The 115,343-nt window shown below is 37.3% G+C and carries 124 protein-coding genes, 3 pseudogenes and 2 other annotated features (1 of these 129 running past the window's edge); of the genes and pseudogenes, 96 read left to right on the top strand and 31 right to left on the bottom strand.

The genetic code is table 11. The features are described 5' to 3' along the window. From J7E67_RS10285 to J7E67_RS10265, 5 genes are all read right to left on the bottom strand, one after another. Positions 1-196, bottom strand: partial view of a hypothetical protein gene (locus J7E67_RS10285; RefSeq protein WP_214731675.1) — the beginning only. Its footprint begins 302 nt before the window's first position; 196 of the gene's 498 nt are visible here — the first part of the coding sequence; the start codon lies at positions 194-196; its stop codon lies beyond the left edge, outside the window. Positions 197-534: 338 nt separating this feature from the next. Next, positions 535-1,209 (bottom strand): hypothetical protein, encoded by a 675-nt coding sequence (locus tag J7E67_RS10280; protein WP_214731673.1) that lies wholly within the window; start codon positions 1,207-1,209, stop codon positions 535-537. Between the two features lie 402 nt (positions 1,210-1,611). After that, on the bottom strand, positions 1,612-1,896 hold the full coding sequence (locus J7E67_RS10275) for a hypothetical protein (protein WP_214731671.1): 285 nt from the start codon (positions 1,894-1,896) through the stop codon (positions 1,612-1,614). Positions 1,897-1,986: 90 nt separating this feature from the next. Further along, positions 1,987-2,634 (bottom strand): DNA-3-methyladenine glycosylase family protein, encoded by a 648-nt coding sequence (locus J7E67_RS10270; protein ID WP_214731669.1) that lies wholly within the window; start codon positions 2,632-2,634, stop codon positions 1,987-1,989. A 66-nt stretch (positions 2,635-2,700) separates the two neighbouring features. Next, positions 2,701-2,991 carry a hypothetical protein gene (locus J7E67_RS10265; protein ID WP_214731667.1) on the bottom strand — a complete coding sequence of 97 codons (291 nt, stop codon included), beginning with the start codon at positions 2,989-2,991 and terminating at the stop codon, positions 2,701-2,703. 123 nt (positions 2,992-3,114) lie between these two features. Here J7E67_RS10265 and J7E67_RS10260 point away from each other — a divergent pair, with 123 nt between their 5' ends. The 3 genes from J7E67_RS10260 (at position 3,115) to J7E67_RS10250 (ending at position 6,464) form a co-directional block, all read left to right on the top strand. Continuing rightward, positions 3,115-4,842, top strand: coding sequence for an ATP-binding protein (locus J7E67_RS10260; RefSeq protein ID WP_214731664.1), 1,728 nt, complete (start codon positions 3,115-3,117; stop codon positions 4,840-4,842). A gap of 221 nt (positions 4,843-5,063) precedes the next feature. Next, a complete protein-coding gene (locus J7E67_RS10255) occupies positions 5,064-6,080 on the top strand; it encodes a DNA/RNA non-specific endonuclease (RefSeq protein ID WP_214731661.1) in 1,017 nt (338 codons plus the stop codon). Between the two features lie 150 nt (positions 6,081-6,230). Then, positions 6,231-6,464, top strand: a complete 234-nt coding sequence (locus J7E67_RS10250) for a hypothetical protein (RefSeq protein ID WP_214731659.1) — start codon at positions 6,231-6,233, stop codon at positions 6,462-6,464. A gap of 424 nt (positions 6,465-6,888) precedes the next feature. On the opposite strand, the pseudogene J7E67_RS10240 reads toward J7E67_RS10250, so the two are convergent. The 11 genes and pseudogenes from J7E67_RS10240 to J7E67_RS10190 all read right to left on the bottom strand — a co-directional run bounded on the left by J7E67_RS10240 (position 6,889) and on the right by J7E67_RS10190 (position 13,644). Next, a pseudogene (locus tag J7E67_RS10240) lies at positions 6,889-8,314 on the bottom strand (spore germination protein). A 166-nt stretch (positions 8,315-8,480) separates the two neighbouring features. After that, positions 8,481-9,065: a CBO0543 family protein gene (locus J7E67_RS10235; RefSeq protein WP_308161377.1), complete on the bottom strand. Its 585-nt coding sequence runs from the start codon at positions 9,063-9,065 to the stop codon at positions 8,481-8,483. Positions 9,066-9,416: 351 nt separating this feature from the next. Next, complete coding sequence (locus tag J7E67_RS10230; protein ID WP_214731653.1) at positions 9,417-9,743, bottom strand: hypothetical protein; 327 nt, start codon at positions 9,741-9,743, stop codon at positions 9,417-9,419. Between the two features lie 54 nt (positions 9,744-9,797). Next, positions 9,798-10,127, bottom strand: a complete 330-nt coding sequence (locus J7E67_RS10225) for a hypothetical protein (RefSeq protein WP_214731652.1) — start codon at positions 10,125-10,127, stop codon at positions 9,798-9,800. Between the two features lie 167 nt (positions 10,128-10,294). Beyond that, positions 10,295-10,765, bottom strand: coding sequence for a hypothetical protein (locus tag J7E67_RS10220; RefSeq protein ID WP_214731975.1), 471 nt, complete (start codon positions 10,763-10,765; stop codon positions 10,295-10,297). A 213-nt stretch (positions 10,766-10,978) separates the two neighbouring features. Beyond that, positions 10,979-11,146 carry a hypothetical protein gene (locus J7E67_RS10215; RefSeq protein WP_214731651.1) on the bottom strand — a complete coding sequence of 56 codons (168 nt, stop codon included), beginning with the start codon at positions 11,144-11,146 and terminating at the stop codon, positions 10,979-10,981. Then, positions 11,133-11,429, bottom strand: a complete 297-nt coding sequence (locus J7E67_RS10210) for a hypothetical protein (protein ID WP_214731650.1) — start codon at positions 11,427-11,429, stop codon at positions 11,133-11,135. Before J7E67_RS10210 ends, J7E67_RS10215 begins: the two co-directional genes overlap by 14 nt. Before the next feature lie 67 nt (positions 11,430-11,496). Continuing rightward, positions 11,497-11,652, bottom strand: a complete 156-nt coding sequence (locus J7E67_RS10205) for a hypothetical protein (protein WP_214731648.1) — start codon at positions 11,650-11,652, stop codon at positions 11,497-11,499. Further along, the gene (locus J7E67_RS10200; RefSeq protein WP_214731645.1) at positions 11,645-11,875 is read right to left on the bottom strand and encodes a hypothetical protein; all 231 of its coding nucleotides are present in this window, start codon (positions 11,873-11,875) and stop codon (positions 11,645-11,647) included. Before J7E67_RS10200 ends, J7E67_RS10205 begins: the two co-directional genes overlap by 8 nt. Positions 11,876-11,943: 68 nt before the next feature. Next, complete coding sequence (locus J7E67_RS10195) at positions 11,944-12,594, bottom strand: YolD-like family protein (RefSeq protein ID WP_214731644.1); 651 nt, start codon at positions 12,592-12,594, stop codon at positions 11,944-11,946. A gap of 201 nt (positions 12,595-12,795) precedes the next feature. After that, a complete protein-coding gene (locus J7E67_RS10190; RefSeq protein ID WP_308161375.1) occupies positions 12,796-13,644 on the bottom strand; it encodes an ATP-dependent DNA ligase in 849 nt (282 codons plus the stop codon). Between the two features lie 138 nt (positions 13,645-13,782). On the opposite strand from J7E67_RS10190, the gene J7E67_RS10185 reads away from it, so the two are divergent. The 9 genes from J7E67_RS10185 to J7E67_RS10145 all read left to right on the top strand — a co-directional run bounded on the left by J7E67_RS10185 (position 13,783) and on the right by J7E67_RS10145 (position 23,820). Further along, on the top strand, positions 13,783-14,886 hold the full coding sequence (locus J7E67_RS10185) for a hypothetical protein (RefSeq protein ID WP_214731641.1): 1,104 nt from the start codon (positions 13,783-13,785) through the stop codon (positions 14,884-14,886). Positions 14,887-15,175: 289 nt separating this feature from the next. Continuing rightward, positions 15,176-15,427, top strand: coding sequence for a hypothetical protein (locus tag J7E67_RS10180; protein ID WP_214731639.1), 252 nt, complete (start codon positions 15,176-15,178; stop codon positions 15,425-15,427). A 31-nt stretch (positions 15,428-15,458) separates the two neighbouring features. Continuing rightward, entirely contained in the window at positions 15,459-15,668 is a 210-nt protein-coding gene (locus J7E67_RS10175; RefSeq protein WP_214731637.1) for a hypothetical protein, read from the top strand. 4 nt (positions 15,669-15,672) lie between these two features. Beyond that, a complete protein-coding gene (locus tag J7E67_RS10170; RefSeq protein ID WP_251026684.1) occupies positions 15,673-16,242 on the top strand; it encodes a helix-turn-helix domain-containing protein in 570 nt (189 codons plus the stop codon). 278 nt (positions 16,243-16,520) lie between these two features. Then, on the top strand, positions 16,521-17,630 hold the full coding sequence (locus J7E67_RS10165; RefSeq protein WP_214731635.1) for a hypothetical protein: 1,110 nt from the start codon (positions 16,521-16,523) through the stop codon (positions 17,628-17,630). Between the two features lies 1 nt (position 17,631). Beyond that, a complete protein-coding gene (locus J7E67_RS10160) occupies positions 17,632-20,592 on the top strand; it encodes a hypothetical protein (protein WP_214731632.1) in 2,961 nt (986 codons plus the stop codon). 1 nt (position 20,593) lies between these two features. Next, positions 20,594-22,369, top strand: coding sequence for a site-specific integrase (locus tag J7E67_RS10155; protein ID WP_214731629.1), 1,776 nt, complete (start codon positions 20,594-20,596; stop codon positions 22,367-22,369). Continuing rightward, positions 22,362-23,147, top strand: a complete 786-nt coding sequence (locus tag J7E67_RS10150) for a hypothetical protein (RefSeq protein WP_214731627.1) — start codon at positions 22,362-22,364, stop codon at positions 23,145-23,147. Before J7E67_RS10155 ends, J7E67_RS10150 begins: the two co-directional genes overlap by 8 nt. Positions 23,148-23,205: 58 nt before the next feature. Next, on the top strand, positions 23,206-23,820 hold the full coding sequence (locus J7E67_RS10145) for a hypothetical protein (protein ID WP_214731625.1): 615 nt from the start codon (positions 23,206-23,208) through the stop codon (positions 23,818-23,820). Positions 23,821-24,147: 327 nt separating this feature from the next. Here J7E67_RS10145 and J7E67_RS10140 read toward each other — a convergent pair. Further along, a pseudogene (locus J7E67_RS10140) lies at positions 24,148-24,930 on the bottom strand (AAA family ATPase); the annotation flags it as partial. Between the two features lie 171 nt (positions 24,931-25,101). Here J7E67_RS10140 and cymR point away from each other — a divergent pair. The 28 genes from cymR to J7E67_RS10005 all read left to right on the top strand — a co-directional run bounded on the left by cymR (position 25,102) and on the right by J7E67_RS10005 (position 51,797). Beyond that, positions 25,102-25,521, top strand: coding sequence for a cysteine metabolism transcriptional regulator CymR (gene cymR, locus J7E67_RS10135; protein WP_214731623.1), 420 nt, complete (start codon positions 25,102-25,104; stop codon positions 25,519-25,521). Between the two features lie 45 nt (positions 25,522-25,566). Then, entirely contained in the window at positions 25,567-26,709 is a 1,143-nt protein-coding gene (locus J7E67_RS10130; protein ID WP_214731949.1) for a cysteine desulfurase family protein, read from the top strand. A gap of 39 nt (positions 26,710-26,748) precedes the next feature. After that, positions 26,749-27,867, top strand: coding sequence for a tRNA 2-thiouridine(34) synthase MnmA (mnmA, locus tag J7E67_RS10125; RefSeq protein ID WP_214731621.1), 1,119 nt, complete (start codon positions 26,749-26,751; stop codon positions 27,865-27,867). A gap of 85 nt (positions 27,868-27,952) precedes the next feature. Then, on the top strand, positions 27,953-28,606 hold the full coding sequence (locus J7E67_RS10120; RefSeq protein ID WP_214731619.1) for a tetratricopeptide repeat protein: 654 nt from the start codon (positions 27,953-27,955) through the stop codon (positions 28,604-28,606). Between the two features lie 33 nt (positions 28,607-28,639). Then, positions 28,640-31,084, top strand: coding sequence for an SF1B family DNA helicase RecD2 (gene recD2, locus J7E67_RS10115; protein ID WP_214731616.1), 2,445 nt, complete (start codon positions 28,640-28,642; stop codon positions 31,082-31,084). Positions 31,085-31,117: 33 nt separating this feature from the next. Further along, positions 31,118-31,594: a PRC-barrel domain-containing protein gene (locus J7E67_RS10110; protein WP_214731614.1), complete on the top strand. Its 477-nt coding sequence runs from the start codon at positions 31,118-31,120 to the stop codon at positions 31,592-31,594. An 11-nt stretch (positions 31,595-31,605) separates the two neighbouring features. Then, the gene (locus J7E67_RS10105) at positions 31,606-31,797 is read left to right on the top strand and encodes a hypothetical protein (protein WP_168245164.1); all 192 of its coding nucleotides are present in this window, start codon (positions 31,606-31,608) and stop codon (positions 31,795-31,797) included. 84 nt (positions 31,798-31,881) lie between these two features. Then, on the top strand, positions 31,882-32,016 hold the full coding sequence (locus J7E67_RS10100; RefSeq protein ID WP_214731611.1) for a YrzQ family protein: 135 nt from the start codon (positions 31,882-31,884) through the stop codon (positions 32,014-32,016). A 130-nt stretch (positions 32,017-32,146) separates the two neighbouring features. After that, positions 32,147-33,226 carry an AI-2E family transporter gene (locus tag J7E67_RS10095; RefSeq protein ID WP_214731608.1) on the top strand — a complete coding sequence of 360 codons (1,080 nt, stop codon included), beginning with the start codon at positions 32,147-32,149 and terminating at the stop codon, positions 33,224-33,226. 65 nt (positions 33,227-33,291) lie between these two features. Beyond that, positions 33,292-33,519: a binding site (T-box leader), on the top strand. Between the two features lie 53 nt (positions 33,520-33,572). Continuing rightward, positions 33,573-36,209, top strand: coding sequence for an alanine--tRNA ligase (alaS, locus tag J7E67_RS10090; protein WP_214731606.1), 2,637 nt, complete (start codon positions 33,573-33,575; stop codon positions 36,207-36,209). A 113-nt stretch (positions 36,210-36,322) separates the two neighbouring features. Further along, entirely contained in the window at positions 36,323-36,589 is a 267-nt protein-coding gene (locus J7E67_RS10085) for an IreB family regulatory phosphoprotein (protein ID WP_066257787.1), read from the top strand. 3 nt (positions 36,590-36,592) lie between these two features. After that, entirely contained in the window at positions 36,593-37,009 is a 417-nt protein-coding gene (ruvX, locus tag J7E67_RS10080) for a Holliday junction resolvase RuvX (RefSeq protein WP_088089075.1), read from the top strand. 12 nt (positions 37,010-37,021) lie between these two features. Beyond that, the gene (locus tag J7E67_RS10075) at positions 37,022-37,336 is read left to right on the top strand and encodes a DUF1292 domain-containing protein (protein ID WP_088089074.1); all 315 of its coding nucleotides are present in this window, start codon (positions 37,022-37,024) and stop codon (positions 37,334-37,336) included. Between the two features lie 198 nt (positions 37,337-37,534). After that, complete coding sequence (gene mltG, locus J7E67_RS10070; protein WP_214731604.1) at positions 37,535-38,659, top strand: endolytic transglycosylase MltG; 1,125 nt, start codon at positions 37,535-37,537, stop codon at positions 38,657-38,659. Between the two features lie 300 nt (positions 38,660-38,959). Then, complete coding sequence (locus tag J7E67_RS10065) at positions 38,960-39,610, top strand: O-methyltransferase (protein ID WP_214731602.1); 651 nt, start codon at positions 38,960-38,962, stop codon at positions 39,608-39,610. Further along, entirely contained in the window at positions 39,607-40,536 is a 930-nt protein-coding gene (locus J7E67_RS10060) for a peptidase U32 family protein (protein WP_214731600.1), read from the top strand. Before J7E67_RS10065 ends, J7E67_RS10060 begins: the two co-directional genes overlap by 4 nt. Positions 40,537-40,549: 13 nt before the next feature. Continuing rightward, on the top strand, positions 40,550-41,821 hold the full coding sequence (locus J7E67_RS10055) for a peptidase U32 family protein (protein ID WP_214731598.1): 1,272 nt from the start codon (positions 40,550-40,552) through the stop codon (positions 41,819-41,821). Position 41,822: 1 nt separating this feature from the next. Next, positions 41,823-42,458 carry a uridine kinase gene (gene udk / locus J7E67_RS10050; protein ID WP_168245157.1) on the top strand — a complete coding sequence of 212 codons (636 nt, stop codon included), beginning with the start codon at positions 41,823-41,825 and terminating at the stop codon, positions 42,456-42,458. 163 nt (positions 42,459-42,621) lie between these two features. Next, complete coding sequence (gene greA, locus J7E67_RS10045) at positions 42,622-43,098, top strand: transcription elongation factor GreA (protein ID WP_098934406.1); 477 nt, start codon at positions 42,622-42,624, stop codon at positions 43,096-43,098. 76 nt (positions 43,099-43,174) lie between these two features. Beyond that, positions 43,175-44,935, top strand: a complete 1,761-nt coding sequence (locus J7E67_RS10040) for a peptidoglycan D,D-transpeptidase FtsI family protein (RefSeq protein ID WP_214731596.1) — start codon at positions 43,175-43,177, stop codon at positions 44,933-44,935. A 115-nt stretch (positions 44,936-45,050) separates the two neighbouring features. Beyond that, positions 45,051-45,746 (top strand): YrrS family protein, encoded by a 696-nt coding sequence (locus J7E67_RS10035; protein WP_214731594.1) that lies wholly within the window; start codon positions 45,051-45,053, stop codon positions 45,744-45,746. A gap of 314 nt (positions 45,747-46,060) precedes the next feature. Further along, positions 46,061-46,756, top strand: coding sequence for a 5'-methylthioadenosine/S-adenosylhomocysteine nucleosidase (mtnN, locus tag J7E67_RS10030; RefSeq protein WP_214731591.1), 696 nt, complete (start codon positions 46,061-46,063; stop codon positions 46,754-46,756). 17 nt (positions 46,757-46,773) lie between these two features. Further along, complete coding sequence (locus tag J7E67_RS10025; RefSeq protein ID WP_214731589.1) at positions 46,774-47,697, top strand: PLP-dependent cysteine synthase family protein; 924 nt, start codon at positions 46,774-46,776, stop codon at positions 47,695-47,697. 1 nt (position 47,698) lies between these two features. Then, positions 47,699-48,832, top strand: a complete 1,134-nt coding sequence (locus J7E67_RS10020; protein WP_214731587.1) for a bifunctional cystathionine gamma-lyase/homocysteine desulfhydrase — start codon at positions 47,699-47,701, stop codon at positions 48,830-48,832. A 162-nt stretch (positions 48,833-48,994) separates the two neighbouring features. After that, complete coding sequence (locus J7E67_RS31830; RefSeq protein ID WP_285291921.1) at positions 48,995-49,123, top strand: hypothetical protein; 129 nt, start codon at positions 48,995-48,997, stop codon at positions 49,121-49,123. A 191-nt stretch (positions 49,124-49,314) separates the two neighbouring features. Continuing rightward, positions 49,315-49,455: a YrzI family small protein gene (locus J7E67_RS10015; RefSeq protein ID WP_214731585.1), complete on the top strand. Its 141-nt coding sequence runs from the start codon at positions 49,315-49,317 to the stop codon at positions 49,453-49,455. Between the two features lie 657 nt (positions 49,456-50,112). Next, entirely contained in the window at positions 50,113-50,793 is a 681-nt protein-coding gene (locus J7E67_RS10010) for a response regulator transcription factor (protein WP_214731583.1), read from the top strand. Between the two features lie 35 nt (positions 50,794-50,828). Beyond that, positions 50,829-51,797, top strand: coding sequence for a F510_1955 family glycosylhydrolase (locus J7E67_RS10005; RefSeq protein ID WP_214731580.1), 969 nt, complete (start codon positions 50,829-50,831; stop codon positions 51,795-51,797). Positions 51,798-51,819: 22 nt separating this feature from the next. Here the strand turns inward: J7E67_RS10005 and sigK are convergent, their stop codons facing one another. Beyond that, positions 51,820-52,533, bottom strand: coding sequence for an RNA polymerase sporulation sigma factor SigK (gene sigK / locus J7E67_RS10000; protein ID WP_066257756.1), 714 nt, complete (start codon positions 52,531-52,533; stop codon positions 51,820-51,822). A 240-nt stretch (positions 52,534-52,773) separates the two neighbouring features. Then, complete coding sequence (gene pssA, locus J7E67_RS09995) at positions 52,774-53,313, bottom strand: CDP-diacylglycerol--serine O-phosphatidyltransferase (protein WP_088089057.1); 540 nt, start codon at positions 53,311-53,313, stop codon at positions 52,774-52,776. Positions 53,314-53,442: 129 nt separating this feature from the next. On the opposite strand from pssA, the gene J7E67_RS09990 reads away from it, so the two are divergent. Then, the gene (locus J7E67_RS09990; RefSeq protein WP_214731577.1) at positions 53,443-54,228 is read left to right on the top strand and encodes a phosphatidylserine decarboxylase; all 786 of its coding nucleotides are present in this window, start codon (positions 53,443-53,445) and stop codon (positions 54,226-54,228) included. A gap of 71 nt (positions 54,229-54,299) precedes the next feature. Here the strand turns inward: J7E67_RS09990 and J7E67_RS09985 are convergent, their stop codons facing one another. Continuing rightward, complete coding sequence (locus J7E67_RS09985; protein WP_098259603.1) at positions 54,300-54,440, bottom strand: sporulation histidine kinase inhibitor Sda; 141 nt, start codon at positions 54,438-54,440, stop codon at positions 54,300-54,302. Between the two features lie 472 nt (positions 54,441-54,912). Between J7E67_RS09985 and J7E67_RS09980 the strand changes: the two genes are divergently transcribed. Genes J7E67_RS09980 through J7E67_RS09945 form a run of 8 tightly spaced genes read left to right on the top strand, consistent with a single transcriptional unit; the run spans position 54,913 to position 59,982 of the window. Next, complete coding sequence (locus J7E67_RS09980) at positions 54,913-55,428, top strand: YqeG family HAD IIIA-type phosphatase (protein WP_168245142.1); 516 nt, start codon at positions 54,913-54,915, stop codon at positions 55,426-55,428. A 3-nt stretch (positions 55,429-55,431) separates the two neighbouring features. Continuing rightward, complete coding sequence (gene yqeH, locus J7E67_RS09975; RefSeq protein ID WP_214731574.1) at positions 55,432-56,538, top strand: ribosome biogenesis GTPase YqeH; 1,107 nt, start codon at positions 55,432-55,434, stop codon at positions 56,536-56,538. 55 nt (positions 56,539-56,593) lie between these two features. Next, a complete protein-coding gene (gene aroE / locus J7E67_RS09970) occupies positions 56,594-57,433 on the top strand; it encodes a shikimate dehydrogenase (RefSeq protein ID WP_214731571.1) in 840 nt (279 codons plus the stop codon). Further along, complete coding sequence (gene yhbY, locus J7E67_RS09965) at positions 57,427-57,717, top strand: ribosome assembly RNA-binding protein YhbY (RefSeq protein ID WP_214731569.1); 291 nt, start codon at positions 57,427-57,429, stop codon at positions 57,715-57,717. Before aroE ends, yhbY begins: the two co-directional genes overlap by 7 nt. A 24-nt stretch (positions 57,718-57,741) precedes the next feature. Then, complete coding sequence (locus J7E67_RS09960; RefSeq protein WP_214731568.1) at positions 57,742-58,311, top strand: nicotinate-nucleotide adenylyltransferase; 570 nt, start codon at positions 57,742-57,744, stop codon at positions 58,309-58,311. Beyond that, positions 58,301-58,867, top strand: coding sequence for a bis(5'-nucleosyl)-tetraphosphatase (symmetrical) YqeK (gene yqeK / locus J7E67_RS09955; RefSeq protein WP_214731567.1), 567 nt, complete (start codon positions 58,301-58,303; stop codon positions 58,865-58,867). Before J7E67_RS09960 ends, yqeK begins: the two co-directional genes overlap by 11 nt. A gap of 3 nt (positions 58,868-58,870) precedes the next feature. Further along, positions 58,871-59,227 carry a ribosome silencing factor gene (gene rsfS, locus J7E67_RS09950; protein ID WP_168245136.1) on the top strand — a complete coding sequence of 119 codons (357 nt, stop codon included), beginning with the start codon at positions 58,871-58,873 and terminating at the stop codon, positions 59,225-59,227. Beyond that, positions 59,224-59,982: a class I SAM-dependent DNA methyltransferase gene (locus J7E67_RS09945; protein ID WP_214731945.1), complete on the top strand. Its 759-nt coding sequence runs from the start codon at positions 59,224-59,226 to the stop codon at positions 59,980-59,982. Before rsfS ends, J7E67_RS09945 begins: the two co-directional genes overlap by 4 nt. A gap of 57 nt (positions 59,983-60,039) precedes the next feature. Here the strand turns inward: J7E67_RS09945 and comER are convergent, their stop codons facing one another. After that, positions 60,040-60,864 (bottom strand): late competence protein ComER, encoded by an 825-nt coding sequence (comER, locus tag J7E67_RS09940; protein ID WP_214731566.1) that lies wholly within the window; start codon positions 60,862-60,864, stop codon positions 60,040-60,042. 87 nt (positions 60,865-60,951) lie between these two features. On the opposite strand from comER, the gene J7E67_RS32095 reads away from it, so the two are divergent. From J7E67_RS32095 to J7E67_RS09920, 4 genes and pseudogenes are all read left to right on the top strand, one after another. Then, on the top strand, positions 60,952-61,332 hold the full coding sequence (locus J7E67_RS32095; RefSeq protein WP_214731565.1) for an SLBB domain-containing protein: 381 nt from the start codon (positions 60,952-60,954) through the stop codon (positions 61,330-61,332). A 39-nt stretch (positions 61,333-61,371) separates the two neighbouring features. Further along, positions 61,372-61,590: a ComEA family DNA-binding protein gene (locus tag J7E67_RS09930; protein WP_214731943.1), complete on the top strand. Its 219-nt coding sequence runs from the start codon at positions 61,372-61,374 to the stop codon at positions 61,588-61,590. 73 nt (positions 61,591-61,663) lie between these two features. Continuing rightward, positions 61,664-62,110 (top strand): annotated as a pseudogene (locus J7E67_RS09925) (ComE operon protein 2); the annotation flags it as partial. Positions 62,111-62,198: 88 nt separating this feature from the next. Further along, the gene (locus tag J7E67_RS09920) at positions 62,199-64,526 is read left to right on the top strand and encodes a DNA internalization-related competence protein ComEC/Rec2 (protein ID WP_214731563.1); all 2,328 of its coding nucleotides are present in this window, start codon (positions 62,199-62,201) and stop codon (positions 64,524-64,526) included. Positions 64,527-64,601: 75 nt separating this feature from the next. Here J7E67_RS09920 and J7E67_RS09915 read toward each other — a convergent pair whose 3' ends face one another. Next, entirely contained in the window at positions 64,602-64,736 is a 135-nt protein-coding gene (locus J7E67_RS09915; protein ID WP_026563518.1) for a YqzM family protein, read from the bottom strand. A gap of 300 nt (positions 64,737-65,036) precedes the next feature. Between J7E67_RS09915 and holA the strand changes: the two genes are divergently transcribed. After that, entirely contained in the window at positions 65,037-66,053 is a 1,017-nt protein-coding gene (gene holA, locus J7E67_RS09910; protein WP_214731562.1) for a DNA polymerase III subunit delta, read from the top strand. 42 nt (positions 66,054-66,095) lie between these two features. On the opposite strand, the gene rpsT is transcribed toward holA, so the two are convergent. Then, positions 66,096-66,356 carry a 30S ribosomal protein S20 gene (gene rpsT / locus J7E67_RS09905; protein WP_088089041.1) on the bottom strand — a complete coding sequence of 87 codons (261 nt, stop codon included), beginning with the start codon at positions 66,354-66,356 and terminating at the stop codon, positions 66,096-66,098. A 217-nt stretch (positions 66,357-66,573) separates the two neighbouring features. Between rpsT and gpr the strand changes: the two genes are divergently transcribed. The 13 genes from gpr (at position 66,574) to deoC (ending at position 81,538) form a co-directional block, all read left to right on the top strand. Next, positions 66,574-67,698, top strand: a complete 1,125-nt coding sequence (gpr, locus tag J7E67_RS09900; RefSeq protein WP_214731558.1) for a GPR endopeptidase — start codon at positions 66,574-66,576, stop codon at positions 67,696-67,698. Positions 67,699-67,824: 126 nt separating this feature from the next. Continuing rightward, on the top strand, positions 67,825-69,027 hold the full coding sequence (gene spoIIP / locus J7E67_RS09895) for a stage II sporulation protein P (protein ID WP_214731555.1): 1,203 nt from the start codon (positions 67,825-67,827) through the stop codon (positions 69,025-69,027). A gap of 19 nt (positions 69,028-69,046) precedes the next feature. Then, positions 69,047-69,373 carry a DUF3679 domain-containing protein gene (locus J7E67_RS09890; RefSeq protein WP_214731553.1) on the top strand — a complete coding sequence of 109 codons (327 nt, stop codon included), beginning with the start codon at positions 69,047-69,049 and terminating at the stop codon, positions 69,371-69,373. Between the two features lie 139 nt (positions 69,374-69,512). Continuing rightward, positions 69,513-71,348 carry a translation elongation factor 4 gene (lepA, locus tag J7E67_RS09885; RefSeq protein WP_214731552.1) on the top strand — a complete coding sequence of 612 codons (1,836 nt, stop codon included), beginning with the start codon at positions 69,513-69,515 and terminating at the stop codon, positions 71,346-71,348. 81 nt (positions 71,349-71,429) lie between these two features. Then, entirely contained in the window at positions 71,430-72,563 is a 1,134-nt protein-coding gene (gene hemW, locus J7E67_RS09880; protein ID WP_214731550.1) for a radical SAM family heme chaperone HemW, read from the top strand. A 134-nt stretch (positions 72,564-72,697) separates the two neighbouring features. Further along, the gene (gene hrcA, locus J7E67_RS09875) at positions 72,698-73,729 is read left to right on the top strand and encodes a heat-inducible transcriptional repressor HrcA (protein WP_214731941.1); all 1,032 of its coding nucleotides are present in this window, start codon (positions 72,698-72,700) and stop codon (positions 73,727-73,729) included. A 107-nt stretch (positions 73,730-73,836) separates the two neighbouring features. After that, positions 73,837-74,436: a nucleotide exchange factor GrpE gene (gene grpE / locus J7E67_RS09870; RefSeq protein ID WP_251026682.1), complete on the top strand. Its 600-nt coding sequence runs from the start codon at positions 73,837-73,839 to the stop codon at positions 74,434-74,436. 30 nt (positions 74,437-74,466) lie between these two features. Next, positions 74,467-76,299: a molecular chaperone DnaK gene (gene dnaK, locus J7E67_RS09865; RefSeq protein ID WP_214731546.1), complete on the top strand. Its 1,833-nt coding sequence runs from the start codon at positions 74,467-74,469 to the stop codon at positions 76,297-76,299. Positions 76,300-76,421: 122 nt separating this feature from the next. Beyond that, positions 76,422-77,552, top strand: coding sequence for a molecular chaperone DnaJ (gene dnaJ, locus J7E67_RS09860; protein ID WP_214731544.1), 1,131 nt, complete (start codon positions 76,422-76,424; stop codon positions 77,550-77,552). A gap of 18 nt (positions 77,553-77,570) precedes the next feature. After that, on the top strand, positions 77,571-78,512 hold the full coding sequence (gene prmA / locus J7E67_RS09855) for a 50S ribosomal protein L11 methyltransferase (protein ID WP_168245124.1): 942 nt from the start codon (positions 77,571-77,573) through the stop codon (positions 78,510-78,512). A 108-nt stretch (positions 78,513-78,620) separates the two neighbouring features. Then, complete coding sequence (locus J7E67_RS09850) at positions 78,621-79,370, top strand: 16S rRNA (uracil(1498)-N(3))-methyltransferase (RefSeq protein ID WP_214731542.1); 750 nt, start codon at positions 78,621-78,623, stop codon at positions 79,368-79,370. A 5-nt stretch (positions 79,371-79,375) separates the two neighbouring features. Beyond that, complete coding sequence (gene mtaB, locus J7E67_RS09845) at positions 79,376-80,743, top strand: tRNA (N(6)-L-threonylcarbamoyladenosine(37)-C(2))-methylthiotransferase MtaB (RefSeq protein WP_214731540.1); 1,368 nt, start codon at positions 79,376-79,378, stop codon at positions 80,741-80,743. Positions 80,744-80,863: 120 nt separating this feature from the next. Beyond that, a complete protein-coding gene (gene deoC, locus J7E67_RS09840; protein ID WP_214731538.1) occupies positions 80,864-81,538 on the top strand; it encodes a deoxyribose-phosphate aldolase in 675 nt (224 codons plus the stop codon). A 219-nt stretch (positions 81,539-81,757) separates the two neighbouring features. On the opposite strand, the gene J7E67_RS09835 is transcribed toward deoC, so the two are convergent. Further along, positions 81,758-82,699, bottom strand: coding sequence for a Na/Pi symporter (locus tag J7E67_RS09835; protein WP_214731535.1), 942 nt, complete (start codon positions 82,697-82,699; stop codon positions 81,758-81,760). Between the two features lie 215 nt (positions 82,700-82,914). Here J7E67_RS09835 and rpsU point away from each other — a divergent pair, with 215 nt between their 5' ends. The 22 genes from rpsU to J7E67_RS09725 all read left to right on the top strand — a co-directional run bounded on the left by rpsU (position 82,915) and on the right by J7E67_RS09725 (position 104,073). Beyond that, positions 82,915-83,088 carry a 30S ribosomal protein S21 gene (gene rpsU / locus J7E67_RS09830; RefSeq protein WP_007087607.1) on the top strand — a complete coding sequence of 58 codons (174 nt, stop codon included), beginning with the start codon at positions 82,915-82,917 and terminating at the stop codon, positions 83,086-83,088. Positions 83,089-83,103: 15 nt separating this feature from the next. Beyond that, positions 83,104-83,550: a GatB/YqeY domain-containing protein gene (locus J7E67_RS09825; RefSeq protein ID WP_214731533.1), complete on the top strand. Its 447-nt coding sequence runs from the start codon at positions 83,104-83,106 to the stop codon at positions 83,548-83,550. Positions 83,551-83,671: 121 nt separating this feature from the next. After that, on the top strand, positions 83,672-84,307 hold the full coding sequence (locus J7E67_RS09820) for an NfeD family protein (RefSeq protein ID WP_214731531.1): 636 nt from the start codon (positions 83,672-83,674) through the stop codon (positions 84,305-84,307). Positions 84,308-84,324: 17 nt separating this feature from the next. Then, positions 84,325-85,317, top strand: coding sequence for a flotillin-like protein FloA (gene floA, locus J7E67_RS09815; protein WP_168245118.1), 993 nt, complete (start codon positions 84,325-84,327; stop codon positions 85,315-85,317). Positions 85,318-85,351: 34 nt separating this feature from the next. Further along, a complete protein-coding gene (locus J7E67_RS09810; RefSeq protein WP_214731529.1) occupies positions 85,352-85,801 on the top strand; it encodes a hypothetical protein in 450 nt (149 codons plus the stop codon). 87 nt (positions 85,802-85,888) lie between these two features. Then, complete coding sequence (gene yqfC, locus J7E67_RS09805; protein ID WP_168245116.1) at positions 85,889-86,191, top strand: sporulation protein YqfC; 303 nt, start codon at positions 85,889-85,891, stop codon at positions 86,189-86,191. Continuing rightward, complete coding sequence (gene yqfD / locus J7E67_RS09800; RefSeq protein WP_214731527.1) at positions 86,188-87,381, top strand: sporulation protein YqfD; 1,194 nt, start codon at positions 86,188-86,190, stop codon at positions 87,379-87,381. Before yqfC ends, yqfD begins: the two co-directional genes overlap by 4 nt. Then, positions 87,378-88,349, top strand: a complete 972-nt coding sequence (locus tag J7E67_RS09795; protein ID WP_214731525.1) for a PhoH family protein — start codon at positions 87,378-87,380, stop codon at positions 88,347-88,349. The genes yqfD and J7E67_RS09795 overlap by 4 nt, the downstream gene beginning before the upstream one ends. A 193-nt stretch (positions 88,350-88,542) precedes the next feature. Further along, positions 88,543-90,714 (top strand): HD family phosphohydrolase, encoded by a 2,172-nt coding sequence (locus J7E67_RS09790; protein WP_214731523.1) that lies wholly within the window; start codon positions 88,543-88,545, stop codon positions 90,712-90,714. After that, positions 90,711-91,181: an rRNA maturation RNase YbeY gene (gene ybeY, locus J7E67_RS09785; protein ID WP_088089019.1), complete on the top strand. Its 471-nt coding sequence runs from the start codon at positions 90,711-90,713 to the stop codon at positions 91,179-91,181. The genes J7E67_RS09790 and ybeY overlap by 4 nt, the downstream gene beginning before the upstream one ends. After that, complete coding sequence (locus tag J7E67_RS09780) at positions 91,165-91,542, top strand: diacylglycerol kinase family protein (protein WP_214731521.1); 378 nt, start codon at positions 91,165-91,167, stop codon at positions 91,540-91,542. Before ybeY ends, J7E67_RS09780 begins: the two co-directional genes overlap by 17 nt. Positions 91,543-91,804: 262 nt before the next feature. After that, positions 91,805-92,728, top strand: coding sequence for a GTPase Era (gene era, locus J7E67_RS09775; RefSeq protein WP_214731518.1), 924 nt, complete (start codon positions 91,805-91,807; stop codon positions 92,726-92,728). Between the two features lie 191 nt (positions 92,729-92,919). After that, positions 92,920-93,063, top strand: a complete 144-nt coding sequence (locus J7E67_RS09770) for a YqzL family protein (RefSeq protein WP_066257674.1) — start codon at positions 92,920-92,922, stop codon at positions 93,061-93,063. A 34-nt stretch (positions 93,064-93,097) separates the two neighbouring features. Beyond that, positions 93,098-93,850 (top strand): DNA repair protein RecO, encoded by a 753-nt coding sequence (gene recO / locus J7E67_RS09765; RefSeq protein ID WP_214731515.1) that lies wholly within the window; start codon positions 93,098-93,100, stop codon positions 93,848-93,850. Between the two features lie 50 nt (positions 93,851-93,900). After that, positions 93,901-94,084: a binding site (T-box leader), on the top strand. Between the two features lie 65 nt (positions 94,085-94,149). Next, positions 94,150-95,532: a glycine--tRNA ligase gene (locus tag J7E67_RS09760; RefSeq protein ID WP_214731513.1), complete on the top strand. Its 1,383-nt coding sequence runs from the start codon at positions 94,150-94,152 to the stop codon at positions 95,530-95,532. Between the two features lie 116 nt (positions 95,533-95,648). Beyond that, entirely contained in the window at positions 95,649-96,278 is a 630-nt protein-coding gene (gene ccpN, locus J7E67_RS09755; protein ID WP_214731939.1) for a transcriptional regulator CcpN, read from the top strand. 37 nt (positions 96,279-96,315) lie between these two features. Then, entirely contained in the window at positions 96,316-97,125 is an 810-nt protein-coding gene (locus J7E67_RS09750) for a pyruvate, water dikinase regulatory protein (RefSeq protein ID WP_214731511.1), read from the top strand. A gap of 568 nt (positions 97,126-97,693) precedes the next feature. Beyond that, positions 97,694-99,502, top strand: coding sequence for a DNA primase (dnaG, locus tag J7E67_RS09745; RefSeq protein ID WP_214731509.1), 1,809 nt, complete (start codon positions 97,694-97,696; stop codon positions 99,500-99,502). Between the two features lie 41 nt (positions 99,503-99,543). Further along, on the top strand, positions 99,544-100,674 hold the full coding sequence (rpoD, locus tag J7E67_RS09740; protein ID WP_214731506.1) for an RNA polymerase sigma factor RpoD: 1,131 nt from the start codon (positions 99,544-99,546) through the stop codon (positions 100,672-100,674). Positions 100,675-101,250: 576 nt separating this feature from the next. Next, entirely contained in the window at positions 101,251-101,616 is a 366-nt protein-coding gene (gene cccA / locus J7E67_RS09735; protein WP_214731504.1) for a cytochrome c550, read from the top strand. Positions 101,617-102,251: 635 nt separating this feature from the next. Further along, entirely contained in the window at positions 102,252-102,971 is a 720-nt protein-coding gene (locus J7E67_RS09730) for a tRNA (adenine(22)-N(1))-methyltransferase (RefSeq protein WP_214731502.1), read from the top strand. Then, positions 102,958-104,073: a Nif3-like dinuclear metal center hexameric protein gene (locus tag J7E67_RS09725; protein WP_214731500.1), complete on the top strand. Its 1,116-nt coding sequence runs from the start codon at positions 102,958-102,960 to the stop codon at positions 104,071-104,073. Before J7E67_RS09730 ends, J7E67_RS09725 begins: the two co-directional genes overlap by 14 nt. A gap of 45 nt (positions 104,074-104,118) precedes the next feature. Here J7E67_RS09725 and J7E67_RS09720 read toward each other — a convergent pair whose 3' ends face one another. Both J7E67_RS09720 and vrrA read right to left on the bottom strand, forming a co-directional pair. Continuing rightward, a complete protein-coding gene (locus J7E67_RS09720; RefSeq protein WP_214731498.1) occupies positions 104,119-105,066 on the bottom strand; it encodes a 4-hydroxy-3-methylbut-2-enyl diphosphate reductase in 948 nt (315 codons plus the stop codon). A 141-nt stretch (positions 105,067-105,207) separates the two neighbouring features. After that, the gene (gene vrrA, locus J7E67_RS09715) at positions 105,208-105,870 is read right to left on the bottom strand and encodes a VrrA/YqfQ family protein (protein ID WP_214731497.1); all 663 of its coding nucleotides are present in this window, start codon (positions 105,868-105,870) and stop codon (positions 105,208-105,210) included. Positions 105,871-106,129: 259 nt separating this feature from the next. On the opposite strand from vrrA, the gene J7E67_RS09710 reads away from it, so the two are divergent. Further along, positions 106,130-107,446 carry a DEAD/DEAH box helicase gene (locus J7E67_RS09710; protein ID WP_214731495.1) on the top strand — a complete coding sequence of 439 codons (1,317 nt, stop codon included), beginning with the start codon at positions 106,130-106,132 and terminating at the stop codon, positions 107,444-107,446. Positions 107,447-107,467: 21 nt separating this feature from the next. Further along, a complete protein-coding gene (locus J7E67_RS09705; protein WP_214731493.1) occupies positions 107,468-108,361 on the top strand; it encodes a deoxyribonuclease IV in 894 nt (297 codons plus the stop codon). 29 nt (positions 108,362-108,390) lie between these two features. On the opposite strand, the gene J7E67_RS09700 is transcribed toward J7E67_RS09705, so the two are convergent. Continuing rightward, positions 108,391-108,648, bottom strand: coding sequence for a DUF2624 domain-containing protein (locus J7E67_RS09700; protein ID WP_214731492.1), 258 nt, complete (start codon positions 108,646-108,648; stop codon positions 108,391-108,393). 172 nt (positions 108,649-108,820) lie between these two features. Here J7E67_RS09700 and J7E67_RS09695 point away from each other — a divergent pair, with 172 nt between their 5' ends. The 3 genes from J7E67_RS09695 to zur are packed head-to-tail and all read left to right on the top strand — an operon-like array spanning position 108,821 to position 110,848. After that, positions 108,821-109,594, top strand: a complete 774-nt coding sequence (locus J7E67_RS09695) for a metal ABC transporter ATP-binding protein (protein WP_214731491.1) — start codon at positions 108,821-108,823, stop codon at positions 109,592-109,594. Next, positions 109,591-110,448, top strand: a complete 858-nt coding sequence (locus J7E67_RS09690) for a metal ABC transporter permease (RefSeq protein WP_088089002.1) — start codon at positions 109,591-109,593, stop codon at positions 110,446-110,448. Before J7E67_RS09695 ends, J7E67_RS09690 begins: the two co-directional genes overlap by 4 nt. Then, complete coding sequence (gene zur, locus J7E67_RS09685) at positions 110,438-110,848, top strand: zinc uptake transcriptional repressor Zur (RefSeq protein WP_088089001.1); 411 nt, start codon at positions 110,438-110,440, stop codon at positions 110,846-110,848. Before J7E67_RS09690 ends, zur begins: the two co-directional genes overlap by 11 nt. A 43-nt stretch (positions 110,849-110,891) precedes the next feature. Here zur and J7E67_RS09680 read toward each other — a convergent pair whose 3' ends face one another. Then, on the bottom strand, positions 110,892-111,494 hold the full coding sequence (locus J7E67_RS09680; protein WP_214731490.1) for a 5' nucleotidase, NT5C type: 603 nt from the start codon (positions 111,492-111,494) through the stop codon (positions 110,892-110,894). A gap of 172 nt (positions 111,495-111,666) precedes the next feature. Between J7E67_RS09680 and J7E67_RS09675 the strand changes: the two genes are divergently transcribed. After that, positions 111,667-112,149, top strand: a complete 483-nt coding sequence (locus J7E67_RS09675; protein ID WP_251026681.1) for a DUF4190 domain-containing protein — start codon at positions 111,667-111,669, stop codon at positions 112,147-112,149. Between the two features lie 55 nt (positions 112,150-112,204). Here the strand turns inward: J7E67_RS09675 and ispG are convergent, their stop codons facing one another. The 3 genes from ispG to J7E67_RS09660 all read right to left on the bottom strand — a co-directional run bounded on the left by ispG (position 112,205) and on the right by J7E67_RS09660 (position 114,630). Continuing rightward, positions 112,205-113,305 (bottom strand): flavodoxin-dependent (E)-4-hydroxy-3-methylbut-2-enyl-diphosphate synthase, encoded by a 1,101-nt coding sequence (ispG, locus tag J7E67_RS09670; protein ID WP_214731935.1) that lies wholly within the window; start codon positions 113,303-113,305, stop codon positions 112,205-112,207. A 116-nt stretch (positions 113,306-113,421) separates the two neighbouring features. Continuing rightward, on the bottom strand, positions 113,422-113,760 hold the full coding sequence (locus J7E67_RS09665) for a hypothetical protein (protein ID WP_214731489.1): 339 nt from the start codon (positions 113,758-113,760) through the stop codon (positions 113,422-113,424). Positions 113,761-113,856: 96 nt separating this feature from the next. Continuing rightward, a complete protein-coding gene (locus J7E67_RS09660) occupies positions 113,857-114,630 on the bottom strand; it encodes a DUF1189 domain-containing protein (protein WP_214731488.1) in 774 nt (257 codons plus the stop codon). Between the two features lie 189 nt (positions 114,631-114,819). Between J7E67_RS09660 and J7E67_RS09655 the strand changes: the two genes are divergently transcribed. Next, entirely contained in the window at positions 114,820-115,302 is a 483-nt protein-coding gene (locus tag J7E67_RS09655; protein ID WP_214731486.1) for a DUF456 domain-containing protein, read from the top strand. The last annotated feature ends 41 nt before the right edge of the window (positions 115,303-115,343 follow it).

Raw genomic sequence — 115,343 nt, 5'->3', positions numbered from 1 at the left:
AAAGCATCCGCCCGACAATTTGCCGGTTGGTCTTATTGTTCATCGGGAACGACGTGTTGGCGCATCGAATCTCTAAATCTTTGGCGAAACCCGTAACCACCGGCAAACCATGCAAAGCAAAGACAATCGCTTTTACCATCACGGGTGCGGTTTTCAAATAATAAAACGTATCTTCAGCAGCTTGGTTGGTGAGCAAATCTCTATTAACCGGGTTTGTTAACACAAAATTCAAGGTTCAATAACTATATGCCTATTTGGGTTCATTGGGTATAAATGACTAGCTGTTGTTTGAGGAGCAGGAGAACTTTCAAATGTGGAAGGAATCACTACCATTGAAGCAACTGTTGTGAAATAATCAGGTTCAGGATCTGACCGTCCTCATTCATAAAGAAGATGATGGATGGAAGCTGACACAGCCAAGAAAATACGGGTTATCGGAAGATGAACAAGCCTAGCTAGTTAAAAGTATTATAGGTGACAATAAAAACAGGCTGCGTGGGGTAACAAGTTAAACAAAAAAGAAGATGAGGTATTTTACTCATCTTCTTTTTTCTTACTTTGCATTTTGATAATAGTTAGACTTGGCAAGCCTAAATCACTTACTTTTTGAAGGTCCAATCCCATATGCATGAGCGCTAAATAAATAACCGGCAAAATGATACCTAGCACTATTCCCATGCCAACTTCTTTAGCAAGAGGATGAGTTAATGTGGTTTGAATCATTTCAATGAAGCGATTAACGTTTTCTTCATTTGGCTCATCTAATGTAGCTAGTCCACTTTCATTTAAGGCAGCTTCAATTTCAGCTGTTGTTTCCGGAGGCAATTCGTCACCAACGAATTCAACTGGCTCAGTTTCCGGTAAATCAATTAAAGGATTAAGGTTTATCCTGGTAAAATCAAGCGTTTTCATTTGTGCCGAAACACGCTGTAGCGTCTCAGTAATACCTGAATTTTGGATGATTTTACTTATGCCTTTCATTTGCTCTTCATAAGCGGCACCGATTTGAGCTAACTGTTTAAACGTGGGTTCCAATTGGATTAACATGTCACTTTGCATTTTTCCAATTGATTGGCTTAGTTCTTTTTGTTGCTGGATTGCTCGGTTTAATTCGGGGCTGTTGGCTAATTGAAGCTGAAATTTCTGCATGGTTTCACCAACAGATTGTAATGCTTTCCTGGTTTTATCGTCTAAAGTATATTGCGTCAACTATTATCACCTCTTGCTTATTATACGGATAAGCCTGCAAAAGGTTTCAAGGGAAAAGATTCAATAAATTCTTACAACAACAATCTTTTTATATGTTAGAGCGCACAGGGGCACGCTCTTTCAACTGGCTTTTTCCTTACAGATACTTTTTTATTATTGATAGAAGGTCGTTATAAGCGTATGCTGCTCCCTTATGGAAGCCATTGTCTCCCTTACAGTGATGAGCAGCTCTGTTTGTAACATAATCTTCTAAAAGTTCTAATGCCAATCTATTTTTTGTAATTTATTTCCAAACTCCTAAATACTTCCATATGCTTGTTTTCTAGTATTTATGCTTCATAAACATATACAAAACAAAAAAACTGCGCATTTTTCTGCGGCAGATTTTTATTTTTGTTGTTGTTACTTACTATTTTTCAGTTCTTTTAGCATATTTTCAACGTCTTTGGGATGGTTTTTAAAGGCAGGTTTGTTATAAATTTCAACATTTAATTCTTCTAAGTCTTCCTCATGTAAATGGTCTGTTAAATGATTAAATAATCCTTTTAATGTGTAATCTTCTGCGTAGATAAAAGCGCTAGGGTGACCAGTAAAAAAATGTGGCATTCTTTCAATTTTATCAATAAATTGATTTATTTTATAATTTGATAGATTATCACTAAAAGCTATGTTCACAAAATACAACATTCCCAATGGTCCTCCTTAATTTTGTCCAGTAGTATAATTCTCCTTTTTATTTCCAAATACCTTTTTATTTAACTAAACCCTATAAATTAGTTATTCATTTTGAGTTCCTAAATTTTGTACGTATTCATTAAATGAATTATATGTAATAACAAGATCACGATTAACAGCTTCCCATAAATATAAAGAAGCAATTGAATGATATGGATCCCAATTTGCGCCTTTCATTTCTAATATCTTTTCTTCATCTTTTGTGTCATATAACCATTTAGCACCACGCTGCAGCCCAACATCAAGAAGTGATAAAACGTTTTCTCTACCCAGGGAAAAAATCAAAAACATTTCGGCGGTCCATTTGCCGATGCCTTTTACGCTTGTTAAAGCGGCAATTACTTCTTCATTAGTTAGTTCATCAAGAATTTCTAAATCAACCTCTTTATTCAGGACCTTTTGAGAAAGATCTTTTATGTATTTGATTTTTGAAAATGAGATACCAATCCCCCTTAGCTCCTCATCTGAAAGAGAAAGAACTTTAACCGGTGTTATATCTCCTTTTGTTAATTGGGCAAATCGACCAAAAATGGTGGCGGCAGCTTTTGCAGAGAGTTGTTGTCCAACAATGGAGCTTACGAGTGATCTGAAATAGTTTTCTCTCTTCCCTAGTTCCAATTCTCCGATGATTTCAATAAATTTACCAAGAATCGGGTCCTTTTCAGATAAAGCCTTTAATTTATCCTGCATATTACTCTCCTTTTAAAAAAGATTATGAAATATAGTATATCTTTTTTGAATCCTCCTAAGCCGATGTCATTTATGAAAATGATGGTCTTTTCCTTTTGAAAGTTTCCGTTCAAACCATTCAACAATTTTATAAAGGATAAATAATATAAGGACTGGAGTGCCAAATGTATAAAGAATTAGTCCAAATGATTTATCTTCAAAGCCAAAAACATTTTGTCCCCATTCTACGTAATTAAGAAACAATTGAAGCATAAAATTTAAAAAGGCTAAAATAAGAGGAAGAGTACAAATAACAACAATCATAATGAGCCATAGATAACATCCTGTATTCCCTGCATAATATCGATATCGCCGCACCTATTATCACGCTCCAAACGTACTATGTATTTTCCACTATTATACAACAAATCTGATGACTACAGAATTTCCATGGGTTATTGTGGTAATAGGATAATAGAATGATATAAAGGGGGATTTTTAATGGACCAATTGAATGAAACGGTTGAATCAATTGAATTTACAATAACACCAAAGGTTGATGAAACACAGGAATTTATTGAAATTGCAAATGACTTCTCCAACCCACTTGAATTAGTCAGAGAGGCAATTAGTAACTCCTTCGATGCGAGAGCAACTAAGATGTGGATTTCCTTCGATGTTGTTAAAGAATACGGGGAGAGTATTTTAGAAATCAGAATAAAAGATAACGGAAAAGGAATGGATATGGTAGGCTTACAGTCTTTTTTTGATTTGGGTAATTCCTTAAGAAGAGGGGATAGTGAAACCATTGGAGAAAAAGGACACGGAACCAAAGTTTATTTAAACAGCAGAAGCATTGAAGTCATTACACAAAAAGGAAGAGAAAAACATACAGCTAAAGTGAATGAGCCGTTCAGAACACTGCATGATAGGAAAATTCCAAGTGTTCAAGTGACAAAAGAAATGCTTGATGTAAGTGATTATGGAACGGAGATTATTATTAAAGGATACAATAACAATCGACGTGATAAATTTACACACGAAATACTGAGAGATTATATCTATTGGTTTACAAAATTCGGTTCAATTGAGCTGCATTTTGATAAGGAAGAATTAAAAGATAGGAAACTATTTTTAAAGGGTCTTAACAAACCTACTTTTGAAGAATTAACTTTTGGTCATGTATTTCCTGCAGAAAATCACAATGTAAATAAATTGTTCGATAAATATCTAGTCAAAGCACCAGAATATTTCTGCAAGAAAATCGTTAAAACAGGGCAGTTAAAAAATTTCCCGGAGATTATGTTTGAAGCTGTTTTTTATATTGAAGGAAATAAGGTAAAACAAAGTTATAACAATATGCTAAGAAGGAAAGGTTATCAGGCGCCTCCTGGTGCATATACCGTTCAAGAAAGATATGGTATTTGGCTGTGTAAAGATTACATCCCTATTCAAAAGAAAAACGAATGGATTACATACAAAGGGTCTGAATACACAAAATTTCATGCATTCGTAAATTGCCAGGATCTTAGGCTTACTGCAAACAGGGGTTCAGTCGATAATACACCTCAGGAAGTTTTAGATGAAATTAAAGATGTTGTTTACAAAATTTATTCAGATATCGTAGAAGGTGATGACTGGAGACAGCTTGAATGGCTAGAAGAAGAAGCGGATGGTTACCGGACAACGGAAAAAGAGAAAAAGGATTTCGAATGGCGAAAAAATAAGATTAATAAAGCTAATATTGCGAAATACGAAGGGCTAACACTTGTTGAGCCTACAAGGGAAAGTGGTGTTTTTGCATTAACAATCCAGCTGACCACCATTAAGCCGGACATATTCCCTTTTCAAATATTGGATTATGATACCCATTCAGGGATAGATGTCATCGTAAAAGGGGACCATACTACACCAATTCAGCAATCAAAACTTTATTATGTGGAATTCAAACAATACTTACAAAATAATTTCAATCATTCATTTGTTAACCTGCACAGTATTATTTGTTGGGATACAGATATAAAGCACGGTGATATTATTGAGGATATCAATAAGGATAAAAGGAAAATGGTCATTACGGCTCCAACGAATCCCGAAGGACATACAAAGTATTACCTGGATGATCCGACATATCCACATAAAATTGAAGTGTTTGTTTTAAAACACTACTTGAAAGAAAAATTAAATCTTGAATTTAGACCGAGAACCTCAGTAGAAGTTCACAGTTAATGTAATCCTTATCACTAGTCGCTCCGATTGGTGATTTTTTTATTAAAAAAAAAGACCTTTAAATAATATAAATTTTTACGTTTTTTTGAAGTATTTTAGCAGTATAATAGTATTGGTATTTCTGCAATGACAGATTTTTTTCAATGCTATTACTCAAAAATTTGTAAACCTGGATAAAGATTGTAAAATAATTCTAATTCAATAATAAAAAGAGGTGCAATATGCAACAGAAATGGTATCAAAAATCATCAGGAATTATTTTATTACTCGTTTCACTACTTGTTTTATTTACTGGTTGTTCACAACAAGATAATACAGAAACCAAAACAAATAAAACTCAAGAAGTAAGCAAAACAAACGCAACCACTGTTGAAAGCAAAAAAAGTACACCTGATGTTGAAGCTGAAAAAACGACTAGCGAAAGTGAAGATAGTCCAAGTGTTCCTGCCACTAGTACACCGACCACAACAAGTGTTAATGGTGACTTTGACTACAGTAAATATACACTAATTGTAGTAGATGGCGGAGATATGTCAGGTTATAGAAAGCCGAATGTCAGAGTTGATGTCGGGTTTGGCGACAGGGAATATTGGGCTTTTACAAATGAATACGGACAGCTAATTCGTGTTGAAGCAAAAAGTGTAACACTCCAAAATCCGAATACTGAACATGTTTCATCGTCCGGTAGATACTATTCTGATGAAGCAAAGGTTCCCGGCACAGAGAGTCCAACACTAGACGAAGGTCATGTGATTGCTGATTCACTTGGGGGAGTATCCAATGCATATAACATTACACCTCAAGACAGCACTCTCAATAGGCACGGGGATCAAGCATATATGGAAAAAGTGATTCGAGATGCAGGAGGCTGTACAGATTTCGTCGCAGTGATTTCATATCCAAATACTGAGACGCAAGTTCCTAACCATTATAAATACACATACAAAATCCAGGGTAGATCCATTACAGATGAATTTGACAATGTAAACCCAGATGAAGTGAACAAAAATTTAGGTATAACGACAGGTGCGAGCAGTACGCCTCCTAAAACAAACACTGTACCGGCAAACGAAACGGTAAGTAGCAATGAAGATGTTAGTAAGGTTGATACTAATCATAATGGACAAGTTACGATTGCTGAAGCTAAAGCTGCTGGCTTTAAAATGCCAATCACGCGCGATTCATGGCTCTATAAATATATGGACGATCGCGATGGTGATGGCTTAGTAGGTGAATAAATGGGGTTACGCGGTGATTCGTTACTTCTTATTGATGTAACGGAGCAGGTTTGTTCAATAAGAAATCACATAAGAAACGAGCATTTTAGTTAGTAATTGTTTATTATACTGATAAATAGGATGTATTTATTTGAAAGACAGGTGAATATTATGGAAAAAAAACTTACTCCTAAATTAAAATTATACAAAGATGAATTTGATTTTCTTCATAAAAAGATTGGTGAATTAGAATGGGAACTTGCTACAATATATTATGGGCGAAAAGCTGTCCTTAGTTCGGAATATGAGACATTAGAAGATCGGATTCAAAATTATAGAGATAATATTGAAATGTTAGTAGAAAAGATCAGGGATGAAGTAGCCGCAGCTAATAAATCCAAATAGCTTGAAAAATTCCAATTAGTAGTGTAACTATTGCGTATAATTCTTATATTATGATTTAGTGTCTAATTCACTTCAAAAGCAAGTGTGACCGTCTAGTTAAATGACACAGTTTTTGCTCATTTAAGTGACACACTTAAATGGAAATTAGATTAAAATAAATGTCCTTTGACACGGAGCCTCTACGAACATGATTCTCTTATAAAACGAAGTCAAACTGTTTTTGGCAAATAAAAAGGCATTATGTTTTATGAATATAAAAAGAGCCTAAATATACAAGTAGTGAATAAAAACTTGCATAATTTAGGCTCTTTTTAGTTTATTCCTTGTTTCAGTAAAGCACCCGTTAGTTGAACAAGGTCGCAAAATAAGTGGTGCTTGTAAAGAAAATAAATACTTCCTTTTAACAGTCCATAAGAAAGATATATCACTCTTCAGGATAACTATGTTGGCTATTGATTAAGGTCTTAATGTCGCCTCTGTACAAGGAATCCTTAAGTTCCTTAATTCTGAGTGGAACATATGGAGAAAGGTAAGGCACTCCAATTGCTTTTAAATTAGTCATATATACGAATAATAATGTTGCTTCCACGATTATCCCCATAATACCGAAAAGTTGCCCTAATTGTGATGATTGCCCCATTGAGTCCTTTATTACCCAATACCATACTTATAATAACTGTAATACCCACAACAAGAATACTTACTGGATGAACCAATTTTGCCTCTACAGCAGTTTGCCCGATTAAAATAGATGCAAGGAAAGATATTGTTAAAGCAATACCTTTGGGCATTCTAACAGAAGCGTCTAGAATAATTCTCAATAATATAAGTAGGATAAATACTTCTAAAAAGGTTGGTAAAAATTCATCTTTTGTTATGAAAATTTCATATACTTTCTTAGATATGCGTTTTTTGTCAATATGGTCGAGAGAAACATATACCCCAGGAAGAAATAAAGAAATGATAAATGACATTAGCCGAATAAATCTTATTGAAAAACGACCATAAGATGTATAATATTCATCAGGTGACTGTAAGAAATCCTCAAACAATGCTGGTGTTATGATAACCTTTGGGCTTCCATCTACAATGATGGTGACTCGTCCTTCTAAAAGTGCAGATGATACTACATCTGGTCGTTCTGAAGGTAGAGTTAACGGAAAGAACGTTTTGGGTTTTCCCTTTAATGCCTCTTCTATTACAAAAGTATCTAATAAATACTTAATTGTTAATGCATCCACTCTCTTTTGAACTTCTTTTAAGATGTCTTTGTCTACAATCCCTTCTATATACAATAAATAAACATCTGTTTTCGATTTGGTACCCAAAGTTTTTTTCGTCACGCAAAAATCTTCTGTTTTAATAATACTCCTTACAATACTAATATTTGTTGAAGCTCTTTCTGTAAAGCCTATCATTACTCCTTTCAAGGCGCGCTCACCTAATGATTCTTCAAGTGACCGTTCTTTCCATTTTGTAACATTTACAGAAATTGCTTCTTGAAATCCATCGATTACAATAACGGCATTTCCCTGAATTATCGCATCCGCAAGCTTATCTAAAGATTTTAATGTTGTGACACTCGGAGTAGTCAATACCTTCTCCGTCAAAGATTCGATTAGGTTTTTTCCTTTTGCTGCCTTTTCATTGTTGAATGTATCTGTAATTCGAAGAATGACCGAATCTTCCAACATGTCTGAGTCAATTATTCCATCTATAAAAACAATGATTAGAGTGGTATTAACGTACCCCAATTTAATTTCCCTAAATTTTAAATCAGATGTATTATGGAATCGTTTTTTAATTTTTTCAATATTGATGCTTATATCTTTATCTATATCCTTTTCCATTTCCATGTAATACCTGCCTAAATTTCGAATAACTATATTGTTCCATTTATTTTATTTACATATTCTTCTTTTACTAAACTGCCCCGTTACTTTAATAAGAAAAAGCCATCAAGTATGGCAGCTCGACCTTAAGCATAAGTCCCTTGTTGAAAAATACAGCACTGAATTAATTATTTTTACAACAGATTTTTACCCTTTTTTTATACTCTAACCAGCGGATAAATTTTAAATTACCGAATAACAGCCCATATAAAAAAGGATAGGAAATAGCAGATAACCATATATTCCAATTCTTATGATAAAAGAAACCCATTTTTAGACATAACCATTCGTAAAGGGTAGAAAGAACAGACCAAAATAATATATACATAACCTTATTAATTAATGGACGATTAAAGGGATACCAATTAATAATAAGCATAGTTGCAGCTGGATATATCCCTAAAATAACAAGTAAGGTTTTTGCCTCCACAAAATAAGGTTCGAAAAATCCGTACATATTATATTTATCCGTAAATCTATCAGCTAGCTCGGCAGTAAATAAGCCCCAAAAAATGCTGGCGTAATATTCAATAAGTGGTAAATTTTTTTTCATTAGGAAAGCAGCCAGGTTAAACACAACAATGGATACATAAAGAAACCACATAGAATACATCCCAATCTTAAACACAAAATTAAGTTCTTTTCTAGGATATACATCTAGGAATTTTTTTATAAAAAGTTGCAATGGAACATTGGGTGCTTGTTTCACTAACCTGCCCGTTAGTGCAGCAAGCATAACTTCACAAATATGTATAAATATTAGCTTATATACATTTTTTCTTGAGTATCGATTCATAAATTTACTGCCAAAACATACATTAATTAATTTCCAGAAACAGCCAAACAAGGGTCTGCCTGATTGACCAAGGCAATCATGTATGCCTCTCCATGTAAAAATGTACGTTTCAAACTGGAAAAAAGTGTCCCAATTTATCAAGCAAAAACTGTGTCATCTCTTTCAAGCGGTCACAGCAAGTTTGTGAAACATTATTCTTAAACTATAGGGTGCGTTTCTTCAATAACAGCAATACAAAGGACCTTCACAAAAGGTCCTTTGTTCTTAATTCGTTGAGCCTTTTTTAAAGTTTAAATACCGTTTATTCATGAGGTTGTTAATCTTTTGAATTTCTTCATACAATTCCTGTGGAGGAGTGATAAATTTCCCATCGTTGTAAGGTTTTCTATTAAAATAACCTATTTCTACCCGTAAGCATTCTGGTGAAATGTCCTCATAACCCAAATCAAATTCAACATTCCATAGCAAGTAATGATCCTCCAAATGCATCGGAAGGGAGTACCCTTTTAAAAAACACTTTTCAGTTCCTTGAACACTTTTTCTTTCAGTTGAAAGTAATTGGTGAGAATACTTTTGGGATTCGGTCTGCATATAGTTCCTCCATAATATAATATTAAACTATTAAAGATAAGTGAGATTGTTTATTTATCGGTTATCTTCTGCATTTTTTATGTTTAAAATAATCAATATTATTCCGGAAAGAACTGCAGCAGTGAAAGCAAGTGAATTGAATGGTTTATGAATTCCTTCTTTAATAATTCCGACTGTTGAAACCATAAATGAGCAATAAAACATGATTGTAATAAAGTCTTTAATAATATTTTCATCTTCATTTTCTTCTTCTGGAGCTTCTTCAAATATAAACTCCTTCAATTTCTGCTGAAATTCTTGCGTTCTTTGCTTTGACTGGCTCCTCCTTCTCCTTCTCATTTCCCTATTTTTTTTGATTATTTCTTTGATATCTTTATCATTCATTCGTTTCCACCACCCAGTAGGTAAAGGATAAGGGCATTCACACCAAAATTTTTTTAGCAGTTCTTCAATTAGATTATTGTCTGAGTCTAATGCCCGTCCGGTCGTGCAAATCTTCATCTCCAAAAAGAAATTACTTTAAAGGTCGTAATTGTTTAATAAGCTCTTGTTCATTCATTTTCATCCCGATTTGCCAACTTCAATGCTTTTTTTAGAAATTCTTCTTCCGAAATCTTCCCAGAAAGTCTATCGAGTACCATTTGTTCCTGTTCTTTTCGTACTATAAAACCATCTATTTCAAGTGAAGCTTTTGCATTATTTATGGCTTTTTCAATATCATTTTTGTCTCTTTTTCTTCTTGGAGGCGTAAGGTCGCTATCGTCTTCAATATACCTTTCGTCCAAAAGTGGTTCACTCATAAAGTGTTTTTCCAAAAATTCATGTTCTTCGTCTTCTGTCATACCTAAAGGAATGTCATTTGGTTCATCAATAATAGTCTTCACCTGCTCCATTAGCTCATTTATAAATTTCTGCAATTGTTCCATTCCAACTTTAAAATCGACTTCCAGTGTTTTTTGAATTATTTTTAATCTAGTGGCAGTATACAGTTTATCAACTTTTTTTGGGGATTTATCATTCATTTTCATCACCTTTTGCTAATTCCAGTACCTTCTTCAAAAATTCTTCTGCTGAGATTTTGCCGAACAATCTGTCATAAACCAGTTGCTCTTGTCCTTTATACATCACAAAAACATCTACTTCTAGGCTTGCTCTTGCATTTTTTATGGCTTCATTAATTCGGTTAATTTCCTCATAATAATAATTTCAAAAGTTCCTCAGCAGTAGCGTCGTTATTACTTTTTTTTTACCTTTTTATAGATTTCAATGATAGATATTTCTGGAGGGAGTTCAAGCCATGCTTCATCCGGCAATTCTGCACGTTGAACTAAATCGTGTTCCCCAAGGATAAGGTAAACTGCTAAAACAATAATTTGGATTTGGTGTGGACTAAGCCCATCCATTACCGTCTTTTTCAAATCGGTCAAGGGCATATCTATCTATATCCCTTATTGCTTGGAGTGTTTCCGGATTACTATTTTTTATATAATCAATAATTAGCTTTTCACGTTGTGAGAGATAGAGTTGAACTGTATCAGTTATTGGTTTATCGCCTTTCAATTCTTCAACTACATCAGAAAGCATGTTGTAGGCGTGTTCGACCCAATCGGTATCTTTTGTTTCCTTGAAAACAATTAAATGAACTAAAACCTTTTCCAATTCATTTATCAGTTTGATTTTCTCCATTTCCAAACTCCTTCTTAACTTCTTCGATTAATTCAGATGGATCTGAGAAATTTTTTGATTCAAATAATCATACATTTTTACGAGCTTGCTTCAACATTTCTTTCAAAAATTCATCGAGTTTTTTCATGCCATCTTCGAAATCAAGCTCGAAAGCTCGCTTAATTATCTTTAATCGAATAGCAATCTGAAGATTTTTTGCTCTTTTATTGAAATCATTAGGCATTGAAATCACCGCCATTTTTTTTCAGGGTTTTTATATATCCAGTCATAAAGCCACCGAGCAAGGTGTAATAAAATAGCCCTTTTTCATGACCATAAGTTCTTGATTTGGCGTAATCTTTACCTTTGTCTAGATATTTGTAAAATAATCTTTCAACCTCTTCTGAAGGTATATTTTTAAGTCCTTCTTTAACCTTGGATAGAACATCATTAATATCTCGAAACATTATTTCAACACTTCCTTTTGAACAGATTGCTCAAGGAATTACTTGCTATCGGATTGTGCTCAACCCAATTAAATAACCTCACAGCCTACAATTTGGACGAATTTAATCTGTTTAATAGAGCCATTTGAATCCCGAAGTTTAAGAGTTTTTGTAAAAGGATCAACCTTTTTAACCACTCCATCAACCTCTTTTAAATAACCGGAATCGTATAATCGCAGCAGCAGAGGGGCTTGGCTTTCCAGGGAATGCAAAATGCGATCATTTATAGTATCTAACTCATATTCATCGAGGTCAGGTTTTGAAATTTTTCTATCATTTTCATAAATTTCATTAAGCATTGTATATTGCTGTGGCATACTTTTAAATGCCTGCCACTTCTTTTTTAGACCACGGTCTCTTATTCCTGACATATTTAAAACCTTCTTCTCTTTAAGTGAATCAAATAGTGTTATTTCATAGGTTTTAATATCAAATAGCCCTGAATTAATCAAATCTTCATTTTGCTTTAATTCAGCTATCAATTCCTTTGGGTAATGACTGGTGTTGTAATCCAGATCTACTTTGTCATTCTCACAAAATAACATTACAGAAAACAAACAACAGCTGTTATAGTCCACACCAACTAAACAAATATAGTTGGCTGTTGGTCGAATAACAAACATAATTCTGAACCTTTCGCTACTTCTTGCAATCAAAACATATTCACCACCTTCTTCCATTTTGTATCTCTATTTATAATTGGAACATATGTTCTTTTTCAAGACAAAAAAAACGACAAAGTGTTGGTATTACTGGGTTTGACGAAGTTGCAGTTCTGGCTAACGTTGGTAATGATGACTTTTTCTTTTAAAATTTAATGGATTTTTTTCTCTAATTTCTAGTTTTAAAATAATAAAAAATGCTTACCCTTTGGTAAGCATTTAAGAAACATATTCAATAAAAGTTGGGATACGTAAAAATCCAGCTTTGGTATAATTTCTGAACTTTACTCGGCATTTAAGAGAAGGTTTCATGTAAATAAATTTTTTATCTTCATTTACGATTAATTCACTGTATTGATCATAGAATTGTTTTTTTGCTTTAGGGTTCATATATTCCATGATACCTATTTGTTTTATCGTGTTACCTTCCTGTTTCCCCAAAAGCAAACCGAATTCATCTTTTCTCATACCGGTAATAACAACATCAGTGTATTTGTAATTAATAATTTTGAACCAGTCGTCATGGCTGCGTTTACCAATTTTATATTTGCTGTCCTTACGTTTAAGCACGATTCCTTCAAGTTCCTGTTGACATACAACTTCGAAATATGCCTGTGCGTTACCTAGAATATATTGAACTTTTGAAAGAAGAGCTGTGTCAACCGGTATTATTTCGTTTAGCAGTTCTTTTCTTTTAATTAAAGGTAAATTTGTCACTCGCTGCCCTTGATACTCTATAACATCAAAAACAACATAACTTACCGGTACTCTATTTTTGCTAGATTGAAAACGGCTCATCATTGCCTCAAAATCTGGCTTTCCATTATTGTCACTTACAATCAGTTCTCCGTCCAATATTGTACCAGGAGGTATATTAATGGTGTGCAATTCGGGGAATTTAGATGTTATTTCATTGTTATGCCGGGAGTAAATTCTTACTTTGCCATTTTTGTCAACGGAATATATTAAACGTATGCCGTCTAGCTTTAATTCTGTAATAAAATCATCGGAATCAAACGGTTGGTCAATCTTTTGTAATAGCATTGGTGAAACGAACAAAATAATCACCTCACCATTATTTTAACATGGTACTGGTAAATAAGTCCCAACTTAAAGGCTGGTAATTAAAAACAACAAATGACTAATAATCACTTGAATAATACAAAAAATATAAAGACTAATTATCTAGTACCGGAGGGATTAAATATGATTGAAGATCTAGCTGTTATTCCAACTTATAAAAAGATATTTATTTTTAATGAAATTTATCGTCGATTACACCCTAAAGAGGCTATAGAAGATTTTAAAGAGATTGGTGAAAATTTAGTATTTGTCTATAACATAATAAGAAAGTTGCAAAAGGAATATAAGTTCTTTAAGCCAGAATTTTATATGACAATGAACAACTGTGAATCTGTAAACGACTTAACGGGGAAATATTTGGAGTATTTTATTAATAAATTTAGTAACTATGAGGATTCCAAGGAAGAACAGAGTAACAATAATGATTTAGATAAAGAATTGCAAACTTATATGTTCAGTTTTTCTAATAATATTCAATTGCAAAATCAGGGATATAATGCAATACTTCAGCATTTATTGTCTATTTTTGAGAGTAACTTTTATGAATTAAGCCCTAAGGAACAAGAACGGGGGGTGTTTGTGAGCTCCGAAATTTTTAGAAAGATTTTTTCAATAACCAATATTAAAGAAAGTGTCAAAATTGCATACCAAAACCACGCTAATAAACAGGATGACACCCTTTATTCTTTGCTTGAATATGTTTCGGATGTTATTTATATAACTAATTTTTATCAACCTGCAGATATTAAAGGTGGACCGATTCACCTTGCACCGGATAAAGATAGAAGAAATATGATTATTGATAATATTAAACATACCAGACTTTATTCTATTGGTAAGGATTATATTGATAATGAATTAAGCAGGGCATTTAGTATTACTAAACAACAAATAAGGAAATACTTCATTAGGGATATGGGTGCAAGCTTTAAATTGCAAGATATTTTTTTACTTGAATATTTAGGAATAAATAGAGATGTAATCTTTGGGAAGGTACCCAAAGTAGCATCATTTGATGTTTTATTAAGGATTCAACGCAAAATTGAACGCATTGATAGAGGAAAAATAGGTACCAACAAGGCTAATGATGCTCGGAAAATCCTGCTTGCGTTTGATAAATTTTTAAAGGAATTTGAAAAGGAACAAAATTATGAAGACTACACCGATGAATTTATCAAACAAGTAGTGAATTTAATAAAAGTAAAGCCAGAGATAACTAAAAATTAATAGTCAGAAAATTTAAATTTTGGGAGTTTTTCTCCCATTTTTTTGTTCCTTTTATAAAGAAATAATTCCATAAAACCATTTATACCAGTCGTTTGTTGGATATAAATTTACCAATTTTATCCATTCCACTAAAATATTGCTTCAACAATACTATGGCAATATATAGGCATATTAAAGCAATCCAAAAATTACATTGTTTGGAAAATTCCCTATTGAAATTAGAACGAATGTTCTGTAAAATAAATATAAAACAAAGAACACTTGTTCTTTGTTGATAAGGAGGATATTGATGTACTCAGAATCCCCTAAATTTTACAGGTATGTTGCCCCCTCAGTGACTTGTAAAGATCTTACATTAACACTTGTCAATGGATTGGGTAGAGCCTTAACTGAACAAGAAACTAGAACAATTGATTGGCTTTGTGATACTGATTATGAAACAAGGGGTGTGCTTTCAGATTTAATTAAAGAGCTGGCTCAACAACAGGAGAAACCTTTAATAAATTCAACACCTTCCAGAATCCACAAAAGCCATAAATAACATTATTTAATATATATAGGAGTGTGAAATAATGGCTACTAAAAATACAGATAGATTAGGAGTTTATCTCCCCCCACATTTGAAAAGAGATTTAAAGGCTATGAGTGATGAAACCGGTTATACTGTTAATCAACTTGCTTTAATGTCATTAACAAGTTTATTAGCTAACTACAATCAAAGAGGTTGTTTAATATTTGTAGATCTTCTTTCTTCAAGAAAATATAGAAAGACGAAAGGATGATTTTATGATGGAAGTTAATGAATTTTATACAGTCAAAGATGTTGCAAAAATCCTTGGGAAGAGCGAAGAAACAGTAAAAAGATGGTTAAGGGACGAAAAAAAGAAAAGTGCATTGTTCCCTCATGCTAATAAAAATAGTGATAAAGAAGGTTGGAAAATACCTCTCTCTGATGTAGAAGTATTAGCTGCAGCATCGGAGGGATACAGCGGGTTGAAACGTTATCAAGAAAATTCAAATGAAATTGATGATTGGGACCAAGAGGACATAAAAGAACTTGTTAAATTAGCGTATCAAGCAGTTACTTTAACAATCCCCACTGAAGATATTATTGATATTTTATCCTTTGTTGGAATTAAACGTTGTTTAGAGATACTTTTGATAATGCAGCAAAATCATAAAACTATAAAGAGTCCAAAATCTTATATTAGAAAAGCAATTGCATATGGGTGGTCTCCGAGTGAGCCTCCGGCATTAATGAAACGGGCTGAAAATATTCGAAGCACTTCTGAAAAACCTAAGGAGGAGTCAAAACCAATCCCCTTTTACAATTGGCTTGAAGAATACGACCAATAAAAGAGGTTAATTTTATGACTAAATCTCAGCTTTTATATGAAACTGATATTAACTATAAGATCTTTGAAAGACAAAGAATAATTATGACAATTACTAATCAAATAACCCGTGTGGATACGGTAATTGCCGGAAAATTTGAACGGAGATCGGATGGCAAGTTCATAAATCATCCATTAATAACAAGTTTTTTGAAAGAACAATTTTGGGATTCAACGGAACTAAATACCCAAAAAACATACGCGAAGGTCATTTGCTTGTTTCTTAATTTCAGTAGATTCATGGCTTTAAATGATGATCCCGAATTTGAAGATTTAAAAGATGGAGACGGTTTATTAAATATGAAATTTCGCCACGGTTGTCTTTTTTTAATAGAACAAGTAAATCGGTTTAATAGCAACGAAATTAAAGCGTCAACTCTTTTAGATATGGAATACCCGATGCTACGATTTTTCGATTATTTATTAAAGAAGAATGTTATTAATGAACCTGTTAAAGAAATTTTCAGATTAAAAGCAAATAAAAAATTGGAGCTTCTTTATAATCCCTTTCGCCAATTAGATGAATACAGGGTTCCTTTCCCAAAAAATGACTACGAGTTTCAAACTGTACGTGACTTTGTAGAAAAAGAAGAGAATAGTTTAGATAAAAGGATTCAATGCATTCATTTAATGGTTGACCTTGCTATGGAATACCATAAAGACATTGCCTTTCTTTTAATCATTATGTTTTATGCAGGAGTTAGAATTGGTTCAGTTGTAAATCTGACCGTTAATAGCTTAATACGCCCTAAATTTTACAACGATGAGGACTTTGGTGAAGACGGTTTCATCTTTGAAGTCAAAGACAATCCTCAGTTATTTATTCATTTAAAAACAAAGGCAAATAATCAAGTGAAGCGTACTGCCAAAGCCACTGCTGTTGAAATGGTGGAGATAGAAAAAGTAGCAGAGGTGTATAGATTTCACAAGGCACATCTAAATGAACTCAAATCTAGAGGGAAAATTAAAAACAAAGAAGCTTTATTTATTAGTTCATATAAAGGAACGCCTCTTACCACCGACGCTGCACGCTATCAATTCAATGAGTTAGTAAAAAAATTCATTGATGAGTTGGTTAGACAAGGTGATATCGAAACTCTTGATGCTTTAACAGATAACGAAACGGATAATATCATTATAACTCCTCATTTGTGTAGAGCTGTATTTACTAACTTGGGAATTGATTTAGGATATACAAAAGAACAAATGAAGAACCGGAGACACGATAATTCGCTTACGTCAGTTGAGCCATATTTTAATATGAAATTAGTTAAACAGAAACGGGAAGAAACAACTACTTATGCTCAAAGGAAGGCAATGAAAGCACATCTTTCCAGTAAGGAGGATTAGTTTGCTATACGAAGATAGCACTTTAGATGAAGCTATTAAAATAGCTGGATTTGAACACAATGTTTATGCTGAAATCTTCCCATTTGAAAAGGTTTTTTTAAACAAGAATGCCTTGACACCTGAAGGGAATTTTAAATTCCCTTTGGCTGCTTTTAAGATCGATAAATTAATAGAAATGGGATATGTTCGTACAATAAAAGAAAATGGAACCAGAAAAATTTCAGCGTATGACGTAGCAAAGATCTCTTTGGAACACGAACTTATTACAAAAAATTATTATAATATGTTGGATTTTGTCTTCTTATTAACTAACGAGCGTACAAAGTCAAGGAAGCATTACTATGAATTAATTAAAAATCTGGGTGATTTAAATTTAATTGATGTTGTTTATTTGTTGCCCGGTAATGAGGTCCAGAAGTGGAATAAATACATCCTTAAATCGAGTGTTACTACCTTTTTAGATAACTACTATAACTTCACAGGAATAATTGATAAATTCGGTGTATTAGAAAAAGAAATACAATCCAGAATGTCGGATTTAGAAGAAAAGGTAGGAGTTATCAATGCAACAAAACACGGTGGGTCCTATCATTTTAGGTTCGTAAAAAAAGAAGACTTTGACCACTTTTGGAAATATCATTGGTCATATAAAAATGAATTTATTTCTGAGCTTCAGATTTCAAAGGAATTAAACTTGGCTCAGACAACTGCAGAAAAAGCAATTAAACATTACCATATTTTCCCTGTTTTAATAAAGGATACTGAAAGAAAAGAAACATCTACTATCCGGGAATGGAATGGGAGAAATTTTTACCACCCTTTCGATTTGCAGTTTTTAAAAAGACAGCAAAACAATTTATGGCAATATTACTGTGCAAATTATTACACTTCCAGAGAGTTTGAAGATTTATTAAAAGAAGAATTAAACCTGGCTGATTCATCTCGTGAAGTTTATGAACGCACTTATTTTAATGATTTTCGAAATAATGAAGATACACGGGTATTTAACCCTTATCTTATTCGACTGAATGTTGATGGTCGGGATTTCCAAGGGGTGACTTATTTATACAAAAAAGAATTGATTGACAATTATATTGAAGATATGAAACTACGATCAGACTTTTTAGAAATTAGCGAAATGCATATAGACGAACCATATGTTGGCTATATCAGACTCAACCGGCTCCTTGAAATTAATTTTCCAAATGGAAGCAATGAAACTGTAGAATTGTGGGATTCATTTGTTAGAAAAGGACTCGAAGACAGAGATAACAATGAAATTTCTCGAATAATCAGAGAGTATGTAAAGGTGGCTAAGTTTCTTGCTGAACTTTTACGAACATACAGAAAAGATATAGGTTATATGACAACATCGGAGCTAAAATTAGCCATATTTAATAAGCTTGTACTTGGATATATTCAGCGTTATCTATATTCCTTTTTGTTAGCTGTAACTTCTTTTTATATTGGAAAAGGAGAAAGAGTTCAATATGATTTGGAATTAGTTGATAATCCTAATGTTATAACTGGAAGTCCAATTAAAGAAGTTTACGCCGAAGAAGAATACGGTGCTTATTGTAATTATGTCAATGAAATAACATTGCATAAACAAAATGCCATTCAGGATATTGAGTGTCTGTTGGCTGGTGATAATCAAAACTACAAAAATTATGCTTCGACTTGGCTATACATCATTATTCATTTGAATAACAAGTGGAGAAGATTTGAAACAACTCTTTTTCCGGCTTTTAAGGATGGTCTTGCTAAAACTAATTTACTGAAGAATTGTAATTTTGACTATAGAAGGGCTCTATTATTATTAAAGAACAATGACTTGGAAGACGAAGATATAGAATATATTGCGAATCAACTAAGGGCATTTCAGGCAATTCATCATAAAAATAAAGCTCCGAGGGATTTTAATTGGACGGAGCCCACTGCAAAGGCATTATCGACAGCTATAGTTTTGTGCCAAATTAGAAGTAAATTGGAAACAGTTAAAAGTAAATCCTTGATCGATTTTGACACAAAGATTAGAAGGCTCCCGGAAAGGAGCGAAAAAGCTTTTTTTAAATCATTAGAAAATTACAACTCCAATAAATTTGGTTCCTTAAAAATGAACAGAACGGTAAGTTCATTATCTTTTGCAGCTGGAAGAGAATTAGGTCATGAGGGTGCCTTGGAAACTGTTCAATCTTTTCGTCACAAACAGAAAGAATCCACAAATATATATATAACAATTACTAGGGAACGTCTTGATGAAATTTCTAAACAGCTTTTTAATGCTGGTCCCTTTGGTTCCGTTTATACATCTTTAATGTCTATCCTTATTGGTCGTAAACAATTAAAGGAAAACACCATTTTATCCCCTAGTGAAAAGCAGATGTATATTACTCAACTAAAAAATGTTTTTGGGGATTGGATAAAAATAGAGGAAATCACAAGAACATTCCATGAGTTGGAAAAAAATCAAGAAGTCGCAAATAAAGTGTTAAATAATATGTCACAGGAAGAATTGTCCTTGCTTTATAAAAAATTAAATATGGGCATCAATCATGCAAAAGATGAAGGATTTATGTGTATATACAATGACTGTATATACGATAAAGAGACACGGGATAAAAAAAGATGTGTAATGTGCCCTTTTATGGTTATGAATTTCCACTCTTTAACAAATTTATCATCAGATTTGAAAGAACTCCTTGAACTCTGTCATAAGAAATTTAAAAATGGTTCAAATGTCAGTGAAGGAGATAAGTTGTACTTTACAAGATTGATTACTGTTTATAGATTTCGGATTATTGAAGCTATAAAACGTTTTGGAGAAGATATTGTTTCAATGTTCTTTTCGGAATACTTTGAAAAAGGTTTGGAAGGCGCTAGAGATAGTATGCGTAATCTACCACCTCTTTCAAAATATAAAAATATATTAGAAAAAATTGATTCTGAAAAGGAAGGTTAAAATGAACAACTTATTAGAATTAGACTATCTTTATGACGAACAGGAAATAAGTATTTGGAATGATTTTGAGTACAACGATGATTTTGATGAAGAGTATTATAAAGAAATTATTCTCAGTTCTCCTATCGTTATTAATAGGAATATAAAAGATGATATCTGGGTATTACATAATGATTTAACTGCAACTACGAACTCTTTGGAGTTTTATGAACTAAGAAAGATTGAAACTAAATTTAAGTTCGATATAGTTTTAATCATAAAATGCTGGATGATATCTTTGGTTGAACAAGGATATTCTAACTCTTGTATTCAAGGTAATTTAAGAAGTTTAACTAAATTTTTAACAGTAACTGATGGTATGAAGCCAGAAAAAATCGACCATTTAGTAAGTTTATTTGAAAACGACTTATATGAAAATTACCGGGCACAGACCAATTACTGTTCGGGTGTGTTGAATTTTTTCAACTTCTACCCGCAAGCAACGGTAGATATTTACCACGAATTTCTTTTAAGGACTCAAAGAAACATAAAAGGCAAAAGGGAACCAAACAATCGTCCTCTCCCCCTTTACACAGACATAAAAAACTTCCACATCATTTTAGAAGATTACATTGACAAATTAATTATTGGAAGTTCAAAATATTTTATTTACTTTCCGTTATATATATGGTGGGTAGTATCTACCGTTAATCCTTTACGTCCTTCTGAACTTTGCGACATCAAGCGTGATGGATTAATCCAGAAAAACAATAAGTATTATTTATGTCTGCCAAGAAAAAAACAAAAGAAAAATCCAAGAAGAATTCAAGTTGTTGATGAAATCCTTATCCCAAAATATTTAGGTGAAAAAATTGATGAGTATATTCATTTGTCTGAAAAATTCGGGAAAACAAAAACATTACTATCTTATCGCGCATACAGTGACACCAACTATGTATCAAGTAATAAAATAAATCCGAATCGATTTACGTACCTTACATTAAAAGTTATATTGGAATCTTTCTATTATAAAGTGGTACAAAAAGAATATAAGTTTAAAATTAATGAACCTTTTAAAACTAAATATTACCGGAATCATCCTCATTTTTGTGAAAATTGGTCCGGGGAAATAAATAGAATGTTAAGACTTGGCGATACGCGGCACTTTGCAATGATGAATATGTTAAGACAGGAATATCATGTTGTCGAAATGGCACGCTTAGCTGGACATACAACTTTAAAAGCACAAAACCCGTATCAAGAACACGAAGATTTAGAGTTTGATTTTGAGTTGATTAGGGTTTCTGATTATCTTGCCGGTAAACAAAGGGCAAAAGAATCAAATGAGAAGAAAGAAACAAGAAAGAAAAAAAATTCAAGCTATATACCTAATGATTTTATATCTGAAAAAGTAGTTTCAGGTACAGATGGTTACAAAGATAAATTAGACTTAGGTTTTTGTGAAGATGAACAAAAAAGATGTCCTGTTAAGGTTAGTGAGTATCATATCCACTGCCCATATTGGAGAATAGATGAAGATGAGTTTTTACAAAAAAAGGAATTGATAAAATCTGCTTTGTACAAATCGAAGACAAATATCTTAAATGCATTGAAATCACTTTACAATTTACATTCAATTGCTATAGGGGAATATTATAATTCAAATGATTACGATGAAGATAATATTATCCATAGAAGCGAGATAAAAAAATTAAATCGACATATCACAAGCCACTTGGCTGATTATAAGAGAGCAATTTCTAATCTTCAAGATTCAGGGGTGATTGAAATTGATTGAAAAGTCAAGTAGAACAGAAAATGAAAATGAGGATCCAAAGAAAGTAAGAAAGAAACCGGGAAGACCATTTAAAGAATATGAAGATGAGGAAATTGAAAAAATAATCAAGCTCTATTTAAAAATTAACGAAAGCATCACAATAATAAAACCCTACTCTGTATATCAATTTAGTAAGGAACTGTATGAGAGTGGTAAGATTAAACAAGAATTTAAACAGAGTTTCTGGAGAAATGATACCCAATTAGGAAGAAAATTAATAAATAAATGGAATGAAATTTTAAAGAAAAGCAAAGAGAAACCAATAGACGATAATAAAGGATTTTATAATACAGAATCCCTTCTGGCTCGTTATTCGGAGACGTTACCAAAAGGGGTAATAAAGAAGTTGAAATTAAATGAAGAAAAAGGGAAAAGATTTGCTTTAAAATCTGAAAAAAAAGAAATGGAATGTGAAGCATTAAAAAAACAAATTGCCACATTGGAAAATGAGTTACAAAAAAAAGTTGATGAGCAAGAAATACTTGAACAAACATTATTTAATGTTACCCTTGCAAGCAGCCAAAAAAGATCTAAAATGGAAAACCTAATGGATGTTTCAGGCGAAAGAAGTGCAATGGTTGAAGAAATCCTTAAATATGGATTTTCAGAAGTTGATTCAGGCATGTTTAAAGCGTGGATGACCGGAATGGATAAAGCAAGAGCACAGAAGGAAAAAGCAAAGTTGATAAAATTTGAAGAAAAAAAGAGAACTTCGGCTTTTGATGATTTTACTTTTTAGAATCGATAAAAACATAAAAAACATCAATCATTTAATTATAGGGTTTGGAGGAATATTAATGCGAGTTAAGAATGAAGGTTTTCTTCTTCCTGATAAAATTGTTCTTGAAAATTTAGTTGGTCCGCCGGTTTTATTTGATATTCCAATATATGGAGGAATAGATACGGCAACTGTTAGATTACTGGGCTTTACTTTAAAAAATACTCCATGGGTGATGGTAGATATACATTTTGACTATAAAACAAAAGAATTTTTAAGCGTTGAATTTGGTTTAAATGGGCTTGATATATTGCCTTATAACACCTACGAATTATTTCAAAGACGAAACGAAGAAGAACTTCAGATTTTAAAACAGGCAAATAAAATTTTAAATGAGCATAAAAATTTATCTATTTATCATAAGGCTATTAAATCAAGGATCAAACACTTATTTAAGAGAGAAAGTAACATAAAGCTTGGAAATACAGTCAAAGTGCATATAAATGAGAAATTTTTAGGAGAAGGAATTATATCATCCATTTGCGATACCAAAGAAAAAGTTGAACAGCATTTTAATGAAGACCATCCTTCATTACCGAAGTTCTATAGAGAGATTGACTACAATAGGAAAGTTTTTATTGTAGATTTTATAAATGGAGGTCAGGGTGGATATACATTTATAGAAATCATATAGAGTTGTTTTACGAAGGCTGTTAATTGTATTGTTAGAGTCTTTAAAAATGGCAATTTAAAAGCTGATTCCTACCATTAATTAGGGAATCGGCTTTTTTACATGAAAACTTTGTAACGATCCTTTGAAAAATTTAATTTAGTACAACAACAGTAAAAATAAATAGTGCTACAACATGGACATTATTTACCACAACAAATTATATGTTTAACAACTGGTCACAAGGATTGTAGACCTCATATTTATATTTTTTATCAATATAAATTGTTATAAATTAAGATATCCTTGGTAAATAGGTAATTTGAACATTTTTATCAGTTGAACTTTTAAGATAACGGAATTGACGTCGCTGCCCCGAATCGACTTTTGAAAGGCTGACAAGACATCATAGTGGCCATCCCCGTCTTTATCGGCAACAAGGCTTTTCTTTTGTAAACATTCTTCAGCGGTTTCGACATTGATATGGATGATATCAGATTCATCCTTATCTGTTGAAAGGATTGCTAATTCTAGTGCGTTCAAAGAACTCCTGACATCACCATTCGAACCTTGTGCAAAATGCATTAACGCGGCATCGTCAATTTCAACCTTTAATTTACCAAAACCGCGTTCGTCATCCTCAAGGGCGCGAATCAAGGCCTGCTTGACTTCATCCGGAGTTAGCGGCTTTAACTCAAAAATCTGACAGCGGCTCCGGATCGCAGGATTAATGGCATGGTAGGGATTACTAGTCGTAGCACCGATTAATACAATCATTCCATTTTCTAAATAAGGTAATAAAAAGTCTTGCTTTGCTTTATCTAAACGATGGACTTCGTCGAGGAGCAGAATAACTTTTCCTGACATTTTTGCTTCAGCAGCAACAATTTCCATATCTTTTTTATTATTCGTCACCGCGTTCAGTGTTCGAAAGGCGTACTTTGTGCTGCCGGCAATCGCACTGGCAATCGAAGTCTTGCCAATACCAGGAGGTCCATATAAAATCATCGAGGTCAGCTGTTTGGCCTTCACCATTCTTGAAATTATTTTTCCTGCACCTACCAGATGCTGCTGTCCGACAACTTCATCAATCGTTCGAGGCCGCATCCGAAAGGCTAAAGGCTTTTGCTGCATGTTACATCTCTCCAAAAAAAGGTTTTTCTAATTGTCATTTAGATTATGTATAGCTTTACATTATCATTTTTCCTTGAAAAAGCATATTAAAGAAGAATATGATATAATTTTAATGCCTATCAAATTACTAAGGATTTTTATTTTTAATATAGATATGAATAGAGGTGCGGTATGAAAATCTCAACAAAGGGTCGCTATGGTCTGACGATCATGATTGAACTTGCTAAAAAACATGGTGAGGGTCCGACTTCATTAAAAACGATTGCGCAAGCAAATGATTTATCGGAACATTATTTGGAACAATTAATTGCCCCATTGCGTAATGCAGGTTTAGTAAAAAGCATTAGGGGTGCATACGGTGGCTATATCTTAACAGACATTCCATCGAAAATTACGGCAGGGGATGTCATTCGTGTCCTAGAAGGACCAATCACTCCTGTTGAAGGTATTGAAGATGAAGAACCGGCCAAACGGGGGCTGTGGATTCGGATTCGGGATGCTATTAAAGATGTTTTGGAAAACACTACGTTAGAAGATTTAGCAAATCATAGTAATGATGAAGAGCCGGATGGTTATATGTTTTATATTTAGGGTAAAAAGTAACATTGGAGAATTATTTTGATAGAAGGTGTAAATGTGGAACGAATCTATCTCGACCATGCTGCCACATCTCCCATGCATCCAAGGGTTATTGAAAAAATGCTCGAGGTGATGAAATCAACTTTCGGAAATCCCTCAAGCATCCATTCTTTTGGCAGGGAAGCACGGCACCAGATTGATTTAGCGCGCGCGGTGCTAGCGGACAGCATTGGTGCAAAGGAAAACGAGATTATTTTTACAAGTGGAGGAACCGAAGCAGATAATATGGCGTTATTTGGGGTTGCGGAAACCTATCAACAAAATGGCAGGCATATTATTACCTCCGTAGCGGAACATCATGCGGTTCTTCATGCTTGCAAAAAGTTAGAAAAAATGGACTTTGAAATCACGTATTTACCTGTGGATGAAACAGGGCGAATATCAATGACTGAACTTCGTGCTGCCTTAAGGGAAGATACCATTTTGGTGTCGATAATGTATGGTAATAATGAAGTTGGCACACTCCAACCAATTACCGAGATTGGACAGTTATTAAAAGATCATCAAGCGAAATTTCATACCGATGCCGTTCAGGCTTACGGGGTCGAAAACATTGATGTCAATGAAAGCCAGATTGATTTGTTATCTGTCTCTGCCCATAAAATAAACGGGCCAAAAGGAACAGGATTTCTTTATGCCAGGTCCAATGTGAAACTGTCTCCTCGTTCCTTCGGCGGTGAGCAAGAAAGAAAAAGACGTGCTGGGACGGAAAATATTGCGGCGATTGTTGGATTTCATGAAGCTGTGTTGATTGCAAATGAAGAACGTACAGCCAAGCGTGATAAATTCATTGATTTGAAAAAGACCTTGATGGAAAGGCTCCGTCAGTTAGATGTAGAATTTGACAGAAACGGATCGCTTGAATATTCATTGCCACATGTATTAAACTTAAGCTTTCCTGGGACAAGTGTGGAAGCGATGCTAGTTAATCTCGATTTAGCGGGAATTGCTGTTTCGAGCGGTTCGGCATGCACTGCGGGTTCAATTGAACCTTCCCACGTGCTTGTTGCCATGTTTGGGAAACAATCAGAACGATTAACTAATTCGATTCGTTTCAGCTTTGGCTTTAATACGACAACCGAGGAAGTAATCAAGGCGGCTGAGGAAACGGCTAAAGTTGTTACTCGTCTGAAAAAATAAATCTTCGACGACTTTGCAGCATAAGAGAGGTGAAAATCAATGGAAAGAAAAGATCCAAAAAACACAAGGGTTGTTGTTGGAATGTCAGGGGGAGTAGATTCTTCTGTGGCAGCACTTTTGTTGAAGCAGCAAGGGTTCGATGTCATCGGAATTTTTATGAAAAACTGGGATGACACGGATGATACCGGTTTTTGTACGGCAACCGAAGACTATGAGGATGTCATTCGCGTTTGCAATCAAATTGGGATCCCCTATTATGCGGTAAATTTTGAAAAACAATATTGGGACAAGGTATTTACCTATTTCCTTGAAGAATATAAAGCAGGCAGGACACCTAATCCGGATGTAATGTGTAACAAGGAAATTAAATTTAAAGCCTTTTTAGAGCATGCATTGAAATTAGGTGCGGACTATCTGGCTACTGGTCATTATGCACAAGTTGAATATCGGGATGGAGAATATAAGATGCTCCGCGGTCTTGACGACAATAAGGACCAAACCTATTTCTTGAACCAGTTGACGCAGGAACAGCTTAGTAAAGTTATGTTCCCGATAGGTAATCTTGAAAAACCAAAAGTTCGTGAAATTGCCAAAGAAGCGAATCTTGCCACTGCTACAAAGAAAGATAGCACAGGGATTTGTTTCATCGGGGAACGAAATTTTAAAGATTTCCTAGGTCAATATCTGCCGGCTCAGCCAGGAAACATGGAGACTTTTGATGGTGAGGTCAAGGGCAAGCACGAGGGGTTAATGTATCATACGATCGGTCAAAGACATGGCTTAGGAATTGGTGGAGCGGGTGAACCGTGGTTTGCCATCGGTAAGGACTTAGAAAGAAATGTTCTTTATGTGGGCCAAGGTTTTCATCATGAAAAACTATATTCAGATTCCATTACTGCTGTCGGCGTAAGCTGGGTATCGGACCGAGAAAAGCCAGCTGAATTTACATGCACGGCAAAATTCCGCTATCGTCAGGAAGACCATAAAGTAACCGTGCGTCTTTTAGAGGATGCTAAAGTTGAGGTCGTTTTTGATGAGCCGATTCGTGCCATCACTCCAGGACAAGCCGTTGTTTTTTACAATGGAGATGAATGTCTGGGCGGAGGGACAATTGACCACGTCTTTAAAAATCGTGAACGATTAACATATGTTGGCTAATAAAGACCCTGATTCCTTTTCTAGGAGTCAGGCTTTTTTTTAATAAAATATGATATACTTTCACTTAGGATTGGAGCTGATTTAAATGGATAAAAACCAATTAGGTGTGCAATACATGCAGGATGGCAACCTGGAAGAGGCGGCAAAGGCCTTTAATGAAGCCATTCAAGAAAACCCAAACGACCCTGTTGCCTATATTAATTTCGGAAATGTACTTTCCGCTGTTGGGGACGACGAAAAGGCACTTAATTTTTATCAAAAAGCAATTGAAATAGATGAAAACGCTGCGGCGGCTTATTATAGTATTGGAACCTTGTTATTTAGTAACGACCTCTTCAACGAAGCCAAGAATATGTTTGAGACAGCTATGAAAAAAGGTCTGCAATCAAGTGACAATTACTTCATGTTGGGGTTGACACTCGTTCAGTTGGACCAAGGGAAATTTGCGCTTCCGTATTTACAAAGAAGCGTCGAGTTAAATGAAAATGATGCGGAAGCACGTTTTCAATATGGGTTATGTCTTGCACAGCTTGAGTTAATTTCTGAAGCGCTGATTCAATTTGAAAAATGTATCGAACTAGATCCGGAACATTCCGATGCCTATTATAATTTAGGTGTCACCTGCGCTTTTCAAGAAAATCCTGCGAAAGCAGTTGAAATGTTTAATAAAGCACTTGAAATTCAACCAGACCATTTACTTGCTGGTCACGCGAAAAAGTTAATCGAAGGTAACCAGTAATTTTTCTTATTTTTTCAGAAAGGAGGGAGCCAAATGGAAAAGCAAGATACACTTGATTTATTTACCGAACAAGGAAAATTCGTAAAAGGAAGACCGATTGTGACTATTTTTCACAATGAACAAAACCTTTACACCGTGCTAAGGATTCGCGTCGATGAAACAAATCATCCTTATGAGGACAAAGAAGCAGTGGTCACCGGTTATTTTCCGAAAATTCATGAACAAGAAACCTATATCTTTTTCGGAGAATTTAAGGATCATCCAAAGTTTGGGATGCAATTTCACACCAATCATTTTCGCAAGGACATGCCCCAAACGAAACAAGGGGTTATCAACTATTTATCTGGAGAAATGTTCAAAGGGATCGGAAAAAAGACCGCTGAAAACATTGTAGAAACCTTAGGAGAAGACGCCATTTCCAAAATTCTCAATCAGCCGTCATTGCTTGACTCCATACCAAAACTCCCTCCTGAAAAAGCAAAATTACTTTACGATACGTTGATGGAGCATCAAGGACTCGAGCAAGTGATGGTTGCTTTAAATCAATATGGATTTGGACCGCAGATTTCGATGCGGATTTATCAAGCCTATAAAGATGAAACACTTGACATTATGCAGAAAAATCCATATCAACTGGTTGAGGATATTGAAGGAATCGGGTTTGGCCGGGCCGATGAGCTTGGCTACCAGCTGGGTATTTCTGGAAACCATCCTGACCGGATCAAAGCAGCCTGTCTCTACATCCTTGAAAACGAAAGCATGCAAACTGGGCATGTATACATAAATGCTGAAGATTTATTGGAGCAAGTAAAAGCATTATTAGAAGATAACAAGCGTGATCAAATCGACTACATAGATATATCCAATGAGGTCATTAAGCTGCAAGAAGAGGGTAAATTAATTGGGGAAGAGAAACGGGTTTACTTGCCTTCTTTATATTTTGCAGAAAAAGGGCTTGTGACGAATATCCACCGGATCCTTGAACAAACCGAATATAAAGATCAATTTCCCGAATCTGAGTTTCTGCTATCGTTAGGAAGTTTAGAGGAACGGCTTGGGGTCCAATATGCACCGACGCAGCGAGAAGCCATCCAAACGGCGTTAATGTCGCCGATGTTGATTTTAACAGGTGGACCTGGAACAGGGAAAACGACTGTTATTAAAGGGATTGTTGAGCTTTATGCCGAATTGCATGGCTGTACCTTAGAGCCAAAGGATTATCATAAAAAGGGGGAGCCATTCCCATTTTTGCTTGCAGCACCGACTGGTAGAGCGGCAAAAAGAATGAGTGAATCGACTGGACTTCCAGCGGTAACCATTCATCGTCTCCTCGGATTTAATGGGCAGGAAGGATTTGACCGTGATGACGCGAGCCCGCTTGAAGGGAAAATTATCATTGTCGATGAAACGTCGATGCTTGATATTTGGCTTGCTAATCAACTGTTTAAGGCACTCCCTGAAAATATTCAAGTCATTCTAGTCGGGGATGAGGATCAATTGCCCTCCGTAGGACCAGGCCAGGTTTTAAAGGATATGCTGGAATCTGAACGGATTCCCACGGTCCGCCTAACTGATATTTATCGCCAGGCAGAAGGTTCGTCAATAATTGAACTTGCCCATGAAATCAAAAAAGGTTATTTACCTGCCGATATTACGGTGAAGCAAGCAGACCGTTCATTTATCAAATGTTCAACAGCGCAGGTATCTCAGGTTGTAGAAAAAGTAGCTCTAAATGCCAAGAATAAAGGATATTCGGCAAAGGATATTCAAGTATTAGCCCCCATGTATAGAGGGCCTGCTGGAATTGACCGTTTAAATGTATTGCTGCAAGAAATATTTAATCCAAACCCTGACGGCAAGCGGAAGGAAATTGCTTTTGGTGAGGTGAAGTATCGGATCGGTGATAAGGTTCTACAGCTTGTAAACCAACCAGAAAGTAATGTTTTTAACGGGGATATTGGGGAAATCATCTCGATTATTTATGCGAAGGAAAATACCGAAAAGCAGGATATGATTTATATTTCCTATGAAGGCAATGAAGTCGAGTATACAAAGCAGGACTTAAATCAAATCACGCATGCATATTGCTGTTCTGTTCATAAATCACAGGGCAGTGAATTTCCGATTGTCATCTTACCAGTGACGAGAAGTTATTATCGGATGTTACGTAGAAATTTAATCTACACAGCGATTACCAGAAGTAAACAATCCTTGATCCTTTGCGGAGAAGTAGATGCACTCAAACTGGGCGTTGAAAGAGCGGATGAACTCTCTAGACAAACAACCCTATGCCAAAAGCTCCAGGAATCGATTACAGCTAGACCAAATGCTGGAGAAAATCATGAATCAATCGTTCCTAAAACAGCAGAAGGTGAAAATTCTACCGATGGCTTGTCCTACGAGGATCTTTTCATACAGGAAGATCCAATGATTGGTATGGAAAACGTTTCACCTTATGATTTTATGTTAAATGACTAACACTATAAATGTTCACAGGAGGTGGGACACTCTTTGCGGACATTTTCGTTACTGAAAGGACAGCCTGTTTTTAATACAAAAAGCGGCCAGAAAATTGGTGAGGTTTGTGATTTATGTATCTCAAGTAACGGTAAGGTAAATGGCTTACTGATTAAAAAAGGCGTTTTTTTCAAACAATCCTTTTTTCTGGATATCGAGAAAGTGGCTTCCTTCGGCTTAGATGGAATAATGATTGATGACGACGGCCATTTGGTAAAACTGAAAGATGACCTAGAATATACACTTACTCATCAACATTCACTAGATGGAATGATGATGCTATCTAAGAGCGGGGAATCGCTTGGATTGTTAAAAGATGTATATTTTCAGGAAGAATTGGGCACAATCATAGGGTACGAAATCACGGATGGCTTCTTTTCGGATCTTACGGAAGGCAAACAAGTCATTCAATCCGGGAAGCCCTTAGCTATCGGAAAGGATGCCATTATCGTAGACGTAACTAATACGTGAGGTGTCTTTCCATGTTTAAGTGTCCCAATTGTCAAAGCAAGGATATCGGTAAAATTGGTATCAACCAATATTATTGCTGGAATTGCTTTATTGAACTTACAGTAAACAAAGGCCTAATCAGTACCCATCAAGTCGAAGAAGACGGGTCACTTAGTTCCTTAGATGATTTGTTTGAAGAAGAAGAGCGTCGTTACACCCTTTAAGATCAAAAAGCGGAAGCGCTGTGTTAGACCGTTATCAAAGTTACCATGTAAACTTATTTAACGTCTATTAAAGAGGTGAAACGTATGAATAAAATGATGACGACGATGATTGCTTTTGGTGCTGGGATGGCTGCCTATAATGTGGCCTCAAGAAACAATATGATGTCAGCCCGAAATATGAAAAGAATGACAAGGAAAGTAAAGCGCGCTATATTTTAGAACTGTATCCCCCTCAAATTCGAGGGGGATTTTTGTGTCACGGTTCATACCTGTTAACATGCGCTCCGCTTTTCTGATGCATAATTCCACCAAGTGTCTCTAAAACTAACATGAATAGGAGGCTTAAAACGTGGAGATTCAAATGAAATGGTATTACCGCATCGGGTTTTTACTCCTTTTATTAATTGCCATCTATGTGTTTCTAAAAATCCGCTTTGTTTGGATGCCTATCTTTAGGGTAGCTACAATTATTATCCTCCCCTTTGCGATTGGAGGATTTATCACCTATTTGCTGCATCCAATTGTCGAAAAATTACACCAAAAAGGCTTACATCGAGGACTCGCTATTTTTCTTATCTATATTTTATTTTTTGGTGGTCTGGGCATTTGCGTTTATAAAGGAGTTCCTGCGATGATCGACCAAATAAAAGACCTCTCTGAGAGCGCGCCAATTTTAGCAGAGCAATACAGAGGATGGGTTGATAAGCTTCAATCGCACACAAGAGAATGGCCCGACGGCGTGCAAACTAGAATTAATGATGGAATTGATGCGTTTGAAAAAAAGCTCGATTCTCTTTTGTCGGTCATTGTAAATATTTTAATTAATTTTCTAAATTCTGCTTTAATTATGATGATCATTCCATTCATTGCCTTTTATATGCTAAAGGATTTTCAATTGATTAAACGATCCCTATGGTATATTACCCCTAAACAGTGGCGGAAGAAAGGGACACTTTTCCTAAAAGACGTTGATGAATCGCTGGGCAGCTACATAAGAGGGCAACTTCTGGTATGTGTGATCATTGGCAGTGTCTCTGCTCTTTTGTTTTGGATATTTCATCTGAAATACTCTTTAATTTTAGGCTTGATTGTTGGAGTAACCAATGTCATTCCCTATTTTGGACCCATCATCGGAGCTGTACCAGCAGTCATCATCGCTGCCACATCGTCCGTAAAATTAGTTGTGATTACAATGGTGATTGTTTTTGGGCTTCAATTTCTAGAAGGAAACATCCTATCTCCATTGATTGTAGGTAAAAGTCTTCATATGCACCCCTTAATAATCATGATGGCGTTAACCGCTGGGGGAGAAGTCGGTGGAATACTTGGACTTATCTTGGCTGTTCCTGTTTTAGTGGTAATAAAAGTGGCTATTATTCACGCGAAAAATCATTTTATTCGCAGGAAAGCAAAAGAACCTTCCACATAAGCGGGTGATAGATTGACAAACTTTTTTCGGGTAGCTATAATTCGTGATATAGAATGATTATTTGTATGAAAATGTTGAAGGATTGAGTATGTTGTAGACCATCTGTAACGCATTTGCGTAGAAGAGAGGAGCTTCCCTGGCTGAAAGAAGCTCTAGATGAAGGACGACAGAAAGCTAATCTGGAGTGCAGCTAACCACTGCCGTATTCCTGCGTTACAGGATTATTGAGAGATGGATACGTGTTTTGTATCCGTAATCAGGGTGGTACCGCGAGACAAGCTCTCGTCCCTGTTTTTGGGATGAGGGCTTTTTTGTATGCTTTTTTATAAAAAAGGGAGGTCTAATAATGAAAAATTTAACAGGTTCACAAATTCGTTCGATGTTTTTAGAGTTTTTTAGTAAAGAAAAAGGTCATACTATTGAACCGAGTGCATCACTTGTGCCGCATGATGATCCATCACTATTATGGATTAACAGTGGGGTCGCAACTTTAAAGAAGTATTTTGATGGACGTGTCGTTCCTGAAAATCCTAGAATTACAAATGCGCAGAAATCTATCAGAACCAATGACATTGAAAATGTCGGAAAAACAGCTCGCCACCATACTTTCTTTGAAATGCTTGGTAACTTTTCAATCGGTGAATATTTTAAAGTAGAAGCTATTGAATGGGCATGGGAGTTCTTAACGTCTGAGAAATGGATTGGCTGGGATCCAGAACTTCTCTCGGTTACGATCCATCCTGAAGATCACGAAGCCTATGAAATTTGGCATAACACCATTGGTCTGCCAGAGGAGCGCATTATTCGTCTTGAAGGGAACTTCTGGGATATTGGTGAAGGTCCAAGCGGTCCGAATACAGAAATTTTCTATGACCGCGGTCCAGAGTATGGAAATGATCCTACGGATCCTGAACTCTACCCAGGTGGAGAAAATGACCGTTATCTTGAAGTTTGGAACCTAGTATTTTCTCAATTTAACCATAACCCAGATGGTACCTATACACCGCTGCCAAAGAAAAATATTGATACAGGGATGGGCTTAGAACGAATGGCTTCCGTTGTTCAAAACGTGCCTACTAATTTTGATACAGATTTATTTATCCCTATTATTCGTGCAACAGAAGAGATTTCCGGCGAAAAATACGGACAGAACAAAGAGACTGATGTTGCGTTCAAAGTAATTGCAGACCATATTCGTACGGTTGCCTTTGCAGTCGGCGATGGGGCATTGCCTTCAAATGAAGGTCGTGGCTATGTACTGCGCCGCTTGCTTCGCAGGGCTGTTCGGTATGCTAAACAAATTAATATTAATCGTCCATTTATGTTTGAACTCGTTCCTGTCGTAGGCGAAATCATGGATGATTTCTATCCGGAAGTGAAAGACAAGACAGACTTTATTCAAAAAGTCATCAAAAGTGAGGAAGAACGCTTCCATGAAACACTTCATGAAGGCTTAGCGATTTTAGCAACTGTGATTAAGAAGGAAAAAGAGAAAGGCAGTGAAACCATCACTGGTGCTGATATTTTCCGACTTTATGACACATACGGGTTCCCGGTTGAATTAACAGAGGAATATGCTGAAGAAGAGGGCATGAAGGTTGATCATGAAGGCTTTGAAGTAGAAATGGAGCAACAGCGTGAGCGTGCCCGGGCAGCAAGACAAGATGTCGACTCGATGCAGGTCCAAGGCGGTGTCCTTAGAGATGTTAAGGTCGAAAGTAAGTTTGTCGGCTATGACGAACTTAAAACGAATTCTACTGTGGCAGCAATCATTAAAAATGGTGAACTTGTCGACAAAGCATCGAGCGGTGAGGAAGTACAGTTAATTCTAGATGTGACACCGTTTTATGCAGAGAGTGGCGGACAAATTGCTGACCGTGGGTTGATAACAGGTGTAGATTCTAGCATAACTGTTAAGGATGTTCAAAAAGCACCAAATGGTCAAAACCTTCACCAAGTAGTAGTTAAATCAGGAACCTTAACAACGAACGACAAGGTGACAGCTGAGGTTGATGCTGAAAACCGTGTGAAGATTATTAAAAACCATACAGCAACCCATTTGTTACACCAAGCCTTAAAAGACGTTCTAGGCGAACATGTGAACCAAGCTGGTTCCCTTGTAGAACCAGATCGTCTCCGCTTTGACTTTTCGCATTTTGGTCAAATTAAACCAGAAGAACTTGAACAAGTCGAGAAAATCGTCAATGAAAAAATCTGGAGAAACATCGAGCTTGACATCAGCTTAAAGCCAATTGCTGAAGCAAAAGAAATGGGGGCAATGGCTCTTTTTGGAGAAAAATATGGTGATATTGTCCGTGTAGTAAGGGTTGGCGATTATAGCCTAGAGCTTTGCGGCGGCTGCCATGTTCCAAATACATCTGTGATAGGGTTGTTTAAAATTATTTCTGAAGGCGGAATTGGTGCTGGAACGAGAAGGATTGAAGCGGTAACCGGGGAGTCAGCTTACAAATCATTAAATGAGCAAGTGAGCTTGTTAAAGGATGCAGCTGAGAAGCTAAAAACCAATCCGAAAGAAATCGTTAACCGAATTGATAGTTTATTGCTAGAAATTAAACAACTTCACAGAGAAAACGAATCACTTGCAACAAAACTTGGAAATATCGAAGCTGGAAATCTCGTATCAAAGGCGAAAGAAATTGATGGCGTAACAGTGTTAGCAGCAAATGTTCAAGGTGCTGATATGAATAACTTAAGAAATATGGCTGATGATTTGAAGCAAAAACTGGGCTCGGTCGTAATTGTTCTGGGTAGTGCCCATGAAGGAAAGGTTAACTTAATTGCAGCAGTTACCAAGGATTTAATTGAAAAAGGTTATCATGCTGGAAAGTTAATCAAAGAAGTTGCTTCTCGCTGCGGCGGCGGCGGCGGCGGTCGTCCTGACATGGCTCAAGCAGGTGGTAAGGATCCGGAAAAATTGGATGCTGCACTTCAATTCGTTGATGAATGGGTAAAATCCATTTGATAATAGGACAAAGTAGTGTAAAATGTAGGTAACTAAGCTAAAAAGCGGAAGTGCCCAGGCGCTTCCGCTAGACAATACAATTCTCTCCTCAAATAAAAAGCGAGGTGTATGCAATGAGCTCATTTGACAAAACGATGCGATTTAATTTTCCTGAAGAACCGTTTGAGCATGATATAAATGACGTTCTTCTTCAAGTTTATGAAGCTTTGCAGGAAAAAGGCTACAATCCGATCAACCAAATTGTTGGTTATCTTTTATCAGGAGATCCTGCCTATATTCCGCGTCATCGCGATGCCCGCAATATTATTCGCAAACTTGAACGAGATGAAATTATTGAAGAATTAGTGAAATCCTATCTAAAACAACAGCGAGAGGGTTAGTGAATGCGCGTATTGGGTTTAGATGTAGGCACTAAGACAGTCGGTGTCGCTTTAAGCGATGAATTTGGCTGGACTGCCCAGGGCCTTACAACTCTCAAAATCAATGAAGAAAAAAATGTGTTTGGTTTTGAGGAAATTGGTCAATTAATAAAAGAGTATCAAGTAGATACGGTTGTCATCGGTCTGCCTAAGAACATGAACGGGACGATTGGACCGCGCGCAGAAGCGAGTATGCAATATGCAAGAGAAATTGAAAGTAAATTTGCAGTGCCAACTGTTCTTTGGGATGAGCGTCTAACAACAATGGCAGCTGAGCGCGTATTACTTGAAGCCGATGTGAGTCGGAAAAAACGTAAGAAAGTAATTGATAAGATGGCTGCAGTGATGATCCTGCAAGGCTATCTGGATAGTAAAAATTAATGAGGTGAAGAAATGGCACACGATCACGAACACGAACATGATGAAGAACAATTTATTACACTGGTAGACGAAAATGGTAACGAACAATTACATGAAGTGCTTTTTACTTTTGATTCTGATGAGTTCGAAAAATCTTATGTATTCTTTTATCCTGTAGGATCTTTTGATGATGATGAAGAAGATGTTGATATTCATGTTTACGCTTATATTCCTACGGAAGATGGCGGATATGGTCCGTTATTGCAAATTGAAACGGACGAGGAATGGGACATGGTTGAAGAAGTGTTCAATACCTTCAATGAGGACCAAGAAGCGGAAGAAGAATAGAATATGGATAAACCGGCTGATTTAATAGCCGGTTTTTTTTTTTGGTCTTTACTGTATTAAAAACTGACAAATTTATTGTTAAATTGACATTTTTCTTACTATGTGCTGAAATAATTAAGATGTCTATTTTTTTAATGTTACACATTAATAGTTTATAAAACCTAGATATGCGTTGGTATAAAGGGAAGGGGGAGTCAAATGACAACAGACAAAAAAGATGTTATCCGTAAAAAAATGCTTGAACATCAAAACGAAGCAAAAGTTGTCAGAAAAATTGTTTTGATTATTTCAATTTTATTGCTATTATTAATAGTCTTAATTAGCGGTGGAGGATATTTGTACATAGAATCAGCACTTAATCCTGTTGACGCAGGTAGTAAGAAACTGAAAACAGTGGATATTCCGATTGGCTCATCAGTCACAGGTATCGGCGAAAAGTTAGAATCAAGTGGGATCATAAAAAGTGCAAAAGTATTTAAATATTATGTAAAGCTAAAGAATGAAGGCGGGTTTATGGCAGGGGAGTATCAACTAAGTCCTTCCATGGATGTCCCTGAAATCGTTAGCCGTCTAAAAACCGGTAAGGTACTGGCTAAGGCCAGTTTCAAAATTACCATTCCTGAAGGAAAACAACTGAAAGAAATTGCAGCCATGATGGCGAAAGCAACCAAACAGAAGGAAGATGTTGTTTTTAATAAATTAAATGACAAAGAATTTATTAAAACGCTAATGGCTAAATATCCGGATATATTAACCGAGGAAATCTTAAATTCTTCAGTAAAATATCCACTGGAAGGTTATTTATTCCCGGCGACCTATCCGTTCTACAAACATAATCCCTCTGTTGAAGAAATGGTCACTGCTATGCTTGATAAAACCCGGACGATTGTATCTGCCTATTCAGAACAAAGTAAGAAAAAAAAGCTATCTGTTCATCAACTATTAACCATGGCCTCATTGGTTGAAGAGGAAGCGACCGAAAAAGCGGACCGTAAAACGATTGCGAGTGTTTTTTATAATCGGATCGAAAAGGGTATGATGCTCCAAACCGATCCAACCGTTCTCTATGCTCAAGGGAAACACAAGGAAAGGGTGTTATATGAAGATCTTGAAGTGGATTCACCATATAACACATACCAAAATACTGGTCTGCCTCCAGGTCCAATTGCCAATGCCGGAAAATCTTCGATTGAAGCATCACTTGAGCCTGAGAAGACTGACTATTATTATTTCTTGGCAACGGCAGATGGTGATGTAATTTTTACAAAAACTCTGGAAGAGCATAATAAGGAAAAAGCAAAGCATATTACAAGTAAAAATTAATTGCATTACGGAGGAAATGTTATCATTCCTCCGTTTTTCTATTGAAATATTATACTGATCTATGTTAAAATAGTTCAAGTGTTTTAATAAATGATCCATAGCGTAACTCACAGTAAGTTAACCTGGCCATAGCTGCCTGGAACGCATTATGTCGGAATTCTACCCGTTAATGCTGAAGATTACTGTGAACGCTATTTTTTCATGTCTAAATAGTTTTATCTATAGAGATAATAAAAGTATTTGACTTAGAGAATTGCTAGCCCAAACGCAATTCTTATTAGGGATAGAGGTGAGGGCAGCTTGTTAAATGAGAAGCTGCATTCTTATATTGAAGGTCTTATTTCTGAACGAAATCTATTGTTTACAGAAATGGAAAACTATGCGAGTGTTCATAATGTTCCTATTATGGAACTGTCAGGTATAGAAACGATGCTGCAATTATTACGAATTCACGATTCAAAGAAAATACTTGAGGTGGGAACAGCGATAGGTTATTCTGCTTTACGAATGGCAGAGGCACTCCCAAATGCCCAAATTGTTACAATCGAGCGCGATGTGGACCGTATACACTTGGCTGAACAGTTTATCAGTCGTTCGGAACATAGTCATCAAATCACTTTAATCAAGGGTGATGCACTAGAGGTTGAGGATGCCGTAAGTGGACATGCCTCTTTTGACGCGATTTTTATTGATGCAGCGAAAGGTCAATATAAAAAGTTTTTTGAAATCTATTCTAAATATCTAACAGATAATGGTCTAATTATTACCGATAATGTTTTGTTTAAAGGCCTGGTTGCAGAACCTGTAATTGAAACAAAAAGAATACGTAATCTCGTCAAAAAGATAGATGAATTTAACCAATGGTTAATGAATCTTCCAGATTTTGATTCTGTTATACTGCCCGTCGGGGACGGGGTTGCGATAAGCAAAAGGAGAGGTGATAGGATATGAAAAAATCAGAATTACTGGTAACTCCTTTGACTGTCAATGATATCTTGCCATTATGTGAAGCTGGTGCAGACGCGTTTGTGGTCGGTGAACAACGGTATGGCTTACGACTTGCAGGGGAATTTAACCGAGAAGATGTCCAAAAGGCGATCGAACTAGCCCACTCAAAAGGGAAAAAAGTATATGTGGCCATGAATGCGATTTTTCATAATGAAAAAATTGAAGAGCTCGGCGATTATATTCAATTTGTATCAGCAGCAAAGGCTGATGCGATAATTTTTGGTGATCCTGCCGTTTTAATGACGGCAAGAGAAGTTGCCCCAGATATGAAACTGCACTGGAGCACCGAAACAACAGGAACAAACTGGTACACTTGTAATTATTGGGGTAGAAAAGGTGCGAAACGGGCAGTGTTAGCACGAGAAATTAATATGGATGCGATCGTTGAAATGAAAGAAAATGCGGAAGTGGAAATCGAAGTGCAGGTTCACGGCATGAGCTGTATGTTCCAATCCAAACGTTCGCTGCTAGGAAATTATTATGAGTACCAAGGAAAAGTAATGGAAATTGAAAATCGAAATATGCAAGAAAACATGTTTTTACATGATAAGGAACGAGAAAATAAATATCCAATCTTTGAAGACGAAAACGGTACACATATTATGAGTCCAAATGATATTTGTATCATTGATGAACTTCAAGAGATGCTTGAAGTGGGTGTCGACTCTTTTAAAATCGACGGAATCCTAAAAAGCGGTGAATATATTCTTGCAGTAACAAAGGCTTACCGTGAAGCAATTGATTTGTTTAGCGAAGATCCGGACGCTTATGATGATAAAAAGGACGAGTTGTTAGCGGCAGTTGAAGAAATTCAGCCGGCCAATCGTTCATTAGATACAGGATTTTATTTCAAAGAGACGGTTTATTAGGAGGGGTTCAGCTGTGAATACAGTTAAAGATAAGATTTCTGAAATTATCGACGGAAAACGTGTCATTGTAAAGAAGCCGGAACTCCTTGCACCAGCAGGTAATCTTGAAAAATTAAAAATTGCTGTCCATTATGGTGCAGATGCCGTTTTTATCGGCGGCCAAGAATATGGACTTCGTTCAAATGCCGATAACTTTACCTTCGAAGAAATGAAGGAAGGCGTGGAGTTTGCGAGAGAATACGGAGCAAGAATTTACGTGACCACCAACATTTTCGCTCATAATGAAAATTTGGACGGTTTAGATGAATATATACTTGGGTTGAAGGAAACTGGGATTGCTGGAATAATTGTCGCTGACCCGTTAATTATTGAAACTTGCCGTCGTCTTGCTCCGGAAATTGAAATCCATATAAGCACACAGCAATCACTCTCCAACTGGAAAGCTGCCCAGTTTTGGAAAGAGGCAGGGGCAGAACGTGTTGTCTTGGCACGTGAAGTAAGTGCAGAAGAAATTAGAGAAATGAAAGAAAAGGTCGATGTTGAGATTGAAACCTTTATTCATGGGGCGATGTGTATTGCCTATTCCGGACGTTGTACATTGAGCAACCATATGACTGCAAGGGATTCGAACCGTGGTGGCTGCTGTCAATCATGCCGCTGGGATTATGACCTTTACAAGTTAGAAGGCAGCAACCAGGAAGTTGCCCTTTATGAAGAAGGTGACGCACCGTTTGCAATGAGCCCGAAGGATCTTAATCTAATTCAAGCCATTCCACAAATGATCGAACTAGGTATCGATAGTTTGAAAATCGAAGGCCGAATGAAATCGATTCATTATATCGCAACAGTTGTCAGTGTTTATCGTAAAGTGATCGATGCCTATTGCGCGGATCCTGAGAATTTTGTCATTCAGAAAGACTGGCTATTGGAACTCGACAAATGTGCAAACCGGGAAACGGCTCCTGCATTTTTTGAAGGTGTGCCAGGGTATAAAGAGCAAATGTTTGGTAATCATAGCAAGAAGACAAATTTTGAATTTGTAGGCCTTGTTCTGAATTATGACGAAGAAACAAAAATGGTTACACTTCAACAACGTAATCATTTTAAACCAGGGGAAGAAGTAGAGTTTTTCGGACCTGAAATTCAAAACTTTACCCATGTCATTGATAAAATCTGGGATGAAAAAGGTATTGAATTGGACGCAGCAAGACATCCACTTCAAATTGTACAATTTAAAGTGGACAAACCGGTCTACCCTAACAACATGATGCGAAAGGAGAACTAGCATGAAGCGCAAACCCGTTGTTATTGGTGTAACCGGCGGCTCCGGCTCCGGAAAAACCAGTGTAACAAAAGCAATTTATGAAAGTTTGAAAGATCATTCCATTTTGGTGCTAGAACAGGATTATTATTATAAGGACCAGAGTGATTTACCATTTGAAGCGCGTTTAAAAACAAATTACGATCATCCACTTGCCTTTGATAACGACTTACTGATCGAACATATCGAAAAGCTTTTACGCTATGAGACGATTCAAAAACCGGTTTATGATTATTCAATTCACACCCGTTCTGACAAAGTGATTCCAGTTCAACCCCAAGATGTTATTATTTTAGAGGGAATCTTAGTACTTGAGGACGAGCGGCTCCGGAATTTAATGGACATCAAGTTGTACGTTGATACAGATGCTGATTTAAGAATAATCCGCCGGTTGACTCGTGATATTAGAGATCGCGGTCGGACGTTTGATTCTGTCATTGACCAATACTTAAATGTTGTTCGTCCGATGCATAACCAATTTATTGAGCCTACGAAACGATATGCAGATATTATAATCCCTGAAGGCGGCCATAACCATGTGGCGATTGATTTAATGGTCACAAAAATTCAAACAATTCTTGAACAAAAGTCAATTTTATGAAACAATAGCAAAAGAAAAGTCTAAATAGAAAAATTCAGACTGGAAAAATTATTTTTGTTGCGCGCCCTTTTATTAAAGGACGCGCTACTATCTATTATGCTGATTGGCATAATATTACATATTTTACATACACAATTCATAATGACTAGAAGGAGTGAGGGTTTTGGCAACAGAGAAAGTATTTCCAATGACACAAGCAGGTAAAGAAAAACTTGTCCAAGAACTTGAATACTTAAAATCAGTGAAACGTAAAGAAGTGGTTGAAAGAATTAAAATCGCAAGAAGCTTCGGGGATTTATCTGAAAACTCTGAGTATGATTCTGCGAAAGAAGAACAGGCTTTTGTTGAAGGGCGTATAACAACTTTAGAAAATATGGTTCGCAATGCGAAGATTATTGCAGAGGCCGCTATGGCGAGTGACTCTGTAACATTAGGAAGTTCCGTTACATTTGTTGAGCTCCCAGATGGGGATGAAGAAACGTATTCCATTGTTGGAAGCGCTGAAGCTGATCCATTTGAAGGGAAGATATCAAACGATTCACCAATCGCCAAAAGCCTTTTAGGTAAAAAAGTAGGCGACCAAGTATCGGTTCAAACTCCCGGCGGTGAAATGAGCGTCCGTATCGTCAGTATAAAATAATCGAAATTATAACTATTCTTTTGAATATTGTTTGAAATAAGAAAACCTCGTCAAAACTTTTGACGAGGTGTTTTTTATGTGGCGAAGACGAGCCATCGGGTGGCTTATTATTTCTATTACAGGTTTGTTGTTGCTTTTAGTACGTTTAATGCAAATTCAGTTAATTGAGACAGAAACCTTTTCTAAACATAACGTAAATTTACTTGAAGAAAGTGTCAAACAAAGAACTCAAGAACTGGTAATTGATAATGGCAGAGGTAACTTTCTTGACCGAAATGGTGCAATGCTCACGCATAAAAAGGTGGCAGTTCTCGTCCTTTTTCCCTTTTTAAAAAAAATGGATTGGGAGACCGACAGGGTTTCAAGTATTTCTGGAATACCAGTAACCGTCCTTAAAATGGCTGTTGAAGGGGCGAAAAAGCCTTTTGCCTATGGTGACCCTGAACCATATGAACTTACTAGTTCACAAATGGAAAGAATCAATAGCTTAAAAATACCTGGTGTATTTGCGATAGAAAAAAAGTTTGAACGTGCCCAAGTTCCAGCAGAACAGTTGCTTGGGATGACAGGTGAAAATTCTAAAGAGTTAAAGAAGCGATATCCGAGTAAGGAATTGTCGGAGAAAACCTTAATTGGCGTGTCAGGGCTGGAGGAAAGTTTCGATGAATTCCTGCTCCCTGAAGGTAAATCAAAGCTGGTTTATCATGTAGACGGCGGTGGTGCACCGCTTTTTGGAATTAATGTAAGATATGTAGATCCGGCAAATCCGTTTTATCCTGTCAATATTCGGACAACCCTGGATAGGACACTTCAGCAAAAAGCGGAGAATTTAGTTGACCACTATCAGATAAAAAAAGGGGGCTTGGTTCTCCTTAATATTCAGGATAATAGCGTGTTGTCACTTGTTTCGCGGCCAACGATTAATAAAAATGACCCCTACAATGGTGCTGGAATGACAAATATGATGTTGAAACAACAGATAATGGGCTCAGTTTTCAAAACGGTTGTAGCGGCTGCGGCCATAGACCATAATCTTGATGACCCGAAGCGTCTATTTGATTGCAGTAAGAAAATCAATGGTAAACCAGAGTTAATATACAATTATGGAATGTTGGATTTCACGAATAGCTTTGCAAGGAGTTGTAATCGTACCTTTGGAGAGCTAGCTAGTGAATTACAAAAAATGAATCCCAACCTTTTAGAAGATTATGCAGAAAAATTGTCGCTTACCGGTTCGGTTGGCTGGCATGGGGATATTTATCATACGAATGATTTTAAACAGCTAGCGGATGAGGATAAAGGAAGAGTGTTTCTTTCTGAGGACGCTAGGAAGGACGCTAATTTCGCCGCTATGTCCGGAATTGGACAACATGAAGTACGGGCTACCCCTTTAGCCGTCGCTAATATGATGGCGACGATCGCAAGAGGTGGTGAAAAAGAGATGGTTAGGGCCGTATCAAAAATTGAATACAAAAACGGTACGACGATGGTTAATTTTCCGGAGCAAAGCTTAAAGGGAGATACCATTTCTCCCTATACCGCGATGAAGTTGCAAAAGTTATTGCGGGAAGTTGTCTTGAACCCGAACGGCACAGGAAGATGGTTTAAGGACTTGCCTTATGAGGTTGCAGGAAAATCAGGCACAGCTGAAACAGGAAAATACGAAGCAAGCAGGCAGTTGCATAATAAATGGTTCGCTGGTTATTTTCCTTACGAGAATCCGAAATATGTACTTGTGGCAGTGAATTTGGATGTACTAGATTCAGAGGGCGGGGTAAATTTGTTGTTTGCTGATATGGTTAAAATGCTGTATGAAAAGGATAAAGGGATGCAATAGGTAATGTTTTTTCCTTCAAGTTCTCATAAAATCATGTTAGAATATTGAGAGTCTATAAATGTCTGGCTCCTGTACCAAGGGGAGCTTCCGTATTTTATTTTAGGAGGGAATTAATTTGACTAATGATTTGAATTCTAATTCGCGTTCAGGTTACCGTACGAAAAGAAAAAAGACCAATATCGTCTTAAATAGTTTAATCATCGTTGTGCTCTTACTAATTATTTTTGTCGCATATAATATCTTTGCTACTGGAAATGACAATGCATCCCCAAAAAAGGAAAGTACAAAAACAGTGCAAAAGGAAAATAAAGATGAACAAAAAGAGTCTGAAACTGTCACTACAAATGACGATGACAATGTAACTGATCCTGCTGCCGAAGAAGAACTAAGTGAAGATGCTGCGACACCAGAGGATTCTTCCACATCGGAGGATACTACGGCACCGGAAGATGCAGATGAATCACAGGCTGTGGTGACAGAGGGAGACGGAAATTCGAATGTGGTAAAAGCAACTGAAAATCCTGCTTGGCAACCTGTTGGTACATCGCAAACAGGCGAGCATACTCCAGTTTATGACGAGTCTTCGGCTGACTGGCAAGAAATGTTGAATGCCATTTCTTATGCAACTGGTTTAGACAAAGGTAATATGACCGTTTATTGGCTGGGAAGAGATAGATCTACCACAAATGGCTCGTTTGGCACCGTCGCTTCAAAAGATAAACAGCAAAAGTTTAATGTATATCTCCAATGGGTTGATGGTCAAGGTTGGAAACCTACCAAGGTGGAAGAACTAGCTGAATTAAATCAGTAATCGATATTGAAAAAACCTCTCGAAATGTTGAGAGGTTTTTTGCGCATTTTAGACATTTCAGGCATTCTCACAACGAAAATATTGACGAATTTGCAAAATATGATAAGTTGGGAACAGGTTTTTCACGAACCCATAGTATACTCATAGGATTGATGTATTCAATTAGGAGTGAATATGTAAGAAGGTGCAGCACATTGTAGCATGCTTTTTTCAAAAGCGGTAGAATAGTGTTTGCGGATACGATGTATAGTTCCGAGGAAGATTATAAGCAGTAAATCTGATAATAATTATGAATACAAGAAAGAGGTCACATTATGAAAATCGCAATCATTGGAGCAATGGAAGAAGAAGTAACTTTACTTAGAGACAATATCGACAATCAAACACAGGAAACTATAGCAGGCTGTGAATTTACCTTTGGAAAAATGCATGGAGTGGATGTCATTCTGCTTCGTTCTGGAATTGGTAAGGTCAACGCTGCCATGTCAACTACTATTCTGCTTGAAAAATATAAGCCTGATTGCATCATCAATACAGGGTCTGCTGGTGGCTTTAATCCTGCACTAAATGTAGGAGATGCCGTTATTTCAACGGAGGTCCGCCATCATGATGTAGATGTAACTGCTTTTGGTTATGAATATGGCCAGGTTCCGCAGTTGCCAGCTGCCTTTTTAGCGGACGAAAAATTAATTACAGTCGCAGAAGCAGCAGCATCAGAACTTGAAAACTTCCAAATTGTCAAAGGCCTAATTGTCACTGGAGATTCCTTTATGGAGGACCCTGTCCGTGTCGATTTTGTCCGGTCAAAATTTCATGACCTGCAAGCCGTCGAAATGGAAGCAGCGGCAATCGCACAAGTAGCACATCGTTTTGGAGTACCTTTTGTCATTATTCGCTCACTTTCTGATATTGCTGGAAAAGAATCTGAAGTTTCTTTTGACCAATTTATCGATAAAGCGGCAACTAATTCTGCGACATTAGTTATGAAAATGGTGGCAGCTTTACGATAGTTAGTAGAGGTGGAAAAATGAAGGTTTACAAAAATGTACATGAACTAATTGGGCATACACCTATTGTCGAGATTACACAATTTCCTTTGTCTGAGGGAGTTCGTATTTTTGCAAAACTAGAATTTATGAACCCTGGAGGCAGTGTAAAAGACCGCCTTGGGATCGAACTGTTAAACGAAGCTTTTTCAAGTGGGAAATTGCAGGCGGGCGGGACAGTTATTGAGCCAACGGCAGGGAATACCGGGATTGGCCTAGCGCTTGCGGCTATAAACAAAGGAATTCAAGTAATATTATGTGTTCCTGAAAAGTTTAGTATCGAAAAGCAAGAGCTGATGAAAGCACTAGGGGCCAAAATCGTTCACACGCCAACAGAAATGGGGATGAAGGGCGCGATTGCAAAGGCTGAGGAGCTTCTAAAAGAAATTCCAGGGTCTTATTGCCCGCAGCAATTTGCCAACCCTACTAACCCCGCTACGTATTATAAAACGCTTGGCCCTGAACTCTGGGATCAAATGGACGGTCAAATTGATATCTTTGTTGCTGGCGCAGGTACAGGCGGAACATTTATGGGGACTGCTCGGTATTTAAAGGACCATAAAAAAGCAGTTAAAACGGTTATCGTTGAACCGGAAGGATCGATTCTAAATGGTGGGGAATCTGGTCCGCATCGGACCGAAGGCATCGGAATGGAATTCTTGCCAGGGTATATGGACCCGGACTACTTTGATGCAATCCATACTGTTCCAGATGCGACAGCCTTTAACCATGTAAAGGAATTAGTTGTAAAGGAAGGACTTCTAGTCGGCAGTTCTTCTGGCGCCGCTTTTTATGCTGCACTTAAAGAGGCAGAAAAGGCAATGCCTGGAACAAATATTGTGGTTATTTTTCCAGACGGCAGTGAGCGTTACTTAAGTAAGAAGATTTTTGAAGGAGGGATTTAGCATGAAAAGAAAAACGCAATTAATTCATGGAGGAATTAGTAACGATCCAGCTACTGGTGCAGTTACCTATCCCATTTATCAAGTGAGTACATTTAAGCAAGAAGGTGTCGGCGGGCATAAAGGCTTCGAATATTCACGAACAGGGAATCCGACCAGACATGCGCTTGAGGAATTGATCAAAGAGCTTGAAGGAGGCAAAGCTGGATTTGCCTTTGGCTCTGGAATGGCAGCCATGACAGCTGTGATGATGCTGTTTAACAGTGGGGATCATGTGATCTTAACTGATGATGTTTACGGCGGCTCGTTTCGGGTAATGACGAAAGTATTGAATCGATTGGGAATTGACTCTACCTTTGTGGATACAAGTAAATCTGAAACGATATTAAGCGCGATTCGACCAAATACAAGAGCCATTCATTTAGAAACACCTACAAATCCGCTTCTAAAGATTACTGATATTGAAGCTGTCGCAAAGCTTGCGAAAGAACATAACCTGTTAACCATAGTTGATAACACGTTTTCGACGCCATATTGGCAAAACCCTATCGAACTTGGGGCGGATATTGTCTTGCATAGTGCCACAAAATACCTTGGTGGGCACAGTGATGTGGTTGCAGGTTTAGCTGTAGTAAATAGTGAAAAGCTTGCTGAGGAGCTCCATTTTGTGCAAAATTCTACTGGTGGGATCTTGGGACCGCAAGATTCATGGCTGTTAATTCGAGGAATTAGAACACTCGGAATTCGCTTGGAAGAGATGGAAGCAAATACGAAAGCAATTGTTGAATTTTTACAAGGGCACACAAATGTAAAAAAAGTTTACTACCCTGGAATTGAAACCCATCCCAATCATCAGATCGCTAAAAAACAAACAAGAGGGTTTGGCGGTATGGTTTCGTTTGATGTCGGGAGTGCCGAAAATGCTGACAAATTACTTAGTAAAGTGAAATATTTTACCTTGGCAGAAAGCCTTGGAGCAGTTGAAAGCTTAATCTCAGTACCTGCAAGGATGACCCATGCTTCAATTCCAGCAGAGCGCAGAGCTGAACTAGGGATTACCGATGGCCTAGTAAGAATCTCAGTAGGCCTAGAAGACGTAGAAGACCTCATTAAAGACCTAGAGAATGCATTAAAATGATTAGGTGTCAGGCACCATGTGAAAAATTCACATGGTGCCTGACACCTTTTTAGGCTTTTGAATTAATTTAAAAAAAGTTTCCACAAAAAGGTTTACAAAGTATTTGTGTATGGATATAATTACCGTAGTAAGTAAAAAATTCCAAAAAGGAGGTCGAGGAAAATGATGTTTACATTAACTGGAGCGATTGCGTTAAACGGTATGGTATCAGCAGCTGGAATGATCGTAACAATTGAATATGAATATCAAACATTCGACCAGTCTGGAATGGATTGCTTAATTTTAAATTAAGTTACTATACATATCCATGCCGCAGGGAGAATGACGCCATGCGGTATTTTTGTGCCTAAAAAACCAGAGCCGCAGGGATACTCTTCTGCGGCCTTTTTGTGCCCTTTTTACGAGCATTTTGGATATGTAAAGCATAAATTGAATTTGTTGCGATTTCACTACAAATGATTACTTAAAGGAGGTGGTTAGTCATGACCCTAAATATATTCTTTTTTTCAATTACGATTAAGAAACGAAAAGTAAGCACGGAAGAAGCTATTCATCAAGAAATGGTTGAGAAGCTCTACGAACAAAACAAAGATCGTCAAGCATCTATGTACCGTGGTATGTAATTAGAAAAAAATTTGCTGATAAGAAAGGTGGTTTTAAATATGTTGTTTTTACTAATGCAAGGTCGTGGCGCTAGTCTCTGGGTTTCGAAGGATACCACCTAGCTAGTCATAAAAAATAGGAGGTAACAATCATGCCGCTGCATATCTTATTATTGTCGCTATTCTTTATACCAAAGAAAAAGGGTCATAATGATATCATATTGAAATCGAATTGCTAATAGCCGTAAGTGTTTGTTAACAAAATCTCCACATTTCCTTAAGCTAGTTACTGTGAAAATATGATAAATTCATATTAGAAAGAACAGGATCTATCTAAGGGGTGGAGAGTATGTTCATGGTTGTGATGGCTATCGTCATTACTGCGGCAATCGGCTGCGTTATTTCAGCTGAAATTAGTGTTGAATAGAAAGTAAGCATCGACCAAGATATTTGGTCGATGCTTTTATTTTTTCATCTTATTTAGATTCAAGTCAAAGCCAAGAATTCATCAATATCATTAATTAATATAGTTATTTTTCGAAAAATTATATATTACGATTCCCGAAGGAGGAAATGCAAATCTGGCTAGACGAGTAAATTAATATTTTCGTCATATTTCTTGTTTATTCGTATGTAGTATAATTTAATCCTAGATCTAATATGCGGGAGAGGAAACTAGTGAAAAAAATACTGCTCGTTGATGATGAAACAAGAATGTTAGATTTACTTTCTCTTTATTTAACTCCCAAAGGGTATAACTGCATTAAAATGTCTTCCGCTCTCAAGGCAATTTGTTACTTGGAAAAGGAGAAAGCAGATATAATCTTGTTAGATGTTATGATGCCCGAAATGGACGGGTGGGAAGCATGTAAGGAGATTCGAAAAAACTGGGACATCCCGATCATTATGCTAACCGCACGCAGTGAAAAAAATGATATTGTTAAAGGCCTAAAAATGGGTGCTGATGATTATATTTCTAAACCATTCGACGAAGAGGAGTTAACTGCTCGTATCGATGCTGTCTTAAGAAGACAAGCAGGTCATCCAGTATTCATTGACTTTAATGGTCTTTCATTAAACGAGGGTTCTTTTGATGTTTCATACAAGAATCAGCATATACCTGTCACACCAAAGGAATTTTCTTTATTAGCGCTTTTACTAAAGAATCATAACAAAGTGTTTACCCGGGAACATCTATTGACGACGATATGGGGCTATGCCGCTCCAACAGAAGACCGGACGATTGATTCCCATGTTCGGAATTTACGGGATAAATTACGAAAAACAGGATTTCCTGTTGACGATTATTTGACAACCGTATGGGGACTGGGGTATAAGTGGATGGATAAGGATTCATAAATGAATACCTCATAGTTTAATATGGAGGGAAAAAAGTGAAGATTACAATGAAAGTCTATCTTGCTATTTTGACAGGAATCATGCTGATTTTGGCCTCAGGCTGCACAAATAAAAGCCAAGAACAGAAACCTGAAAAGGAAAAGATAGCAAAAGTAAACTTTGATATTATCCAGGCGAAATCATTAAAAGTAGGTCAGATTCTTGGTATTGGCTTTCCAGGAAATGATTTTGCATTGTACGTAGCTACAGATGACGGCCTAAAAATGTATAATGGTTCTGAATGGTATGAAACAACAACGAACCAACATGATTACTTTGGCTTTCAAGCTATAAGTGCTGGTTTTATCGCGAGCGGTCAACCTCAAAAAGGATCGGGTCTTAAGGACCCACTCGGTGTAATTCAGAGTGTTGATAAAGGACAAACCCTCAAGAAATTATCCTTTTATAATCAGTCGCTGTTCCATTTCGTGGGTGCGAGTTTTTCAGGAAAGGGTCTTTATGTAATTAACGAAGAACCTAATGGAAAACTGGGTCAAGGCGTGAATTATTCTCTGGATAATGGTGCGACGTGGAAAAAAAGTGCATTAAAGGCTTTTAACGCTGATTCATTTGGAATGATCGCGGTTCATCCGAAAAATGGCAATATCATCGCGATGTCGACAAGGTCTGGTATTTTTTATTCGACCGACAATGGGAACACCATGAAGCAGATTACAGATCCATTTATGGTTACTGCACTTTCATTTAGTGGAGACTCGATTTTATTTTCAAGTGTGGAAAACGAAAAAGTACTTTTAAAAACAATCAATCCTGCAACTGGAGAACAAAAGAATATCGCTTTCCCATTCCTTGATTATGATAATCCAATTACTTATTTAGCGATTAATCCAAGAGATCCGAACCAAATCGCCTTCACTACTTATAAGAATGATGTATATGAATCTATTGATGGTGGAATGAAGTGGAATAATCCTTTACAAAATGGAAAAACAGAGCTGCAATAAACCACGGCTCTGTTTTATTATGTTATTTTTTTTTCTTCTCTTTTTCGGCTCGATAGAATTCATGGAACATTTTCATTAAGGCACGTTTTTCAATCCTTGAAACATAACTTCGTGATATTCCTAATTCTTTGGCAATCTCCCGTTGTGTTTTTTCTTTTTGTAGGTCAAGTCCAAATCGCCCGATGATTACTTCCTTTTCTCGGTCATCCAGCACTTCAATATATTTTTTCACTTTCTCCAGCTCCATGTTCAGCTGAATCGTATCAATCACATCTTCTGATTCTGATTTAAGCACATCGATTAATGATATTTCGTTTCCTTCCTTATCTTGACCAATTGGATCATGCAAGGAAACATCTTTTTTTGTTTTCTTAAGAGCTCGTAAATGCATTAAAATTTCATTCTCAATACAACGTGCGGCATAGGTGGCGAGCTTTGTTCCTTTCCCCTCGGAGTAACTCTCAATCGCTTTAATTAACCCAATGGTTCCAATTGATATTAAATCTTCCGAATCCTCCCCAGTGTTTTCGAATTTTTTTACTATATGCGCGACCAATCTTAGGTTGTGTTCAATTAACATATTGCGCGCATGGGAATCTCCCTCTGCCATCAATCGAAGATATTTTCTTTCTTCTGCGGCAGATAGGGGTTGAGGAAAGGCATTATTTTTTACATAGGAAACAAGAAATAAGAATTCCTTCATTAAATATCCGAGAGCTGTTAAGATTCCAGACATCCACATCTACCCCCGTCTTTTTTGGCTTATTCGCCTATTATTAATTCCTATGAAGGAAAAGGGAAATTGTGTCTGTCCATAAACTTTTTTATTTAAGTAGGAATTTTATTATAAAAGCCTCTTTATACTTGGCTGTTGATTTCCGCTTCAATCAACATGTGCCAAAATCAATAATAACCTTTAAAACATCCTTATAAAAAAAGCATCAACCATGGACTGATTGATGCTTTCTTGCTATTTCTATACTTTTTTCAGTTTAAATGGACTGACCATTAGGAATGATAGAATGATGATGATAAATAAGAATGTTTGGGAAGGGATATAGGGAATGGCTAAAAAGCTTAAGGTTGCCAAGCACCCTGCTGCTGTAATTGGTAGACCAGTAAAATAGCCATTGCTTTCCGTTATATTGAAGCGTGCTAATCTGAAGGCGCCACAACCGATGTAGAAAACCGTAAAAAATGAACCCGGTCCGCCAAATTCATGTAAAATTCCTTGATATAGTAATAGTGCAGGTGCCACGCCAAATGATATAATATCACTCATGGAATCCAATTGTTTTCCTAACTCGGATTCAATATTAAATTTTCGTGCAATCATGCCGTCAAAACGATCGGCCAATGCGGCAATAAAAATTAACAGCAGGCTTAATCTCAAATTCCCATGAAGTCCGAATACAATGGCAAAACCGCCCAATGATAAGTTTGTTAAAGTGATAACATTAGCTGTTTGTGATTTAAGTTTTTTTATTGTTTGATCTAGTACGTCTAATAAAAACATGCTCCACACCACTCCTTTCTTACAAGCCGGAAGGTAAATCAATTTCTTACATTCATTCTATATTATTTAATTTTAAGCGTTTTATGTCTTTTCGTAAAGAGTATTTTTACACTATTTGGGGGTAGTTAGATGATCCAAAGCTTTTATCGTCTATTGATTGAGTTAACAAATGGAAGGTGGACATCAGGAATTTTAAGAAGGTTTGCTCGTTCACATGTCAGTCGTTTCGTGGTACCATCCTTTGCAAAGATTTATCATTTAAATCAAGAAGAAATGGAGAAGGGCTTATCAGAATATCCTACTCTTCATGATTTATTTGTCAGGACATTGAAAAAGGATGCAAGAGAAATTGATAAAGGTGAGAATTCAGTTGTCAGTCCGGTGGATGCGGTTATCGAAGATGTGGGTCCGATTAAAGAGACGAGTGATATTCATGTCAAAGGAAAGACGTATTCAATTGAAGAAATGCTGGGAAACCCACAACTGTTAGCCAAGTATTTAAATGGTACATACATGATTCTTTATTTAAGCCCAAGTCATTATCATCGTATTCACAGCCCTGTCAATGGAATCGTCACCAAACAATGGACGCTTGGTTCAAAATCATATCCAGTCAATAAGCTGGGGCTAAAATATGGGGTTAGAACACTCGCCAAGAATTATCGAGTTATAACTGAAGTGAAAACGGATTATGGGCATGTTGCAATCGTGAAGGTTGGGGCTATGTTTGTTAATTCAATTGAAACCACACACAAGGGATCAGAATTAGTGAAGGGCGGCGAAATGGCTTATTTTAGTTTTGGTTCGACCGTAGTCCTGTTATTCGAAAAAGATATTTTTCAAATGGATTCAAACGTTCAGACACCTAAGGACATTAAGGTTGGAGAAAAACTTGGGGTTTTGAGAAATCAGTAACGAAAAACAGCCTCAGAGACTTGGGCTTGAGGCTGACAAAAAGAAAAGCCCTAATAGGGCTATTGCTAATTTTATGATGACATTTTTATTTTATGGTATAAGGAGCGTCTGAGCATTTCTGACTCAATAAGTCCTATAAAATCAGGGCTTAAGTTTAATTCTCTTGCTTTAAAATATGACTCAATTAATAATTCATCTGACAGTTTCCGCACGGCAGAATCCACCTCCGATTTGAAAATAAATTGTTCTAATATATGAATCATAAGCATAAAATGGTATGTTCAATTGGTGTACCCTAAATCTACCAAATTTATTCCTATAGAACAATCGTTCTAACTATCCACAGGTTCTGGTGGATAACTTGTGATTACTTTGTTTATAAAATGATGAAATGTGTATGATTCAATGGGTATAATGTTAATAACTTTATCCACAACGGTGTGAAATGAAGATATTTGTCGAAAAATTTTTTGATTTTTTTAATCTCATCCTATTTTAGAAAGATTTAGGCGCTCTTATAAAAAGCAATAATATTTTAAAATCATGTATTATCAGTTTTTGATGAATAATAAGACTATAAACAAATTACATTTAATCTTTGAAACAAAGGTTAAAATTGGTTATGATTGTACAAGAAAAAAATATTGAACGATTATATTTAGAATTCAATGAGGTGTAAGCTTAGTGCTAAAACAATTTTTACCGAATGAACATGTTAAAAGCATTCTTGATATATCCGCTGAACAGTTGAATGCAAAAGGGATTAAGGGGATCATTACTGATTTGGATAATACGTTAGTGGAATGGGATCGTCCCAATGCCACTCCTCAATTAATCAAATGGTTTGATGAAATTCGAAAACATAATATCCTCGTGACAATTGTTTCTAATAATAATGAAGAACGTGTCAAAGCCTTTTCTGATCCTTTAAAAATCCCCTTTATTTTTAGGGCTAGGAAGCCGTTTGCCATTGCCTTTCACAAGGCCATTTCACAAATGGGAATTAAAAAAGAAGAGGCAGTGGTAATTGGAGATCAGTTACTGACAGATGTACTTGGCGGGAACCGGGGTGGTTTTCATACGATCCTGGTTGTCCCTGTTGCACAGACTGACGGATTTTTTACAAAATTTAACCGCTTTGCCGAGAGAAGAATTTTAAATTGGTTTCGAAAAAAAGGTATGCTTCAATGGGAGGATTAATGTGTGAGTGAACATCAACATATTTGTATGGGTTGTGGAGTAAAGGTCCAAACAGAAAACCCAGAGGAACTAGGATACGCCCCAACATCGGCCTTGGAAAAAGAAATGATTATTTGCCAGCGATGTTTTCGTCTAAAGCACTATAATGAGGTTCAGGATGTTAGCTTAACCGACGATGATTTTTTAAAAATATTAAATGAAATGGGAAAGTCAGATGCCTTAATCGTGATGATTGTTGACATTTTTGATTTTAATGGCAGCTGGCTTCCAGGTTTACACCGTTTTGTAGGAAGCAATAAAGTGCTTCTTGTTGGAAACAAGGTGGATTTATTGCCTAAATCTGTGAAGCATAGTAAGCTAATTCACTGGATGAAGCATGAAGCCAAAGAACTGGGGTTAAAGCCGGAAGATGTATTCCTTGTAAGTGCTGCGAAAGGCTTATTTGTTAAAGAAACGGCGGCGGCCATTGATGAACACCGAAATGGTAAAGACGTCTATGTGGTTGGGTGTACTAATGTTGGAAAATCTACGTTTATCAATCGAATCATTAAAGAAGTAACAGGAGAATCCGATGTTATTACCACCTCCCATTTTCCGGGAACGACGTTGGATATTATCAAAATTCCACTTGATGATGAAAAATCATTAATTGATTCGCCAGGTATTATCAACCATCATCAAATGGCGCATTATGTTGATAAGAGGGATTTAAAAATTATCACCCCCAAAAAAGAAATCAAGCCAAAAGTGTTTCAATTGAATGAAGGACAAACCTTATTCTTTGGCGGCTTGGCCCGCTTTGATTATATTAGTGGCGGCCGAAGATCCTTTGTTTGTTATGTTTCCAATGAATTGAATATTCACAGGACCAAAATCGAGAATGCGGACGAACTCTATGAAAAGCATGTGGGGGAAATGCTGACACCGCCTCGTATGGAACAATTAGAATCTTTTCCTGAGCTTGTGAAACAGGAATTTATTGTGAAAGAAGCAAAAACGGATATCGTTTTCTCAGGACTTGGTTGGATTACCGTAAATGAGGCGGGTGCAAAAGTAGCGGCTTATGTACCAAAAGGTGTACAAGCATTAATTCGAAAATCCTTAATATAAATAGATATCTTTAAGGTCAGGTTTTCACGTGCTGACATGGGTGGGGGGAATTCAGATGAAGAAATTATTTGCTGTTTTGGGGAATCCAATCGGACATAGTATGTCTCCGGTTATGATCAATGATTTATTTTCATTTTATAATATTGATGCAGCCTATCTGCCATTTCAAGTTAAGGAAGTGGATTTACATGATGCTGTCAAGGGATTAAAAGCGCTGGGCGTCAGTGGATTTAATGTAACTGTACCGCATAAAAGTAAAATCATTCCCTTTCTGGATGGCATAGATGAATTGGCCGCGAACATCGGGGCTGTGAATACCGTTGTAAATGAAAACGGTCAACTAATTGGCTATAACACAGATGGCCCTGGTTTTCTAAAAGGCTTAAATGCTTTTCTGACTAAAATAACAGACCAAAAGGTTCTGATTATTGGAGCAGGCGGGGCTGCGAGAGCCATCTATTTAACTTTGGCAAAGGAAAACCCGCTCGTCTTGAACATTGCCAATCGCACGATAGAGAAAGCCTGGGAACTAATCAAAGAATGTCCTTATTCAGTTTTTTCTAGTGCTTGTTCGTTTGAAGAGGCAAGTGAATCATTAGGGGAATATGATTTAGTTATTCAAACGACACTGATTGGCATGTCCCCAAAAATTAATGAGCAGCCATTCCCACTAAATAAAATAAGGAATCAAACCGTCTTTTGTGATATCATATACAATCCGCTTGAAACGCAATTTTTACAAGAAGCGCGTCTTAATGGAGCAAGCATCCAAAACGGGATAGATATGTTTGTATATCAGGGAGCACTTGCTTTTGAAAAATGGACGGGAATTTTCCCTGATGTGGAAAGAATGAGAGATAATGTGTTAAAACAATTAGGAGGAAGAACATGTTAACAGGTAAGCAAAAAAGTTTTTTACGTTCAAAGGCGCACCACCTAGATCCTATTTTTCAAGTAGGTAAAGGTGGAGTAAACGAAAATATGATTAAACAAGTAGCTGATGCACTTGAAGCTAGAGAGCTATTTAAAGTCAGCATTTTGCAAAATTGTGAAGAAGATAAAACGGCCGTTGCTGAGCAGTTAGCTGAAGGTACGGGTGCAGAAATTGTTCAACTTATCGGAAATACCATTGTCCTTTATAAAGAGTCTGTGGAAAAGAAAACAATTAAACTTCCATAATTGAATGTATAAGGAGACGATCGCATGTTGAAGGTGGGAATATTGGGAGGAACCTTTGATCCTCCGCATTATGGACATCTTTTAATTGCAAATGAGGTTCTTTCCACTCTTCAGCTTGATGAAATTTGGTTTATGCCAAACCAAGAGCCTCCCCATAAGAGAAAATCAGAATCGATTAAAAATGAAGATCGCCTGCAAATGCTGGAATTAGCAATCGGTGGAAATGCTGCTTTTCGAGTGGAAACGATTGAACTTCATAGGCAAGGCCCTTCTTATACAGTTGATACCATGAAGATGATTAATGACCAGTATCCTGACCATCAGTTTTTCTTTATTATTGGGGCGGATATGATTGAATACCTGCCGAAATGGCATAAAATTGATGAACTTATTAAACTTGTCCAATTTGTTGGAGTTGAAAGACCGACGTATAGCAGTCAGACAGACTACCCTGTCCTTTATGTAGATGTTCCGGCACTGGATGTGTCATCTAGTATGATTAGGGATAGGGTGAAAAACGGAAAGACAGTTCGTTATCTACTTCCTGATCCGGTCGTTCAATATATCGAGGAGAAGCATTTATATGGAACGTGAAGAGGCGTTAAAGCTTGTAAAGGAACAATTAACCGATCATCGCTATCAGCATACTTTGGGAGTAATGGAGACAGCGATAGCACTTGCAAAACAATATGGCGGAAATGAACAAAAAGCCGAATTAGCTGCGATTTTTCATGATTATGCAAAATTTCGTCCAAAAGCCGAAATGAAGGAAATCATTACTGGTCAAGGATTTCCGCAGGATTTGCTTGAATTTCATTCGGAATTGTGGCATGCACCTGCAGGGGCCCACTTGGTGGAAAAGGAAGCGGGCATCAGCGACCGTGAAGTTTTGGAAGCGATCCGTTATCATACATCAGGAAGACCAGGAATGACTTTACTGGATAAAATTATTTATTTAGCCGATTACATTGAACCAGGCCGTCATTTCCCAGGCGTGGAAGAGGTACGAGATATGGCTAAAGAAAATTTAGATAGAGCACTAATTAAGTCCATTCAAAATACGATCATGTTTTTATTAAAAAAGAATCAAACAATATACCCTGATACATTCTATACGTACAATGATCTAATCAAAAAACTGGAGGATTGATTAATGGATAATCAAGAACTACTAAAAATTGCTGTTAAAGCAGCGGATGACAAACGTGCTGAAGACATTTTAGCCCTAAATATGAAGGGGATTTCTTTAATTGCTGATTACTTTATCATTTGTCACGGAAACTCGGATAAACAAGTACAGGCGATTGCAAAGGAAATGAAAGAAAAAGCCCAAGAACATGGATATGACGTAAAAAGAATTGAGGGTTATGATGAAGCAAGATGGGTGTTGATTGATCTTGGCGATGTTGTTGCCCACGTATTCCATCGTGACGAAAGAAGCTATTACAAATTGGAGCGTCTATGGGGCGATGCGCCGTTGGAAGACATCCACAGTGCGCTAAATACATGAGCTATCAGCAATTTGCCTATCTCTATGATGAACTGATGAAGGACGCGCCATATAATGAGTGGGTCCAGTTTGTCAAAGATAAATGCGTGAACTATAACGTTACTGGCACTCGCTTGCTGGACCTAGCATGTGGGACAGGAGAACTCTCCGTCCGGTTAGCGAAAGACGGATTTCAAGTAACGGGAGTCGATTTATCTGAGGATATGCTAGCTGTGGCACAGGCGAAGGCCGAGGATGATGGGGTAAGAATTCCGTTTTTTCAGCAGAATATGGCTGACTTGGAGGGCCAGGGGGAATTTGATGTCATCGGTATTTTTTGTGATTCGTTAAATTATCTTCAAAGCGAGCAAGAAGTTATGGCGACCTTTTCAAATGCCTTCCAGCATTTGAGCGATGAAGGCATTTTCATTTTTGATGTTCATTCGATTTATAAAATTTCTCATTTATTCATTAATCAAACCTTTGCTTCCAGTGAGGATCATGTCTCATTTATCTGGAATAGCTTCTCTGGAGAAAGTTCGAATAGTGTGGAACATGAGTTAAGCTTTTTTGTTTTGGATGAACGGACAGGAAAGTATGACCGATTTGATGAGATTCATTTTCAACGAACATATCCAGTCCAGCAATATTCAGACTGGTTAGTCGAGACTGGTTTTGAATTGTTGGAGGTTTGTGCTGATTTTAAAGATGCTAAGCCCTCAACACAATCAGAGCGAATCTTTTTTGTAGCGAAAAAAATAGAGAAAGCCATCTAAAAAATAAGATGGCTTTTTATTATGAGAAAAGAAGGAATTTGTCAGTAAATGGCGAAATTAATAATTAGAGAATTGCGTCTCTACTTTATCTAGATCCTCTTTATATTTTGCCTGCGTAGCCTGAAATAGGTGCTCAAATACGTCTCCGAGCTCGTTATCCAGTACTTTTATACCTTCACCGGTTATCCCGCCCTTTACACATACCTTTTCCTGCAGTGATGAAAGCGTATAATGCCCTTGCTTTAATAATTCACCCATTCCCACAATCATTTCACTTGCCATAATTGTAGCGGCATCTTCGTCAATTTCTGTCTCTTTTACTGCCGCTTGGATGAAACTTTGGAGAAGATAGCTGAAGAAAGCTGGCCCGCAGCTAACGATATCAGAGGCAGGCCTCGTTATTTTTTCATCAATATGAAACGGCACCCCAATCTTCGTAATTAATTTCTCCACTTTCCTTTTCCAATGGTCTCTGCAATTTTCCCCATAGGTAATCAATGACACCCCAGATAATGCGCGATTCGTAATACTTGGGATTACTCTTACGGCTGAACAGGAAACCTTCTTTTCAATTTGGCTTGTACTGATAGGACTCGTTATAGAAATGAGACATTTTTCTGGGCTTAAATGTGGTTTAATTTCATCTAGAACTTGAAATACATCTAATGGTTTTACACAAATAAATACCAAGTCGGACTCCGCGGCAACTTCTCTTGGATTCGCTCCAACCCTTAGTTCTCTATATTTATCTTTAAGCACCATAGCTTTTGATTTTGTCCTGTTTGTAATCATGATAGAGGAAGGGGAAATGGCTTTTCCGTCAATCAAGGCCTCCACCAATATTCTCCCCATATTACCGGTACCGATAATGCCTATTTTCATTGTTCCGACCCTCCTTCGCATGCAAGTTTCTTTTATAACCATATGAAATCTGTAAGTGAAATATACCTTTAGAAAGGAAGGATTCAAGTGAAAGACTGGTTGATTGAACACAAGATCATTGTTGTAGTTGTTGCGATTATTGCACTCGGTGGATTTTATTTTTTTTATGTCAATGATGCCCCTGAGCCTCTTCCCACTAATTCCCTAAGTAGTGAAGAGAAATTTCAAGGGGAAGAGAAGGAAACAGAAAAGATGAAACCTGCAAATCTTCCGGAATTGCCAGAGAAAATTATGGTTGATGTCAAGGGCCAAATCAAACTTCCAGGAGTATACCAAGCAAATACAAGTGAGAGAGTTATTGATGTTATCAGTAGAGCGGGTGGTTTAACGGACAAGGCCGACCAAGGTCAGGTGAATTTTGCCGAACATGTCCAAGATGAAATGATCATTTACATCCCTGCTAAGTGAGAGGAAGGATTTCCTTCTGCCCCCTCGGGAGGCAGCCAAATTTCTTCAGTCGGCAATCAAAAGGAATCAAAAATTAATATAAATAGTGCGGATGAAACTGAATTGCAAAATCTCCCTGGCATCGGTCCTGCCAAAGCGGCTGCCATTATTGAATATAGGAATATAAACGGCCCTTTCAAAGCTACTGAAGACTTGAAAAATATAAGCGGTATCGGTGACAAAACGTTCGAAAAATTTAAAGATTTACTTGCTATATAGTAAATCTCTAATTGACCTATAGGGACAATCACTATTAAACTTAAGTGAATGAACATAAAAGGGAGTGGGAGAAGTGGAACGAATCTCATGGGATCAATATTTTATGGCACAAAGCCATTTGCTCGCACTAAGAAGCACATGTACTAGGCTGACAGTGGGAGCTACAATTGTAAGGGATAAACGAATTATTGCTGGTGGCTATAATGGATCAATAGCTGGTGGAGACCATTGTATTGATGAAGGTTGCTTCGTGATTGACAATCACTGTGTCAGAACCATACACGCTGAAATGAATGCACTGCTTCAATGTGCTAAATTTGGTGTCCCGACTGCAGAAGCTGAAATTTATGTCACCCATTTCCCCTGCTTACAATGCTGTAAAGCGATTATCCAAGCGGGTATTAAAACTGTTTATTACGCGGAGGATTATAAAAATCACCCGTATGCAATTGAACTTTTTCAGCAGGCAAATGTTACCATTGAGAAGGTAGAGCTGCATGAGTCAGTGATTGATTTACGGAAGGTTAGTCAATAATTCTACGGATTGATGCCGGTTATTTCCGGCTCTTCCGTATTTTGTAATGAAAATACCTAAATGGAGAAGTCAAATGAATGGAAAATATATTTATTTTGCAATTGCAGCTTTATTAGGTGTGTTATGTGTTCAATTAATATTTCTTCCTTTTTTCTTATTACAAACCCTGTATCTTTATCTTCTATATAAATACAAACGATTTATGAAATTTCAACTTGGGCTTGTAGCTGTGTGTTTTTTGACCTTCTTGTTTATCGGTCAACACGCAGTCTCAACCAATAAAACAGTCATCCCTCCATCCACTACCACCTTTTATCTTCAATATACCGAGGACCCAAAAATTGATGGTGACTTATTACAAGTGCAAGCTGCTGATGCACGGTACAAGGAAAAACTCCTCATCCGCTACAAAATCCAATCAGAACAAGAAAAAAATCTATTAAAGACGAAAACCTTTTATCATTGTTTATGCAGGGTGTCAGGCACTCTGGAAAAACCGGCGATTGCCAAAAACCCCAATGCTTTTAATTACCGAAAGTATTTATCTAGGAAGAACATTTATTGGATCATCGAGATACAAGAAAACCCATTGCAAACTTGCTCTCCGATGAATCCTTCTCCATTGGAATTGATAAAACAACTTCGATATTCTGGTATTAATTATCTTGAGTCACATTTTCCGATAGAAATCGCTTCACTTTCCGCCGCCTTACTATTTGGTGACAGAAATTTGTTTGACCCGGAAGTTTTAACTGCGTACCAAAAAACCGGTATTGTTCATTTGCTCGCCATTTCTGGACTCCATGTTTCGTTATTAATTGCGATGGTTTTTTATATCGGCATTCGATTCGGATTAACGAGACAGTTTATGATTAATTTTCTTCTCATCATCCTGCCGATTTATGTCATTCTGACAGGCGGTTCACCATCTGTTATTCGCTCAGCGATGATGATTTTCCTCGTGTTACTTACTGTAAAGTTAAGAGCTCGCGTGAGGCTTTTTCCCCTGGATGCTATAAGTTTGGCATTTATTTCCTATTTATTTTTTAACCCAATGGTGATTTTTGATGCTGGCTTTCAACTCTCATTCTCAGTGAGTCTGGTGATCATTTTGTCTGCTCCATATATTTTGCAAGGCTATGAAAAGACGATAACGCGTATGCTTGCGACTTCGTTAGTTGCTCAATTAGCTGCACTCCCGTTCTTACTGTATCATTACTTTGAGGTTTCAATGATAGGTATCATCGCCAATATGGTCTATATTCCTCTTTTTTCATTTGTATACCTCCCAGGATTGTACCTTTTGTTTATCATCCAGTTTATGTTCGGAAAAACTCCGCTTATACTTATTAGTATTTTCAGAACAATCATTAGCCTCTCCAATTATCTTATAGAATATCTTGCTGGTTTTACCTACTTCCGCTTTATCCCTGGAAGACCAAATTGGTTTTTACTCATGATGTATATTTTTATCCTGCTTTTGATTTTTTTTATTTGGGAAACTAAAGCGTATCCGAAAAGGAAGGTCCATCTATTCGTATTGAGTGTTGTGCTGATTTTTTTTCAACAAGGCTGGAACTGGTTAAATCCACATGGTGAAGTGACCATGATTGATGTTGGCCAAGGGGATAGTATTTTGATCCACCTTGCACAAGGTAAAGGAACCTATCTCATTGATACAGGCGGGACAATGAATTTTACAGAAGAAAAGTGGAGGAAACGAGCCAGAGCCTTTGAGGTAGGAAGGGATGTAGTTGTTCCCTTTTTAAAAGGACAAGGTATTACCAAGATTGACAAACTAATCTTAACTCATGGGGATATGGACCATATTGGGGGGACATTCTCGATATTAAAAGAGCTTGAAGTAAAACAAATCCTAATGCCTTCTGTAGTCGAGCCATCAACTACTGAACTTGCCATTTTGGAGGAGGCCAAAAAGAAAAACATTACTGTCATAAAAGTGTCAGAAGGAGACAAGTGGATTAGAGGGGAAAATGAATTTTATATCCTTTCACCTGAAAAGAATTTTGCTGGTGAAAGAAACAGCGGCTCCATTGCCTTTATTGCTCAATTAGGGGGAGTTAGTTGGTTTTTTGGTGGAGATCTTGATCAAGAAGAGGAAGAGAAAATCATAAAAAAATATCCTAATTTAAAGGTTGATGTTTTAAAAGCTGGTCATCATGGGAGTAAAACATCAAGTGCAGAATCTTTTATTAATCAAATTAACCCAAGAATAGCATTAATTTCGGTCGGTGAAAAAAATCGTTTTGGCCACCCACATTCAGAAGTGCTTAACCGATTAAGAAAAACAAATACAGTTATTTTTCGAACAGATCAGCAAGGAGCAATAACCTATAAATTTTATCAAGGAAAAGGAACCATTTCTCCCTATTTACCATAGGATAAAGCATCTCAAGAAAAGTTAAAAAAGACTGCACGAAGGCAGTCTCCAAAATTACCCATATGTAGCCATTCATTATGAACCGATTACTTTAATGACTGTAGCAACAATAAACATTATGGCAAAAAAACCAAAGGAAACCCCAAATCCTACCCCAGAATCAATCGCGTCGTTTCGTTTACTTTGCACATCTTTTTCAAATTCATTCACAGTCTACCCCTCCTATTTCACATATAGTATAAGTCATTCTCAAGAAAAAATCCAGCGTACATCAAAATGCTTTCCTTAACTGACAAGAGTTGTCAAAATAGTGAGACTGATAAAAGGCTACACTAAACTTACACAAGGAACTCCGCCAGACAATAGAATATCCTAGGGCTTCTATTGCAGGCGTTCATTATAGATTGGGAATTAGCACTTATTGATAAGTGCTAATTCCCTTTAAATGCTTGTCAAATTGTCCAAGCTTCTTTACCATATATATGAGTGGGAGAAGGGGAGCGCTGACAAATGGTAGTGGATATTTGGAGAAAAATTAAACAAAAGGAAATTGCTCCTATTTATTTATTATTTGGAACAGAGACATTCTTAATAAATGAAACAAAGCAATTATTACTTAACCATATTTTAAACGAAGAAGAAAAGGATTTTAATTTTGCAAGCTATGATTTAGAGGAAACGCCAATTGAGGTTGCAATCGAAGATGCGGAAACTTTTCCTTTTTTAGGTGAAAGGAAAGTTATCTTTTTACATAATCCTGCTTTTTTAACGGCTGAAAAATCAAAAGAAAAGATTGATCATAATTTTTCTAGGTTCGAAATGTATTTAAAAGAGCCGGCACCCTACTCAGTCTTAGTTATTTCGGCACCATATGAAAAATTGGATGAACGGAAAAAAATAACGAAAGAATTAAAAAGAAATGCTGAAATAGTCGAAGCCAAAAAGTTAAATGAACATGATTTACGGAACTGGGTAAAGAGCAGGGCGAAAAGAAGTGGGATTGAATTCGAACCTGATGCTATTGAACAATTGCTCGCTTTGGTTGGAACAAATATGTTTATGATTACCAGTGAAGTGGACAAATTAGCATTATACGCTGCAGATGAAAAAAAAATTGATGTCAGTTTAGTGGAAAAATTAGTTGCTCGTTCACTTGAGCAAAATATTTTTACGCTCATTGAAAAAGTGGTTCAGCGAAAACTCGATGAAGCCTTAAGAATTTATTATGATTTGTTAAAACAAAATGAAGAGCCGATTAAGATTCTGGCATTGTTGGCAGGACAATTTAGGTTAATTTATCAAGTGAAGGAGCTCTCGAGAAGAGGATATGGACAGCAGCAAATAGCAGGTTTCTTGAAAACACACCCATTCCGAGTCAAACTTGCTCTCGGTCAAGCTCCTAAATTTACAGATGAAGAATTGGCCAATATAATTGACCTCCTTGCTGAGGCGGACTACCAAATGAAAACAGGCGGCATGAATAAATCTTTATTGATTGAGATGTTTCTATTTCATTTGAAGAAATAAAAAAACGATTCCTGTTAAAGGGAATCGTTTTTTTACACTCAATTATAGAGCGTTAGTTTTTTTCATTAGACGGGATTTTTTACGAGCAGCAGCATTTTTGTGGATAAGACCTTTTGCAGCAGCCTTGTCTAATTTACTAGCAGCAGTTGCAAATACTTCTTTAGCAGCAGCACCGTCGTTAGTAGAAATAGCAGCTTCTACTTTCTTAACAGCAGTACGCATTGCAGATTTCGCAGTTGTATTTTGAGCATTACGAGCTTCGCTTGTTTTTACACGCTTAATAGCAGATTTAATATTAGGCATTACTTTCACCTCCTACAAAGAATCGAGACACTATATGAACTCGACTTAACATTCATAAAAAATAATTCAGAACATGAAATATTTTATCAAATGGAAGCCTATATTGCAATACTTGTTTCTACGAAGAAGAATATCATTTGCATGATTTATGCCGGAAAGGGCAAAAATAGGGAATAGTTTCTAGATTTTAGGAAAATTTTGATGGGAGTGAATAATAATGGGTGAGTCGATTGACTTAAGTCAGTACTCCGTTCGAACGGATTTGGCAATTGAAGCAAGGGAAATGGTCCTTACACAGCAGAAAGGAACTGTCGGGCAAGAGAAAGATCTTTCACAAATTGAAGGCGTGATTATTAAGGAAAAAGATGTTGATGACATAAAGATTTCATTAGTTGAAGTGACCAAACAAGGTGAACAACAGCTTGGCAAAAAGGCTGGTAGATATTTAACGGTGGAAGTACAAGGGATTCGCCAGCAAAATACAGAGGTACAGCAAAAGGTGGAAGAAATTTTCGCTAGAGAGTTTGCTTACTTTTTGGAGGGAACTGGGATTAAAAAAACGGACTCATGTCTTGTTGTTGGGCTCGGAAATTGGAATGTAACCCCAGACGCACTTGGACCCATGGTATGTGAAAACTTGTTGGTTACACGTCATCTTTTTCAGCTTCAGCCGGAAAATGTCGAAGAAGGCTATCGATCCGTAAGTGCACTATCACCTGGTGTTATGGGTTTAACCGGGATTGAGACAAGTGATATCATATTTGGAGTTGTTGAAAAAACAAAACCTGATTTTGTGATTGCCATTGATGCACTAGCATCACGATCGATTGAAAGAGTGAATTCGACGATCCAAATCTCTGATACAGGCATTCATCCTGGTTCCGGTGTCGGTAATAAAAGAAAAGAACTGAGTAAGGAAACCTTGGGTATTCCTGTCATTGCGATTGGAGTTCCGACCGTTGTCGATGCCGTCTCCATTACAAGTGATACGATTGATTTTATTCTCAAGCATTTTGGGAAAGAACTTCGTGAAGGAAATCGGCCTTCGAGGGCACTTGCACCAGCAGGAATGAGTTTCGGAGAAAAGCGAAAATTGACCGAAGAGGATTTACCTGAGGAAAAGCACCGTAAGACGTTTCTTGGGATGATTGGTACACTAGAGGATGATGAAAAAAGAAAATTGATTTATGAGGTGTTATCGCCGATTGGTCATAATTTAATGGTCACTCCAAAGGAAGTAGACGTTTTTATTGAAGATATGGCTAATTTGATTGCGAACGGATTGAATTCCTCGCTTCATAGTGCAGTTGACCAAGAGAATGCTGGGTATTATACAAAATAGAAGAATTTTTAGAGGTACTTTCGAAATCTATGTTTTACAGGAAGTGCCTCGAAAATATAACTAGTGGTTCTATCGATTCTAGTATCTTCATAACATTTACTAGAATCCGATTTGCGAGGTGGAACCATGAAAGCTAGAAATTCAGGAACGTTTGTTATGGTACAAGGATCAAGTTTACTAAAAGCCGCTGGATTACTGTTAATATTTATGATATTGATTTTCTCTATTAGTGGATTATTAACCTCGTTAAAGCCACAATATCGGCCTATGTCATCTTCAGTAAATCAGGCTGCAACAAATGTGAATGGAGAATTGCTTTATCAATTAATGGGCTGGGAAAACCATCATTTTTTATCAGTTGGACAAGACTGGACAGCAACTCCTAAATTAACCAACTTAGTATTTAAGCTATCAAGCAATATAAATTTAAATGATCCCCGAAGCCTGCTTGGCAGAGAGCTTCCTGGATTCTTTCAATTTGATGGGAAAATTCTTGTGGCTGGAGAGGGTACTAATTACACCAATATGCCAATTGAATCTGCACCTCCTATCGAAATTATGAAAGCAGAGAGGGAGGCTGCTTTGCAAAATTTAGAAGGTATCGAGAAGCCATCGGGTGAAAAGCCCCCTTCAACACCGGGACAAACAACAGGGAATCACAAGGTTGTATATGTTTATTTTACACATACGCGGGAATCTTATTTACCCTATCTCAAAGGTGTGACAGATCCTGATAAAGCTTACCATTCACAAATTAACGTCACCAAAATTGGCGATCAATTAAAAACGAGCTTAGAGGATCGAGGAATCGGTACTTTTATTGATAAAACTGATATACAGGCGAACTTAAATAAAAAAGGTTTAGGTTACCCAAAATCGTACCAGGAATCTCGCCCGGTTGTTCAAGCAGCCATGGCATCAAACCGTGATTTAGATTATTTTATTGATATTCATAGAGATTCACGCCGCAAGAACCAAACAACAGTTAGCATTAATGGAAAGTCCTTTGCAAAGCTTGCGTTTGTAATCGGTGGCAAAAACCCAAATTATGAAAAGAATGCAAAACTAGCAACTGAACTCCACAATCAACTGCAAAAAAAATATAAGGGTTTAAGCAGGGGAGTAATCATTAAAAATGAAGCTGGGTCTAATAGTATCTACAACCAAAACCTTTCCAATAATGCAATCTTAATTGAATTTGGTGGTGTTGATAATACATTTGAAGAATTAAATCGGTCGGCTGACGCGCTTGCTGATGTATTTAGTGAATTTTACTGGCAGGCTGAAAAAGTTAACCAGAATGTTGAGCAATCAACCAATAAACAATAGATGTAAGGGAGCATTTTTTATGAAGATGTTCATGTTAAAAAGCTTATGCTTAAGCACTCTCATGTTAATCTCTGTTTTAGTAGGAATGCAATTAGCTAATGATGGTATTCATAAAATGAAAGGCTATGATGATCCCAATTTTCAAAATGCTGTCAGTTTAAATGAAACGGGCAGTGACCTAAGGGCTACCTTTCTGGGGAATGATATCTCAAGCCATGATCTTGAGGCAAAGAAGAAGAAACTCGAAGAAATAAGTGCTTATAATTTTTTCTCTTCGATGGGAAAGAAGATGTCTGAAGGGATATCAGGTGCCTCCGAAAAAATAGTTGATCTCATAGCTGATTAAAACGTGTAAGTGGCACCTTTTGGGTGCCGCTATTTTATTTCAGGAAATAATCTTATTAGAGTTTCCATTGAATCTTGTTAATCCTATTGATATAATTCAAAATAGTGTATATGTGCGAGTATAGTAGGAGTGAAATACCGTGAACAATAATGAAAGACTTAAACGACAATCAAAAATTAGAAATTTCTCGATAATTGCCCATATCGATCATGGGAAATCAACATTGGCTGACCGTATTTTGGAAAAAACCAATGCCTTAACCTCTCGGGAAATGAAAGACCAGCTATTAGATTCCATGGACCTTGAAAGAGAACGCGGGATTACCATTAAGTTAAATGCCGTCCAGTTAAAATACAAAGCAAAAGATGGAGAAGAATATATTTTCCATTTAATTGATACACCGGGACATGTCGATTTTACGTATGAGGTATCAAGGAGCCTTGCAGCCTGTGAAGGGGCTGTTTTAGTCGTTGACGCTGCACAAGGAATTGAAGCACAGACACTAGCGAACGTTTACCTTGCCCTTGATAACGACCTTGAAATATTACCAGTCATCAATAAAATCGACTTACCTAGTGCGGACCCCGAACGAGTCCGCGGTGAAATTGAGGAAGTCATCGGCTTGGATGCTTCAGAAGCTGTGTTAGCTTCAGCTAAAGCAGGTATCGGGATCGAAGAAATCCTTGAACAGGTTGTGCAAAAAGTTCCGGCACCAACCGGAGATCCGGAAGCACCATTAAAAGCGCTGATTTTCGATTCCCTCTATGATGCCTATCGTGGTGTTGTTGCCTACATCCGTGTTGTCGAAGGAACTGTTAAAGTTGGCGACAAAGTAAGAATGATGGCTACTGGGAAAGAATTTGAAGTGAATGAGGTAGGTGTATTTACACCAAAAGCGACGTTGCTTGATGAGTTAACCGTCGGAGATGTTGGCTTTTTATCTGCATCGATTAAAAATGTCGGTGACACTCGCGTCGGTGATACGATTACAAATGCGAAAAATGGGGCAACAGAAGCCCTTCCTGGTTACCGCAAACTCAACCCAATGGTTTATTGCGGGTTATATCCAATTGATACAGCGAAATTTAATGACCTGCGTGAAGCGCTTGAAAAGCTGCAGTTGAATGATTCATCACTTCAATTTGAACCTGAAACATCGCAAGCACTTGGATTCGGTTTCCGTTGTGGATTTTTAGGACTTCTTCATATGGAAATCATTCAAGAACGGATTGAACGTGAATTCAAAATCGACTTAATTACGACTGCACCAAGTGTTATCTATCACGTTCACATGACAGATGGTTCTGAAATAAAGGTGGATAATCCATCGGATTTACCAGATCCGCAAAAAATAGACCGTGTGGAAGAGCCATATGTAAAAGCAACAATGATGGCTCCGAATGATTATGTAGGAACTATTATGGAGCTGTGCCAACTTAAACGCGGGATTTTTGTTACGATGGAATACCTGGCTGAAAATAGGGTGAGTATCATCTATGAGATGCCATTAGCGGAAATTGTTTACGATTTCTTTGATCAATTAAAATCAAGCACAAGAGGATATGCATCCTTTGATTACGAACTAATTGGTTATAAGCCTTCGAGTCTGGTTAAAATGGACATATTGTTAAATGCTGAAAAGGTCGATGCACTCAGCTTTATTGTCCATAAAGATTTTGCGTATGAACGCGGAAAAATCATCGTCGAAAAGCTGAAAGAACTTATTCCACGACAACAGTTTGAGGTTCCTATTCAGGCTGCAATTGGTCAAAAAATTGTTGCTCGTTCCACAATTAAAGCCATGCGTAAAAACGTATTAGCAAAATGTTATGGTGGAGATATCTCTCGTAAACGTAAATTGTTAGAAAAGCAAAAAGAAGGTAAGAAGCGGATGAAACAGGTTGGATCCGTTGAAGTACCACAAGAAGCATTCATGGCTGTCTTGAAAATGGATGATAACAATACAAAAAAATAAACTAGCGGGAGGTTAGGACAAGCCATTTTTTCGGGCGAATTCTAGCCTCTTTTTGTTACAAGAACAGAGGAAGTGAAAGAAATGATTAAATCTGCTTATCTCCATATCCCCTTTTGCGAACATATTTGCCATTATTGTGATTTTAATAAAGTATTTCTTAAGGGACAGCCGGTAGATGACTATTTAAATACACTTGATCAAGAAATGAAAATGACGGTTAACCATTTTCCCACAGGTGATCTGCAAACGATATTTGTCGGTGGAGGTACCCCGACATCGTTAAATGCGCAGCAACTGGATCGTTTTTGCGAGAGTATTAACAGGAATTTACCCAAGAGCAAGCAGTTGGAATTTACCTTTGAAGCGAACCCAGGTGATTTAACAAAGGAAAAATTACAAATATTAAAAGATGCAGGTGTAAATCGTCTTAGCCTTGGTGTGCAAACCTTTAATGAGGAATTACTAAAAAAAATCGGTCGCGTTCATAAAGCGAAAGATGTTTATCAAACAATTGATAACGCGAAATCTATAGGCTTTGAAAATATCAGCATCGATCTGATCTTCAGTTTACCGTCACAAACGATAAATGATTTTAAAGAGTCGTTAACAGAAGCTTATTCCCTTGATATCTCACATTACTCAGCCTATTCCTTAATCATTGAACCGAAAACGGTCTTTTATAACTTACTGAAAAAAGGAAAGCTGCCAACTCCTGGTGAGGATGTGGAAGCAGCCATGTATGAATTACTAATGGAAGAAATGGAAAAGCATGGCTTTAACCAATATGAAATTAGTAATTTCTCCAAACCTGGTTTTGAAAGCAGGCATAACTTAACCTATTGGAATAACGAATCCTATTATGGGTTTGGAGCGGGGGCACATAGTTATTTAAATGGGATAAGACGTTCAAATACAGGTCCGTTAAAAAGATATATGGACCAAATTAATAATGGTATACTCCCTGTTATTGAGGAACATCAGACCACAAAAGTAGAACAAATGGAAGAAGAAATGTTCTTAGGTTTACGCAAAACAGCCGGGGTATCGGTCCGTCACTTTATTGAAAAGTTTGCTGTTGATCCACTTCAGTTATTCGAAAAAGAGATTGCGGAATTAACTGCTAAACAGTGGTTAGAAGTGGGGAAAGATCATATATTTTTAACAAAAAAGGGCCGGTTGTTAGGAAATGAAGTTTTTCAGGCATTTTTAAGATAACCATTGGATTTTATTAACAGTCTTACTTCAGCTCGTCTATGTTTCTTTTTGATTGACACCATCCCCCCTTTTTTGATAATTTATTAATATAATTAGCACTCGGTAACTAGGAGTGCTAACAGAGGTGATGAATGTTGTTAACAGATCGTCAATTGTTAATTCTTCAGGTTATTGTTGATGACTTTATTCGATCTGCCCAACCTGTCGGCTCAAGAAGCTTGTCGAAAAAAGAGGAAATCTCTTTTAGTTCGGCAACTATTCGCAATGAAATGTCCGACCTTGAAGAGTTGGGATATATTGAAAAGACACATACCTCTTCAGGGCGTGTCCCATCGGAAAAAGGTTATCGGTATTATGTTGATCATCTCCTGTCTCCACAGGTGTTAAATCAGCATGATGTATCCATTATTCAGTCGATTTTTGCTGAGAAACTTTTCGAGTTCGAAAAAATTATTCAGAGATCAGCAAAAATATTATCGGAACTAACCAATTACACATCGATTGTCCTTGGTCCTGCAGTAAGTATTAATAAGTTGAAAAGAATTCAAATCATCCCATTAAATAAAGAAACCGCGGTGGCTATTTTTGTAACAGATACGGGCCATGTTGAAAACAGGACCTTTTCTTTACCGCCCTCCGTGGATGCAAGTGATTTAGAAAAAACAGTAAATATCTTGAATGATCGTTTAGCGGGAGTTCCTCTTGAAGACTTAAATGATAAAATTTATAAGGAAGTTGCCATGCTCTTAAGGCAGCATATCCATAATTATGATCTAATGCTGCATACGATCGCTGATTCATTAAAAATGCCTAGCAATGAAAAACTTTTCTTTGGTGGAAAAACAAATATGTTAAGCCAGCCAGAGTTTCATGATGTAGCAAAACTCCGCAGCCTTCTAACAATGATTGACCAAGAAGAGTGGATCTATAACTTAATCAGAAATGATTCAGCGGGTATTCACGTCAAAATTGGCAGAGAAAATAATAATAGTGTCATGGATAATTGCAGCCTAATAACAGCTACCTATTCAGCAGGGGCTGAAAATTTAGGAACGATTGCCATCCTTGGTCCTACAAGAATGGAATATTCTCGAGTCATTAGCTTATTACAATTTTTTAGTAAGGATTTAACGGCTGTTTTAACAAAGTTGTATCAAAATAAATAGCACTGGAAATATTGAGTAAGGGTGAAAAATCGTTTATTTCATCCCCTTTCTTGTGAATATGAATTTTAATATAAATGGGTGCAAATGCTTTAAGGGAGGTGAGTAAGTTGACAAATGAGAATAGTAACACGATAAATGAAGAAGTTGAGATTGAAAATACTGATAATGTTGAACTTACCGATGAAAAAACGGTTGAGACTGTTTTTGAAGAGGATGGTACAACAGAAAAAGTGGATGTCCTTCAAGTTGATGAAAAGGAACAAGAAATTCAATTGCTGAAGGCAAAATTAGAGGAATCAGATAATCGATATCTACGACTTCAAGCAGATTTTGATAATTTCCGGAGGCGTACTAGATTAGATCTAGAAGCGAGCCAAAAATATAGAGCACAAAAATTAATTACAGATTTACTGCCTGCAATAGACAACTTTGAAAGAGCAATGAAAGTTGAAGCAGATAATGAACAAACAAAGACACTTCTGCAAGGGATGGACATGGTTTACCGTAGTTTGCTGGATGCCTTGAAAATTGAAGGTGTTGAACCTATTGAATCGGTAGGCAAAGAGTTTGATCCGCATCAGCATCAGGCTGTAATGCAGGGTGAGGACGAGAACTATGGCTCTAACATTGTGACGGATGAATTTCAAAAAGGTTATATGTTAAAGGATCGTGTCATTCGCCCAGCAATGGTGAAAGTAAATCAATAAAACTACATATTTTTTTAGGAGGAAAAGGAAATGAGTAAAATTATCGGTATTGACCTTGGTACAACCAACTCTTGTGTTGCTGTCCTTGAAGGTGGCGAACCTAAGGTTATTCCAAATCCAGAAGGCAATCGTACGGCTCCTTCAGTTATTGCTTTTAAAAATGGGGAACGCCAAGTTGGGGAAGTAGCAAAACGCCAAGCAATTACAAACCCAAATACAATTATGTCGATTAAACGCCATATGGGCACAAATTATAAAGTGGAGATTGAAGGCAAAGAGTACACACCACAAGAACTGTCTGCCATTATTCTTCAATATTTAAAATCTTATGCAGAAGATTATCTAGGCGAACCAGTTACCAAGGCTGTTATTACAGTTCCTGCGTACTTTAATGATGCAGAACGCCAAGCTACAAAGGATGCTGGGAAAATTGCTGGTCTTGAAGTAGAGCGTATTATCAACGAGCCAACTGCTGCTGCTCTTGCATACGGATTAGACAAAACGGATCAAGATCAAACAATCCTTGTTTATGACCTTGGCGGTGGAACATTTGACGTTTCAATCCTTGAATTAGGCGACGGTGTATTCCAAGTTAAATCAACTGCTGGTGATAACCGCCTTGGAGGGGACGACTTTGACCAAGTCGTTATTGATTACCTCGTTGATCAATTCAAGAAAGAAAATGGGATTGACCTATCTCAAGATAAAATGGCGTTACAGCGCCTAAAAGATGCAGCTGAAAAGGCGAAAAAGGATTTATCTGGTGTGACTTCTACTCAAATTTCACTACCGTTTATCACTGCTGGCCCAGCTGGCCCGCTTCACCTAGAAGTAACGATGACTAGAGCAAAATTTGACGAATTATCTGCGCATCTTGTAGAGCGGACAATGGGTCCAACACGTCAAGCATTAAGCGATGCTGGTTTAACTCCTTCAGAAATTGATAAAGTGATCCTGGTTGGTGGTTCAACACGTATTCCAGCTGTTCAAGAAGCAATTAAACAAGCAACTGGACAAGAGCCTCATCGTGGTGTTAACCCAGATGAAGTTGTAGCAATGGGTGCTGCTATTCAAGGCGGTGTAATTACTGGTGATGTAAAAGACGTTGTATTGCTTGACGTTACACCATTATCCCTTGGTATTGAAACAATGGGCGGCGTTTTTACGAAGTTAATTGATCGTAATACAACAATCCCTACATCTAAATCGCAGGTTTTCTCAACTGCTGCTGATAACCAAACAGCTGTTGACATCCATGTTCTACAAGGGGAACGTCCAATGGCGGCCAATAACAAGACTCTAGGACGATTCCAATTATCAGATATTCCACCAGCACCACGTGGAATTCCACAAATTGAAGTAAACTTTGATATTGATAAGAATGGTATTGTAAATGTTCGTGCGAAAGATCTTGGTACAAATAAAGAACAACAAATTACCATCAAGTCTTCAACAGGACTGTCAGACGAAGAAATCCAAAAAATGGTCCGTGAAGCAGAAGAAAACGCAGATGCAGATAAGCTTCGCAAAGAAGAAGTGGAACTTCGTAATGAAGCAGACCAACTTGTCTTTACAACAGAAAAAACCTTAAAAGACCTTGAAGGTAAGGTAGATGCAGGTGAAGTTGCGAAAGCAAATGAAGCGAAGGATGCATTAAAAGAAGCGATTGAGAAAAACGATCTTACTGAAATCCGTGCGAAAAAGGATGCATTACAAGAAATCGTTCAAGCTTTGACAGTTAAGCTTTATGAGCAAGCAGCTGCTGCGCAGCAAGCACAACAGGGTGGCCCTGAGGCTGGAAATACTGCCGGTAAAGATGATGTTGTCGATGCAGAATTTGAAGAAGTAAAAGAGGACAAATAAGAGTTTTTTACAGCTCAGAAAAAAGTCAAAGTCAGAACTATGGGCTTTGGCTTTTTTATTGCAATACCATTGGTAAAAATGATAGAATAATCTTTATGTGACAGATTCGGGAGTGGGTAATCATGAGTAAACGGGATTACTATGAAGTACTTGGGATTAGTAAAAGTGCTTCAAAGGATGAAATAAAAAAGGCCTATCGAAAGCTTTCAAAAAAATATCATCCAGATATTAATAAAGAAGCAGATGCGGCGGATAAATTCAAGGAAATAACTGAAGCTTATGAAATATTAAGCGATGATCAGAAAAAGGCACATTATGATCAGTTTGGTCATACGGATCCAAACCAAGGCTTTGGCGGCGGTGGAGATTTCGGCGGAGGCTTTGGCGGGTTTGAAGATATCTTTAATACCTTTTTTGGCGGCGGTGGAGGCGGAAGAAGACGTGATCCGAACGCACCAAGACAAGGTGCTGACCTTCAGTATACGATGACCGTAACTTTTGAAGAAGCGGCCTTTGGAAAAGAAACAGATATTGAAATTCCACGTGAAGAAACCTGTGGTACATGCAGTGGATCTGGGGCAAAGCCTGGAACCAAACCAGAAACTTGCCAGCACTGTCATGGAACCGGGCAGTTAAACGTGGAGCAAAACACTCCATTTGGCAGAATTGTAAATCGTCGTACATGTAATCACTGTAATGGTACCGGGAAAGAAATTAAACATAAGTGCTCAACATGCGGTGGTAAAGGAAAAGTACAAAAGCGCAAGAAAATTCATGTTAAAATCCCTGCAGGTATTGATGATGGACAGCAGCTTCGCATGTCAGGGCAAGGAGAAGCAGGGATTAACGGTGGGCCAGCTGGAGATCTTTATGTTGTTTTCCATGTGAGACAGCATGAGTTTTTTGAAAGAGATGGCGATGATATATATTGTGAAATGCCGATCACTTTTGTTCAAGCATCCTTGGGTGATGAGATTGAAGTACCTACATTGCACGGGAAAGTAAAGTTGAAAATTCCTGCTGGGACGCAAACGGGGAAAAAATTCCGATTAAAAGGAAAAGGTGTTCCTAACGTCCGCGGATACGGTGTTGGAGATCAATATATTCTAGTTCGAATCATTACTCCAACAAAACTAACAGATAAACAAAAGCAACTTTTAAAAGAATTCGCAGAGCTTAGTGGCTCTTCTCCCATTGGTGAACACGAAGAAAGTTTTTTCTCAAAAGTAAAACGAGCCTTTAAAAGCGAGTAAGGATTGGAGTTGGTAGATGTGAAATGGTCCGAAATCAGTATTCACACAACAAATGAGGCGATTGAACCTATTTCTCATATTTTGCATGAAGCTGGGGCGAGCGGTGTAGTCATTGAAGATCCATTTGAACTGACGAAAGAAAGAGAAGATCAATTTGGTGAAATCTATCAACTCAATCCCGATGATTATCCAGAAGAAGGCGTAATATTAAAGGCTTATCTTCCGGTTAACAGCTTTTTAGGCGAAACGGTGGATGCAATTAAAGAATCAATTAATAATTTAATTATTCACAATATCGATATCGGTAAAAATAAAGTAACCATAAGTGAAGTAAATGAAGAAGAATGGGCAACAGCATGGAAAAAATATTATCATCCTGTGAAAATTTCTGAAAAGTTTACAATTGTTCCGACTTGGGAGATTTATACCCCGGTCAGCAGTGATGAATTAATTATTGAATTAGATCCAGGAATGGCATTTGGAACAGGTACACATCCGACAACTGTCTTGTGTATTCAAGCACTTGAAAGAACGGTTCGTCCTGGTGACCGGGTTATTGATGTGGGAACAGGTTCGGGCGTATTAAGTATTGCAGCAGCAATGCTTGGTGCAGAAGATGTCCGTGCCTTTGACCTTGATGAGGTAGCAGTAACAACTGCGAGAGTGAACATTAAACTCAATAAAGTGAGTGATCGTGCAACAACAGCACAAAATAATCTGCTCGATGGCGTTGAAGAAAATTCTGCTGATGTAGTGGTTGCTAATATACTAGCTGAAGTAATTCTCCGGTTTACTGAGGATGCTGCCAAGGTTGTCAAACCTGGCGGATCTTTTATTACCTCGGGAATTATCAATCAGAAAAAAGATCAGGTTAAAGATTCATTAGTAGCGGCTGGTTTTGAAATTATCGAAACGATTTTGATGGAAGATTGGGTTGCAATCATTGCCAAAAGGTTATAATGGTTGAAAAAAGGGGTGATACTTACCCCTTTTTTTCATGCTATACTTTTAAATCAAGATTTTCTTTAGTAAAATAAATTGTAAATGTTTAGAGAGGGTGCAGGAAGTGTGCAACGATACTTTGTTAAACAACGAGCAAATGGTGATCGTTTTTTGATTGATGAAGAGGACCGCCATCATATCGTCAAGGTTATGCGCATGCAACTCGGTGATCAGATTATTTGTGTTGACCCAGAGGGGAAGCAAGCTGTATGTGCCCTTGCAGAAATTACCGATACAAGTGTTGTTGCGGACGTTGTACAATGGAAGGATGAGGTCTCAGAGCTTCCGATTTCAATAACGATTGCTAGCGGACTACCCAAGGGAGACAAGCTGGAATGGATCATTCAAAAAGGAACAGAACTGGGTGCACATCAGTTTCTCCCATTCTCAGCGGCTCGTTCAGTTGTAAAATGGGACGAAAAAAAAGCAGCGAAAAAAATAGATAGATGGCAAAAAATAGCAAAAGAAGCTGCTGAGCAATCCCACCGTGCCTTTTTACCGGAAGTTAGTAGTGCGATTAGCTTTAAAGAATTGCTTTCAAAAAGCAAAGATTTTGATTATAAATTGGTTGCTTTTGAAGAAGAGAGTAGAAGTGGCGAAACATCCGTTTTTGCGTCGACCCTCAATAAAATGAGTAAAGGTGATTCTCTTCTTTTGGTTTTTGGACCAGAAGGCGGTTTATCTGATGCAGAAGTACAGCAATTAAAGAATAACGATTTTGCAGTTTGTGGGTTAGGCCCAAGAATACTACGAACGGAAACCGCTCCATTATATGTATTAGCGGCTATTTCCTATCATTTTGAATTAATGAGGTGAAAATAATGGCAACAGTTGCGTTTCATACATTAGGATGCAAAGTTAATCACTATGAAACTGAAGCTATTTGGCAATTATTTAAACAAGAAGGCTACGAACGAGTTGATTTTGAATCAATTTCGGACGTTTATATTATTAATACATGTACCGTCACAAATACCGGCGACAAAAAAAGCCGACAGGTCATTCGTCGCGCAGTCAGAAAAAACCCGGATGCGGTAATTTGTGTAACAGGTTGTTATGCGCAAACATCACCTGCAGAAATTATGGCTATTCCTGGTGTGGATGTTGTGGTCGGAACACAGGACCGTATTAAAATGCTGGAATATATTGAGCAATATAAGCTTGAACGCCAGCCGATTAATGGTGTAGGCAATATCATGAAAAGTCGTATCTATGAAGAACTTGATGTCCCGTCCTTTACCGACCGGACACGTGCCTCTTTAAAAATCCAAGAAGGTTGTAACAATTTCTGTACCTTCTGTATTATTCCCTGGGCACGCGGCTTAATGAGATCTCGTGATCCCAAGGAAGTTATCCGTCAAGCCCAACAATTAGTTGATGCTGGTTACCAAGAGATTGTTCTGACTGGTATTCACACTGGCGGTTATGGAGAAGACATGAAGGATTACAATCTGGCACAATTACTTCGTGACTTGGAAACAGTCATAGGGCTAAAACGATTACGTATTTCATCCATTGAAGCAAGTCAGATTACGGATGAAGTAATTGAAGTAATTAAACATTCAACTATTGTTGTCAGTCATTTGCATATTCCGTTACAATCTGGTTCCAATTCTGTTCTAAAAAGAATGCGACGCAAATATACGATGGAGTTCTTTGGAGAAAGATTGGATCGGCTTAAGGAAGTTCTTCCGAGATTAGCAGTAACTTCCGATGTAATTGTAGGTTTCCCAGGTGAAACAGAAGAAGAGTTTATGGAAACTTTTAATTTTATTAATGACCATAAATTTTCTGAACTTCACGTATTCCCCTACTCTAAACGTACAGGAACACCAGCAGCCCGCATGGAAGATCAAGTCGATGAAGAAGTAAAAAATGAACGAGTTCACCGCTTAATTTCCCTTTCAGATCAGCTGGCAAAGGAATATGCCTCACAATTTGAGGATGAAGTGGTAGAAGTGATCCCTGAAGAGGTATCTAAGGATGAAGCTAATTTGGGTTACCTAATCGGATATACTGATAATTACATGAAAGTTGTTTTCTCAGGGACAGAAGATTTGATTGGTAAAATTGTTAAAGTAAAGATTACCAAAGCAGGCTACCCATACAACCGGGGACAATTTGTGAAAGTTATTGAGGATTCCGTATCAAAAACAGATTTGTTAATAGAAGAAGAAGCTGCCATATAAGGACCATTTAGGTCCTTTTTTTTGTGGTATTTAGGTTAAACTATGTTCAGCCGTAAATTTCATTCTAATCTACTGTGAAGCGTTTTATTAATTCGAATGGACATCGAAGGGAGCATGGTAATGGCTGCTACAAATATTGCTGCAATGATTGACCACACCCTACTGAAGCCTGAAGCAACAAGACAGCAAATTGAATCTTTATGCCAAGAGGCGAAGGAATATAAATTTGCTTCGGTGTGTGTAAATCCTACATGGGTAGGCACAGCTAAAGAACTGCTACAAGGCAGTGGTGTGATGGTTTGTACCGTAATTGGATTCCCGTTAGGAGCGACTACTTCTGAAACTAAAGCGTTTGAAACAAAAAACGCTATAGAAAATGGTGCGGAAGAAGTGGATATGGTCATAAATATAGGGGCATTAAAGGATCATAACGATGAGTTGGTGGAAAAAGATATTCGGGCGGTGGTTGAGGCTGCAAAGGGCAAAGCACATACAAAGGTTATTATAGAAACAAGTCTGTTAACAAATGAAGAAAAGATTCACGCCTGTGAACTTGCTGTTAAAGCAGGTGCAGATTTTGTGAAAACTTCCACAGGATTTTCAACTGGAGGAGCGACAGCGGAAGACATCGCTTTAATGAGGAAAACTGTCGGTCCAGATTTGGGTGTTAAAGCCTCAGGTGGAGTTAGAAGTACAGAGGATGTCCAAAAAATGATAGAGGCTGGAGCGACAAGGATCGGGGCCAGTTCAAGTATCGCCATTGTCAACGGAAAAACTGCTACTTCAGATTATTAAGATGATATAAATTCCAATTATATCCAGTTAATGTCGTAAGTTTTACAAAATAAGTAGTAAGTGTCCAGAAATATGTCTTAAGTGCCAAAAAATAGGTAATAAGTATTTGGAAATATGTCATAAGTTCCGAAAAAATGTAATAAGTATATGAATTTAAAGAGAACTACCAATTAATATCCAGTAAAGTCAGTATAAGACGGCTAAAAAGCCGTCTTATTTTCATGTACTTGGATTTTTAGGTGTTTTATCATGTAAAAATAAAATCATTTTCCCAAACTTCGTTGCAAATGGTAAGACCAATAATGAAGTGGCAACATTAAAGATGACACTTATATGGGCTAATTGGACATTTTTTGTATCTGCAAGAAGTGGGGCGTTGTCAGTAAGTGTTGGGATAAGCGGGATAAAAAGCAGGACCCCAAATACATTGAGCCAAACGTGCGCAAATGCAGCTAATCTCGATTCCTTTCCCCCGCCAATCGAAGCAATAAGGGCGGTAATACATGTCCCAATATTCGCCCCGAGGACAATAGCAATACCTGCATCAAGCTGCAAGAGCCCGGCTGTTAGGAAGCTCATTGCAATTCCAGTCATCGCTGTACTCGATTGAATAATAGCTGTCATTATGGTACCGGTTAACAGGCTTAAAAGAATCTGATCATTAATGGAAAGGATAAAATTATTGATCAAATTCATCGATGTTAACGGGACAGCTAGCATTTCGAAGCCTTTCATAGCTGCAAAAACAGAGGAAATTCCAAATAGAAGCATCCCGATGCTTCTCGCTTTTTTATTTTTAAATAATATAAGTAGGGCTCCACAAATAGCGAGTGGAACAAGGACTTTATCAATATTAAATGTAATTAATTCTGTTTTAAAGGTAGTTCCAATATTTGTTCCTAGAATAATCCCAATCGACTGAGGGAACGTCATGATCCTTGCTGAAATTAATCCAATTGTAATCACCATTACAGCAGTACTGCTTTGTAATAGTGCCGTAATAAATGTCCCTGTTAGCATCCCTTTTAAGGGAGTACTAGTAAGTTTAATCAGCCAGCCCTTTAATTTATTTGCTGATAAATTAAACAGCGCAAATCTAATAATGGTCATTCCAAAGACAAATAATAAAATGCAAAGAACAAATAATAATATGTATAACATTGTATGGCCCCCCTCGCTTCATTGTATGGTGGTGGAAGGAGGGACATGCCACTTTTTAAGGTAAATTAAGACAAGTCTTTATTTATTTGAATAAAAAATAAAAAGCATGTACTATCACTGTGAATTTCAGTTGACCTTGTATCAAGGTTATATTATAATTGCAAGGTACATGGATTGAATGTTAGTGTGTTGTGTTTCGGAGGGAGGGAAAGAGAATGTCTAAAACCGTCGTTCGTAAAAACGAATCGCTTGAAGATGCTCTTCGTCGCTTCAAACGTACAGTATCAAAAACTGGTACTTTGCAAGAGGCAAGAAAGCGCGAATTCTATGAAAAGCCAAGTGTAAAACGCAAGAAAAAGTCTGAAGCAGCTAGAAAACGTAAGTTTTAAGAGAGGGTGCAATACATGAGTCTTCTCGAGCGTTTGAATAATGATTTGAAACAAGCGATGAGAAACAAGGAAAAAGACAAACTCTCAGTAATTCGGATGGTAAAAGCTTCATTGCAAAATGAAGCTATCAAGCTCGGCACAAAAGAGCTTGCAGAAGATGTAGAGTTAACAGTCCTTTCTCGCGAAGTAAAACAACGCAAAGACTCCCTCCATGAATTTGGTAAAGCTGGTCGTGATGACCTAGTTGATAAGTTGCGTACAGAGTTGGCTATCGTTGAATTGTATATGCCAAAACAGCTTTCTGAAGAGGAACTGGTGGAAATTGTTAAAGAAACAATTTCTGAAGTCGGCGCAAAATCAAAAGCAGAAATGGGAAAAGTGATGTCTGCGATTATGCCTAAAGTAAAGGGCAAAGCAGATGGGGCACTTGTAAATAAACTTGTACAACAACACCTTTCATAGTATTCTGACAGGAAGACTGTAGGCTTTTAGCCTGCGGTCTTTTATTATTTTTAATGAAACTTAATTGACTTTCAAACGTAATATTAATTGTCGAAGCTAAAGAAAGAAAGGGGGCCTTCGAATGATTGAATTTCTTACTGACCCGATTGTTGTAACCGTTCTATTATCGATTGCGGGAATCGGAATTGTATTAGAGCTTTTTTCATCCAAGTTTGGTGTGGCAGGATTTATTGGTGTGTTTGCGCTCATTTTATTCTTTTATGGGCATTTTCAAGCAGGGCTTGCAGGTTATGGTACTTTACTATTATTTGTGGCAGGATTACTGCTGATTTTCTTGGAGTTCTTTTTACCTGGAGCTATTTCTGGCACACTTGGTGTTGCTGCTTTAATTTTAAGTCTTTTTTTAGCAGGTTCGGACACCATCCAAATCGGGGTATCCATCATAATTGCGATTTTCTTATCTGTCCTAGTTTTCTTTATAATGATTAAGATTTTTGATAAAAAGCTTGTTTTATTTAATAAAATGGTTCTTTTTGATTCAGCCAGAAAAGAAGATGGATATGTCTCTAATATTAATCGTACCGATCTGTTGGGAATGGAAGGGATTGCCTTAACCATTTTACGCCCAGCAGGAACCGTTATTATTAACAATGAAAGAATTGATGCGGTAACCGAAGGCGGCTTTATCGAGCAGAATGCTATCGTTAAAGTCATTAAGGTTGAAGGAGCGCGTATTGTTGTAAGAGAATTAGAATAAAAGAAGGGGGTTAAAAAATGATTGTAGGCAGTGGAACGATTTTTATCATTGCAGTTGTTGTTGTCGCTTTAATCTTATTTGGGATCTTATTATCCTTTGTACCAGTCATGCTCTGGATCTCTGCGCTTGCGGCAGGAGTCCGTATTAGTATCTTTACATTAGTTGGGATGAGGCTTAGAAGGGTAACGCCAAGCAGAGTGGTTAACCCACTCATAAAAGCCCATAAAGCAGGTTTAAACGTTACCACCAATCAACTGGAAAGCCATTATCTTGCCGGCGGGAATGTTGACAGAGTAGTCAATGCTCTAATTGCTGCACATCGGGCAAATATTGAATTATCGTTTGAACGCTGCGCTGCCATTGACCTAGCAGGGCGTGATGTTTTAGAAGCGGTACAAATGAGTGTTAATCCGAAAGTAATTGAAACTCCATTTATTGCCGGGGTTGCTATGAATGGTATCGAAGTAAAGGCCAAAGCGAGAATTACCGTTCGAGCTAACATTGAGCGTCTTGTCGGTGGTGCTGGGGAGGAAACCGTGGTTGCTCGTGTCGGTGAAGGGGTTGTTTCCACTATCGGTTCATCGGATAGTCATAGCAAGGTGCTCGAGAATCCAGATTTAATCTCGCAAACGGTTCTTTCGAAGGGACTAGATGCCGGAACAGCTTTTGAAATCCTATCGATTGATATCGCTGATGTGGATATCGGTAAAAATATTGGGGCTGAACTACAAACCGAACAAGCTGAAGCGGATAAGAAAATTGCCCAGGCGAAAGCTGAAGAGCGCAGGGCAATGGCTGTGGCGTTAGAACAAGAAATGAAAGCTAAGGTCCAGGAAATGAGGGCAAAGGTCGTGGAAGCGGAAGCAGAGGTTCCTCTTGCAATGGCTCAAGCGCTCAAATCAGGAAATATTGGTGTAATGGATTATATGAACTTTAAAAATATTTCAGCAGATACTGAAATGAGAGGTTCAATTGGTAAGATAACGGGAGATAAAAAAGACGGACAATAAAGCCCGCTTTGGGATAATAAAGGGGTGGTGATTTTTGGAAACCTTAGTATTTTTGATTGTCATGGGTATTGTCTCTGTCATTTTCCGTAAGGCAAAAGGTAAGACAGGTCAATCTCGCAATAGAACTTTTTCAAGGGATACTTTTGAAGAAATTCGGACACTAGTTAAAAAGCAACTCAATTATGATGAAATTCCAACAACCAGCACTTTAAAATCAAAGAATATACCATCGGAAATTTCACTGGATCAACTCGAAAAGCTCGAAAATAAATACCAGCAGTTGAAACAAGAGTCTGAGGTTAAACGGATTGGAATGTCAGTAGCCCAGCCAAAGGTCGAGAAAGTAGAAGTTAAATCCGGGCAAGAGGAATGTAGCATCATTTCTCTTTATCCAGATGAAAAAACGCTCATTAATGGGATGGTTTGGTCAGAAATTCTTGGTGAGCCGCGTTCCAAAAAGCCCTTTTTCCCAAGAAAATGTTAGTTGTAAATCAACATAGCTAAATAGAAAAAGGTGTGCTAGAACCTCCTTTCATTTCATAAATATGAGATGAAAGGGGGTTCTTTTTTTATGGCGAAAAAATGGGGCCAACGGGTCCGTAACTGGATGGCTGAAAAAATGGATCTTCCTCAAGATGTCATGATGGATTTACCCCGCATTACGATGGTTGGGCAAATTCATATATATATTGAGAACCATCGCGGCTTGCTTGTGTTTACTGATAAAGAACTCCGTCTGCTATTAAAGCAAGGGCAGTTATTAATAAAAGGTAAATATTTTGTTATTAAAACGATTTTACCTGAAGAAATTTTGCTCGAAGGGAAAATTGAACAGGTCATTTATATAACTGATAATCCGGGAGGAACAAAATGAATAACCAGTGGGTCGAATTTTTATATGGCAGGGTTACTGTTAAAGTATCAGGAAAGGGTATTGAACGCTTTTTAAATGTCCTTACCAGGAATGGACTTCATATTTGGCATGTCAAACGGCATGGAACAGAAACAATTACCTTTAAGATGAGACTTAGAGATGCCAAGAACATCAGACACTATGCAAGGAAAAGTGAATGCTCCATTTCCTTCCTGCGAAGGAGCGGAGTGCCTTTTTTAATTAAGAGAGTGCTTAAAAATAGTGGCTTTTTAGCGGGGGCAGGAATTTTCTTGCTTATCTTAATGGTTTTATCCAATGTTATTTGGGGGATTGAAATAAAAGGGGCAAAACCAGCGACAGAATATCAAATTCGTAAAGAATTGGACAAGATGGGTGTTAAGATTGGAAAGTTGCAATTATTTGTAGATAATGTGGAAGGTATTCAAAGGCAACTGACAAATAATGTTGGGGATCTAACATGGGTTGGAGTGGAATTAAAAGGGACAACCTTCCACCTTCAAGTTGTCGAGAAAAATGAGCCAAAAAGGCCAGAGCAATTATCACCGAGGAACCTTATCGCAAAAAAGAAAGCGATAATCGTAAATATGTATATTGAAAATGGTCAAAAAATGGTAGAAATTAATGATCATGTGGAGCCGGGGCAATTACTCGTTTCAGGTGAATTTGGGCAAGAAGGTACTCCGGAATTGGTTGCGGCCAAAGGAGAGGTTTGGGGTGAAACTTGGTATAAAAGTCATGTGGAGCTCCCGTTAGTAACCAACTTTAAAGTATATAATGGCAAAGAAAAGGAAAAACATTTTATTTTACTGGGGGATTTCGAACTCCCTGTTTGGGGCTTTGGTAAGCCTGAATTCTTGAAATATGAAACCGAAATGAATGTTCATAAAATTCATTTCTTAAAGTGGGAATTGCCAATTTCTTATCTCAACAAAACCCTTCGCGAGCGGGAAGAAGTTCAGCGTACCTATTCAAATAAAGAGGCCCAACAAATTGCAATTGAGCTGGCAAAAAAACAAATAAAAGGTCGGTTAGATGAAGATGCTATGATAAAAGATGAAAAAATTTTACACAAAGCAATTAAAAATGGTAAAGTTATACTGGATATTCATTTTAAGGTAATTGAAAATATTGCAGTCGGACAACCGATTTCCAAGGAGACTAGTGAATGACAGAAAAGTTAACTACCATAAATGTACAACTTGAAAATCCTGCAGAAGCAATTAGTTTGCTAGGGAATTCTGATACCAATTTAAAAATTATTGAACAAGAGCTTGATGTTACCATCATTACTCGGGGTGAAGCTGTCAGTTTATCCGGTGATGAGGAAAATGTAAATCTGGCCGGACAAATATTAAATAAATTAATGATTGTGATTCGAAAGGGAATTAATATTAGTCAAAGAGACGTCCTATACGCGGTTCAAATGGCGAACGCTGGGACACTTGAATATTTTGTGAATTTATATGAAGAAGAAATTGGCAAAAATGTTAAAGGTAAAACCATTCGGATCAAGACGCTTGGACAAAGAGAATATGTAACAGCAATTAAAAAAACAGATCTTGTATTTGGGATTGGCCCTGCCGGAACCGGGAAAACATATCTTGCTGTTGTCATGGCCGTGGGCGCTCTCAAAAATGGGCAAGTGAATAAAATACTTTTAACAAGGCCTGCAGTTGAGGCTGGCGAGAGTCTTGGATTTCTTCCAGGTGATTTAAAAGAAAAGGTAGACCCGTATCTGCGACCACTATATGATGCTCTCCATGATGTGCTTGGGGCTGAACATACGCAAAGGTTAATTGAACGAGGAACCATTGAAATTGCTCCGCTCGCCTATATGAGAGGTCGAACATTAGATGATGCTTTTGTTATACTTGATGAGGCCCAAAACACAACCCATGCACAAATGAAAATGTTTTTGACAAGACTTGGCTTTGGGTCAAAAATGGTCATTACGGGTGATCAAACACAGATCGATTTGCCAAAAGGTGCAAAATCAGGCTTAATTGCAGCCGAAGGAATTTTAAAAAATGTAAAGGGCATTTCCTTTGTCTTTTTAGAAACAACTGACGTGGTTCGTCATCCGCTTGTTGGCAGAATTATTGAGGCGTACGAGAACAAAGAGAATCGAGAGGGGTAAACCTATTTGTGGTTTACCTCTTTTTTCTTTGGAAATGTGGACTTAAAACTAATCTTCTTCCAAAGAAGGTGAAACTTCTTCGAAAAACTGTTATCATTTTACATAAAGCAGGAACAGTGAAAATATGACAATTTTTGAGAAATGATTTTTTAATATAAAATCATTTTCATGGGCCGTGGTTGGAGGGATTTAGTTGGGTAAACTACAGCAATACTTCATACGGATACGCAAACTGCTAGATATCACTTTTTTTCTAGTTCTCTTTTTTATCATGTTAGGTACCGTATTATTTGCCGCGATGTATAGTAATGTAAAACCTGAAAAATTGGATTTAAGCTTGTTTTCAGTAGCAGAAAAAACCATCCGTTCCCCTGGAACAGTGGAGGATAAGAAAAGTACTGAAAATAAGCGTAGGGATGCTCTTGACCAAGTACAGGATGTGTATGCCTTGAAAAAAGAGTATACGCAAAATCGGGTCGATTTAATTAGCTCCATTTTTCAAGCGGTTACTGAAGTGAATGATGAAATAAATGCAGAAATCAAGAAGTTTGAAGAACTGGCCCCAGAAGAAAAACCAGCAAAAACGGAACCTAGTGATTCTGAAAAAATGATCAGGTTAAAGGCAAAATTAACATCGAATGTATCAAAGGGGCTTTCTGACCAGGTTTTTACGGCCTTAGTCCAAGCTAGTAATGATGAATTATCGATCGCGAAGGATTTAACTGTTACTGCGATTAACAATGTTATGGCCCAACGGATTTCTGCTGATGAAGTAGAGAATGCAAAAAAAAGAGTGGAGGAAGAATTAAAATATACAACTTTAAATGATAATTTAAGAAATGGTGTCATTGAACTCGGCAGGTATGCTGTTATTCAAAATGAATTTTATGATCCCAATGCAACAGAAGAGCTGCGACAGCAAGCGGTAGAAAGTGTGGAGCCAGCCAAAATTCTTCAGGGGCAAATTATTGTTGAAGAAGGAGAATTAATCAACCAGGATATTTATAGACAGTTAAAATTAGTCGGCCTTCTTGATAATGAGAGATCCTTTAAGCCTTTTATTGGATTAATGGTATTGATAACCATTATTCTGTCTTCAATCTATTTTTATTTTTACCAAATAAAATCAATTCCAGAAAAGAGACAGACAGACTTGTTGTTGTATGGGATTGTTTTCATACTTTCAATCTTTATTATGAAAATAATCAGCATGCTGCAAATTTTTAATTTTGCCGGAATTGGCTATCTTTTCCCTGCAGCTTTAGGGGGAATGTTAATTAAGATCTTGATTGATGAAAAGCTTGCCATTCTTATGTCGATTATTATGGCGGTATGCGGAAGTATTTTATTTAACGAGGGAATTACAGGGACACTAAATTTTTCAGAGGGGATTTACATCCTATTCAGTGCCTTAGCGGGAATTTTGTTTCTTAGTAACCAAAACCAGCGTTCAAAAATCTTGCAGGCTGGCTCGTTTGCGGCAATCGTAAATATTATGTCTATTTTAGCGTTAATGTTTCTTCCAAATGGCCAATTTTCTGGTATGGAGTATGGATATTATTTAACCACTGCTCTTGTTTCAGGTATAGGTTCTGCTGTGTTAACGATTGGATTACTGCCTTTTTTTGAGGCGAGTTTTGGAATTCTGTCGACGATGAGGCTGATTGAACTATCCAATCCAAACCATCCTCTATTAAGAAAAATATTAATGGAAGCACCAGGTACATATCATCATAGTGTGATGGTTGCTAATTTAGCGGAATCTGCATGTGAAGCAATCGGTGCAAATGGACTTTTAGCAAGAGTGGGCAGCTATTACCATGATATTGGAAAAACACAACGTCCGAATTTTTATATCGAGAATCAGATGCATCTAGAAAATCCTCATGATCGGCTGCCGCCAGATAAAAGTGCAAACATTATTATTGCCCATGTAACAGATGGCTCTAATATTTTAAAGAAGTACCCTATGCCAAAAGAAATTATCGATATCGCTGAACAGCATCACGGGACAACTTTGCTAAAATTTTTTTATCATAAGGCTATCCAAGGTGAAACTGAGGTAAAGGAAGAGGATTATCGCTATCCTGGTCCAAAGGCAAAAACAAAAGAGTCTGCGGTGGTTGGTATTGCAGATAGTGTCGAGGCGGCAGTCCGCTCATTATCCCAGCCTACGCCTGAATTAATAGAATCACTGGTTAAAAAAATTGTTGCTGATCGTCTCCAAGATGGACAATTAAATGAATGTGATATCACAATGAGAGAAATTGAAACCGTATCTGAAGCTTTATGTGAGACCTTAAAGGGGATTTTTCACTCCAGAATTGAATATCCAGAAATGATAAAGAAGGTGAAGCAAGCATGACATTACTAATTGATTGTATCGACGAAACGGAAAAACTAACAGAAGAACAAATGCTTGAAATCGAAAGGATCCTTACCTTTGCGGCTAGAAAACAGGATGTTGAAGAGCATAGCGAAGTTTCAGTAACATTTGTTTCAAATGATAGAATACAGGAGATCAACAGGGAATACCGCGATAAAGACAAGCCTACGGATGTTATTTCGTTTGCAATGGAAGAGCTTGGGGAAGGTGAAGTGGAGCTGGTAGGGGTTGATATGCCTCGTGTCTTGGGGGATATTATTATCTCTATACCAAAAGCAATCGAGCAAGCAGAAGAATATGGACATTCTTTTATACGTGAGCTTGGTTTTCTAGCTGTACATGGTTTCCTTCATCTTCTTGGTTATGATCATATGACCGATGAAGAGGAAAAAGAAATGTTCACATTGCAAAAGGAAATATTAGACGAGTATGGACTCAAACGATAAACGACCACAGCAGTCATGGTTGGGTACATTTTCGAATGCAATCGCCGGGATTTTAGTGGCCCTGAAGTCAGAGAAAAATATGCGGTTCCATTTCTTTTGCTCCATTCTTGTTGTACTCGTCTCTTATTATTTTTCCATTACAAAGACTGAATGGATATTCATCCTGTTTGCTATTGCGGGAATGTTTGCATTGGAATTAGTCAATACCGCAATCGAACGAGTTGTCGATCTAGTTACACAAGACTATCATCCATTAGCAAAACAAGCGAAGGATATGGCAGCAGGAGCGGTGTTAGTTTATGCCGTACTATCGGTTGTAATTGGCCTATTAATATTTTTACCCTACATACAAAAGCTTTAAAAAATTAAGCTGAATAGAGTTTATTTACCATCATTTGAAATAGGATACTGGATTAGGTAAAATAACTTATCAGCAAAATTATTAAGACTTGCTGATTTATTAGAAAATTCTAATTTTTTTACTTCAACCTAATGATTTTCAATCAATTTTGAGGTAAAATAAAGAAACAGCAGATTCTGCTGGAAGGGAAGAACACTAGTGAACATCGATCAACTAATTAAAGAAACAAAAAAGGCAAGTTCCTTCATACAGGAGGATCTATATGCTGAATAATGACAACGGAAGCAAAGGATACAAGTCAGGTTTTATTTCGATTATTGGCCGGCCGAATGTAGGTAAATCCACGTTTCTTAATCGCGTGATTGGCCAAAAAATTGCCATAATGAGTGATAAAGCACAAACAACTCGTAACAAAATCCAAGGTGTGTTAACAGTAAATGATGCCCAGATGATTTTTATAGATACACCAGGTATCCATAAACCCAAGCACAAATTAGGCGATTTTATGATGAAGGTTGCTGTAAATACGCTAAAAGAAGTTGATTTGATTTTATTTATGGTAAATGCTGAAGAAGGATTTGGACGTGGTGAAGAATTTATTCTTGAAAAATTTCAAACAGTTAATACGCCAATCTTTCTTGTAATTAATAAAATTGATCAAGTCCATCCTGATAAATTATTGCCGATTATTGAATCATATAAAGAAAAATACCCTTTTAAAGAAATTGTCCCAATATCTGCGCTAGAAGGAAACAATGTGGAGCCATTGTTAGGACAGATTAAGTCCTTCTTGCCGGAGGGACCACAATACTATCCAGCAGACCAGGTCACAGATCACCCAGAACGGTTTATTATTACCGAGTTAATAAGGGAAAAAGCACTCCACTTAACACGAGAGGAAATTCCCCACTCTTTAGCTGTGGTTCTTGACAAAATGGAGCGGAGAGAGGGTAAAGAAATTATTGATGTCATGGCAACCGTAATTGTCGAACGTGATTCACAAAAAGGAATTATTATTGGTAAGCAAGGCAGCATGTTAAAAGAAATAGGCAAGCGTGCACGAGTTGATATTGAAAATCTACTAGGGTCAAAAGTATATTTAGAGCTATGGGTAAAAGTTCAAAAAGATTGGCGCAATAAGATGTCCCAGCTTCGAGATTATGGCTTCAATGAGGATGAATATTGATTAATAATGGCCGACCAAGGCGTTTCCGCTTTTCTAATAACCCTAACTAAAATATTACCGATTATTTCAAATTATGCATGGACAACATTAACAAATATTTCGTCTTATGATTTTTGCGCTGGCAGGCTATGATAATTGTAAGGTTTGGGACCGAATGAAAGCTAGTCTAAATATGAAAGGTGGGGTTTTCGATGATGGATTTTACGTGGAAAGTATTCCTCCAAACAGGTAATATTGACACATATCTTCTCATTAAAGAACTTGAGAAGGAAAACCAAGAAATACCCGGAAATCTGAATGATGAGCTAGCACAAATCGATTTTCCCGTTTCATAAGTTTGTCTTCGTGCTACTTTAGAAGGTGACAATAATGCTTCAGAAGTGTGAAGGCATCGTTATTAGAACAACAGATTATGGTGAAACAAATAAAATAGTGACAATATATACAAGGGAATGGGGAAAGATTGGTGTGATGGCGCGTGGTGCAAAAAAGCCAAACAGCCGCCTTTCCTCCATTACACAACTTTTTACACATGGTTATTTTCTAATTACTAGAGGATCTGGTTTAGGAAGCATGCAGCAGGGTGAAACGGCTACATCCTTAAGATCGATTGGTGAAGACATTTTTTTAACTGCCTATGCTAGTTATATTGTCGAGTTAACCGATAAATGCACGGAAGAAAAAAAACCAAACCCTTTTCATTTTGAATTGCTCTATCAAACATTGAATTATTTGAATGAGGGCTATGACCCGGATATTCTCATGAATATTTATGAGATGAAAATGTTAAATGTATTGGGATTAAACCCAATCTTAAATCAATGTTCCGTTTGCGGCAGTACAGACGGACATTTTTCTTTTTCCATTCGTGAAGGTGGGCTTATCTGTCATCGTTGTCTAGATAAAGATCCGTACCATTTCAAATTAACACCGAGTACGATTAAATTATTAAGGCTATTTTATTATTTTGATCTTTCAAGGTTAGGAAATATTTCTGTTAAAGAAGAGACTAAGGCTGAACTTAAGAATGTTATTACTTCTTACTATGAAGAGTATTCGGGACTTCATCTCAAAACAAAGAAGTTTCTTAATTCCATGGATAAATTCAGAAATCTCTTATAAGCACCCTGTTGACAATGTTTGGAGTTTTCGTTATTATTTTCATTAATAAAATATTTGCATTGACGGAGAAGAGTACTTAGTAATCTCTATAAAAGCGAACCTAGGGTGGTGGAAGCTAGGGTATAGGGCACTAAGGAAGGCGTTCCTGAGCAATCTTTGTGTTTATTAACACGATTAAAGAGGCTGTTTTTTGCAGCAATTAGGGTGGAACCGCGGGTAACTCTCGTCCCTATGCTTAACAAGCATAGGGACGAGAGTTTTTTTTGTTTGAATCAAATTTATTAAAAGGAGCAATTTCAATGAATGTAACAATGGAACAAATCGTCTCACATGCAAAACACAGAGGATTTATTTTTCCAGGTTCAGAGATTTACGGAGGACTTGCAAATACTTGGGATTACGGCCCGCTAGGCGTTGAATTTAAAAACAATATTAAACAGGCATGGTGGAAAAAGTTTGTTCAAGAGTCGCCTTATAATGTTGGCTTAGATGCAAGTATTCTGATGAATCCTCGTACTTGGGAAGCATCAGGGCATATTGGGAACTTTAATGACCCAATGATTGATTGTAAAAATTGTAAAGCACGCCATCGCGCGGATAAATTAATTGAAAATGCACTAGATGAAAAAGGCATTGAAATGATTGTCGACGGCTTACCATTTGAAAAAATGGAAGAACTGGTTAAAGAACACAATATCGCATGCCCGGACTGTGGCAGTCATGATTTTACTGGTATCCGTCAGTTCAACTTAATGTTTAAAACCTTCCAAGGGGTAACAGAATCAAGTACGAATGAAATTTTCCTTCGCCCTGAAACGGCCCAAGGTATTTTTGTTAACTTTAAAAATGTTCAGCGTACGATGAGAAAGAAAATGCCGTTTGGAATTGCTCAAATAGGAAAAAGTTTCCGAAATGAAATTACTCCGGGGAATTTTACATTCAGGACAAGAGAGTTTGAACAAATGGAACTTGAATTTTTCTGTAAGCCTGGTGAAGAACTTAAATGGTTTGATTATTGGAAACAATTTGCTGAAGACTGGTTAATGTCCTTAGGTCTTACCAAAGAAAATTTAAGGCTACGAGATCACTCTGAAGATGAACTATCCCATTATAGTAATGCGACTACTGATTTTGAATTTAAATTCCCGTTTGGCTGGGGTGAACTTTGGGGTGTCGCTTCAAGAACAGATTATGACTTGAAGCAGCATATGGAATATTCTGGTGAAGATTTCCATTATCTTGACCCTGAAACAAATGAAAAGTATGTACCATACTGTATCGAACCATCCTTAGGAGCGGATCGGGTTACATTAGCATTCTTGATTGATGCCTATGATGAAGAACAGCTTGAAGATGGTACATCTAGAACGGTCATGCATTTCCACCCTGCTCTAGCCCCATTTAAGGCGGCAGTCCTTCCATTATCGAAGAAGCTGTCTGAAGAAGCACGAGAAGTTTTTGCTACTTTAGCGAAGCACTTTTCAGTGGATTATGACGAATCAGGTTCCATTGGGAAACGCTATCGTCGGCATGATGAAATTGGTACACCTTTTTGTATCACTTATGATTTTGACTCTAAAGAAGACAATATGGTTACTGTTCGAGACCGTGATACAATGGAACAAAAACGGATCCCAGTAAGTGAACTTGTTAGCTTTTTGCAAGAAAAAATGACGTTTTAATGGAAAACTCGCCAATTGGCGAGTTTTCTTTATACATTCCATAGTATATAATATTCCTAATAAAGTATGACTATTTGAAGGTTGTGGGTAACCCTTCATGATGTAATACAAAGGTGGTGTGTACAATCGAACTGACCAAACGGCAAGAACATATTTTACAAATAGTAAAAGATAATGGGCCGATTACCGGAGAGCATATTGCCGATCAATTAAGTTTGACTAGAGCAACATTAAGGCCAGATCTGGCAATTTTAACGATGGCTGGCTTTTTAGATGCAAGACCGCGTGTGGGTTATTTTTATACGGGTAAATCTGGGACACAGCTGTTAACTGAAAATTTACAAAAAATATATGTGAAAGATTATCAATCCATCCCTATTGTGGTGAATGAAAATATTTCTGTATATGATGCGATCTGTACCATGTTCCTTGAAGATGTGGGAACATTATTTGTAGTGGATCAAAATACCATCCTTGTTGGGGTATTGTCCAGAAAAGATTTGCTCAGAGCAAGTATAGGTAAACAAGAGCTTTCCACCATTCCTGTCAATATTATTATGACTAGAATGCCGAATATAACTATGTGTGAACGGGACGATTTATTAATCGATATCGCCAAAAAATTAATTGAAAAACAAATTGATGCCCTGCCAGTGGTTCGAAAATCAGAAAATGGATATGAGGTTATCGGCAGATTAACGAAAACAAACATTACAAAAGCGTTTGTTGGACTGGGTGATGAGTAAGTCACAAGTTAACTTGTAGAGGGGTTGTGTAGGGAGAATGAGTGTACCAATTATTTATGTTGTATCTGATTCAGTGGGGGAAACGGCTGAATTAGTTACCAAAGCAGCAATAAGCCAGTTTAATGGCTCAGGAATGAATTTAAAAAGATTTCCCTATGTAGAGGACCAGGAACATATTGATGAAGTTCTTTCACTTGTTTTACTGGATAAAGCTATGATTGCATTTACGCTTGTCAAACCTGAAATGCGTACATATATCAAGGAAAGAGCGGAACAGGAAGGGATTCTGGCAGTCGATTTAATTGGTCCAATAATGGACAAGATTCAAGCTTTTAGTGGGAAGTCACCTTTATGTGAACCAGGACTTGTTCGAAAACTTGATGAGGATTATTTTAAAAAAGTAGAAGCGATTGAATTTGCCGTAAAATATGATGATGGCCGCGACCCAAGAGGAATCCTAAAAGCAGATATTGTCCTAATTGGCGTTTCAAGAACTTCAAAGACACCACTTTCCCAGTACTTAGCCCATAAACGTTTAAAGGTTGCTAATGTCCCACTGGTACCTGAAGTGGATCCGCCAGAAGAACTATATAGGGTTCCGATCGAGAAATGCTTCGGTTTAAAAATAAGTCCTGAAAAGTTAAACAATATCAGACGAGAACGATTAATTTCCTTAGGATTAAATGATAAGGCAAGTTATGCCAATATTGAACGGATTAAAGCGGAGTTAATCTTTTTTGAAAAAGTAGTGGAGAAAATAAATTGTCCCGTTATTGATGTAACCAATAAAGCGGTTGAAGAAACAGCAAATGTTATCCTAAATTATATTCATAAAGGGAGACCTTAACACATAATCATTTGATTATGTGTTTTCTTCTGATAGAAAGTGGAATAATAATGATAAAAAGTTATGGTAAAATGATAATAAATGTACTATAATAAAAAATTGTGATAAAAAATATATATTTTTAGGTTTAGACTTGCTTGTGAACGAATAAACTATTTATTGTTAGATGTCAAGGGGACCCCCTAAAAAGAATTCGACATAAATCCTTTTACAAAAGTTATTTGTTAAAGAAGGAATATGCGGAGAGATGTAGAATTAATACTAATGTAGAAGGCAATCCGACTATTTATGTCGATGCAGATTCATGCCTACTGGGCAGAGATTGTCGAAATAGGATCCAAGTTTAGCGTCCGTGATCTTTTTGATGCTTCCTCCGTCTCCATATGAATGAAGAAAAATCTACATAGGAAGAGGAAATATGTTGACGCTGGGAAGGGAGAGGCCCTAAATCCTTCCAAACTGAAGATCGTTCAAAATTTATGACAAAATTAACAAAAATTTTGTCGAAATTTGCAGGAATTTAAAGATTGCCTGCCGAATACCTGATAGTACAAATGGAGTTGTTTTCATGGCAGAGCGTATTGCCGAAGAAAAGATTAATCAAATTCGTCAGGCTGTTGATATTGTCGAAGTAATCAGCGATTATGTTCAACTGAAAAAACAGGGGCGAAATTACTTCGGATTATGTCCATTCCATGGAGAAAGTACCCCATCATTTTCAGTATCAATTGATAAACAAATTTTCCATTGTTTTGGCTGTGGCGCTGGCGGTAATGTTTTTTCTTTTTTAATGGAACTTGAAGGGATTTCATTTCAGGAAGCTGCCATTAAACTAGCTTCGAAGGTAAATATCGACCTTGAAATTAATTTATCTGGGGGACAAGGCGAGAAAAAGGTTTCTCAAGAGCACCAAGCTTTTTTAGGGGCTCATGAGCTGTTACAGAAATTTTACCATCACTTGCTTGTAAATACAAAAGAAGGCGGGCAGGCTTTAGAGTATCTGCTGAGCAGGGGATTTACTCGCGAATCGATTGATAAGTTTCAAATTGGGTATTCCCTAAATTCATGGGATTTTGTTTATAAATTTCTTTCTAAAAGAGATTTCCCACCTGAATGGATGGAGAAAGCCGGATTAATTATCAAACGTGAAAGGGATGGGACTTATTTCGATCGATTTAGGGATCGAATAATGTTTCCGATTTTTGACCGAAATGGTAATACGATTGCTTTTTCAGGCAGATCACTCGGGGCCGAAGAGCCCAAATATCTAAATAGTCCTGAAACGCCAATCTTTAATAAAAGTAAAATTTTATATAATTATCATAATGCGAAGCCAAGTTTAAAAAAATTGCAATATGCTGTTTTATTTGAGGGATTTGCCGATGTAATTTCCGCAGATCGCTCGGGGGTGGAAAATGGCATTGCCACAATGGGGACATCCTTGACAGATGAACATATAGCCCTTTTAAGGCAAAGTGTCCAATCCGTAACCATCTGTTACGATTCAGATAAGGCAGGAATTGAAGCTGCTTTCCGAGCGGGGAACCATCTTAACAATGCTGGCTTTCAAATTAAGGTAGCGCTGATGCCAGACGGCATGGACCCCGATGAATACATTAAAAAGAACGGTCCTGAGAAATTCCGAAATGAGGTTATCGCGGCCGGCTTAACATGGATGGCGTTTAAATTTCTTTACTTTCGCAGAGGTAAAAATCTTCAGCTAGAAGGAGATAGGCTTGCATATATCGAAGTGATAATTAAAGAAATCAGCAATTTGAATAAAGCAGTTGAAAGAGATCATTATTTGCGGCAACTTGCAGCAGAATTTTCACTCTCATTAGATGCATTGAAACAGCAGCAAAAGCAAATTTTCTTCGCTGATAAAAGAAAAACAACCGGAAAAAACCAACCTGTTGATAAACCTATTTTAATTCCTAAGAAAGTAAGTGAACTCAAGCCAGCGCATTACACAGCAGAAAGGCGATTAATCGCTCACATGCTAAAAGATCGAGATGTTGCTTATAAAGTTCAGGATTTATTACAAGGAAACACGTTTAATATTGATGAACATCAGGCAATAATAACCTATCTGTTAGGATTTTATGAGGATCATTTCCAACCTGATTCAAGTGCATTTTTATCCTATATTCATGATGATAATCTTAGAAGAATGGTTGCTAATATTGAAATGATGTCCATAAATGACGAATTAAGCAATCAAGAATTAACTGATTATATCAAACAGGTGTTGAATTATCAAAAATTGTTAAAGATAAAAGAAAAAGAAGTGGAACAAAAAGAAGCAGAGCGACAAAGTGATCTTGGTAAAGCTGCTGCAATTGCAATGGAAATTATTCAATTGCGTAAATCTCTATAGATTCCATTTTACTGTCTTTGATTCTGGAAGGAGGGGGACATATGGCTGCTGAAAAATCAGCCCGTTCAAAAGAAGTTGAGAATGAATTCACTTTTGAACAAGTTAAAGATCAGTTAACGGTACTGGGTAAAAAAACCGGCGTCCTTGCCTATGATGATATTGCTGAGAAATTGGCTAATTTTGAACTAGATTCTCACCAAATGGACGAATTTTACGAGTTCCTCGGTGATCAAGGTATTGAATTAGTTGGTGAAAGTGACGAGGAAGATCCTAATCCTAAGCAATTAGCTAAGGGTGATGATGATGAATTTGATCTAAATGATCTTAGCGTCCCTCCAGGGGTTAAGATTAATGATCCAGTTCGTATGTACTTAAAAGAAATCGGCCGTGTTGATTTGCTTTCTGCTGAAGAGGAAATTAAGCTGGCTAACCGAATTGAGGCAGGCGACGAAGAAGCAAAACGACGTCTAGCTGAAGCAAACCTCCGTCTTGTAGTAAGTATTGCAAAACGCTACGTCGGTCGTGGAATGCTCTTTCTTGATCTTATTCAAGAAGGTAATATGGGTCTAATCAAAGCTGTTGAGAAGTTTGATTATCGAAAAGGCTTTAAATTTAGTACCTATGCAACTTGGTGGATTCGTCAAGCCATCACACGTGCGATTGCAGACCAAGCAAGGACCATCCGGATTCCTGTGCATATGGTTGAAACCATTAATAAATTAATTCGTGTTCAGCGTCAATTACTTCAGGATCTTGGCCGTGAACCAACACCAGAAGAAATTGGTGAAGATATGGATCTAACACCTGATAAGGTTAGGGAAATTTTGAAAATTGCCCAAGAGCCTGTATCACTGGAAACACCTATTGGTGAAGAAGATGATTCCCACCTTGGTGATTTTATTGAAGACCAGGATGCAACCTCACCTTCAGAGCATGCTGCCTATGAATTATTAAAAGAGCAACTTGAAGATGTCTTAGATACTTTAACAGACAGGGAAGAAAATGTCCTTCGCCTGCGTTTTGGACTGGATGATGGACGTACTCGTACACTTGAAGAGGTAGGAAAGGTCTTCGGTGTTACCCGTGAGCGTATCCGTCAAATTGAAGCAAAGGCATTGCGGAAATTACGCCATCCTAGTCGCAGCAAACGATTAAAAGATTTCTTAGAATAAAATATTTCTAATGAATAGTCTACTTCATAACTGAAGTAGGCTTTTTTCTTATGCATCAATTAATGAATACACTAGTTGAAACACTTAAGTAAATGTAAGCACTTTCTCTATTTGAATCCATTTTACTGAATTGTCTCTCATTTTGCAAATAGACTTAAGAAAATTCATGGCCCGCTTTTTATTCTTTTATTTTAGGAGATGGGCTTGAATTTATCAAATACAACCGAACGTGTGTTAGAAGATGTCTGAGTACCTGTTGAGAACCTTTTAGGGAAGCTTGGAGAGGCCTTAAACAGATTTTAATTATGGTTTATGGCTGGGACACGTATAGGGATTGCTGCAATGGCCGTAGGGATTGCTCAGGGAGCCTATGATTAATAAAATAAAATAGCAAATTTATAAACAGGCTAAACTAGATATTTTCACTAATTTGGCTTGTTTTCTTTTTTTTATTAAGATTATAGTGATAAAATAAGTTTAGGGCTTTTCCTTCTGTTCATTTTCAAGTAAAATAGTAGTTGTTTGTAGACTTTATTCAATATTTAACAGACGTTCGTACATAAGGGAGGTTATATCATGAAGCGAAATCCGGTTATTCCTTACGTTCTCATCATGGCATTTGGAATTGTGTTAATTCTAATTTTGTCTTTCAAAGGCCTTGGTGATATGAAAGAAGTTGCTAAGGAAAATGGTGAAGGCAATGAGAAAACAGAGGTTGCCGCATCAAAGCCTGAAGACATTTACAAGCAATCTTGTATTGGCTGTCATGGCGATCAGTATCAAGGGGTAGTAGGACCTACATTAAAAGGTGTGGGCAGCAAGTATTCTAAGGAAGAACTTATGACTTTTGTTACAAAAGGTAAGGGTACAGGCATGCCAGCAGGTCTTGTTAAACCAGAACAGGCTGCTGCAATGGCAGATTGGTTAGCAACCATTAAATAACTAGAAAAGGTCCTTTGCATCTGTAAAGGACTTTTTTTATACTAGGCGCTGTTGAATATACAAAGAGATTTTTCCTTAAATTAATAATCGAAACACTTTGATACCTTTTTCGGGACTTTTGTTTTGAATTAGCCGGATTGGAGTCACTTTGATGCCTTTTTCGGGATTTTTTGTCTCCAATAGCCCGGATTAGAGACACTTTGATGCCTTTTTCGGGACTTTTTGTCTCCAATAGCCCGGATTGGAGACACTTTGATGCCTTTTTCGGGACTTTTTGTCTCCAATAGCTCTGATTGGAGACACTTTGATGCTTTTTTCGGGACTTTTTGTATCCAATAGCCCTGATTGGAGACACTTTGATGCTTTTTTCGGGGCTTTTTGTCTCCAATAGCCCTGATTGGAGACACTTTGATGCCTTTTTCGGGACTTTTTGTCTCCAATAGCCCTGATTGGAGACACTTTGATGCCTTTTTCGGGACTTTTTGTCTCCAATAGCTCTGATTGGAGACACTTTGATGCCTTTTTCGGGATTTTTGTCTTCAATAACCTATGAAGAATATAATTTGGTGTAAACCAATAATAAAATTTAACAAAGCCTTATATTAAGAAATTACATATAAAAAGTGGTGGTATGATTGAATACAGATAAATTGTCAGCAAGATTGGCTGCGGTTTCTAACTATGTTCCAAAAGGAGCGAGGCTCGCAGATATTGGCTCAGACCATGCGTATTTACCTTGCTACTTAGCAAAAAATGAGGGATTACCATTTGCCATTGCTGGTGAGGTTGCTAAGGGCCCCTTCCAGTTGGCTGAGAGGAATGTATTAGCAGAAGGGTTAGCGGGGGTTATTTCCGTGCGATTAGGTGATGGTCTGGAAGTTATTCAACTGGGTGAAGTGGATTGTATTACAATTGCTGGAATGGGCGGTGCCTTAATTGCAAACATTCTAGAAAATGGTAAAGATAAGCTGACTTCCGTCAAGCGCCTGGTGTTACAACCAAATATTAGCGCCATTTCTATCAGAAAATGGTTTATTGAAAATAACTGGGAACTAATGGACGAAGAAATACTCGAGGAAGATGGGAAAATATACGAGATTTTAATAGGTGAAAAGGGCGATCCTAATAAGCCTTATAAAAAAAATCCTGAAATGGGGCTTTTAGTGGGTCCATTCCTTGTACAAAAACAAGATAGAACCTTTAAGAAAAAATGGACAGCAGAAATAAATAATTGGCAGCGTATTTATGAAGCGCTTGAGGGTGCAAGCCAATCTCCTGAAATGAATGAAAAAAAACAAGAGATGATCGCCAAAATTAAGCTGGTAGAGGAGGCTTTAAAGAATGAAAATTCCTAACGGTCACGAAGTCATTCAACTATTTGAACAGTTTTCCCCGAAAGGTTTAGCGATGGAAGGGGATAAGATTGGCTTACAAATAGGACGTTTAAATAAAAAAGTTGAACGAATAATGATTGCCCTTGATGTCCTGGAAAATGTGATCGATGAGGCAATTGAAAAAAATGTCCAGCTCATAATTGCCCACCATCCGATTATTTATCGACCTCTTAAGAATTTGCTAACTGACACGGTTCAAGGGAAAATGATCGAAAAAATATTGAAACACGATATTGCTGTTTACGCAGCTCATACGAACCTTGATGTCGCAAAAGGCGGGGTAAATGACCTGCTTGCAAATGCTTTAGAATTAGAAGATGCAGAGGTACTCGTGCCGACTTTTGATACAAAGCTAAAGAAATTAGTTGTTTTTGTCCCAGTAAGCCATGCAGAAGTTATTAGAAAAGTCCTTGGAAATGCAGGCGCAGGATTTATTGGAAGCTACAGCCATTGTTCATTTTCCGCAAATGGGACGGGAAGATTTGTGCCTGGTGAAAATACCAGTCCATTTGTTGGTGAGGCAGGCAGGTTAGAAGAAGTGGAGGAAGTAAGAATCGAGACCATTATTCCTGAACCACTTCTAAAGAAAACGATTACTGCTATGATAAAAGCGCATCCATATGAGGAGGTGGCCTATGATGTCTACCCGCTTGAGAACAAGGGAGAAGTACTCGGTCTTGGCCGAATCGGAAAAGTCCGTGAAATGACATTAGGAGAATTTGCGGAAAAAGTGAAATTAGCACTTGAAGTTTCAACTGTCCGTGTGGTTGGCGATTTAAGCACTAAAATTAAAAAGGTAGCTGTTTTAGGCGGGGATGGAAATAAATACTTCATGAATGCCAAGTTTCAAGGGGCAGATGTGTATGTTACAGGGGATATTTATTATCACACCGCCCATGATGCAGCAATGCAGGGCTTGAATATGATTGATCCAGGCCATAATGTTGAAAAAGTGATGAAAAAAGGTCTGACCGCAACGTTACAAAAGATGTGCCAAGAAACGGGTTATGACGTGGAGATTTTTCCTTCTGAAGTAAATACAGATCCATTCCAATTTGTATAAAAACAAAGAACCGGTCCGCAGACTCGGTTCTTTTTAATTACTATTTTACGCTTCAGTTTTCTTTACCTTTGGTAATATTCTGCTTAATTGGACCTTTTTTCGTCGTTCCCATGTGGCCTCATTATTTGGGTCAAATTGTTCAAGGAATGTGATAACTTCCTTTGTTATCGGAGTTGGAGTCGAAGCTCCGGATGTTACTGCGACATTTTTGGCATCCTTAATCCACTCAATTTCTAACTCAGTTATATCAGCAATGCGATACGCTTTTGTTCCAGCAATTTCCTCAGAGACCTGTGCAAGGCGATTGGAATTATTACTTTTTGGATCACCAACTACAATCGTCACATCAGCTTCTGTTGCTTGTTCTGCAACTGCTTCCTGGCGAATTTGCGTTGCATGGCAAATTTCATTATAGACTTCCACATTTGGATATTTTTCCTGAACTTTTTTCATCGTATCAGCCACATCCCATTGACTCATCGTTGTTTGATTTGTGACAAGTAACTTTTCACAGTCAATCGTTAATGCATCTACATCATTTGGAGTTTCAACCAGGTGGACCATACCAGGGGCCACACCAACTGCACCCTCCGGTTCTGGATGGCCTTTTTTTCCAATATAAATTACTTGGTAGCCTTCTTTTGTTTTTTCTTCAATCAAATCATGGGTTCTCGTTACATCAGGACATGTCGCATCTATCGTTACTAGCCCTTTTTGTTTTGCGAGTTCTCTAACTTCTGGAGATATTCCATGAGCAGTAAAGATAACAGTACCTGTTTCTACTTTATCGAGAATATCTTTACGGTTTTTTCCGTCTAGGGTAATAATCCCCTCTTCTTCGAAAGCATCTGTAACATGTTTATTATGAACAATCATTCCTAAAATGTAGATTGGGCGTGGTAATGTTTTATCTAAAGCAGCGTTTCTTGCAATAACCATGGCATCGACGACACCATAGCAGTAACCTCGTGGTGAAATTTTGATAATTTGCATATAAAAAGTCCTCCTAAAAAAGACATTGTTTAATAGTTTTACGTGTTTATTATATAAAACTAATAGAAATAATACAAAGATACAATTTTCCTTAGCAGTTTTAGGAAGAAAAGAAAGAATGCTGTCTCCAGCATTCTTCATTTAAATATACATTTTCGGAACAGAACTTCCTTTTTGATATGGACTTTTCTTTGAAGGCATTTGCTGTTGCTTATTTTTGCGTTGCCCTTTTTTATTGGACGTACTATTTACAAATTCTTCATGATTGGATGATTCATCGACGGCGGCATCAGTTGATTGGTTATTTTCTACTGTTGCTTTATCCGTAGCTTTTGAAGCATTTTTGAATCCTTTATAAATCTTCCACATTGCAGGAAGATTTTTTATCATGGGGCTATATTGTTGGATCATCGGCCCAATCGACTGGGCTGTCTTTAGCACCTGCTGCGTATTGTTCAACATGCTAGTTAGTCCGCCGGGGTTACTCAAAGATTGGAGCAGTCCTCCGCCTCCTGATGCTGCTTTTCCTGCTCCTTGCATTCCCATAAAGCCGCCAGCCTGGCTTCTTCCTCCGAGAATTTTCGAAAGTAATCCCCCGCCGCCTTTGTTCATAGGACTAGGTCTTCCCATCATTTGCCCCATCATCATGGGGTTATTTCCTCCTCCAAACGGATTGGAAGGGGCACCCATCATTGGATTCCTGCCGCCAAAAGGGTTAAAACCGGGGTTCATCATCTGATTACGTGGTCCAAAAGGTCCTGGCCCCATTCCCCCCTGCATAGGCATTCTTGGTCTTGGTTGCATCTCGTTGCCTCCTTTCAATTGCCTCATGCTTTAAATTATGCATTTACCCTAAATTGGTTTAGGTTTTATACACAGGACAAAGACCAAATTTAGTTGTTTAAAAGTCAGAAAAAAGTAGAAAATGATATTAAAACGAAAGATAACTGGAGTTTTGATTAAATATTGACTATAATTGCATGATGGAATAGAAAGTGTTGCACTTGCTAAAGTAAGAAAACTACTCCAAAATCATGAGATTTTAACTATAAGGAGCAAATATATGAAAGAAAATCGTTTTGATCGTTTTACGTTACAACCATTTATTATAGAAGCCGTTAAGGAGTTCGGTTTTACTGAGCCGACTGAAATTCAGGAACGCATGATTCCTGTCGTTTTAAAGGGAGAGAGTGCAATTGGTCAGTCACAAACAGGGACGGGTAAAACGCTTGCCTATGTTCTTCCAATCCTCGAAAAAATTGATCCGTCACGACAGGAAGTTCAAGCTGTCATTACTGCACCTACAAGAGAGCTTGCCTCTCAAATTTATCACCAAATATTAAAAATAACGACGCATTGCAGCCCAGAGCAATCCATTATGACTAGGTGCTATATTGGGGGGACGGATAAGCAGCGGTCGATTGAAAAATTAAAGGTTCAGCCACATATAGTTGTAGGAACTCCGGGTAGAATCAAGGACCTGATGAGTGAAAAAGCTTTATTTGTTCATACTGCGGGAATACTGGTCGTGGATGAAGCTGATATGATGTTAGATATGGGATTTATTGAGGATATGGATCGAGTAGCGGCTAAAATGCCAGAAAACTTGCAAATGCTTGTTTTTTCAGCAACGATCCCGGAAAAATTAAAACCCTTTCTTAAAAAATATATGGAAAATCCAAAAACTGTTCAGATAGAACCGAAAAGAAGGGCAGCAGAAAATTTAGAGCATTATCTTTTGCCATCAAGACACCGGAGTAAAAAGCAGCTTGTTCATGATGCCCTTCTTGCCTACAATCCTTATCTAGCAATTGTATTTACGAATACAAAAAAAATGGCTGAAGAAGTGGCGTACTTTTTAAATGAAAAAGGTTTAAAAGTTGGCCGAGTTCATGGTGATTTAAGTCCTCGTGAACGGAAACAAATGATGAAGCAAATTCAGGATTTGGATTATCAATATATTGTCGCAACAGACCTTGCTTCTAGAGGAATAGATATAGAAGGGGTCAGCCATATCATCAACTATGAACTCCCTTCAGACTTAGATTTTTATATCCATAGAGTCGGGAGAACAGCGCGTGCCGGAAATTCGGGCATTGCCCTCACAGTTTATGAGTCATCGGATGAAGATGCGTTAAACCGGTTAGAAAAAATGGGGATTCAATTTAAGAATGTCGATCTTAAAAATAACGAATTTGTTACCGTCGATGAACGAAATAAAAGGAAGACGCGAGTAAGGCAAGAGGATAAGGCCGAACAAAAAGCTAAATCCTTGGTTAAGAAGCCAAACAAAGTAAAACCGGGTTATAAAAAGAAAATGCAATGGGAAATGGATAAAATTAAAAAGCGCGAACGAAGGATTGAGCAAAGAAAAAAATAATCAAACCAGGGAGAAAAAGGTATGCTTAAATTAGGATCACATGTTTCGATGAGTGGGAAAGATATGCTGCTTGCCGCAAGTGAAGAAGCAGTTTCCTATGGTGCAAACACGTTTATGGTCTATACCGGGGCACCGCAAAATACAAGAAGAAAAAAAATCGAAGATCTCAATATTGAAGCAGGGCGGAGGCATATGGAACAGAACGGTATCTCCGAAATTGTCGTTCATGCTCCTTATATTATCAATATTGGAAATACAACCAATCCAGATACTTTTGAATTGGGTGTTAGATTTCTTCGAACAGAAATTGAAAGAACAGAGGCAATTGGAGCAAAGCAAATCGTCCTGCATCCTGGAGCACATGTAAGTGCTGGTACCGAGGCTGGTATTAAAAAAATTATCGAAGGATTAAATGAAGTACTGACTGGCAAAGAGCAAGTACAAATTGCCTTGGAAACGATGGCTGGAAAAGGCTCCGAGTGTGGAAAATCCTTCGAAGAAATAGCGATGATAATGGATGGAGTAAACTATAGTGATAAGTTATCCGTTTGTTTTGATACCTGCCATACGCATGATGCAGGCTATAATATTGTTGAGGATTTTGATGGTGTATTAAATGAGTTTGACAAAATCGTTGGCTTGAACAAATTGAAAGTACTGCATATTAATGATAGTAAAAATGCGGTCGGGATGCGAAAGGATAGACACGAAAATATCGGGTTTGGCCATATCGGTTTTAAGGCCCTAAATTATATTGTCCACCATCCACAGCTTACCGATGTTCCTAAGATTTTAGAAACTCCATATGTGGGTGAGGATAAGAATAATAAAAAAGCCCCATATAAATTTGAGATTCATATGCTTCGGGAACAAAAGTTCAATGAGAACCTGCTTGACCTAATCATGCAATCATAAAAAAGAGCTGTGCAAAAAGTGCACAGCTTTTACTTTTTAGTTAACTGTATAAATAATTTATTTACTTCTCGGGCCGTTGCTGGACCCGCTGATTTGGCAATTTCTTTCACTAATTGAGCCCGCTGTGAATCATCAAATATATTCACATTTTTCCCTCTTAAGTATTCGGCAATTTTCACTGCCTGCTGCCTAGTCACTGATATGTTAAATTGATCCGCATATTTTACCAGTTCTTCAGCTGTTATCGTGTTAATTTTATGATTAATGATGCTCTGAAAAATTGTCATCCTCACCACTCCTCACCTTAATGTATGAAGAAGTTCCGGGAGTGTGATTGAGATTTTTGTGAATCAAATGGACGAATGCCGGAGTGGCAGACTTTACATTCAAGAATACCTGTTGTATACTACTTTAGGTTAAATCGGAATGATTCTTATAATTAAAGGTGATGCGCTGACTATGCAATCAATTATAGAAGTAAAAAAACTTTCGTATCGTTATGAAAAAGATGTTGTTCTAGAGGACATTAACATTACTATTCCAAGTGGTTCTTTTTTAGCGATTGTCGGTCCTAATGGGTCTGGAAAATCAACACTATTGAAGTTGATATTAGGGTTATTAAAGCCGCAAAAAGGGGACATCTTTTTATTCGGTAAAGAAATTAATAAGTTTAAAGATTGGCAAAAAATTGGCTATGTTTCTCAAAAGGCTAATTCCTTCAACACTGGTTTTCCTGCTACTGTATTTGAAGTTGTCGAGAGTGGTTTAACCAAAAAGCTTGGGATGTTTAAGTTTTTTAAAAAAGAACATGCGCAAAAAGTAATCGAAGCCTTGGAGGCAGTCGGTATGGAAGGGTTTAGCAACAGAAATATTGGTGAGCTCTCTGGAGGTCAGCAACAAAGAGTTTTTATTGCACGAGCCCTCGTTAGTGAACCAAGTCTCCTCATTCTGGATGAACCTACGGTAGGCGTTGATGCCGAGAATGTTAATAATTTTTATCAAATGCTGGGTGATTTAAATAAAAGTCATGATATTACCCTTTTATTGGTTACTCATGATATTGGGACGATTTCGGATAAAGTCTCACATGTTGCGTGCTTGAATAAATATTTGCATTTTCATGGGGAAACAATGGAATTTGAACAGCTCAGGGCTGATGGTATTTCTAAAATTTATGGCCATGATGTTCACATGCTAGACCATCATCATGAGCACGGAGGCGTTGTAAAATGATTCAAGGAATTTTCCACTATGAATTTTTACAAAATGCTTTTTTAACGGGGCTTATGATCGGAATTATTGCCCCGTTACTAGGAGTGTTTGTTGTTGTAAGAAGACTATCGTTAATTGCGGATGCACTCAGTCATGTTACACTAGCAGGAATAGCAGCGAGCCTGCTTCTTGAAAGAAATGTTGCGATGATGGCAGGAGTAAATCCACTATACTTAGGAATGGTTTTTTCTGTTGGGGGATCACTGTTCATCGAAAAACTTAGAGGCGTCTATAAGCACTACCAAGAACTTGCGATTCCAATTATTCTCTCTAGTGGTATTGGCTTAGGGGTTATATTTATTTCGCTTGCCAATGGTTTTAATACTGATTTGTTTAGTTATTTATTTGGCAGTGTTTCGGCAGTTAGCAGAACTGATTTATGGGTCGTATTTATAATCGGTATCTTGGTAATTTTAGTGATTATTTTATTGTATAAAGAGCTTTTTTTATTATCCTTTGATGAAGAACACGCGAAAGCCTCAGGGATAGCGGCCAAAAGTATTCATTTTATTTTTATTGTCATGGTGGCCTTGGTAATTGCAGCTTCTATGAGAATTGTCGGAATTTTGTTGGTTTCATCTTTAATGACGTTACCTGTAGCAGCCAGTATAAGGCTAGCCAAAGGATTTAAGCAAACTATTTTTTTATCTGTCCTTTTTGGTGAAGTGTCAGTACTTGGCGGCTTGTTTACTGCGTATTACTTAGATTTAGCTCCCGGTGGAACAATCGTGATGATTGCTGTTCTTATCTTAATTTTTTCTATTTTTTATAAAAAATTCTTAATTCGTAAGGGGGTGCCGTCAGGTGAACGTTAATGAGGCAATCCAATACTTAAAAGAAAAAGGGTTTAAACAAACTGGTAAAAGAGAAGATATGCTTCAATTGTTTGCTGACAGTGATAAATATTTAACGGCTAAGGACGTCTTGGATCAGCTTAAAGATGATTATCCAGGTCTGAGCTTTGATACTATCTATCGTAATCTTTCCTTGTTTGTGAATATGGGGATTCTTGAGATGACAGAATTATCAGGAGAGAAACATTTCCGTTTTACATGTTCAAGACATCACCATCATCATCATTTTATCTGTATGACCTGCGGAAAAACGAAAGAAATTGAAACTTGCCCAATGAACGACTTAAGTGAAAATTTAAAAGGATACGATATTTCAGGTCATAAATTTGAGATTTACGGTCTTTGTCCTGAATGTCATTAAAAAACAGCTTGTCTGCATACAAGCTGTTTTTTTGTATCTAAAATTAAATGCTGGAACTAACCATTTCCCTGTGGCCCTGCTGCTGCTTTTCCCAGTTTTCTACCCAAAAATAAGCTTCTTTCCAGTTATTAACCCGGATGACACCTTTTGGAAGAGGATCTTGATTATATGGTGTATCAAATAATATGACAGGAATCTGACACTCTTCATGGATCATCACAGCATTATCGTGTTTATCCTCAAAAAAGATATCAACCGAATGTTTTTTCACTGTGGCTACTTTGTCATGTGATCCAATTAATTCGATGTGGTCAAAGGTTAAGCCTTTATCAAGGAACCATTGGATGGTTACATCGAGTAAATGGGAGCCACGTGCACTAATGAAAAACAATTCATGCTCTTTTTTCCATTTATTTAAGACTTTTCCCGCTCCTTCAGCGAGAGGAGAGCCTTCATAAATCATGGGTTCATTTTCAGAAAACCATGTGGCGAACTCTTTTTCTGAAACATTTACGAATGGAGTTAATTCATATTGATTAACGTCCTCATACATAATATTCATGTCAAATGCTTTATTAATAAAAGGGATGATGGATTTGGGGCATGTAACGGTTCCATCAATATCGATTCCAAACCTTTTTCTCATTTTTGCTCTCACCTTCATATAGCTTTTAGGATTCTCCTTTTAGTTTACCAAAATTGAGTGGTCAACGGGGGAAAAGAAACAAAAAACTAATTTAGGCAAACATTAACATACTAAAAAGCAGACAGAGGCAAACAATAATTAATGCTCCTATTACTGAAAGTGAGGGATTAGGATGGCAGATGAAAGAGACACGAAAGTGCAGGAAGCTCTTCAAAGTGCAAATATTGGCCAAGATATTCCCAATTCTCCTACAACTTATCGGGAGGAAACAGCATCAGAAATTGCCGCACCTATTAAGGCCCATTACACATTGAAAAAAGATGACAATAACCCTAACATTGGTGCTTCTGTTCCGATGCGTTCTTCAGAATATAGGGAGGAAACAGCAGCGGAAATAGCTGCTCCTGTTCCACTTATTCGAAGAAAGGAACAGACCGGGCAAAAGGAAAATGCTGCAGGTGGTACAGGTCTAGGAACGCTTGCTTTAGTGCTTTCGATTTTATCACTGTTTGTATTACCTATTCTTTTTGGAGCTGCAGGTATTGTGTTAGGTTTTGTTGCCAGAAGGAGAGGGGCCACAGGACTAGGTGCTTGGGCCATCGGTATCGGTGCAATATCGATTGTTATTGGTATCTTTATTCTTCCGTTCTTTTAACAAAACCTGCATAGGAGCAAAAAGAAACCCGGTGAAAATACCGGGTTTCTTGATGTTAATTCGTAATTTTATCTTCGACTGCTTTTTTCTGAAAATATTCTTCGGCAATTTGGTCAATTTCTTTTTTCAATTCCTCAACTAATTGCGCTTCAGGAACCTTGCGGACGATCTCACCCTTCCTGAATAATAACCCTTCACCTCGAGCTCCGGCAATGCCAATATCAGCTTCACGGGCCTCTCCAGGTCCGTTAACGGCACAGCCTAGAACAGCTACTTTAATCGGAGCTTTAATTTTTTCAATGTATTCTTCGACTTCATTTGCAATACTAATAAGGTCAATTTCAATCCGGCCGCATGTTGGGCAAGAGATCAATGTGGCCGCGTTAGAAGAGAGACCGAACACCTTTAAAAGTTCTCTAGCAACCTTTACTTCCTGAACTGGGTCTGCACTTAAGGAAACACGTAGTGTGTTACCGATTCCCATGTGTAAAATAGTGCCTAAACCTGCCGCACTTTTTATGCTGCCTGCAAAAAGGGTTCCAGACTCAGTGATCCCAAGATGAAGGGGATAATCGAATGCTCTCGATGCCTTTTCATAAGCTTCAATGGCAAGATTTACATCAGAGGCCTTCATGGAAACGATAATGTCATGGAAATCTAAATCCTCAAGAATTTTAATATGGTGTAGCGCGCTTTCGACCATACCATCTGCTGTTGGATATCCGTATTTCTCTAAAATTCTCTTTTCGAGCGAGCCAGCATTTACCCCGATTCGGATGGGAATACCTTTCTCCTTCGCGGCTTTTACGACAGCCTCGACTTTTTCCCGTTTTCCGATATTACCGGGATTGATTCTAATTTTATCTGCTCCGCCTTCAATTGCTTTAAGAGCCAATTTATAATCGAAATGAATATCGACAACTAGTGGAATGTTGATTCTTTTTTTGATTTCAGGAATGGCATTCGCAGCCCGTTCATCCGGACAAGCCACCCGAACAATCTGACAGCCAGCTTCCTCAAGACGCTTTATTTCAGCAACGGTTGCTTCAACATCATGTGTTTTTGTTGTGGTCATACTTTGTATAAATAATTCGTTACTCCCGCCAATCGTTAAGTTACCAACTTTAATTGGTCGGGTTTTTGTGCGGTGTAATATTTCACTCACGTGTAATTCGCTCCTTCAAAATGGGATTCGAATAAGGTATATAAAAACAATCCGACTCTATTTTATCAGCCTTTCACTATTTTTGACAAGAATAAGCACTATCCTCTTTATTTTGAGTAATCAGGGAAATGATATGTAGACCCGATTTGAATTTTTTCTGGAGTCTCCCCAGGATTTAATTTTCGAAAGTCTTCGATTAAGTCAGAAATCGATACGGGAAGTGATTTATCCAGTTGATGTTCCACGATAGATAGCACTGTTTCACCTGGTTCAACTTGTGCTTCGAAAGAAGGTATGTCTGTTTCTGTTTTCAACTCCGTATTTTGTGTTTCGATTTTAGCATCCACCTGCTGTGTGAATGAGGAAGGCAGGGTGCCAACAGTTAAATCAATATAAATTACATATATGATTAAAACGGCTAATAAGAAACCAAATAACTTTTTCATCGGACAAGCCTCCAAATAGACAGTTTGTACATTGGTATGCTTGTCCAATTGTAAAAAGAACGAATTAATAAAAAAAACGCCCGCTATGGGCGCCTCTTAGTTCACTTTTTTGGGTTTTGGAATTTCATTTATGGCTAGGTATAAAACGATGATCACAACAAACCAATTAATCATGAAGCTGTTAGGAACGGTTGTTTTAATTGCCGCCATAATGGTAAAAAACAATGTTGGTAATGTTTCGCTGTATGCAGCCATTCGCCACAACTGACGGTAATTTAGTTTCCTACCTAAAAGGTTCTTTAATAATAAACCAATTAGAGCCAAAACCGTTACCTCGATAAAACTACCAGCACATGCAAACAAGTAGATAAACACAGAAACCACAGGGATTATTATCCATTTTATTCCGCCGATTGTGTTAATAAAATCCACAATGTCTCCCTTTGCAATGTTTAGCCCTTCTAACATGGAATAGGGATATGTATCAAATCGACCGCCTGCAGCTAAAACAAATTGATCTTTTAACATGGCAAAAGAATTTCCCTCATCTTGGATATCATCTGCAGAAATAGCTCCAGTTGGGTCTAAAATAATAGAAAAATCATCCTTATTTAATGTAATGGGCACTTTAGTATCAGCTGTTAAATGCCCGTCTTGAATTGAAAAATCAGGTAATTCGTCAGTAATAATGGTTCTTGCCGTATCGACACCCGTGGTAAGTGCGGTACTTAAGTAAATAACTGACGGCAGAATCGAAATTAATGTTAAGAAGAAAACATATAATATTGTTTTTCCTATCCCTTGGAATCGAAATAAGGCAATATCTTTAGGAGAGTAGATACTTTTATACAATTGCTTGAAAATATTCATAATGACCACCTTTATACATTAAATCACAAATGATTGCTCCAGCATCTATTGTATCTTTAGTAAAGGTTATATACAAGAATGACAGCAACTCAATTTTATATTTTGAAACCTATTCCAAGTTTTAATCGTAAGAAGGAAAGTGTAAACTGTATAAAATATCTAGAAAAAGTTTTATGAGGGATGGATAAAATGGAATTGGTCTATTGGAGTATCATCATTTTGTTATTTATTGTTGCATTTGTTGGTCTGGTGTATCCTATTGTTCCAAGTGTGTTATTTATACTGGCAGGCTTTTTATTATATGGAGTCTTTTTTAATTTTCAACCCTTTCGATGGTACTTTTGGTTGATACAAGGTTTGTTTATTGTACTTTTATTTGTTGCCGACTATATTGCTAATATGATTGGAATTAAAAAATATGGAGGTTCCAAGGCCGGAATCTGGGGAAGTACGATAGGGATTATCGTTGGACCATTTGTTATCCCTTTTTTAGGAATCCTTATTGGTCCATTTATCGGGGCAATAGGAGCTGAATTAATCTTCAACAAAAGAAATTTCACTGAGAGCTTAAAAATTGGTTTTGGTTCTGTCATTGGATTTATTAGCAGTGTTATAACAAAAACAATCATTCAAATCCTTATGATTGTTTATTTTTTCTTTTTAGTACTGTAAAAAAAGCCACCTTTCGGGTGGCTTCAGATTGTAGACAAAAG

Source organism: Bacillus sp. ISL-46, from assembly GCF_018613205.1.
The sequence above is the reverse complement of the archived record's forward strand: the minus strand, read 5'-3'. Positions and strand labels throughout refer to the sequence as shown.

Coding starts and splice junctions, on each gene's coding strand:
- J7E67_RS10275 (WP_214731671.1), bottom strand. CDS start 1,896: ATGTTGTATTTTGTGAACATAGCTTTTAGTGATAATCTATCAAATTAT.
- J7E67_RS10270 (WP_214731669.1), bottom strand. CDS start 2,634: ATGCAGGATAAATTAAAGGCTTTATCTGAAAAGGACCCGATTCTTGGT.
- J7E67_RS10260 (WP_214731664.1), top strand. CDS start 3,115: ATGGACCAATTGAATGAAACGGTTGAATCAATTGAATTTACAATAACA.
- J7E67_RS10255 (WP_214731661.1), top strand. CDS start 5,064: ATGCAACAGAAATGGTATCAAAAATCATCAGGAATTATTTTATTACTC.
- J7E67_RS10250 (WP_214731659.1), top strand. CDS start 6,231: ATGGAAAAAAAACTTACTCCTAAATTAAAATTATACAAAGATGAATTT.
- J7E67_RS10230 (WP_214731653.1), bottom strand. CDS start 9,743: ATGCAGACCGAATCCCAAAAGTATTCTCACCAATTACTTTCAACTGAA.
- J7E67_RS10225 (WP_214731652.1), bottom strand. CDS start 10,127: ATGAATGATAAAGATATCAAAGAAATAATCAAAAAAAATAGGGAAATG.
- J7E67_RS10220 (WP_214731975.1), bottom strand. CDS start 10,765: ATGAATGATAAATCCCCAAAAAAAGTTGATAAACTGTATACTGCCACT.
- J7E67_RS10215 (WP_214731651.1), bottom strand. CDS start 11,146: ATGGATGGGCTTAGTCCACACCAAATCCAAATTATTGTTTTAGCAGTT.
- J7E67_RS10210 (WP_214731650.1), bottom strand. CDS start 11,429: ATGGAGAAAATCAAACTGATAAATGAATTGGAAAAGGTTTTAGTTCAT.
- J7E67_RS10205 (WP_214731648.1), bottom strand. CDS start 11,652: ATGCCTAATGATTTCAATAAAAGAGCAAAAAATCTTCAGATTGCTATT.
- J7E67_RS10200 (WP_214731645.1), bottom strand. CDS start 11,875: ATGTTTCGAGATATTAATGATGTTCTATCCAAGGTTAAAGAAGGACTT.
- J7E67_RS10195 (WP_214731644.1), bottom strand. CDS start 12,594: ATGGAAGAAGGTGGTGAATATGTTTTGATTGCAAGAAGTAGCGAAAGG.
- J7E67_RS10185 (WP_214731641.1), top strand. CDS start 13,783: ATGATTGAAGATCTAGCTGTTATTCCAACTTATAAAAAGATATTTATT.
- J7E67_RS10180 (WP_214731639.1), top strand. CDS start 15,176: ATGTACTCAGAATCCCCTAAATTTTACAGGTATGTTGCCCCCTCAGTG.
- J7E67_RS10175 (WP_214731637.1), top strand. CDS start 15,459: ATGGCTACTAAAAATACAGATAGATTAGGAGTTTATCTCCCCCCACAT.
- J7E67_RS10170 (WP_251026684.1), top strand. CDS start 15,673: ATGATGGAAGTTAATGAATTTTATACAGTCAAAGATGTTGCAAAAATC.
- J7E67_RS10165 (WP_214731635.1), top strand. CDS start 16,521: ATGGCTTTAAATGATGATCCCGAATTTGAAGATTTAAAAGATGGAGAC.
- J7E67_RS10155 (WP_214731629.1), top strand. CDS start 20,594: ATGAACAACTTATTAGAATTAGACTATCTTTATGACGAACAGGAAATA.
- J7E67_RS10145 (WP_214731625.1), top strand. CDS start 23,206: ATGCGAGTTAAGAATGAAGGTTTTCTTCTTCCTGATAAAATTGTTCTT.
- cymR (WP_214731623.1), top strand. CDS start 25,102: ATGAAAATCTCAACAAAGGGTCGCTATGGTCTGACGATCATGATTGAA.
- mnmA (WP_214731621.1), top strand. CDS start 26,749: ATGGAAAGAAAAGATCCAAAAAACACAAGGGTTGTTGTTGGAATGTCA.
- J7E67_RS10120 (WP_214731619.1), top strand. CDS start 27,953: ATGGATAAAAACCAATTAGGTGTGCAATACATGCAGGATGGCAACCTG.
- recD2 (WP_214731616.1), top strand. CDS start 28,640: ATGGAAAAGCAAGATACACTTGATTTATTTACCGAACAAGGAAAATTC.
- J7E67_RS10105 (WP_168245164.1), top strand. CDS start 31,606: ATGTTTAAGTGTCCCAATTGTCAAAGCAAGGATATCGGTAAAATTGGT.
- J7E67_RS10100 (WP_214731611.1), top strand. CDS start 31,882: ATGAATAAAATGATGACGACGATGATTGCTTTTGGTGCTGGGATGGCT.
- alaS (WP_214731606.1), top strand. CDS start 33,573: ATGAAAAATTTAACAGGTTCACAAATTCGTTCGATGTTTTTAGAGTTT.
- J7E67_RS10085 (WP_066257787.1), top strand. CDS start 36,323: ATGAGCTCATTTGACAAAACGATGCGATTTAATTTTCCTGAAGAACCG.
- ruvX (WP_088089075.1), top strand. CDS start 36,593: ATGCGCGTATTGGGTTTAGATGTAGGCACTAAGACAGTCGGTGTCGCT.
- J7E67_RS10075 (WP_088089074.1), top strand. CDS start 37,022: ATGGCACACGATCACGAACACGAACATGATGAAGAACAATTTATTACA.
- mltG (WP_214731604.1), top strand. CDS start 37,535: ATGACAACAGACAAAAAAGATGTTATCCGTAAAAAAATGCTTGAACAT.
- J7E67_RS10060 (WP_214731600.1), top strand. CDS start 39,607: ATGAAAAAATCAGAATTACTGGTAACTCCTTTGACTGTCAATGATATC.
- udk (WP_168245157.1), top strand. CDS start 41,823: ATGAAGCGCAAACCCGTTGTTATTGGTGTAACCGGCGGCTCCGGCTCC.
- J7E67_RS10040 (WP_214731596.1), top strand. CDS start 43,175: ATGTGGCGAAGACGAGCCATCGGGTGGCTTATTATTTCTATTACAGGT.
- mtnN (WP_214731591.1), top strand. CDS start 46,061: ATGAAAATCGCAATCATTGGAGCAATGGAAGAAGAAGTAACTTTACTT.
- J7E67_RS10025 (WP_214731589.1), top strand. CDS start 46,774: ATGAAGGTTTACAAAAATGTACATGAACTAATTGGGCATACACCTATT.
- J7E67_RS10020 (WP_214731587.1), top strand. CDS start 47,699: ATGAAAAGAAAAACGCAATTAATTCATGGAGGAATTAGTAACGATCCA.
- J7E67_RS31830 (WP_285291921.1), top strand. CDS start 48,995: ATGATGTTTACATTAACTGGAGCGATTGCGTTAAACGGTATGGTATCA.
- J7E67_RS10015 (WP_214731585.1), top strand. CDS start 49,315: ATGACCCTAAATATATTCTTTTTTTCAATTACGATTAAGAAACGAAAA.
- sigK (WP_066257756.1), bottom strand. CDS start 52,533: ATGTCTGGAATCTTAACAGCTCTCGGATATTTAATGAAGGAATTCTTA.
- pssA (WP_088089057.1), bottom strand. CDS start 53,313: ATGTTTTTATTAGACGTACTAGATCAAACAATAAAAAAACTTAAATCA.
- J7E67_RS09990 (WP_214731577.1), top strand. CDS start 53,443: ATGATCCAAAGCTTTTATCGTCTATTGATTGAGTTAACAAATGGAAGG.
- aroE (WP_214731571.1), top strand. CDS start 56,594: ATGAAGAAATTATTTGCTGTTTTGGGGAATCCAATCGGACATAGTATG.
- yhbY (WP_214731569.1), top strand. CDS start 57,427: ATGTTAACAGGTAAGCAAAAAAGTTTTTTACGTTCAAAGGCGCACCAC.
- J7E67_RS09960 (WP_214731568.1), top strand. CDS start 57,742: ATGTTGAAGGTGGGAATATTGGGAGGAACCTTTGATCCTCCGCATTAT.
- yqeK (WP_214731567.1), top strand. CDS start 58,301: ATGGAACGTGAAGAGGCGTTAAAGCTTGTAAAGGAACAATTAACCGAT.
- rsfS (WP_168245136.1), top strand. CDS start 58,871: ATGGATAATCAAGAACTACTAAAAATTGCTGTTAAAGCAGCGGATGAC.
- J7E67_RS09945 (WP_214731945.1), top strand. CDS start 59,224: ATGAGCTATCAGCAATTTGCCTATCTCTATGATGAACTGATGAAGGAC.
- comER (WP_214731566.1), bottom strand. CDS start 60,864: ATGAAAATAGGCATTATCGGTACCGGTAATATGGGGAGAATATTGGTG.
- J7E67_RS09920 (WP_214731563.1), top strand. CDS start 62,199: ATGAATGGAAAATATATTTATTTTGCAATTGCAGCTTTATTAGGTGTG.
- holA (WP_214731562.1), top strand. CDS start 65,037: ATGGTAGTGGATATTTGGAGAAAAATTAAACAAAAGGAAATTGCTCCT.
- rpsT (WP_088089041.1), bottom strand. CDS start 66,356: ATGCCTAATATTAAATCTGCTATTAAGCGTGTAAAAACAAGCGAAGCT.
- gpr (WP_214731558.1), top strand. CDS start 66,574: ATGGGTGAGTCGATTGACTTAAGTCAGTACTCCGTTCGAACGGATTTG.
- spoIIP (WP_214731555.1), top strand. CDS start 67,825: ATGAAAGCTAGAAATTCAGGAACGTTTGTTATGGTACAAGGATCAAGT.
- J7E67_RS09890 (WP_214731553.1), top strand. CDS start 69,047: ATGAAGATGTTCATGTTAAAAAGCTTATGCTTAAGCACTCTCATGTTA.
- hemW (WP_214731550.1), top strand. CDS start 71,430: ATGATTAAATCTGCTTATCTCCATATCCCCTTTTGCGAACATATTTGC.
- dnaK (WP_214731546.1), top strand. CDS start 74,467: ATGAGTAAAATTATCGGTATTGACCTTGGTACAACCAACTCTTGTGTT.
- dnaJ (WP_214731544.1), top strand. CDS start 76,422: ATGAGTAAACGGGATTACTATGAAGTACTTGGGATTAGTAAAAGTGCT.
- mtaB (WP_214731540.1), top strand. CDS start 79,376: ATGGCAACAGTTGCGTTTCATACATTAGGATGCAAAGTTAATCACTAT.
- deoC (WP_214731538.1), top strand. CDS start 80,864: ATGGCTGCTACAAATATTGCTGCAATGATTGACCACACCCTACTGAAG.
- J7E67_RS09835 (WP_214731535.1), bottom strand. CDS start 82,699: ATGTTATACATATTATTATTTGTTCTTTGCATTTTATTATTTGTCTTT.
- rpsU (WP_007087607.1), top strand. CDS start 82,915: ATGTCTAAAACCGTCGTTCGTAAAAACGAATCGCTTGAAGATGCTCTT.
- J7E67_RS09825 (WP_214731533.1), top strand. CDS start 83,104: ATGAGTCTTCTCGAGCGTTTGAATAATGATTTGAAACAAGCGATGAGA.
- J7E67_RS09820 (WP_214731531.1), top strand. CDS start 83,672: ATGATTGAATTTCTTACTGACCCGATTGTTGTAACCGTTCTATTATCG.
- floA (WP_168245118.1), top strand. CDS start 84,325: ATGATTGTAGGCAGTGGAACGATTTTTATCATTGCAGTTGTTGTTGTC.
- yqfC (WP_168245116.1), top strand. CDS start 85,889: ATGGCGAAAAAATGGGGCCAACGGGTCCGTAACTGGATGGCTGAAAAA.
- yqfD (WP_214731527.1), top strand. CDS start 86,188: ATGAATAACCAGTGGGTCGAATTTTTATATGGCAGGGTTACTGTTAAA.
- J7E67_RS09795 (WP_214731525.1), top strand. CDS start 87,378: ATGACAGAAAAGTTAACTACCATAAATGTACAACTTGAAAATCCTGCA.
- ybeY (WP_088089019.1), top strand. CDS start 90,711: ATGACATTACTAATTGATTGTATCGACGAAACGGAAAAACTAACAGAA.
- J7E67_RS09780 (WP_214731521.1), top strand. CDS start 91,165: ATGGACTCAAACGATAAACGACCACAGCAGTCATGGTTGGGTACATTT.
- era (WP_214731518.1), top strand. CDS start 91,805: ATGCTGAATAATGACAACGGAAGCAAAGGATACAAGTCAGGTTTTATT.
- J7E67_RS09770 (WP_066257674.1), top strand. CDS start 92,920: ATGATGGATTTTACGTGGAAAGTATTCCTCCAAACAGGTAATATTGAC.
- recO (WP_214731515.1), top strand. CDS start 93,098: ATGCTTCAGAAGTGTGAAGGCATCGTTATTAGAACAACAGATTATGGT.
- J7E67_RS09760 (WP_214731513.1), top strand. CDS start 94,150: ATGAATGTAACAATGGAACAAATCGTCTCACATGCAAAACACAGAGGA.
- J7E67_RS09750 (WP_214731511.1), top strand. CDS start 96,316: ATGAGTGTACCAATTATTTATGTTGTATCTGATTCAGTGGGGGAAACG.
- dnaG (WP_214731509.1), top strand. CDS start 97,694: ATGGCAGAGCGTATTGCCGAAGAAAAGATTAATCAAATTCGTCAGGCT.
- rpoD (WP_214731506.1), top strand. CDS start 99,544: ATGGCTGCTGAAAAATCAGCCCGTTCAAAAGAAGTTGAGAATGAATTC.
- cccA (WP_214731504.1), top strand. CDS start 101,251: ATGAAGCGAAATCCGGTTATTCCTTACGTTCTCATCATGGCATTTGGA.
- J7E67_RS09725 (WP_214731500.1), top strand. CDS start 102,958: ATGAAAATTCCTAACGGTCACGAAGTCATTCAACTATTTGAACAGTTT.
- J7E67_RS09720 (WP_214731498.1), bottom strand. CDS start 105,066: ATGCAAATTATCAAAATTTCACCACGAGGTTACTGCTATGGTGTCGTC.
- vrrA (WP_214731497.1), bottom strand. CDS start 105,870: ATGCAACCAAGACCAAGAATGCCTATGCAGGGGGGAATGGGGCCAGGA.
- J7E67_RS09710 (WP_214731495.1), top strand. CDS start 106,130: ATGAAAGAAAATCGTTTTGATCGTTTTACGTTACAACCATTTATTATA.
- J7E67_RS09705 (WP_214731493.1), top strand. CDS start 107,468: ATGCTTAAATTAGGATCACATGTTTCGATGAGTGGGAAAGATATGCTG.
- J7E67_RS09700 (WP_214731492.1), bottom strand. CDS start 108,648: ATGACAATTTTTCAGAGCATCATTAATCATAAAATTAACACGATAACA.
- J7E67_RS09695 (WP_214731491.1), top strand. CDS start 108,821: ATGCAATCAATTATAGAAGTAAAAAAACTTTCGTATCGTTATGAAAAA.
- J7E67_RS09690 (WP_088089002.1), top strand. CDS start 109,591: ATGATTCAAGGAATTTTCCACTATGAATTTTTACAAAATGCTTTTTTA.
- J7E67_RS09680 (WP_214731490.1), bottom strand. CDS start 111,494: ATGAGAAAAAGGTTTGGAATCGATATTGATGGAACCGTTACATGCCCC.
- J7E67_RS09675 (WP_251026681.1), top strand. CDS start 111,667: ATGGCAGATGAAAGAGACACGAAAGTGCAGGAAGCTCTTCAAAGTGCA.
- J7E67_RS09665 (WP_214731489.1), bottom strand. CDS start 113,760: ATGAAAAAGTTATTTGGTTTCTTATTAGCCGTTTTAATCATATATGTA.
- J7E67_RS09660 (WP_214731488.1), bottom strand. CDS start 114,630: ATGAATATTTTCAAGCAATTGTATAAAAGTATCTACTCTCCTAAAGAT.
- J7E67_RS09655 (WP_214731486.1), top strand. CDS start 114,820: ATGGAATTGGTCTATTGGAGTATCATCATTTTGTTATTTATTGTTGCA.